This window comes from Bacillus haynesii (assembly GCF_001969855.1).
In the GTDB taxonomy this organism is placed as follows: domain Bacteria; phylum Bacillota; class Bacilli; order Bacillales; family Bacillaceae; genus Bacillus; species Bacillus haynesii.
In genome coordinates this window covers 1-114,378 of the sequence record NZ_MRBL01000017.1, presented here as the reverse complement: position 1 = coordinate 114,378, position 114,378 = coordinate 1, and the positions used below count along the sequence as shown (strand labels likewise).

Here is a 114,378-nt window from a genome sequence, read left to right as displayed (position 1 = left end):
AGAGAATACGAGAAAGCAAAAGGAAGACTGATTGACGTATACATGTTTTCACTGCTGAAAAGAGAATACGCTGGATAACCGGCATGCAGAAGAGCTTCCTCTAAGGTGAGGAAGCTCTTTTTTAACCCATTTTCCCGGCGCTTTCACTCAACCGCTTGGCTTCCAAAAAGAAAACCTGAATGAATTTTTTCGTGTTGACGCGGGCGGACGGCAAGGCGGCGGCAGAGTCTTTCTGCAACTCTTTCATTTTTTTGCTGATGACGGTAAAGTCAAAAAACCGGGACGCATAGCTTTCAAACCGCGGATTTGAAAAGTCTGTTAATCCGAGTGATGCGAAATGGTTTAGCGAATGGCTGACCGCCCGCCGTATCCGCTGCTCCGACGCTTTAACCTCCCTGTTGATCTCTGCGGGTGAAGCAGCCGGCCCGAGCTTTTGCTCGGCAATCTTATGAAAAATCTGTTTGAGCGGTGGAAAGTCCTTTTCATATAATGAGGTCTGTTCATCATCAAACAAATACTGAAGGATGGCGATTAAATCCTGGGACCCGCTCTCCCCGACGATTCCGAGTTCAGAAAGGAGAAATTCGCCCGTTTCCTGAATGCTTTTTTCCCTAAAGCCGTTTTTTCGTCCGCTGCCGAGACTCACAAGCCGGTTCAGCGAAGATTGTATGTCATGGATCGACCTTTCCAGCTCGATGCGCTCCTTGACTTTTTGAATGACGTTCAAGATTTCAATGCGGTTAATCGGTTTATGGATATAATATTCAATCCCCAGGGAATAGGCTTCACCGATCATTTCCTTCGATTCCACCTGGGAAATCATGATGATCTTCCCTGAGAAAGCGCCATGCAAATGACGAACCGTCTCAATTCCGTCGCGGAGCGGCATTAATAGATCGACAAATAAAATATCAATTTGCTGCAAATTCAGGACGTGGCCTTCCAAATCGCAGCCGTCTTCCGCTTCTCCGGCTACTTCACCCAAGTCTTCGTCTTCAATGATTTGTTTTAAAATCGATCGCACAGCACGGTCATCATCTGCAATAAAAAAACGCACAGGCCTTCACCCTTTCTGAATCAATTGTTGGACCGGAAGTCTGATCGTAAACACAACACCGCTTGCATCATTCCGAAATCGAATGCTCCCCCCGAGCTCCTCGACAGTTTCCTTTACATAAGACAGACCGATTCCGGTTGAGGGGGTTCCGAATTCATCATATTTTGACGTGTACCCCGGCTCAAACACCACATCCCCAACTTTCTCGGGAATGCCCGGTCCGTCATCTTCCACGCGGCATTCCAGCATGTCATCGCCGCGCCTATAGAGGCTGAGGCGGATGGAACCCTGTTTTTGAATCGCTTCCACCGCATTCGCCATAATATTATTAATCACGGATAATATGGTATACACGTGGTATTTCGGATGTTCTCCGTCTATCGAATAGTAAAAGTCAATGTCTTTTTCGAGCGATTCGGCATACTTTCGATTAATGCCGGTCACAAGCCGGACCAGATCTTCTGCAGCCATATAGTCTCTGAAGCTTTCTTTCGAAATTAATTTTGAAAGTCCGGCGAAAATGCGCTGATTGTCTTTTTTGACCTCGTGGATTTCACCGGCAAGGCGCAGCACTTTCTGGCTGATCTGCCGGACGGAAGAATTGTTATCGGTCTGTCTATTTAAGAGCCTGTACAGCTGATAGGACTCGTTTGTAATCTCTTCAGTATTCTTCAACGTCTTTTTCAAATGAACGGTTTCTTCATATAAGTTTGAAACGATCATCAGCATGTGCTCATTTTGTTCGCGGATTTGCTTTTCCCGCGATTGCGTTTCATACAGCTTCATGACATTAAAAAAGCTCAGCACAATAAAGCTGTGGGAAAAAGCAATCGCCATCATGTCGCGGATCTTTCCCGGGGTGACGGTAGACTCGAACATCATATATTGAACAGCCAGTTCGGCTCCATCGGCCATCAGTTCGATTCCGAAGCCCAGAAACCCGATGTAGAGCGGGCGAAATTGAAATCGTTTCACTTTTGCCAAATAGAATAGAAACGCATATGTGAAATAAAAGAAAAAAGTCGGATAATGGTGGTAAAAGGATGACAGCCAATCGATCTGTCCCGGGCCGAATGCATCAAGCAGCACCCGAAATCCGACGACAGCCGCCCCCGTTAAAAAGCCGGACAGCACAGCCGGCACATTCCGCAGCAGCAGCAAAAGAAAGAAGAAAGTAGGAACGCCGAAGCTGACCCGGAAGGTCTCGTTCAGCGGATAAAACTTCAGCTCTCCTGCCAGCGGCACCGTTAACATCATCACCGTTAAGATATAGCCGTCTTTTTTTACAAGCCGGGCCGCCTTTTTCATCACGCTTCCCCAATTTCCACCCATCATGCTGATCCTCCATTACAAACGTGTTGCTTTATTTTGACGTTAATCGCACGTTATCCGCAACTCCCATTTTACCCACAGTCAATTTGATTTTTAAATCAATTGGCTTATTTTTTAAATATTTTTGTCGCTTTTTGTAGGTTTATGTAGGTTCCATTATAAATTGAATGTATATTTTCTCTATTTGAAAACGCTTATATTTTCCCGCAACTCACTCCCTTGTGCAATCCAAACCCCTTTTTCCCAGGAAGAACAGGCTTTAAAACAACATGTGCGGCACAGGCTTATACCCCTTTGCCTTCTGCCGCCATGCCCAAATCACCGCTTTTTAAAGCCTCGTATTTTTTCAGTAAACCTGCAAGCTTTAACAGGTCAGATTGGAGGAATTTCGATGAATGAAGTATTGGAAGAACGCTATGACGCCCGCTTCTGGCAATCCCGCCTTGAAGATTTGGTCGAACATTACCGTCCTTTTTCCTCAAGCGGACGCAACGCCGAATACATTCCCGCTTTAGGAAAACTTGACTCTAACCAGCTCGGCATCTGTGTGATCGGTTCTGATCAAACGATGATCAAAGCAGGAAATTGGGACGTATCATTCACACTCCAGAGCATCTCAAAGGTGATCAGCTTTATCACAGCGTGTTTGACGAAAGGGATTTCTTACGTATTAGACCGTGTTGATGTAGAACCGACGGGAGACGCGTTCAACTCAATCATCCGCCTTGAAATGCACAAGCCGGGAAAGCCGTTTAACCCGATGATCAACGCCGGAGCGCTGACCGTTGCGTCGATCCTTCCCGGTGAGTCGGCACTGGAAAAAATGGAGTCGCTTCATGACGTCATTGAAAAAATGATTGGAAAACGGCTTGAGATCAATGAGGAAGTATTTCGGTCTGAGTGGCAGACCGCCCATCGAAACAGAGCATTGGCCCATTATTTAAAGGAAACCGGCTTTCTTGAAGCAGACGTTGAAGAAACGCTTGAAGTCTATCTGAAACAATGCTCTATGGAAGGCAGCACTGAAGACATCGCCTTGATCGGCATGATTCTCGCAAATGACGGATACCATCCTCTCCGCCGTGAGCAGGTGATCCCGAAGGATGTCGCCAGGCTGACAAAAGCTTTAATGCTGACGTGCGGAATGTACAATGCTTCAGGAAAATTCGCGGCCTTTGTCGGCATTCCGGCAAAAAGCGGCGTCTCCGGCGGAATCATGTGCGCGGTGCCTGCCAGCATGAAAAGGGAACAGCCTTTTCAGCATGGATGCGGCATCGGCATCTACGGTCCGGCGATTGACGATTACGGCAACAGCATGACGGGCGGGATGCTTTTAAAACATATAGCCCGTGAATGGGATCTCAGTATTTTTTAAATCAAAAAAAGAGGTGAAAGCATGCAGCAATTCCTTCAAGAAGTCATTGGTGTCACAAATGATTTTCTTTGGTCAAAACTATTGATGATTATGCTTCTTGCTTCGGGACTGTTTTTTACTTTTAAATCGAAGTTCTTTCAAGTTCGCTTGCTGAAAGACATGTTCCGTGTTTTAAAGGAAGGAACGCCCGACAAAAACGGAATCTCGCCTTTTCAGGCTTTTTGCATCAGCATGGCCGCCAGAGTAGGCACAGGAAATATTACGGGGATTGCGATCGCCATTGCCTTAGGCGGACCCGGCGCTATCTTTTGGATGTGGATCATCGCCATCATCGGTTCGGCGTCAAGCTTTGTCGAAAGCACGCTGGCGCAAATTTATAAAATAAAGGATAAAGGCGGATTCCGCGGCGGCCCTGCTTACTATATGGAAAAGGGCTTGAAAAAACGCTGGATGGGCGCGGTTTTTGCCGTCTTGATCACATTGTCCTTCGGAATCGTGTTTAACGCGGTCCAGTCCAATACGATAACAGTCGCTTTTGAAAACTCATTCGGCACAGACCGTCTCACACTGGGAATTATCATTACGATTGCTTTCGGTATCATTACCTTCGGCGGAATCAAACGGATCGCCAAGCTGTCCGAATATATTGTCGTATTTCTCGCCGTCTTATATATCGGCGTCGCCGTTTTCGTCATGCTGATGAACATTACGAAACTGCCGGATGTCATCTCTTTAATTATCGGTCATGCGTTTGGCCTTGAACAAGCGGCAGGCGGAGCCATCGGCGCGGCCCTGATGAACGGAATCAAACGCGGCCTCTTCTCGAATGAAGCCGGGATGGGCAGCGCGCCGAATGCCGCAGCCGCAGCGACAACGAGCCATCCTGTCAAACAGGGCCTTGTCCAGGCTTTAGGGGTTTTTACGAGCACTTTGGTAATTTGTTCAAGCACGGCTTTTATCATTTTGTTTTCCGATGCGTATAAAGAGCCGGGACTGAGCGGAATCGAGTTGACGCAAGCGTCGCTCAGCACGCACATCGGAGCATGGGCCTCAGGCTTTCTCGCCATTATGGTGTTTCTGTTTTCTTTCAGCACCTTGATCGGAAACTACTACTACGGAGAGACGAATATCGAATTCCTGCACACGAACAAAGCATGGCTCTTCATTTACAGAATCTGTGTGCTTGCGATGGTCATCTTCGGATCGGTATCAAAAGTCCAGCTTGTATGGGACCTCGCCGATTTGTTCATGGGATTGATGGTCATCGTCAACCTGATTGCGATTTTCCTGCTGTCAAAAGTGGCATTTGCCGCCTTGAAAGACTATGTGAAACAGCGCAAAGCAGGCAAAGACCCGGTCTTTTATAAAGATGTCATTGAAAACCAGGAAGGTATCGAATGCTGGGAGCACTCCGGCACCGAACAAAAAGCCGACAGCAAAAATGCGATATAACACGAAAAGCCGCCGGGTATGGCGGCTTTTTTTCGTTTCACGCCCAACATAATAAAACGTTTTTCCTCTTGTATCCGTCATATCTCCGAAGATTTACTTAACCTGCTTTGGCAGAAACGGGGTTCAGCCATGAATATGAAAAGAAGCCGTATCAGCCGGCTTGCGCTGGCTTTCGCAGCGATGGCGGCGGGGCTTGCTTCAAGGAAGACGGCCGAAATGCTGCCGGACATCGTGAATGCCTATTTAGGGGATGCGCTGTGGGCGCTGATGATTTTCTTCGGCGCAGGCTTTCTGTTCAAAAATGCGAAGACCGCTTCCGTGGCGCTGATTGCGCTGGTGTTTTGTTTTTTGATCGAATGCAGCCAGCTGTATCACGCTCCATGGATTGACGATATCAGAGCCGCTCCGCTCGGAGGCCTCATTCTCGGTTATGGATTTTTGTGGAGCGATCTATTGGCTTATGTGCTCGGCGTTTCCGCAGGCGCCGCGGGCGAAATGCTGTTTCGCAAACGAAAAAGACAGCTGTAACGCTGTCTTTTTGGGGAATATTTACACACTTGGATTTTGAGTCTTTTTACAGTTTAAAACAAACATAGCAAGTCCGATAATAAGAAAGATGGGTCCAATGAGTAAAGCACGATACAGGCCGGCATTTCCTGTATTCGGCAGCGGGTTGCCTCCTGTTTTTTCGACATGTCCAGTGTCTCTATCCTTTTTGGCAGGAGGAGCTGCGGTATTTGTCTCTTCCTTATGATTCTCTACCGCATGCTTTACGATTTGCCCATCTTTTTTAATTTCAATTTCGAATGTCTCCTCATTTAAAACATATCCCTTCGGGGCAATCGTTTCCGTCTGTTTGTCAAAACGGACGACTCCGTTTTCATCAGTTTTTCCCCTTGCAATTTCTTCGCCTTTTTCGTTATGACTGTGGCCATAGAGCCGGCTGCATGAAGAGGAAGCATTTCAGATGCGTATAATATTATTCGTTAAACTGTATGATAACGGTTATTAATGCAGCCAACATAAGAAGAATGATAATGGCGAAATAAGTCCACAGGATGGCCGTGAAGGGGTTGAGCGGCCTTTTTGTACTCTCTTCCCACTTTTCGTTTTTACGGCTATTGGATTTGAGCTGTGCCAGCTGAATGATATTTAAAAACACTGATATAACTAATGCAACTGCCAAAGATAGATTCAAAGTTTCAACCTCCCTTAAAATAGAGCTCTGGCAGGGAGTCAGCCCGGGCAAGCCTGACATGAATGATTTCCACTGTATCTTCAGAGCTTAAAAAGGTAATCGTCTTGAATACTTCCTAAAACAGATTCCATTGCTTTATTAGCTGTTGTCTCCCCTATATCCTCTTTTTTAGATTCAGACCGCCGCTCATAAATATTATCCCGTTTTTTAGACAGACTACCTGAATAAAGGAGGCAGGTCATATGAAATTAAGCAATAAACTCATCCTTGGATTAACGGTTTCGTCACTCGCCGGGAAGTTTCTTGAAAAGTTACTGATTCAAGACAATGTCAGCCCCAATATTACCGCGTCATTTAATCAAGAAGCAGATATTCCGGATATTGATGCGTCCTCATTCATCCATCATTTCGCCTCGGTCATCGGCAGTGTGGTCATCGGGCGCAACGTGTTCATCGGGCCTTTCTCTTCGATCAGAGGAGACGTGGGATTAAAAATCCACATCAGCCATGATTGCAATATCCAGGACGGAGTTGTCTTGCACGGATTGAAAAACTATGAATACAACAGCCCTGTTACGGAACATTCCGTATTTAAGGATCGTGAATCTTATTCCATTTACATAGGCGAGAAAGTGTCACTCGCCCCGCAATGTCAAATTCACGGCCCCGTTCGAATTGACAAAAATGTTTTTGTCGGGATGCAAAGCCTTATATTTGATGCCTATATCCAAGAGGATACGGTGATCGAACCGGGAGCAAAAGTAATCGGTGTTACAATCCCCCCAAAACGATTTGTCTCGGCGGGTCGTGTGATTTCAAACCAGGAAGATGCCAACCGGCTTCCCGAAATAACCGATTCTTATCCATATCATGATCTCAACTCCAAAATGACGGCCGTCAACCTTGAATTGGCAAAAGGCTACAAAAAGGAAGAAAGACAATGGAAACTGTGAAAGAAATTTTGGTTGTCTACGGGCGAATCATTACCATCCTTCCGCTTTTATTAATTGTCACATTGTTTATGGGAAAACGCTCAATCGGGGAAATGCCTGTGTTTGATTTTTTAATCATTATTACATTGGGGGCCGTCGTCGGAGCGGATATAGCCGATCCGAGAATTGAACATTTGCATACCGCCGCTGCGGTGACTGCGATTGCCCTATTGCAAAGACTCGCTTCAAAAATCATGATCAAAAACAGAACGCTGGGACGTCTGATTACATTCGAACCGACCATCGTCATCAAAAACGGAACGTTTATCGTCGGTAATTTGAAACGAATCAGATATTCGGTGGATAATATTCTGCAAATGCTTCGGGAAAAAGATGTTTTCAATGTCAGCGACGTAGAAATGGCGTTTGTAGAAGCGAACGGAAATTTAACGGTATACAAAAAGCCAAATAAAATGGAAGTCACGGCTGAAGATATGGGGATTCAAAAAAGCGGCGGCGAATTTTCATATCCGGTCATCGTTGACGGGAAAGTGTACACGTCTGTCCTTCACCAATTAAATGTAACGGAAAACTGGCTCAAAAACCAGCTGAAGAAGAAAGGGCTTGAACGAATGGATGAAATCTTTTTCGCTTCTGTTAATCAAAACCATGAACTGCATGTTTCGCTCGATAATGAAACGACGAAAATTGAGCCGGAGCTTTTGCATTAAAAAGCTCCGGCATGTTTTATAATTTGCCTTTTCATCTGCCGTTTTCGGGACAGAAATCGTTGTGAATCATGTAATATTCGAACACCTGCTGCAGCCACGCTTCCTCTTCTTTTGTAAATGGTGAAGAAAACTTCTCTGCCAGCTGCTGCGATTCTATTGTCTCCATCTGTCCTAAAGCCGACAGCACGCCCTCCCCTACAAATTCCAAACTCGTCTTCATATACCGGTCTGCCATGTCCTGCACTTCAGGGTCATCAACCGGTTTTCCCATGAGTCGCTTGGCTTCCTTAGATAAACGAACATACTCTTGATCCAATTTGGCCATCTCTTCTTCTGATTTGCCGAATACATCATCGGCAAAACTTTTGGACACCTGTTGTTCAAGCCATGTGCGCTGCTCCTTCTCCGTCTGGATGCTGTTCAGCAGGCTCATGAAAACAGAACTGTCGATTTCCCCTTCGTCCTCCAGAAGACCGATCGTCCTGTCGATCGCTTTCAGCCCTGTTTCAATATGCTCCTTTTTCTCCTCAAGCACCCTTTTCTGCTCCTGCAGCGCCTCAATCAGACCTGCATCGAAGCATGCACTTTTCATGAAAGCGCGAATTTGTTCAAGACTGTACCCCAGAAACTTAAAACATGTGATTTTCTGCAAATCTTTCGCATCTCTGTCTGTGTAGAAACGGCGGCCGGTTCCCGGCTGTTTTTCAGGTTTCAACAGGCCGATTTCATCATAATAATGGAGCGTCCGAATCGATGTCTCTGTCATTTCTGAGAAAACACCGATTGAATAATACTCATCTTTTTTCATAAGGTCACCTCCAATTGACAATTCATACCCATCATAAAGCCTCACGCTGCTGGAGGTGCAAGCTTATTTGTTCGAAAATCGCATGATGCTGCGCAAATTTTCTTCAAAAGCAGCTTCAGTTTTTAATCCGGCGCAGATTCGTCGATCAAGTTCTGCAAGTCTTTTTTTACAGTCCCCGCATCCGTTCCGATCACAATCTGAATATGATGCCGGTCAATTTTGACCACACCGTGCGCTCCTAATTGCTTTAATTGTGCTTCATCCGCCAATGACGTGTCTTTTAATTTCAGCCGCAAACGGGTTATACAGTTTTCACAAGTCACGACATTCTCACGGCCGCCGATATGCTTAAGAATACCTGCAGCCATAGACTGATGCAGCCGGTTTCCTTCAGGCGTTTCCTGTTCCCTTCCGATCACCGGAACGTTTCGCTTTGTAATCACAAAGTAAAACGTAACATAATAGAGGGCGAAAAAGGCAAGGCCGACCGGTATAATCAATAATCCGCCGTCTGATAAATTAAGATTCAGCAAATAATCGATGGCGCCCGCACCCCATGAGAAGCCGTGACGAATCCCCAGCAAACAGAGCACCGCTCCCGCAAGTCCCGTATAGACCGAGTGAAGAAAGTACAATAAAGGCGAAGTAAATAAAAACGTGAATTCAACCGGTTCCGTAATCCCGGTGATCAGCGATGTGGCTGCTCCGGAAGACATGAGCGCTTTCGTTTCCTTTTTTCTCGTTCTGGCTGCATGCGCTATTGCCAAAGCGATCGCCGGAATGCCGAACATCATCGTGATAAAAAATCCGCCGAGAAAGTAGCCGGCTGTCGGGTCTCCATTCAAAAACCGTGTAATTTCCCCTGTCACCGCTTCTCCGGATGCCGTGTCATAGCGCCCAAGCCCAAAATATATATACGTATTCATGACATGGTGAAGTCCGAACGGCAGCAAAAACCGATTCAGAAATCCGAACACAAAAACACCGAAAGCGCCAAGACCCACAAGCGACTGGCTAAAAGCGTCGATCGCCGCCTCTGCATAAGGCCAGACGACCGAAAAAAAACCTGCCACCGGAATCGTCACCAATACGATCATTGTAATTGGAAACTTCTCTCCGCCAAAAAATGAAAACATGCTTGGCAGTTTTGTATGTTGGAATTGATTATAAATGAAAGCCGCCATCAAGCCGGCGAGCACCCCGCCGAAGACGCTCATATCAAGGTCCGGATTCAAGATGCCGAGTCCCTCTTTTAATACGGTTATCGCCAAATATCCTGTCAGCGCAGGAATCCCTTTATCTTTTGAACGGGCAAAACCCATGGCGATGCCGATCGCGATCAGGACATCCATATTGTTCAAAATCACGCCAGACGCTTGAAAAAGCGGTATATCCAGCATATCTTCCGCAGAAAGCCGCAGCAGCAGGCCGGCGATCGGAAGAACGGTAATCGGAATCAGCAAAGACTTTCCCAGCAGCTGAAGAGTATGTTTCATTCCGGCATTCTCCTTATGTCAAATTCCTAAATGATACGAGCTGGACATCCGTAAGTTTGTTCAAGCGGATGACAACGTCCGGATCGGTTAAACATTCAAGTTCATCGACTCTCGGATAGGTATATGAAGAGTTCGTCAAAAGCTCCTTATCGAGGTATGCCGGGTGGGTCATGACCTCCACGGTATCATGTTCTTCAAACAGTTCAGAGACGGCTTCTTCATCCTTTAAAGCCGCTTCGAGGACAGGTGAAAAAGAGTCTGTCGTTTTCACTCCTTTTTCCGTTATTATGGCGCTCTCCATATTACGTCTGACAGGCAGGCGATACTCTTTGGCGAGCGTCAAAAATACGTTAGAGATTCCCGGATAAGCGTTGATGTGATGGTGGCTGTCCAAATGATCGGGTTCCAAACCCATGTTGACGCTTGTTTCAATCTGCGCTTTCCACTCGCGGTATACTTCATCAGCATCTATCGTAAAAGCACCTTGATAAAAAGCGAGATTGCGAAAATTCCCCTTTGCATCGACGATCGTCCGGTGATCAGACAAAAGCGGCCTTCCGCAGGTCAGCACCAAATGTACGCCGATCCCGAGTCCGGGCGATTCGCGAGCCAGCCGGGCCGCATGACCTGCGCCCGGCATGTTCGCCATGAACGTCGCTGATGTTAAAATCCCGAGCTTATAGGCATCAATAATTCCGTAGTTCACGCCTCTTGAATATCCAAAATCATCAGCATTGATAATCAGTTTTTTCATCGATCCGCTACCCCTTATCTGTTTTTTTAAAAAAATATGCGGCGGCGGACGGTTTTACCCTAAATAGAAAACGACAAAAATGATTTTTGATAGATTGACAAAAGCTGCCCGATTCTTTTAAACTATTTTTCATATATTTTTAAAAACTCTAAAAAAAGGAGCCGGGGCCTCGAACGACAGAGCCTCAACAATTAGATGACAAATCCAATTCGATCTTCTTTACAACAATTTCCTATGGTAATACTTGACGGCGCGATGGCCACCGAGCTTGAACGGTACGGCTGTGATCTGAACGACAGCCTGTGGTCTGCGAAAGTGCTCATCGAAAACCCCGAGCTTATCAAACAAGTTCATCTGGATTATTTCCGTGCGGGCGCCGATTGCGCGATTACAGCCAGCTATCAGTCGACGGTTGAGGGTTTCACAAAACGCGGCCTCAGTGAACAAGAAGCGCTCCACCTCATCCGGGAGTCTGTCCGTCTTGCTGCAGAAGCACGCGATGAGTTTTGGGCGGCTCCGGAAAACCGCGAAAGCCGGCCTAAACCGTTTGTAGCCGCTTCAATAGGCCCTTACGGCGCTTTTTTAGCGGATGGTTCCGAATATCGGGGAGACTATGGCGTCACAGAAGATGAATTGGCCGATTTTCACAGGCAGCGAATGGGCGCTTTAATCAATGCAGGCGCCGATATTTTGGCCTGTGAGACAATACCGTGCCTTTCAGAAGCAAAAGCAATCATTCATTTATTAAAAGAATTCCCGGACACACATGCGTGGATCAGTTTCAGCGCTAAAGACGGACGCCATATCAGCGACGGTACGAAAGCCGGTGAATGCGCGAAATGGCTCGACCAGCATGACCAGGTTGCGGCAGTAGGCGTAAACTGTACGCGGCTGGAGCATGTCTCTTCGCTCATCAGTGACATTAAAAAGCATACAGCTAAACCGATTATCGTCTATCCAAATTCCGGTGAACAGTATGATCCGGAGACGAAAACATGGCATGGCGCGGCATGCCAAGCTTCTTTCGGAGAAAGTGCCCGCAACTGGTATAACCAGGGAGCACAGCTGATCGGCGGCTGCTGCAGAACAACGCCTGAAGACATAAAAGCCGTCGCCGACTGGGCGAGAAAGCTGGAGGTATGATGGAACAGTCAAACAACAATCGTCAGAACTTTCAAAGAAAAATGCAAACAAGACACCTTATCATGCTCTCCTTAGGAGGCGTTATCGGCACGGGCCTTTTCTTAAGTTCAGGTTATACGATCTCACAGGCGGGTCCTGCCGGAACGATTTTAGCCTACTTAGTCGGGGCTCTGATCGTCTACCTTGTCATGCTCTGCCTCGGCGAATTATCGGTCGCCATGCCTGTCACCGGATCGTTTCATATGTACGCCGCCAAATTCATCGGGCCGGGAACCGGGTTCACCGTCGCCTGGCTTTACTGGCTGACCTGGGCTGTCGCGCTCGGTTCGGAATTTACCGCTGCCGGGTTATTAATGCAGCGCTGGTTCCCCGATACTTCGGTCTGGCTGTGGAGCGCGGTTTTCGCTGCACTAATTTTCGTGTTCAATGCTGTCTCAGTGAGATTTTTCGCCGAATCCGAATTTTGGTTTTCGAGCATTAAAGTGCTTGCCATTATATTGTTTATTATTTTAGGAGGAGCGGCGATATTCGGCATCATCCCGATACAAAATGCAGACTCTGCACCGCTTCTTTCAAATTTTGCAGGAGAAGGCGGACTCTTTCCGAACGGCTTCCTTCCAATTTTTATGGCGATGCTCTCCGTGAATTTTGCGTTTTCGGGTACGGAGCTGATCGGGATTGCCGCCGGAGAAAGTGCCGAACCGGAAAAGAACATTCCAAAAGCGATCAAGACAACACTCTGGAGACTGGTGCTTTTCTTCATTGGAACAATTTTCGTGCTTTCATGCCTCATTCCGGTCAAAGAAGCCGGTGTGATCAAAAGTCCGTTCGTCGTCGTCTTTGACCGCATCGGTGTTCCATATGCGGCCGACATCATGAATTTTGTGATTCTGACGGCTCTGCTTTCCGCGGCCAACTCAGGCTTGTATGCATGCTCCCGAATGCTCTGGTCACTGTCAAAAGAAAAAACTTTGCACCCCGTTTTTCAAAAGTTGACTTCACGGGGAATCCCGTTAAACGCGTTGATTTTCAGTATGATCGGCGGCATTCTGTCGCTGCTCTCCGGCGTTTTTGCGCCTGATTTCGTCTATATCGTTCTTGTGTCGATTTCAGGCTTTGCCGTTGTTGCCGTCTGGATGAGCATTGCAGCCTCACAGTTTATGTTCCGCAGACGCTTTTTGGCTGAAGGAAACACCGCAGACGACTTAAAATACCGGACACCGTTTTATCCGGCTGTACCGATTGCCGCTTTTCTATTATGTCTGGCATCCTGCATCGGCATTGCCTTTGATCCGAACCAAAGGATCGCCCTTTTTTGCGGCGTGCCATTTATGGCGATATGCTATATCATCTACTATGCAAGAAACCGAAAAAATAGCAAGAATCCGTCTGAGCCGATTAAAAATGCAAGTTTGCATGTTTCGTTTTCTGAATACGAGGAAAAGAAAAACTAAAATCTCGTATAAAGGAGCGATTGGTTATGGAACATGTGAAAGCCCTTGCCATCAAAGGCATCATGACGATTGTGATTCTGTACCTTGTTCTCGGGCTCGGGTTTAGTTTCAGTTTTGAAAACACCCTTTTCATCACGATTGTTCTTGGTGCAGTATCCTATTTGCTGGGTGATTTGTTTATTCTGCCGAAGACCAATAACATCACGGCCACTTTAGCCGATTTAGGCGTCGCTTTTCTTCTCGTTTGGCTGATGGCTCTTGCGATGGGAACGGCTGCAAACACCGCTGCATTGGCCGCGTTTTTTGCAGCAGTCGCTATGGCGATCGGTGAATACATTTTCCATTTTTACTTGATGAATAAAGGCCTTGGCTCGCCCAACCGCAGAATGGAAACAAGAACGGAATAACATATAAAGAAAACGTCCAGGCTGCTGGACGTTTTTTAATTTCAGATAGAGATTTTTCCAATACGGCCGCACTCTTCTGCAAACCAGATCGAATGGGCTGGTCCGGCCGCTATCCCGTGCGGTTCAGAATCTGCTGTCGGGATTGGATATTCCGTAATATCCCCGTCGACTGTAATGCGGCCGATTTGACCCGCACCCCATTCCGTAAACCACAGGGCTCCGTCATCGCCGGCGGCAATCGCGTGCGGACGTGCATTGGCTGTCGGAAGCGGGTATTCGCTGATCTCTCCTGAGACCGTAATTCTCCCAATTTGATTTCCGTTTATTTCTGTAAACCACAAAGCTCCGTCCGGGCCGGCAGTGATCCCGACCGGGCCTGATTGTACTCGAGGGAGCGGATACTCGCTGATGTCTCCATCTGCCGTTATTCGCCCGATGGAGTCGCTTTGATTTTGTGTAAACCAGAGGGCACCGTCTGCTCCCCTTGTAATAAATGACGGGAAGGCTCCGGGTTTGGGCAGTTTATATTCTGTTATTTCGCCTGAAGATGACAGCCTGCCGATTTGATGTCCGGCCATATCCGTATACCACATGGCATTGTCACAGCCTTCAGCGATCCCAAACGGGGCAGTACCCGTGGGAAGAGCATACTCGGTTATTTTCCCTTGAGACGTAATTTTGCCGATTTTCCCCGCTTTATACTCTGTAAACCATAGCTCACCGCCAATCCCGGAAGTAATAATCGAGGGACCTGCGCTCTCCGTCGGAATCGTATATTCGGTGATATCCCCGGACTCTGTGAGCATACCGATCCGGTTCCCCTTTTGTTCAGTAAACCAAATGCGCCCGTTTGCACATACGGCGATCCCGTACGGACCCGATTCTGGGTCGGGAACCTGATATTCAGTCATGCGAATCTGCATGGGTGATCCTCCCTTTATTCCATTTTCTTGAGCATCTGATCTTTCAGAATACTCCCAAGCGTTTCTCAATTTCATGTTACCTCAGGCGAGCATGCAGTGAAACAGAAAATTCCATCAATATGATCTGTACAGGCCTGCTCTAGTATCATAAGATGGTTTTAAAGGATAACTTATTTTTCTATATATGGTTTAATGAGGATTCATCTGCCAGTCTTATCATTTTAAAATATTTTCATATTATCGCCCTATCAAATCATTACAGGCGACATACTTTGTGTATAAAGGCAACCGCTGTCTGAGGCGGGCCCAAAAACAAGAAAGAAGTGGATGTGTTCTGTATGTTTGAAGATGAGAGACTGAATCACTTGATCTACCTTTATACCCCTCTTTTTGCCAAAGATTTTCCGATCATTCTGTTCTGGATTCCGAAAAGCGGCTGCACGACGCTGAATCGCTGGTTCTTTTTCCAAAACGGGCTGCTTGAGGATGTTGGCCGAAGATGCGCCGGGGAAGTTCATCACTACAGAAATACGATCTATACGCAACAGCCGAATTATGTGAAGGATCTTCTGGCAGATTTAAGAGAGGGGAAAAAGGACACTTACAAGCTTGTACGCAACCCTTTCCGGAGAGCAGTCAGTTCCTTTCTGGCGGCGATTTGCTCCCCGAATTTCATCTGTCTGTTCAACAGTGATATGAACACAGGGCTGTCTTTCACGCAATTCTTGCATCATTTAAAAGATCTCGGGCCGGATATCAATGCCATTGACCGTCACCTTGGTCCGCAGTATATCGAGGGGGAAGAAGAGTTTGTCACCAATTATATTTACCTCGAGCAATTCAACGCGCAAATCAGAGAGATGGAAAACAAATACAAATTATTAAAATCTCCGGTATCACAACTGTCAAAATCACCGCACCATCTCTCCGATACTATGCTTAAAAAAGGAAAGTTCGCGGACACCGTTTTGACCATGTCATCCTTCGACTGGGTGTTACCGACTTTTGAGAGCTTTTACAATGACGAAACAAAGGAATTGGTGCAGGACATTTTTGCAAAGGACTTCGCAGTCTACGGCTTTGATCCGAAGCATATCAAGTAAACCGGAAATCGGCGATCACATTACGATCTCCTTTCAATTCGATTACATTTTGGAAAATTGATTCCAAATGGTTTCTTTTTCAGAGACGATCGTTTAGAATGCCCACTAAAGGTCATTTTAAGATTCACTTCTGTTTGAAGAAAGGAGATATATTATGAAAAAAGGCATATCATCTCTCATGATCGGATTATTGGCTGTCGTGTTGGGCGCCTGCTCTTCAAATCATGATGATCAGCAATCCCAGACAAACGATCAAGCGAAAACAGCCCAAAGCGGGCAGCAGGATCAAGAAAAGCAAATGAAAGCCATGCAGAAAAAGCTTGATCAGCAAAAAGTGGATGAAACAAAAACCGTGGCTGTCGTAAACGATGAAAAGATCACAGGCAAGGACTATAACAGCGTATTATCGACCGCCCAAATGCAGTACCAGCAGACAGGACAGGATCCGACTTCAAAAGATGCGGCACAGCAAATCAAAAAGCAGGCGATCGACAGCCTGATCGGACAGGCTTTAATTACCCAGGAAGCGGACAAAAAAGGCTACAAAGCATCTGAGAAAGAAATTGAAAAACAGCTGGACGAAAGCAAAAAGCAGTATAAAAACGATCAAGATTTTGAGGAAGCGGTCAAAAAAGCAGGTTTAAACATGAACACGCTGAAAAGCGACATTGCCGACAGCATCAAAACGGAAAAATATATTGACAAAGAACTGCCGACAGATCAGGTCACAGACAAAGAAATCAAAGACTACTATGATCAATTTGCCACGCAGCAAAAAGACAGCGGACAGAAAAACACACCTGCGTTTGACGATGTTAAGAAGCAAATCCAAGACATGCTCAAACAGCAAAAAAGACAGGAAAAACTCGGACAGCAGGTCGAAAAACTGAAGAAAAGCGCCGATGTGAAAGTGGAAATTTAAACAAAGCCAGCCATCCTCTAGCGGATGGCTGACTTCGTTTTATTTATCAATATCTTTTTTGGACAGATGGCCGTCTTTGATCACAGTCTCATTGATATTGCCTTTTGTAACAGCATACGGCTCAAGTAAAATTGCCGGTACTTTGGCTTTGCCGTTTTCTACGGTTGTATCGGTTTGAATCGCTTCGCCTTTTGCCGCTTGAACAGCCATTTCAGCGCCTTTTTTGGCGAGCGTGTGAATCGGTTTATAAACGGTCATCGTCTGCGTACCGTTCACAATTCGTTGGACGCCTTGAAGTTCCGCGTCCTGTCCGGACACCGGAATTTTTCCAGCCAGGCCCGCCTCTTGCAGCGCCTCGATCACCCCGCCCGCCGTACCGTCATTAGCGGCGATGACGGCGTCGATATCTTTCGTCTTGTTCAATGCTTTTTTCATGTTCTTTTTCGCTTCTTCAGGAAGCCAGTCTTTCGTATATTCGTCAAGCACGACCTTGACTTTCCCCTGCTGTTTCAACGGTTCGAGCACTTTCATTGCGCCGTTCCGGAATAAGACCGCATTGTTGTCAAGAGACGACCCGCCGATATATACGAAGTTCCCTTGCTTCGCTTTTTTTACGATCGCTTCCGCCTGCAATTCCCCGACCTTTTCGTTATCAAATGAAACGTAATAATCAACATCCGCGTTTCGGATCAGCCGGTCATACGAAATCACTTTTACACCGGCGCTGTGCGCCTTTTTCACGATTTCCGCCGCGGCATCCGCATCTGCCGGTACAACGACAAGCACGTCGACGCCTTCACTGATCAAGAGCTCGGCCTGCTGAATCTGAACTTCTTTATTTCCGTTAGCGGCAAGCGTCTTGACTTCCCCGCCGAGGTTTTTGACTTCTTTCTCGAACGCCTCTTTATCTTTGTACCAGCGCTCTTCCTTCAGCGTATCGATAGCAAAACCGACGTACAATTTGTCGGAGTCGGCAATCAGCTTTACCTTTTTCTCCCGATCGGCGCTTTTTTCGGCAGAATTGAATGAGCACCCGGCAACAGCTGCGAGGAGACTGAACAGCGCAAGTGCCAACAGCCCTCTTTTCACATATATCGACAACATTAAAACCCCCCCATTCTGTTTAGACATCAGAGTTTAAACCGCTTGATCATCACATTCATCCGTTCAACCATCTCTCCCAGAAGTCTTGCGCTTTCATCCATCTTTTCAATTGAACCGCTTTGCTCATGCACGGACGCTGAAATTTCTTCAGAACCGGCCGCGCTTTCTTCGGAAATCGCCGCGATATGCTCGACCGAGCCGTTAATCTCCTCACTGGAACGTCTGAAATGCGATAATGCCTCCGAAATGTCCGACACACGATCTGCCATATCCGTCACTTTATTTTTAATCTCTGAAAAATACCGGCCTGAAGTCTCAATCTGGGTTTTGCCTTTATGAACTTCAGAAAAACCGGTTTTTAAATCGCCGGCCATGGAAGATGTTTCGGTTTGAATCGCCGTGACGATTTCGGTGATGCTGCCGACAGAGCTTTTCACTTCTTCGGCCAGTCTTTTCACCTCGCCGGCTACAACGGCAAACCCTTTTCCGGCATCGCCGGCCCTTGCCGCTTCTATGGACGCGTTTAAGGCGAGCAAATTCGTTTGTTCGGCCATACCCGTTATCATTTCGACAAGCTTGTGGATTGACTGTGTCTGTTCCTCAAGCACACTGACTTTTTCTACGGATGCCTCCATTACATGATTGATGACATTCATTTGCTGCAATGACTGAGCCATCTGTTTGTCACCGTCGACAGACACGTGAAGCACTTCTTTTGAAAACCGGGCCAGCGTTTCGCCGCTTTCATGGGCATGCTGAATTTGCCCGGTGAGCTCCTGTGTCTGCTCAGAAATATTGGCAGCTTCATTTGCCTGATTCGTGGCTCCGTTTGCCAATTCTTCAACAGTGACAGCGACCTGTTCGCTTCCTTCTTTGACATCAGCCGAGACGCTTGTAAATGTGAGGCATTGCTTGTCGACTTCGGCTGCGATCCCGGATACTTCGACAATCATCTCACGCAGGCTTCCGCCCATATGATTCACAGCTTGCGAAAGCTGTCCGATTTCATCTTTTCCTTTGTAATCAAGAGGTTCAAAATTTAAATGGCCCTTTGCAATTTCTTCGCTTGCTGCCACAACTCGCTTCAAATTTTTCTTGATCTGCCGGCTGACAATGATCAGAAGTCCTGCTGACACAACCGCCGAAATCAAGATTGAGACGCCTAAAATATAAATGGTTTTCGTCATATTGGATTGGGCTTGTCCGATCGACTCAACATTGGATTTGATAGCGTTTTCTTTCAAGTTTTCACCTAACGTCATCGTCTCCTCTTTGAGCTTGTTCGCTTTTTTCTGAAGGGTTAAAAATTTCTCAGTGTTGATTTGCTGCACATTTGGGACAATTTCGCTGAAAAAGTACTCATCAAGTGAATGATTGTTTTCAATGATTTGATCGAACATGTCAAGCTGCTCATCCGAACGCAGCTCTTTTTTCAGCTTTTTGGCCGTATCGGCAAATTCTTGGCTGTACTTCATATAATCGGTCAATTTTTCATCCTGGGCGTTTATGATGTACTCCGGAATGTGCAAATATTTATTTTGATATAGGGACATCAGCTTTGCCGACTGAACGGCCGTTTCATTTTTCGATTTCGTATCCTGAACCGTCTGGCTCGTATCATTTAACAGACTATATGTAATCAAAACGGATGTTAAAAACGCTGTTAACATCACAAAGAAAATCATGCCGTATTTGCCGCCGATTGTGATATTGTTCCATCTCGGGCTTTTCACATTGCTCCCCCTTCTTTCAAACAAAGTAGTTTTTATTTATATCGGCGAGAGATGAAATTTTTTTACAAAAATATAGTGATAAAGACCCTGTTTAAAAAGCCACAAAAAACAAAATACGCCTTTGAATAGTTCAAAGGCGTATAAACCCAGGTTTATTCGAGCGACTCAATCGCCGCAATCACATCGGCTTCATGAAAAGATCCCATCAAACATAAAGATTCATCCGGACGCGCGGCATGAGCGGCGATGGTCCGTTTTGCCTCTTCAACGTTTTCTAAAATGCCTAAATCGCTAAGTCTTCTCGGAAAACCGAGCCCTTCATAAAAGGGAATCAGTTCGGCGATTTCATCTGTCCGCCCTTCTAAAGCAAGCTGCACAAGTATCCCATAGGCTACCTTTTGGCCGTGCAGCACACGATGGGTTTCGGGGATGAACGTTAAGCCGTTGTGGATTGCATGGGCCCCGGCCATTCTGCCGTAGCGGCCCGCATATCCGCCTACTGTGCCGGCCAGCGCAATGACCGCTTCGAGGACATTTGTAAAAGACGAGGAAGATTCGCCTTTTTCAAGGCTTTCTATGGCTTTCAGGCTTTCTGTCAACAAAATATCCCGAATATAGACAGACTGCCTCAGCCCTGTCTGAACCATGATGGAAAGCGAATCGGCCGTATTTCTGATGATCGCTTCGGCCTCATACCATTTCGCAAGCGTATCGCCGATTCCGCTTTTCACATAAGCGACCGGTGAAGAGAGAAGCAGCAGCGGATCGACCAGGGTCAAATAGCTGGAGCGCTTATGATATTGGACGCCCGAAAAGTTGCCTTCATCATCATAGATGACACTTAACGGCGTGCTTGCCGCGCATGTTCCCGGGATCGTCGGAATCGTCATGACTTCAATGTTCAACAAATCGGCGGCTGCCTTCGCCGTATCTAAGACGGTTCCCCCGCCTATCCCGATGATAATGTCTGCCGATTCTGCTTCCTCTGCTGCTTTTTTAATCTTACTTAGGGAACTGCAACCCGTATGCTGAACAACTTTCCAACCGGCTGGAGGTGTCGTATAACGTGTAAAAGCTTTAAACGATTTGTTCCCCGTAATGATGACGGGACGTTCGAATGCATTCGTAAATGACGGCAGTTCTTTCGCGATCCCCTCTCTGCAAACGTATTGGTTCGGCCCGCTTCTGACAATATCTTCAGGCTGCATATTTCCCCACTCCTTCTATTATTTTCTAATATTTATCATCTCACTTTCTAACAAGATGTCAAATGATATCACAAACCGCTCACCGGTTTCTTTCTGCTTTAAGCAAGACTCTCTTCCTTCCCATTCAAGCTCAAACAGCTGTTCCAAATGAAATATTCCGTGCGGAAAGCTTCCGGTATACAAAGCGGAAGCGGCTGCAGCGGCTGTCTGTGCGGTAATGAATGATTCATTTTCGCCGAACAGCGCGATGCCCGTCCCGGCGCTCCGGCCGTTTTTCAATCCTTCAGCATCCACCTTTACCGCGTATTGCGGCGACCCGATGTTGAACGTCCCGAGCATACGGACCGCCAGATCTCGAATTCCCTTATTGTTTAAGAGCTTGACTGCGCCGATTTTTTGCATGGCAGCAATCAGTGCTGTGGCAGGCCTTGAATCAAAGCAAAGCCGGGTAGATACAGAAGGGACGGCTAATGTGCCTGGCAATGTAACCTGGTCAGAAAAAGGAAACCGGTAGGCTGTCCGGCTCCCCAATCGTCCGCCGAAGTTTGTCCGCCGGCCGTCTGTAAAACTGCCGACTTCCATCAAGCGTCCATTTTCTTTCACATCATACACCGTATTCAGATGGTCAACTGTCCACTCGATCGCCGCTTTTCCGTGGCTGTCTCCTAAACCGAGCATGATCGCAATATCAATCCGGCTCGTTTCATCGAGTGCCTGAGCGGCTTTTTGTGCAAGTAAATTGGTAAGCCCCGGAGCCAGACCGACGCTTAATAATCCCGTGCCGCGACACGCTTCGTCATTCAGCTGTTCAAGCTGAGCCAAAAATGAACCGTTCGCCGTAATGTCGATATAATCCGTGCCGTTCGCCAGGCAAGCCTCTGCCAATTCAGTGTTTTCCTGATCGATGCACACGATCACGAGCTTTGTCGTTTTGAGCCAATCCCAGTCAGCCGGTACATCTCTGTTGAAACGCATCGGCTTCACTTGGCCGCCCGTTTTCTGACTAAAACGTTCGGCGCGATCCAGATTTCTTCCGGCAGCATACACACGGCCCGGATATTTTTCCCCGAGCCTCCGGCAGATTTGGGCGCCGACATGACCGTACCCGCCGATCACGACAATATGTTTCTTCATTGTTTGCCGCCTCCTTTCACAGCAAACCAGCCGTCGATTACATAAGCGCTGAAAAATCTCGTTACGTTTGTAAAGCCTGCTTTGCCGAGCAGATCCTCCACCTCTGAAGCCGGCACCGGATGAGAGCGGCTGCCGATTGAAGCGGAAAAGCTCTCCCATTCCTGTTCAGAAATCCCGCCTGCCAGCATATGCTCCTTCCAGGCACACATCTGCCACTTGAATGTCTCTGAGGTCATATCGCCTTGAATGGCCGCGACGAAAAACGGAGCGCCATCCGCCAATCTTGAGGCGGTCTGCTGCAAAAATTCAAGCTTATGACGGACAAAGTGAAGCACAAGCATGCATGTCGCAGCATCATATTGAAATCCGCTCTCAAGCTGCTGTACTTCTCCTTCAACCAGATCGGCTTGAAGCTGAATTCCGGCGAGCTCCAGCCTTTTTCTCGCCAAACGAAGCATGTTGGCAGACGGGTCGACTCCTGTAAATGACCAATTCGGGTGCCCTTTTGCAAGCGTCACGAGCTCCTGCCCGCCTCCGGCCCCGACGACCATCACATTGGCTGTTTCTTTATCAAGCCCGACCGTCAGCAAGCGATCCATCATCTCGTACATCATGTTATAGCATGGGATTTTTAAAGGGATCTTTTTTTCGTATTGATAGACATCAGGATGATTCCAGTCCATGTTCATGACAAGCCGTTCTCCTTTTAGTAAAATTAATTAAGAATTGTTCTCAATTATAAAGGAGTTTCATCAAAGCACCATCCCTTAAACCTGGGATTTTTAAAGAGGAGGATCGACATGAACCGGCCGTTAAAAGACATATTACACGAACTGCAGCGCACATCCCGTTCTTCACCCCAATATATCGAAGCCATGCTGTCTGCATTAAAACAGGCGATTCCGTTTGATGCATCATGCTGTACAGCGGTAGACCCCAAGACCCTACTGTCCATCGGAGCCGTCACAGACGATCAAATTGAAGCGATCCATCCGCAATTATTCGAACTTGAGTACATGGATGAGGATGTGAATCGATTCGAAGCCTTAATTCAGACACGGCAGACAGCGGCTATATTAAGCGAAACGGTCAAAGGAGACCTCCGGCAAAGCAAACGCTACCGCGATATTCTGGAGCCGGCAGGCTTTGGAGATGAATTGCGCGTCGTTCTGCTCAGCAAGGGGGAATGCTGGGGATACCTCACACTGTTGAGGAAAAGTGGACAGCCGTTTTTTACAGAAAAGGATCAGAGCTTGCTCGCTTCTCTCGCACCGCTTATCGGCCGGCACCTTCAGCATTTCAGACACCATCTGCCAAAAAAAGACGTGTTTCACATGAAACATGTCGGAGGCATTCTGATTTTGTCGGAAGACCTGCAGCCCTTGTCAAGCAACCGAGCGGCCCTCCATTGGCTGAACATCTTGCGCGGCTGGGAAAGAATCGGCAGCGAAGCCGTGCCGAGACCCGTCCGGGCCGTCTGCACGCGCGCAGCGTCTGAAACTGCTGCTTCAGCAAAAACGGTCATCTCGATTCCAGGCCATTCCTGTCTATCCATTAGAGCGAGCCGTTTAGACGGCTTTGGCCCGTCAGGCCAGATCGCCGTTTCATTCGAGCCTGCTTCACCCGCAGAAACCATTCCGCTGGTAGCGGAAGCCTACAGCCTGTCCGACCGGGAAAAAGACATCGCTTACCGGGTCATCCGCGGACTATCAACAAAAGCCATCGGAGACGAATTGCATATTTCGGCTTACACCGTTCAAGACCACTTGAAATCGGTTTTTTTAAAGACCGCGTCGGGAAATCGGCGGGAGTTGATGTGGAAACTGCTTGATGATGTACTGGAGTGAGAAGAGGCAGAAAAACTGTTCTTACGTTCGATTCCGCAGACGAGACACGCAGTGTTTTTCCCTGTGTCTTGTCTTGCAGGAATCCAGACCAGCCAATTCAGATGATTTTGATGACGCCGTTATCTTTTTCATCATTCCACCCCGTCCTGTTCACTTAACAGCTCGTCCAAACGCGCAACAGCATCCTGTTTTTCAAACGTGCTGAACCAAAGGTCGTCATACGAATCCAAAATGCGGTAATGGTGAGAAATCAAGTTTTGCTGAAGGCGAAACTCTCCTTTTTTCTCAATGTCCCGCCACCACACCTTTCCGCCAAGCGTCTTCCCTTTTGGTCTGTCGATGCTTCGGTGAGCGACAGTCTCTACCACCTCGAGGGGCTCATCCCCGAGCACGGCCTGCAGCACTTCACTGTTCCGAAAAAGCGCGCATACCGCGACAACATTCGCCCAGCCCGCAACCGACCTGCCCTTTTCAATTTGGACGAGCGTTTTCTTCGACATCCCGAGCACGTTCGCCATTTTCTCCTGTGTATAGCCGCTTTCCGCACGGATTAATTTTAATTTAGATGAGATGAGTTCGGTTATGTATTCTTTATCCATGGAGGACCTCCGATGTTGTTTTTTAGTGTAATATTACACCGAAAGTTACAATGGTTCAATTTTTACGACCCTTTCGTTGCTGTCAGTTTAATCCTCTCCTTATGATGTTCACCATTCTGATTCCATTCCACGACAGCTTCAAATTGCTCATTTTTTTCTGGGGCATCACCCAACCAGACAATATTGACTGTATCAGAATGGGCAGCGCTTTCCTCTTGTTCATCCTGTTCGTAATGAACCATCTCTTTTCTATTCACAAAAAATACGACTCTCTTTAACTCCGCATCTTCACTCGTTTTCTTCGAAACATAGCCATTCCAGTATTGATCTTTCCTTTCTTTAGAATACGAGACCTCCCATTCCCCATTTGAAGTCACTCCGCTCAGCCTGTTATGTTCAAAAAACAGACAGTAAATCGTGATGCCGATGCCCAGCACCATCGTGAAGGAAATGAATGCAATCCATTTCTTTTTCACTTTGAGTACCTCTTTTTTTCTTCCATTGTATCCTTTTTTTCATTAAGCAACATCATACAAGAATTCTCCCATAAACATGATAAACTTAAACATCATCACACCAAGGAGGCCCGCCATGCGAAATGAAACCCGCACGCTTTTCCTCGACCCTGATCTAAATGTTGAAGCCTACCGCTTTAAAGGCATTATGCAGAAGTTTCCAAATCACTTTCACGAGTATTTTGTGATTGGCTTTATTGAGAAGGGGCAGCGATATTTGCTTTGCAAGGGAGAAGAATACATTATTAATCAAGGCGATCTCGTACTTTTCAATCCTTATGACACGCACAGTTGTGAGCAGATTGACGGAAAGGCGCTCGATTATCGCTGCATTAACGTGATGCCTGACGTTATGAGAAGATTTGTGAAGGAGATCACCGGGACCGACAGCCTCCCATATTTCACGGAAAATGTCTTGTTCCGTCATGAGCTGAACGCCAGCTTGAAGGAGCTACACATTCAAATATTGCAAAAAGAAAAAGCCTTGAAAAAAGAGGAGCTTTTTCTCAACCTTCTCGAAGAGTTGATTCGGACGTATTCTGATATCACATTTCTCGAAAATGCGCCTGAACCGTCCGACGAAGTCAAAGCGGTGTGCGGTTTTTTGGAATCCCATTACCAGGAAAACATTACGCTTGAACATTTAAGCAAGCTGACAGGCTGGAGCAAGTATCACCTCCTGCGGTCGTTTACGAAGCAGAAAGGGATTTCCCCCTATAGTTACTTGGAAACCGTTCGTATCAACCATGCGAAAAAGCTGTTGGAAAAAGGCGTAAAACCAATCGATGCTGCTTTCCAAACAGGCTTCAGTGATCAGAGCCATATGACAAAATTTTTCAAGCGGCAGGTCGGGCTGACGCCAAAACAATATATGAAAATCTTTGAATATGACAGGCAGGAGATCGAAGGATGAAGACAAGACGCGAAACCGCCGGACACCTCGCAGCTGTTATCACGATCATCATCTGGGGTACCACTTTTGTCTCGACAAAGGTGCTGCTCGAGGATTTCCCGCCCGTAGATATATTATTTTACCGGTTTCTCATCGGGTTGATTGTGCTGATCATGGTGCATCCGCATATGCTGACATTCCGGAGCTGGAGACAGGAAGCCCTGTTTGCGGGAGCAGGTTTATGCGGGGTGACGCTTTATTTTCTGTTGGAAAACATCGCGCTTACCCTTACCTACGCCTCAAACGCCGGCATGATCGTCGCGGTTATTCCGATGATCACCGCGGTATTGGCGCATTTTCTCCTTTCGGGCGAAAAGCTGGAGCCTCGCTTCTTCATTGGATTCGCCGCCGCTTTCACAGGTCTGGCGCTCATTTTCTTTAACGGACAAATGATGCTCAAGTTGAATCCGCTCGGCGACATTCTTGCTGCTGCCTCCGCATTCGTCTGGGCGGCATATGCCATTTTAATGAAAAAAATCAGCACATTCGGGTACCATACAATCCAATACACACAGCGGATTTTTCTGTACGGCTTGCTTTTCATGGTTCCGGCTCTGTTCCTGTTCGATTTTCGCTTCGACGCAAGCCCTTTTGCCTCCCCCGTCAATTGGTTGAACATCCTGTTCTTAGGCGCGGGTGCATCTGCGCTTTGCTTTGTGACATGGAACTGGTCGGTCGGTGTGCTTGGGGCGGTAAAAACGAGCGCTTATATCTATATGGTGCCCGTCATCACCATTGCGGCATCCGTCGTCATTCTGCAAGAAAAACTGACATGGGTTGCTTTTTGCGGAGGAGCGCTCACATTGGCCGGGCTTTATATTTCTGAAACAAAACCAAAACCCCAGCTGAAGGAGGAACAAATTTGATGGAAGAGACAAAATGCGCACTGATCATCGATGAAAGCCTGCCGCTCGGGCTAATCGCCAATACCGCTGCCATTCTGGGAGCCGCACTCGGCAAAAACAAACCCGATCTGATCGGAGAAAATGTAACAGACGGCTCGGGCATCGACCATTTAGGTATCGTCAAACTCCCAATCCCCATTTTAAAAGGCAACGCCGAGCTGCTTTATGAATTAAGTCAAAAGCTGTTGACCGACGAATTCAGCGATATTCTGACGGTTGATTTCACCGATGTTGCGCAAAGCATTCATACATATGAAGCATATATTGAGGCATTTCAAAGCACCGCAGCTTCCGATTACCGCTATTTTGGAATTGGCGTTTGCGGTGATAAGAAGAAAATTACGCGGCTGACAGGAAGCTTGGGGCTGTTGAGATAAACAAGATACGGAAATTGACTTCACTTCATTTAGTGAAGGAGTCAATTTCCGTATTTTTATGTCATACGTTTGCCACCTAATAGTGAAAGCATAATGAAAGAAAAGAGGTACAATTGGGGTTACAGTTGGAGGAATTATCATAACAGCTACTGTGGGTGTAGCAGCTGTTGTAATAGCGGGAACTGTAGCATCTGAAATCGCTATCGGCACGGCAGTGTCTGCTATGTTATTTGCGATATTTGGTGAACTAATATCTCATTCATTTCCTTATTTAATGAAAACTGCATAAATACATAATATAATGTATTTATGCAGTTTTTCCAAATCTTTAATATATAAAGTATCATGGAGGTATTAACATTGAACACAGACAAACAAGTATTCATTGAAACGCAAAATACAGCCAAAACCCTTAAAACTTACCGTGATAAGAGCGACGAAGAGTTATTAGACTTTCTCGCTAAACAAGATTCATTAACCTTAAATCAACTGAAAATCTATTACTCAGATCCTTCATTTGCGCTTCATTATTTCATCAGTGCAGCATTTTTCAGTATAATATTGGCTTCCTTCATAACTGCAATTCTTTCTGGTCAAGCAGATTCGATATTCCCTTTCGTTTCCGGCATCTCCATTATAATATTAGCTATCATATTTACGGGGTGTTTATTCTGGGTGCTTAAACAGCTTGTCATCCTGAAAAAAAAGCCGATTCAATTCATTACATACTTTTCCAAGAAAGCCGAGTTTGCACGTATCGTAAAAATGATTGATTATGTTTTACAACAAAAATACAAAAAGGCATTAAAAAATATACCGAACCAATAAAATCTCATGTTTTTTATGAATAGGAGTGACCATCCAATGAGAAACGAAAAACAATTATTTCAAAAAGCTGAACATACAGCCAAACTCCTTGAGTCTCACAAAAGTGACGAAGAGCTGCTTACATACCTTGCAAATCAAAGTTCTGTTACATTAAATCAGCTAAAAATCTATTTTTCAAACCCCAGTTTTACATTAACATATTTTATTAAAGGCATTTTTTTTAGCAGTATGACTGCTGTCATTATGGCGGCCTTTTTATCTGGTCAAGTCTCCTCCCTCAACCATGGTCTTTCAAGGCTATTTTCATACTTCTTCATGTTCTATCTGATCTTCTCTTTTCTTTGGATCGCCAAGATGCTGATTTCCTCGCGAAAAGGACCAATGCAAACAATCCTGCACTTCCAAAAAAGAGCGGAATATTCCAGAATCACGGGTATGATTGATTTTATTTTAGATGAACGTTTTAAAAAAGAATTCAATTAGAAAGCAGAGGAACACTCACCTCTGCTTTGATTCTCTATCAATTAAACAAAAAAGAAGGGCAAAAGACATGCAAACAGACAAACAATTATTCGAAGAAACAAAACAAACCGCTGAAACTCTATTGATATCAAAAGCTGAAAACGATAAAGAGCTGATGGCATATCTCGAAAAACAAGATTTATCCACGCTAAACAGGTTGAAAGTTTATTTTTCGGGTCCAACACTAAAAATCAGCCACGTGATAAAAGCTTCGCTTTACAGCTCCTTCACCGCCAGCATTATAACTGCTATATTTTCTGGTCAAATCGTTTCCATATATGACATCGAGCATACTATTTTTCCTTTGGTATTAACAATATTACTTTTAGCCAGCTCCATCTGGGTGTTCGGCACGATCACTAAATCGCAAAGAAACAAAGATCAAAACTTTTTACACTTTAGAAAAAAATCGAACCATACAAAAATTATTGGAATGATTGATGTCTTACTAGAAAGTAAATACAAAAATATTTTAAACACCAAAAAATAAAGAAGGCATCCTCTGATGCCTTCCTCCACAATCACTCACCACTAGACAAATTCTGTCTTCTCTCCTGCTCCGCAATGATTTCATTGTCCTCGGCGTTATCTCTCGTCACTTTCTGGGTTAAAATCGCGCCGACCGCCACTAAAATCATCACGGCTATGTAATAGCCTTTTTCATTGAGCTGCAAATTGTCCGCATTGTATAGGCCGATACCGAACAAAAAGACCCCCGCGAAAAATGTGAAATATGACATAACCGTAAAGGCCGTAGTGTTTCTTCTTCTGTATTTCTGCATCTTAATACCTCCTAAAGAATAAAACTATTATACTTGATTTAGGTCTCCAGAAGAAGAATGTTCTTCCTTTTCGCGCACAATTTAGTAAAAATGTCACACTGTGATAACAAAGGCCTACAAAACAAAAAACCGGAATGACTCCCGGTTTTTAATGCTTTTCTTCTCCTAAAACAGCTTCTGCAATATTGACGGCATGGTCGCCGATCCTTTCCAGGTTGCTGGTGATATCGACGAAGATCACGCCGGCTTGTCCGCTGCATAATCCGTCGTTTAAGCGAAGAATGTGCTTTTTGCGAAGCTTGCGTTCCATTTTATCAATTTGATTTTCTTTTTCGACTACACGTCTTGCGGCATCTTCGTTATTTTCCCCAAGAGCAGTGATGGACTCCTTAACAGTGGAAATGGTCAGGTCAAGCATTTCCGTTAAATCAGCCATTGCCGCTTCGGAAATTTTCACCCTGTTGGATTGCTGGTACTCACCAAGCTCAACCAAGTTTTCAAAGTGATCGCCGATTCTTTCAATGTCTCTGACTGTGTCCATTAACATATGATGTTCTTCAGATTCTTGTTCTGAAAGCGTAGTGGCTGACAGCTCGATCAAGTAATCGGTTATCTTCCTGTCCAAATTGTTAATCGCATCTTCTATTTGAAAAGCGCTTTGCGCATGTTTTGCCTGTTTTGTATTAAAAAACTCTTTTGTTTCCTCAAGTCCCTTTACCGCAAATTCACCCATGCGCAATACTTCTTCTTTCGCCTGTCCCAGCGCAATTGAAGGAGACTGCTGAATGAACAGCGGGTCCAGATGTGTTGCTTTATAGTCCACAACCGAATCTTTGCCCGGAATAAGCTTCGTAACGATCAAAGCCAATATGCCGACAAACGGAAGCTGAATCAGCGTATTCGACGTATTAAAAATCCCGTGGGCAAACGCAATCACCATCTTAGGGTCCAGTCCTATAGAGGATTGAAGCATTAAAATCAAAGCTGTGAACGGCTTCAGCAAAATCAGGAAGATTGCCGTTCCAATCAGGTTAAACAATACGTGAACGGCCGCAGCCCGTCTCGCTGCGACGGAGGCGCCAAGAGATGCCAGTACGGCGGTAATTGTCGTACCGATATTGTCTCCGAATAATACAGGCAGAGCGCCGTTTAGATCTATTAATGAATCGGCAAACAGCCCTTGCAGGATCCCGATGGTTGCACTTGAACTTTGGACGAGAACGGTGAAAAGCGTACCGACAAGCACACCGAGAACAGGGTTCGTACTCATGCTGACTGTTAAATCATGAAAAGCTTCAACCGTCCGAAGCGGCTTCATTCCGCTGCTCATTAATTCCAAACCATAGAAAAGCGCACCAAATCCAAACAGAACCTGTCCGAGGTTCTGAAATTTTTTGCTCTTTAAGAAAAACAGCAAAAACGAACCAATGGCGAGGATCGGAAGCGCATATGCACCAACGTCAAAACCGATAATAAATGCCGTGACCGTTGTTCCGATGTTCGCACCCATAATGACGCCGATCGCCTGGCGGAGGGTCATAAAGCCGGCGCTGACGAGACCGACAGTGATAACGGTCGTGCCGGAACTGCTTTGAATTAAAACCGTAACAATTATACCTGCCAAAACACCCATCAGAGGGTTGCTTGTAAAACGATCTAAAATGTCTCTCAGCTTATCTCCGGCTGATTTTTGGAGTCCTTCTCCCATAAACTTAATACCAAGAAGAAAAATCCCGAGACCTCCAATGAATTCAAAAAGCAATTTCTGCACATCTATTTCCAAAGTCGTTGCCCCCCTAATTCGACATAAATCTACAAACCAAACACTATGATTATGATGGAGATTAAAGCCTATGTAAACGATTCAAATCGAAAATTTACAATAACTTAACATTGCCGGCTGACGATTTACATTCCCTTAACATTGCCTTGACTCATTGCAAATATACCCACTTCCAGCAGGCAAAAACCCCGAACTTTCTCATGGGTCAAACCGTACTTAAAACTAAAGGAGGGATCACATATGCCAAACAGAGCCGACGGTTTTCACATCAAAATTGAAAAGACAAAAGGAGAACGGGTTTGGAACACATTTGGCTATTTCTTTTATCTGGGATCGATCATCTTTTTGGCCGTTGTCTGGGGATCGCTCCCCGAAAAAGTGCCCGCACATTACAACGCACTCGGTGAAGTGGATCGCTGGGGGTCAAAATGGGAGCTTTTCATTTTGCCGGGAATCGGATTACTTATCCTTCTGTTCATACAGTTCCTAGAAAAGCACCCTGAGATTCACAATCATCCAAAGCGCCTCAATGAAACAAACGCCGAACACTTCTATCTGCTCAGTCGAAAGTTGATCAACCGCTTAAAAAATGCATGCTTAATCATTTTTTCTCTCATATTAATTGAATCCGTGTTAATCGCTTTAGACTGGGGAAGCGGATTTGGCGGGTGGTTTCTTCCGGTTGCCTTACTCGGCACTGTCATGCTTGTGGCCGTAAGTTTAATACAGCAAAGGAAAATCAAATAACGGTCAGGTGCATATTTGTGAGTTTTAATAGAAAAGAGGATACTATCGAATGCTCTTTACCAGTTAATACACACTGCAAATTCGTGCGCTGCCATCAGCTTTCAGTTTTTCTTCTCAAGCAGCCGCACCCGCCTGTCTTTTTATGCCCGCTAAAAGCGCCTTTAAATATTTTTTACTCTTATGGAGATTGTTTTTTAAATAATCAACAATGGCCGTTCCCTGACCGGTATCGCCCCGACGGATTTTTATTTGATAATGAAACGGAGGTATATGATGTTCGAAGCAATTATTCTATTTATTTTAGGGATCTCGGTTCTCGTGGCAGGCTTTTAAAAAGGGAGCTGTCGACTGAATCTGTTTCTATATCTTCCGCTGATGAAGCTAAATCCGAATTAAAAAAAATGTTAGATGATCATGGCTGGTTTTACCTGACCGGTGTCGCCCTTTTCATGCAATTTATATTTCGCGGTTTTCACTTTACATTTGAACACTTTTTTTATGCCTTCATCATTAGCTCCGGAATCCAGTCGATATTTTACTTATTTAATAAAGGTAACTTGGGCTATAAAGTATGCGCGGTGATTGTGGTAAGTTTTTTAGTTATCTATCTTTAAAAAAAGAGTGATGAACACTGTACACTTGTTCATCACTCTTTCGAATATTATTGATTATGACTTCGCTTCTGAGATTCCTCCAACGATTTGAGCCAATCCTTCTTTAATTGGAGTGACCGGACGGCCGAGCACTTTTTCAAAGTCATCGCTTGAGACTTCAAGTGTGCCTTCACGAATTCCTTTTTGGATGTCAACAACCATCGGAATCAGAAAATCGGGTACACCGGCATTTTTCATGATATCGCGATAGGCAGCATCGTCAACATGCTGAACGGGTACTTCTTTACCCAATACTTCTCCAAGGGCTGAAGCGATTTCTTCCTGGGTTAATAATTCGCCTGAAAGTTCGTAGACGGTGTTTTCGTGGCCTTCGCCGGACAGAACCGCTGCCGCTGCATCCGCGTAATCCTGCTGCAGCGCCCAGCCCACCTTGCCATTCTCTGCTGATGTCACCCAAGGGGCTCCCGCCAAAACGCCTTGAATACTCGACATTTCATTTTCCAAGTACCAGTTATTGCGCAAGAAGGAGTAAGGAATCCCCGTTTTCAAAATCGCTTCTTCAGTTGCTTTGTGAGTCGGCGCAAGGAAGTTTTTGCTTTCACGGGCATTCGCAATGCTCGTATAAGCGATAAACCGAACTCCGGAGCGCTCTGCGGCAGCTACCGCATTGCCGTGCTGCCGGATTCTCGTTTCATTATCTCCATCCGCAGAGATGATCAGCAGACGGTCAATGCCTTGAAATGCGGATTCCAATGTTTCCGGGCGGTCAAAATCCCCGTGGCGCACATCGACCCCGCGCGCCCGGAGCGCTTCCGCTTTTTCCGGATTGCGCACGCTGACCGCCAGCTGATCCGCCGGTACAGTTTCCAGCAGTTTTTCCACAATTTTCGATCCTAATTTTCCGGTTGCCCCCGTTACTAACATTTTCATATTCGAATTCCTCCTGAATGTTTCAATCTCGATCTGTAACAAATTTCGTTACACTTGATGTAACTATCATAATTACAAATTGGCTGATTTGTCAACAGGAATGTCCTTTAACTTGGCTAAAAAAATAAAAGTAGACGACATATGCCCTCTCGGCCGTCTTGTCAATATAGAAATAATAGAGTAAGATGTTGTTATTGATTTCGGTCGACCAGATACCGTCGACCTTAAGATTGTATAAAATCAGTTATTCATAAAGGAGAAGAAGCAACATGTTGATTGTGTTGGTTATGTTTTTATTAGGTCTTGTGCTTGGCTTTGTCGGGGCCGGTGGAGCCGGATTCGTCATCGCGCTGTTAACGATGCTGTTTCACATTCCGATTCATACAGCATTGGGAACGTCTCTGGCCGGCATGGCTTTTACGAGTTTATCAGGCACGTACAGCCACTTTCGCGAAGGAAATATCAAGCTGAAAATCGGCTTAACCGTCGGCTGTTTTGCTGCAGCCGGATCCTTTGTAGGGGCTAAGCTGACTTCTCTGATACCTTCAAGTTCATTGCATTATATGACCGCAGGAATGTTATTTTTATCAGCCATCCTGATTTTAATCAGATTATTCTTTTTGAAAGAAAAAGAAGCTGCCCAGGAAACGAACCTTGCCTTTTGGATCAAGGCCATTTTATTGGGAATCGTGGCCGGCGTCCTTTCCGGAACGTTCGGAATCGGCTCTGCGCCTTTTATTCAAATCGGGTTGATGATGATGCTGAACCTGTCGATTCGCCATTCCGTAGGAACGACGATGCTCGTCATTATTCCGCTCTCGTTAGGCGGAGGGGCCGGCTATATTTCAGAGGGATTTGTCGATTATATTCTATTGGTCAAAATCTTGGCGGGTACGATGTGCGGCGCATATGTCGGGGCTAAATTCACCAATGTCCTGCCGAAAGCCGTCTTGAAATCGGGTTTATTTTTAACTCCCGCTGTTTCAGGGTTCATTCTCTTATTTTAATTCAGTGCCCGGCTTGCGGCCGGGCATTTTGTTTATCCTGCACTTGGAGTGGTTATAGTGGGAGATAACGAGGGAACCTGTGGTAAAATACGAAATGAGAACGAATACGAGGATGAGAAGCGTGATTGAAAAACCAAAACCGTTTTATGAACAATCCTACCACGCGATTAAGCGAATGATATTTGAAGGGAAATTAAAACCTGGTGAACGAATCGCCGAAGCGAAGTTAGCCAAGGAGCTCGGCGTCAGCAAAAGCCCTTTGAGAGAAGCGATCAGGGTTCTGGAAAAAGAGGGGCTCATCGTCATCGACTCAAGAGTGAAGGTCTATCAGCCGACAATAAAGGACGTTGAAGAAATCTATTTTTGCAGGACGGCGCTTGAATCATTCGCTGCGGGATTGACGGCAAGAATTGCAACGGCAGAGGAACTTAAAACGATTGAAGACGTTTTGCAAAAAACGGAGGAAGCCATCCTTCAATCCAAGGATCAAAACACAATTATCGAATTAAATGATACATTTCACGACTTAATTATCCAATATACACAAAACAGTCTATTGCGGAAACAGCTCAACGATTTGGAAGGATTAATTTATTATTTCCGCATTTTGAATTTTGAAGGAGAAAAACGGGCTGAAGCTATTTTGGAGCAACATCGGGAAATTTTTCGCCATATGAAACAAAGAGATGATGAGCAGGCATCAAAAGCGATGATTCGCCACCTTCAGCTTGATCTTGACCACTTAGTTGAAGTACTGTCTCATCGCGGGGAAGAATGAAAAAGAGGGCTGCCTGTCTTAAGGCGCCCTCTCCTTTTTTAATAGAAAGAAACAAATTCATTAACCGGCTTGCGATATCCTCTCAAGCGTCGGCTGCTTTCTTTTTCTTTACCGATCGTAATCATGAGCACGATTTCATGTGTATCCGGGATCTCTAGCAACTCGCGGACCTGATCGCTGTCAAATCCGATCATCGGGCATGTGTCCCACCCCCGGTTCTTGGCGGCGAGCATAAACATCATCGCAGAAAGAGAAGCATTGCGAATCGCCTCTTCCTTCATGAATTGCTCCCCGCGCGACTCGTAAAAATCGGTATTGTTTTCAATCATTTCCTGCAGCTCAAAGTCCTTAATCATTCCTAAATCCCTCATGCCTTCGTTGATTTTTTCCGTTTGCCGGTAGGCGTAGCGGTCTCCCGTCACTAAAATCACAGCAGAGGCTGAATGCACTTTATATTGGCCGTTCGCAGCTTCCCTGACTTTTTCTTTTAAATCCTTATCCAATATCACTTTATACTCTGCATGCTGTAAATTGAACGCCGAAGGCGCTAGCTTGATATCCTCAAAGATAGGCTCCAGATCTTTCACCGTGATTTGAACATCTTCCAGAAAATTATTTGCAGAGTGACGCATTTCGATAAGCTCGTTAAATTCCATCCTCAAAAAACTCCATTCATCTATCCTTTTACATAAATATCCTTACTTATATGATCGGCGATAAGCTCCCTATTGTTTAGAGACGCTCGCAAAATAGAGGAATGAATCAAAGAGAACGCGTTACCGCCGGGTGGTGTCGGGCTTCTGTTGATAGACATGTACAAATGCCTTCCGGCGTCATTGCAGCTTCTGTCATCACGCTTCGATTCAGCATGAAGGCAAAAAAAGAGCCTGAATGATGTTTACCGAATTTATCTTAAACTATCATGTTATGGTTATAATCATTTTACTGATCAAACAAACTCAATAATAACTTTTTATGATAACTTGTTCTTTTTATTTTTTCTTCGAACCTCATATTACTCATCAAACAACCATAATACGCCAAAATCAAATTGAGAAAAAATGTGAAAGAAAGCAGCGTGTGAACTACGCAACTATCCTTTTTGCCCAGTAACACTATTATTGATCCGAATGGCCAGAATATTAAGGAAATCTTATTTCTTGTTAATCAAATTATCAAAATCGTCATTGAGCACGCAAGCAGCGCCGGGAATCACCGTACTTTGCCTTCTCCGGAATCATCGCATTACGGCGATATACCCGAGACCGGAATCAATTTAGAAGAGCTCTTTAAAAAAGTGAAGGCGGTTGTTAAAAACTCCATGAACCCTTTAACCCCAAATATATGGGTCATATGGATTCCATCCCCGAACTTGGAGACATCCACAAAGAAGTATTTTTAAATCCTGCTATTTTTTCTCTCATTGATATGGTAAAGAATCAACGTGTGCTCGATGCCGGGTGCGGTGAAGGGTATTTCAGCAGGCTGCTGGCCAAGGCCGGAGCCAGTGTAACGGCTGTCGATTACTCGCCGAGAATGATCGACATTGCCAAGGAAAGGACGGATGATTTGCCGATTGAGTATCGGCACGGGAACTGTGAAGAATATGTTAGAAGACAGAAGCTTTGATTTGATTATATCGAATATGATCATGCAAGACCTTGAGGATTATGAAAAAGCGTTTCAGGAAATGCATCGGCTGCTGACAGGCCGCGGATTTTTTATTTTTTCGATTTTGCATCCCTGCTTCATTACGCCGGAAAGCGGCTGGGAGAAAACAAAAGACGGAAGAGCTACTGAAAAAATATCCGTCATTTGAAGAAGGTTTTAGATGTCCTGATTTTATCGTTTTCAAATTAAAAAAACGCTAATAGCAAGAATTTGAAACAAGAACGATTATAAGTAAAAAGTATTCATTTTTCTTTTGCAAGCTTCAAAAACAAGAAAAATATAACGATTATGATACAATAATTCAATGGATTTTTAAAAACATTCATATTTATTGATATTTGCAATAAAATCCACAATATAAAAATTACGATTATAGAAGGTAATATTAACTTATTCATATGGAATCACCTTTTTATATATTAGATTAAAATAACGAGGGATTTCTCTTTCCCTCGTTATTTTTTCTTTCAACAGTTAATCAAAACAAGATGCAGCAGCACCAGTCAATCCTCCACCGACGCCACCAACAATAGTTCCTACAAGGCCAGCACTAACCGTTCCAACAATGGGTATCGTAACAGTACCAACAGCTGCTCCTGCTAATCCCCCTGTACCTGCGCCTGTAACAGTTCCCCCAGATGTTCCAAGTACACATTTTGCAACTGATTGTGTTCTGAACATATTGCTGCCTTCCTTTTTATCACCTTTACTAATAGTCCATTATCGTTTTTTTCATATTCTAAATCTACCGGATTATCATTTTTGTCTACAGTACGACTTGGCAATGTCTCTTTTTTGCCAGTGATACTATCAATCACTGTTACATCACCATTTGAATTCATAACAACTTCAGAATGATAAAATGTCAATTCAAGTTCACTGTTATTCATTTTTTTAATTGTTCCTAAACTTTTAGATTCTTCAGCATTAGCCACAGAAACTGAATTCATAGATAAAGTAAATAATAGAGTGAAAGCTGCTAAAAATGTTACAAATTTTCTCATAAAGAAGCTCCTTCCCAATGTCCAAAGCATAAATTATCATAAAAATTAAATAGCTTCCATTGGATTTCAAAAGAAAACAACAAAAATGAACCTTTTTTATTATTATTTGGTTTTAAATACCTCTAACGGAGTCTTTATTTCTATTTTTATAGAGGAGCCTATCCTCCCTTTACCTTACCAAAGTTTCCCTCTATTAGAGGAACCGAGACCGTCAAAAGAGATGCTGAAAAAGTATCCTTCATTTGAAGAAGATCTCAGGTGCCCCGATTTCATTTTAAATTAAGAAAGGCCGGCGGTTCTGTCCGATAGGCCCCGTATCGATGAGGCCTTTTCCTACCCTTTTTGAGTGTCTGTTTTTCTTCGCGACCAAATGACGGCTGGAATCAGAGCCAAGGATAACAGCCCTCCCGCCAAAGATAATGCGGCATAGCTTGAATGAGCGACAACCATTCCAGAAAGAGCCCCGCCGGAAGCTCCCGCCAATGCGATCAAAACATCAAGCGTTCCTTGCACTTTCGCACGTGTTGAAGGCTCAGTCGAATCGATAATTTGAGCAGTTCCGCTGATTAATCCAAAGTTCCATCCCAATCCCAGCAGCGAAAGGGCAATGATCAATAAAACGAGCGAATCACTGGGAGCCAGCGCCGCCACTGCACCAGCGAGCAGCAAGGTCACTCCTGAGGCGATGCTCATGGCTGTCCGGCCAATTTTATCAACAAGAACCCCTGTGACAAGTGATGGAAGATACATTGAACCGATATGAAAACCTATCACGATCCCGACATCTCCTAAGCTGTGTCCGTGGTGCTGCATATGAACGGGCGTCATGGTCATAATCGCAACCATCACAATTTGAGTAAGGACCATAACAACGGCACCAATTGTAATCCCCTTTTGATCGTCCGAAGCACCGACAGACTTCGATTCGTCTGCTAATTTATTTTCTTGTCTATACGTTTCGATTTTTTTAGCAATCTCCAACGGATCCGGCCGAAGCAAAATATAAAGCACAAGCCCTGCCAGAATAAAAGCTGCCGCCGATAAAATAAACGGTCCCGCAAGTGATGGAACGCCGATGATCGAAGCAAATTCCCCCATGACATCCACCAAATTGGGACCCGCAACCGCTCCAAAAGTTGTCATCACCATTGTGACGCTAATCGCTTTTGCCCGCTGCTTCTTATCAGCCAAGTCAGTGCCGGCATACCGCGCCTGCAAGTTAGTCGCTGTGCCCGCTCCGTAAATAAGCAGGGAAACGAACAACAATATGATACTGTTGATCACAGCCGCAACAATGACCCCGATTGCGCCGATCCCGCCGACCATAAAGCCGGCAGTTAAACCCGTACGGCGCCCGTAACGCTGAGAAAGCCTCCCGACGACGAAAGCGGCTCCTGCCGATCCTAAAGTAAATAAGGCAGAAGGGACTCCTGAAAACGCATCCGTCCCAAGCATTTGCTTTGCTAACAGGGCACCTACCGTAATCCCGGCAGCCAGCCCCGCACCGCCGAAAATCTGCGACAGACTCACAATGATTAATACTCTTTTGTACAATCTCTTTAATTGATCCGGAGAATCTATGTAACTCTCAACCGTACGATCAGAATACCCCGCCACCTCAACACCTTCTTATTTAAAATTTGGCCCCGCATTCAAACCCGGCGGTTCCTTTCGTTTATGAATAGTTGAATTTTACTACAAAAGAACCTTTTGTCAATTTGTTAAGGGCATGTCCCCTTCAACATTTTATGAACTGAATCTATCGATATTCCGATTTTAGATTGTGGCTGCATTTCGGTTTCAGGCATTAAAAAAACTAGTCACCGAATCAGTAACTAGCCAGATGATGTTCTTTTATTTCCTGACTTGCGACACGGTCATCCCATCACCGATCGGAATCAGCAGGGATTCTAATTTGGGGTGGGCGGCGACCGCTTGATTGAATGTCTTCATGGATTCGGTATGACGCTTCAGTGCAGCATCATCGTCTGCTACACTTCCCCCTGCAAGTACGTTATCGGCAACGATTAAAGCGCCCGGTTCCGCCAATTTGATGCAATACGCCAGGTAATGTTCATAATTTCCTTTGTCTGCATCGATAAAGAAAAAATCGAATCGTTTTTGATTGCCGGCTAATGTTTCAAGGCTTTCCAATGCCGGTCCTGTCATATACGATACCTGGCCGCCAAATCCCGCTTTAGAAAGATTGCTGTGCGCCAGCTCGGCGTAGCTTTCATTTAATTCAAGAGATGTCAGCGTTCCTTCTTTGCCAAAGCCTCTGCAAGACAAATCCCGCTGTAGCCCCCCGAGAGCGCCGATTTCCAAAACGCGTCTTGCTCCGGGAATCGATACAAGCATCGTCTGGAGCTTTCCGGTCGAGGGAGACACCGAGAGCGAAGGCATCCCGTTCTCTTGAATAGACGATAGGACTTCCTCCAAAAAAGCGTCAATCGCGAGTAAACACGGCATCAATATAACGGTTCACCTGTTTCATTCCGGTTCATCCCCCTTCTCATTATGACTTTCAAGCGTTTCCTCATTGTTTTCCGTCATTTCACTTTCGTGTATTTCAAATAATTGACTAAATTCATTGATGACCATATCAATGGCTTTTAATTCACCGACTAAAATCGGCTGGATCGATTGAAACTCCGGCTGTTCCAGCTGCTGCTTAATGGTTGAGCGCTTCAGATTCATCATATCCAAAAAAGCGATCGCTCGCCCGCGACGGAACGTTTTCGGCCCGCGGTGCTCCAGCTCGCCTTTCCCTTTATGACGCCCGCCCCGATGATACCCTTCTCTCTTATAATCCTTATGTTTCATGATTCATCACCTGACTTTGTATATTTGATGCTCATTGTATACAAATGTATACAATATGTCAATTTGGAATAATCACAAAGCAATGGATTATTATAAATAAACTGTCAAATCATCCGGCATATTTTCCGCATCGAATCAACGGGAAATGCTTATATCTATATTATTCAAAATAAACAAGGTAAAGGAATACAGGTCCCAATCTGTTATACAAAGATCTAAAAACTGTTATAATAATAAAAAACCATATTTAATAGGTTTTTCGACTGACTATTAAATCTGTATTATATTATTATTATAATCTGTTATATCTACAAAACTTCTTTAAAACGACAAATTAAGCAGGATTGGGAGGAAAAGTTTTATGACTAACCATTCACCTATTATTCCAAAATTAAGCGCCAGCGGCATTCGCTATTTTCAAGCTTATGATGAAAGCCTTGGTCTTTGGCCCGTTCACTTCAATGCTTTTTACGTATCTACCCGTTTCGGCCAAACGCATATTATTGCAAGCGGACCCGAGGATGCCCCGCCGCTTGTATTACTTCATGGCGCATTATTCAGCTCCACTATGTGGTATCTCAATATTGCGGATTGGAGCAGCAAATACCGAACATATGCAATCGATATCATAGGTGATAAGAACAAAAGCATCCCTGCAGACTTATGCAGTACGAGAGCGGATTACGCCGATTGGCTTCTTGATGTGTTTGACGCTCTGGGGATCGAGAAGTCGCATATGGTTGGACTTTCGCTTGGCGGCCTTCATAACATGAATTTCATTTTACGTGCGCCGGAGAGGGTAGAAAGCGCAGCTATCCTTAGTCCAGCGGAAACATTTTTGCCGTTTCATCATAATTTCTATCAATACGCTATTAGTCTCACAGAGCCTGATGGAGTAGAGAGTTTCTTAAAGTGGATGATGGCGGACCGTAATGTGTTACACCCGGTTTTTGCAGAGCAGTTTCATGCAGGCGTAATGTGGCAGGATGGATTAAGACAGCCAAAGCCTAACGCCGACGGATTTCCGTATGTTTTCACCGATGACGAATTAAAATCAGTAAAAGTCCCTATTCTATTATTGCTGGGTGAACATGAAGTCATCTATGACCCGCAATCAGCCTTACATCGGGCCTCAACATTCGTTCCTGGTATTGAAGCGGAAATCATAAAACAGGCAGGCCACGTTTTATCAATGGAACAGCCTCAATATGTAAATGAACGTGTATTACGTTTTTTCAGTAAATAAACCACAGTCTTGTAGTTGTGTAAAAGAACCTCAATCGTTATTCGTATTCTGGATATTTCTATTAATATAGAAATAGAGTCTCTTAGAGGCTCTATTTCTTTTGCGGGATTAATAATTAGATTCAGCCTGCTCTGCATAGAAAGTCCCCCACTCAGACAAAGTGCTTAAAATCGGCAAAAGGCTTTTGCCCATTTCAGAAAGAGAGTATTCTACCTTAGGCGGTACTTGATGATGAACAAATCGATTGACTATACCGTCCTCTTCCAATTCCCTCAGCTGCTTTGTTAACATTTTTTGCGTAATTTGCGGTAAAGCTCTTTTTAATTCGCCAAAGCGCATATTTTTTTCGCCTAAATACCACAAGATGAGTACTTTCCATTTACCCCCTATTAACTTCAATGTCAATTCTATTGAACATCTATACTCGTTATCCTTGTATTTCACCAGCATTCGCTTCCCTCCCCAGATTAGTATCAAAATGGATACTGCGTGTCACAAAAGTGCCTACTTGTTATTTTATACCATAGTTCCTATGATAGTATCAAAACAACGGAGGTGCAGGCTATGTACGTGATTACAGGGGCAACCGGACGAACAGGCAGTGCAGTTGCAAACTATTTATTAGACAAAGGACAGCCGATCAGAGTAATTGGCAGAAACCCGGAACGCTTACAGCCGTTTGTGCGTAAAGGAGCTGAACCGTTTGTCTCTGAACCAGGAGATGCAACAAGACTGATGAAGGCTTTTACCGGCGCGAAAGCTGTCTACGTGATGCTTCAGCCTAATTACATTGTGACGAGCACTGATTTTCGCGCTTACCAGACTCGCATTATCAATGCATTAATCCCTGCTCTGGCACAAACAAAAGTTAAGAATGTTGTTTCTCTCAGCAGTTGGGGAGCAGATAAAGAAGAAGGCACCGGACCGGTAGCAGGATTACACTTGCTCGAACAACGCCTGAATCAAATAGAAGGGTTAAACGTTTTGCACTTACGGGCTGGATACTTCATGGAAAATTTACTTTCACAAATACAAAACATTTTAATTCATGATGCTGCAAAAGGTCCTTTTCTCCCCGATGTCCAGTTTCCTATGGTTTCTACACGGGACATTGGACAAATTGCAGGAGAAGCGATGCTAAAAGTTAACCATCAAGATCAACAAATAAGAGAGTTGCACGGCAGCTGTGACTTGAGTATGTCTGAAGCGGTGAGGCTCATAGGAAAAGCGATCGGCAAACCGAACCTCGGCTATATACAAACAACCGAAGAAGCAGCCCGAAATGAAATGAGAAGTCAAGGGTTTTCAGAACATATTATAGACCTTGTTTTAGAAACAGCACATGCTCTGAATACAAAGCACATTCGAATGTTGGAACAGCGATCATCCGAAAATACTACCCCGACGTCTTTTGACACGTTTATAAATGAAGTATTTATACCTCAATACGAGAACGAAACACGGGTAAAATAAAAACTCCATTACTCTTTTATCCAGTTGAACAAGAATCTTATATTATTGATAACAATCTCTGTAAACTTTCAAGATGAAACCCTCTCAATACAATATTTTTTGAGAGGGTCCTTCACTAACTCGCCTCCGAATGAGGCGTTTTACATTGTTTATTTATTTTTTGGCCTTCTCCCCATAACCCAAAAGCATTGGCGATCTTAAAGACAGGAAAAGGGGTAGGAGACTGACTAATACCACCCCTCTTTGTAAGTTGCTCTCGAGTCCATCCTTTCTCGTAAATAACTAATTTGTTTTGTACCAATAGCAACAACAAGTATAAAACACACAGCATTAGTTAAACTCGAAAAGCAATACATTTAATAAATGAAAGCAGGCGATCCCATGCCAACGAACAGATTAATCAATGAGTCACCTACTTACTCCAACACGCCCACAACCCCGTCGATTGGTTACCTTGGGGCGAAGAAGCCTTCGAAAAAGCAAAGCGCGAAAAACAAGTCGGCACTTGGCAGCATCGGCTATTCGACCTGTATTTGGTCAACGGTTGTATTCTCTTAAGACATAATAAAAAGAACCTGAAAAGTTTCAGGCTCTTTTTTTAAAAAAATCATTATTGATTTATTTTTTTCCACTTTTGACTTCTAGAAAATGAATCTGCCGGCCATCAATTTTTTGCACTTTAAAAATATAACCCTCGGCTTCTAATTCAGAACCAACTTTTGCATCAATGTTTTGTGTCATGAACCAGCCGCCTATTGTATCTACTTCCTCATTGGATAAATCGATTTCCAAAAGATCGTTGACATCTTCAATCAACACCTTTGAGTTTATCATAAAGTGACCTTCATTTAACTTTCGAATATCAGGGATTTCATCATCATCAAATTCATCTCTGATTTCTCCTACAATTTCTTCAAGGATATCTTCAACTGTTACTAAACCTGACGTTCCTCCGTACTCATCCAATAAGATAGCAATGTGAATTCGCTCTTTTTGCATTTTCGTCAGCAGATCATGAATAGGGACAGATTCAATGACATGTATAACAGGATTGATGTGTTTTTCAATTTTAAATTCATCTTTTGCTTTAGTGTCTGCATCAATATACGCAGACAATAACTCTCTAGCGTTAATAAAGCCGCGAACGGTATCCTTATCTCCATTTACAACAGGGTATCGAGTATAACCCTCGGTTTTAATGGTTTTGATAATATCTTCATAAGGATCGTCAAGGGAAATCGTCACTATTTCTGTACGGGGAACCATAATCTCTTTTGCAATTCTCTCGTCGAATTCGAATATGTTATTGACATATTTCAACTCATTCTTATTGATTTCTCCGCTCTTATAGCTTTCAGACAATAAAATCCGCAGCTCTTCTTCTGAATGAGCCATTTCATGTTCTGCGGCAGGTTTTAAACCAAAAAGCCCCACTAATACACGAGCAGAACCATTTAAAAACCAAATGAACGGGTACAGTATTCGGTAAAACAGCCTAATCGGCTTAGCAGTTAAAAGTGTGATTGCCTCTGCTTTTTGGATGGCAAGGGTTTTAGGCGCCAGTTCTCCAACGACAACGTGTAAAAATGTTGCGAGAATAAACGCAATGACTAAGATTAAGATATGTGTGACTTGCTCGCTCACATTGAAATAAGCAAAGATCGGATGGAGGATCACTTCGAAGGTCGACTCTCCAACCCATCCAATACCCAGCGCTGTAACGGTTATCCCCAGTTGGCAAGCCGATAAATATTCATCTAAATGGGTGACTACTTTTTTGGCGGATACCGCTCCTTTTTTCCCTTCAAGTATAAGCTGGTCAATTTTAGTTGCCCGCACTTTTACAATCGCAAATTCCGTTGCAACAAAAAACGCTGTTAAAGCAATCAATACCGCAAAAATAATTAAATTAATGGCTGTCAATAAGTCGTCTTACTTTAAAGTAAGACTTACACCTCCCATAAAAGAGTTACTTTTATCGTTCCTTAAAAAGGGGTTAAGTAAACAACAAAAGAAGTTTTTGAATCAAAGATAAACTTTCCTGTGATATTTTCTTTTTGATTTCTCCGCACTTCTTTACCTCTGCATTCTCAAGACTTGCAAGAAATACAGATACGTCTCGGTTCAATTCATTCATTTTCAGTCTAAGTTCTAATAAATCTATTTCCTCGGAGTATTTTTCCGCCAGTTCATTTTTAATTTCGTTTAATGTTAATCCTGCTTTTTGGCGGTTTTCAATAAATTTAATACGCTTTATTGAAGAATGGTCATAAAAGCGATAATTAGAATTGGAGCGTTCTGCATTTAACAAACCCAGCTTTGTATAATAGTCAATTTTTCGCTTTGTTACCTTAGCCCTTTCAGCCAACTCGCCGATTTTTAGCTTTCCAGCCCCATCCAATCCCTCCAAACCATAACGTTATGGTTATAAATTATACGTTCGAAAGAACTTAAAATCAACTACTTTTTGAAAGTTCTTTCTATTTTATATAAGCATTAGAAAAGCGAAAACAAGCCGGTTCTCGTGAGCATCGGCTATTCGACTTACCATTGGTGGCAGCCAGCTAGAGTAATCAAAAAAAAGAAGCCAAATACATATACCCGAGTTTCAATCCTCCCCCAAGATTTCAAGATCCTATACCTTCTGATAAAATGACATAAAAGGTGTTTATATTAAAAATCATAGAAAAGAAGGTAAAATATGCAAAGTGAAAAAGACATAACCAAGAAAACAAAAAAAGACTTCAATCCAAAAGACGCTGTTTTAGTATTTTCATCTTTTACGTTCATTTGCATAGCTATCATGTTCATTCTCAATGTGTATGATATACTCACACTGCAAAATATCCTATCCTTCGATAAACCAATCAAAATGATACTGAATATAATTGTCGCTTCATTTGCTCTACTTTTGTTTGGTATCGCTTTGTCACTTTACATTCCCTCCAAATACATTGAAGATACAAACAACAGTTATCAACAATTTTCACTGTTAAGTATTTTTTCCTTTATGTTTTTAGGGGCATTATTTGAAGAACTTTTGTTTAGAGGTATTATTCAAACTTTGCTTTTCGTATTTATAGAGAATCAATGGATCGCAATTATAATAACGACTTTATGTTTCTTAGGGTTTCACACACATTACTTCAAAAAGCCTGTAATGCTAATAAATATAAGCGTTCCAAGTTTGACTTTTGGTTGGATATACTTTGAAACGAACAATATTTTAGTGCCATTTATTGTACATTTTTTAATGAACATAGGAATCACTCTATTATTCAAATACAATGTTCTAAGCATCAAAAAATAACTTAGTTATCAGTGAAAACAAGAAGAGGATGACTTAAAAAAACTCTTCTTTTAATATTTGGTATATTAAATCATGTAAAGACAATAATGAATAAAAATTCGTTTATAAAGCAGGCGATCCCATGCCAACGAACAGATTAATCAATGAGTCACCATACTTACTCCAACACGCCCACAACCCCGTCGACTGGTTCCCTTGGGGCAAAGAAGCCTTCGAAAAAACAAAACAAGAAAATAAACCATTTTTGGTAAATGTGAGTGCAACTATTGTCACTGTGCCATGTCTATTAAAGTAACCAAAATAGACAACCAAGGATCGTTGAGGACAAATCCCTGCGATTTTTTCAAAGATAGAATTAGAGAGAAGAAATTAACCGTAAGTAGTTGAAGGGATAGGGCGTTTTGGTGCCAAGGGTTTTACTAAAGGGACTATAAATTTCGCAAAGGAAAATCCAAGTGTGGAATTAATAGGAGGTCAAGAATTACTTCTTTTCCTTGATGGAAATTTAGGTAAAAATCGGTTTCTTGTTATACCTAAATATATAAAAGAGTTAAAAAGAGATGGTAATAACCATTAAAAAATATGAATTCCAAATAAAAAGAGCGAAGTAAGAAGTATAATGGTCAATGTATAAGAATTGCCTATACTTCTAATAGCAGAAAATAAATATAGTTATTTTTTCCATAAGATATTCCGAATTCCAAAAAACAAAGAGGGAAGGGATATTCATAAATATGGTCTATCCCTGCCTTCGGGCTAATGAAATAGAGATGTTATATATTAACCTACCACAGATACAGTTCTTATATCTACGTGAAATATCATAAAACTTGAGGTAGCTTTATTTTTAAAAATAAAAAAGCATCCAAAATGGAAATTCACACTCAATCTTATTTGTTTTCTATTCTATCTTTCCATTTTTTTATTGATCGCTTTGACATTCCATCTTTCCCTTTAGGAATTAAAGGAACAGAAGAATCAAAAGAATCAGCATTAAAACCAATATAAATAAAAGGTTTACCTTCTGTTATTTCAAAGTAAGGTTCCAGTTCTTCATAATTTGAAACTCTGTCAGTAAGGAAATAGGATAATTCATATACTGGCATCAAAATAACGGCTAGATCAATTTCATTCCTTTTCAAACCTAATAATAGCTTATTCATTGACCGATGGGCTGAACTTATGTTTCCTGTTTCAAATTCTAGTCCAACCCGTTTAATATCAAAGTTTTCTGTAAATTCTTTGTAAACATCAATTGGTCCGCCCTTCTTTTTTTCTAATTTTAAAACATTAAGCGGTTTTTCTCTATACCAGTTATATGTATCTTCAAGCATGGCATAACAAAGCTCCTTAACTGGTACAACACCATTCCCATTCTTTTGAGAGTTATTGATTTTAAAAGTTTTAGATTTCATTGGCCAAACAGCCGAACAGATTGAAGCAACTACTTCATCATAAGATTGTTTAAAGAGATTATCTTTATTAACTAATTCTTTTGCTTCCTTAGTCATATAAACTTTTTCAACCTTCATTACTGTCTCCTTACTGATTTTCTTTTTAAATACTCTATTCTTTATTCATTAAAATCAAATAGGTCCTTAGGTGGTATGGAAAGCGCATTTGCTATTTTTTCAATACTGTCTATAGAGACATTTCTTGTTCCTCGCTCGACATCTGAAATGTAAGTTCTATGGAGACCAGAAGAAAAAGCCAATTCTTCTTGGGAAATACCCAAGTTCATTCTTTTGTGGCGAACCATTCTTCCGAATAAAATTCTTAAATTGTTATTCATAAGACCTCCCTATATTGACGCTTCTTTATATTTGATGATAGAATTATGTAGTCTATAGGTCTACAGACTATAAGTGACGCGAGGTGTATTAAAATGCGTTTTTTTACTATTTTCGATATAGTTAAGGATAAGGCTACACAACTAGGACATACAGATAGTGAAATGTATGCTTCATTAAGAAAACTAAAACTAAATAAGAAGGATTTACTTCCCTTTAAAGAAAGTGGAATAATTCCAACAGATAAAAAAGTTTTGAATGGAATACTTAGTTATCTTGAAATGACTAAAGTAGAATTGGAGCTTAAATTAGGAAGAATTCCTTCGGGATTTGAGGACGTTTTCTTAAATAACACTAAAGAAATTGCAAAAATGCTGGAAGAGAAAAAAAGTGTGAAGCACGAAGAACAGAACCACAACACCGCTATTAAGCCATACTTTTCTACCAATCTTGGAAAACTGTATCATGGTGATTGTTTAAAATTGTTTAAACTAATCCCTAACGAAAGCGTAGATACTGTCTTTGCAGACCCACCGTTTAACCTTGATAAAGAGTATGACGAGGGCGTGACTGATAAAAATTCATTCAGTGGATATTTGAATTGGTATTATAATTGGATAGAAGAATGCATTAGAGTTTTAAAACCTGGCGGATCTTTGTTCATATATAATATTCCTAAATGGAATACATACCTTTCTGAATATCTAAATCGAAAAATGAACTTTAGAAACTTGATAACAGTTGATATGAAATTTGGACTTCCTATTCAAAATCGGTTATATCCTGCAAATTATAGCCTTTTATATTACATTAAAGGTAACAAACCAAAAACATTTAATATACAAAGAATACCGTTACAAACTTGCCCTCATTGTACAAGAGAAATTAAAGACTATGGTGGTTACAAAAATAAAATGAATCCTAATGGGGTAACTCTTTCTGATGTTTGGACAGATATTTATCCTGTTAGACACAGCAGGGTTAAACATAGAAAATTTAATGAGCTATCTGTTAAATTACTTGACCGAGTGATTAGCATGAGTACAAATGAAGGTGATATAGTTTTAGATCCTTTTGGAGGCAGTGGTACAACATTTGCTGTTAGTGAATTGTTGGGTCGTAAGTGGGTAGGCTTTGAATTGGGGAATTGTGAAATTATTAAAGAGAGGCTTGAAAATAAAGAAACAGATAGAGAGACACTTGAAAAAGTTTATGAAGAAAAGAATAAACTTTTTCCCGATAAAATTAAGAAATTACGCAAGAAAAATGGTTTATGGACGGATGAGGATTTTAGCTCGAATAATAAATGTGAAAATGAAAGTGGGGATAAAAAAGGGGGTAAACAAATTGAATTAAGTCTTGAATAGTAACTTTTCTGTATAAAACAATTTATCCCTATAAAAAACAACAAAATATATAAATACTCTTTTGAATTGGGCTTCTTATGAAGTCTCTTTTTTATTGTCCCATATTTTATATTAAGCGCTCCTGAACAACAAGTGCCTATGAATTTTTTTTAAAAAAATGTGGTAAAGTATAGTAAAAGAATAACTAAAGAAAGAAGGTGATCCAATGCCAAATAGATTAATCACTGAGAAATCCCCATACTTACTCCAGCATACCCATAACCCAGTTGACTGGTACTCGTGGGGAAAAGAAGCATTTGACAAGCAAAAAAAGAAAATAAACCTGTATTGGTAAGTATCGGATACAGTTACTGTCATTGGATTCATGTCTTTCTTCTTACAAAAAAGGATCAATCTTGAATTTCTTTATCAAAATTGATCCTTTAATCCTTTTAGGCATTTCTCTGCGATCGTTTATGGACATCTTGCTTCATTTCGACTTCTTCTAAAGGCGATTCAATTTCTAATTTCTTCAATCATATTTTTCTTTATGGTTGTGTTGTATACCATGAATTCAGCTTAGATATTAAATCTTCATATGGAATCCTTTCTTTTTTTATAGATGTATGATCCAAGCAAATCTCACCCCAGTATTCACAAAATTATTTGAACATTTACATTAATTGTATTATGTCAGATCAAAAAAACATTTACAATTTCTAATGTAAAAAGGTACATTTTAGCTACTCCTTAGCTATATGATTGCGGTAATAGCAATACTTTTGTGACTTGACAGTGGATGATTATAAAAAGTTAAAAACAAAAAAGGATAACTATTTTTGTTATCCTTCTCTCTCATTGTTTTTAAGCTCTCTTTCAGCATCTCTTCTAGCAAATTTTGCGGCTCTTGTTGCTTCAAAAATGAAGTTATTCTTACTTATTTTTTTATATCCACAATCAATACATAGCCATTTATATGAACCCAAAAGTTTCTTATTTTCTTCCAACTCCATTTCACACTTTGGACACCTCGGTGGTGTATCCGCATAAAGTGACCCAACTTTAACATTCCCCATATAATCTCTATTTCCTCTAATGAGCCACAATACGTCATTGTATATGTATAAAGCAATTTCTTCCCCTCCGTACTCAAACACTATAGGAGTTGACATATTATTTTTCCTTAGAGTTATAATCTTGTAAATAATGCAGGTAACAAGCCAAACAAAAAGTAAACCTAAAAGACAATCTATAACAGGATGGAAAAATAGACTGAACCAATCTCCAGTTCTAATTTTTGAACTAATCAGTACAATCAAAGGACTCGCTAAGTTTAATATTATTGATATAGCAAACTTATTTAGTAATCCAACTAAGAAATTAAACAAAAACTTCTTCACGTTCTCCCTCCATTAACATAATTAAACATTATACTCTATTTCCTTCTCCCTCTTTTAAGTAAATCGGCTAAGTTTTGTATTTATTTATAATTATTGTGGTAACCTAAATGTAAATAAAAAAACTGAAAGAAGGTGATCCCATGCCCACTAACAATAAACCCAATAGATTAATCGCTGAGAAGTCTCCATATTTACTTCAACATGCTCATAACCCCGTGAATTGGTTCCCTTGGGGCGAAGAAGCCTTCAAAAAAGCGAAACGCGAAAACAAACCGGTACTTGTCAGCATCGGCTATTCGACTTGTCATTGATGGCATGTTCATATAGCTACCCGTATAAAAATATGCTACTCTATCAATATACTCTATTACTCAAAAGGTGATGCCATTGGATTTAAAAGAGAGAATCAAACGTGTAGCAATTTACCTCAGAAAATCTCGAAATAATGAAGGGGAAGAATCAGAAGAAACACTCGCAAAACACAGAAAGCGCCTTTTAGACATTGCCAAGAAAAACAATTGGAATTATGAAATTTTTCAAGAAGTCGGAAGCTCAATGGATAACAACCGAGACGAATATAAGAAAATGATTCATAAACTTAACGATGGAATTTTTGATGCCGTTTTATCTGTTAACCTTGCTAGGGTTACAAGGGATGACGCAGAAACACCTAAATTTATGAGTTTACTTCGACAAGAAGACATTCTTTTTGTTACTGATAGTGAAAGGATTTACGATTTAGAAGTTCAAGAGGACTGGCAAGCATTAAAATTTACGGGATTCGTTAACAACTGGGAATATGAAAACATCAAAGCGCAGCTAAGAAAAGGAAAGAAAGACAGCGCCAAAATGGGAAGATGGTCGAACGGTACACCTAATTACGGATACATATATAACCGGCTAGAAAGAAAGTTAGAAATAGATGAAGAAAAAGCCGAAGCAGTGAAATTGGTATTCCAAATGGCCATAGGTGGAATTGGAGCCGATAATATTGCTGTCGCTCTAAATCAACTTGGTTATCGCACCAATAGAGGAAAATTTTTTCACGGCCAAAGTATCACGAGAATGATTCGTTCACCTATATACAAAGGTCGGATTGTTTCTAATCGTCTAAAAGGAAGAAATGAATACTACGGCAAAATAAGACCCGAAGACCAATGGATTATTGCTGAAAACGCTTCTCCCATCATAATTGATGAAGATACTTGGGACAAAGCAAATAAAGCTTTAGACAGCAGAAAACTTTTGAGTCCAAGAGCAAGAATGCAAAAGCACGGATTATCCACTTTAATAAAATGCGGTATATGTGGCAAAGCTCATACTATTTCACGAAGAAGCGACAGAGGCGGAATAAGAGTTATTCAATCATGTCGAAAAGTCGACCCGCTCGGAAAAAAGTGTAACAACAGCGGGATAATGTATGACGTAATGATGGAACTTATAATTGACAACATTAGAGAAAAAAGAAAACAAATAGCAGATGAGATTATGAATCTCAAAAATGATAAGCCCGACATAGAAATGCAAGAATTTAAAATAAAACGGACCAAGGAACAAATAAGGAAAATAGAAAAAGCACTGGAAATTATCCAGATACAGCTCGAGGAAGGGCTTATTGATCTAAAACAATTTAGAAACAGAAGAGAAGAACGAAATAACCAACTTCTCAATCTTAAATTAGAACTTAACCGTTTAACAGAATCCAGCCCGAAGGACGAGGTAAAGTCCAAACAGTCCTTTCTCAAAAAAATTGATTCATTCCTTCAAAATTGGAGGGAATTAGATGACACCGACTTGAATAAAGAATTAATGTCTTTTATAGATCAAATCATTTGGCACAGCCCAAGAGATAGCGAATCCCCTCCAACCATGAAAATTTACTGGTTAGAATAAGTACAAAGTGAGCCTTTTCATTTGGCTTACTTTTTTTGTTCAGGTAGCCACCCTATCGGCTAGTTGTAAACTGTCATTTGAATATTTACCAGAAACGAAACCATCATACACTAAAATACCCCACCCTATTAGGATGACTGACAAGAAGATTATCAATTTGTGCTTCACTGATCAACTCTCCTTTTTGAATTTCTTTTCTAGCTGCGACAACTCTTTTATAATATTTCGAAGATCGAGCAATGTCTCCTCTCTTCAACAACACCTCACCGACTTCAAAAGCAAATTCATCAATATCTCCAAACATTTCATGTGATTCAAAAAAATCAAAAGCCTCATCTATTAAATCATAACACTCTTCACTCAAATATAGACCTCTCAATAAATTAAATTTAGCTATATATTCCGAATTATCAGTCTTCAGAGCGAGGTTAAACCCTTTTTCATAATACGAGTCCCCAGCATTAAAATCGCCTGCTTTACACATCACATGTGAAAGATTAAATATCGTTTTGAGAAGATAAGGGTGATACTCCTTCTCAAAAAACTTTAGAGCAATTAATAAATTTTCTTCTGCTCTCTCGTACAAGCCCTCAGCATTACAACAAATACCTATGTTTAAATGCGAAACAGCTATAAGATCACTTCTGTTAATATTTCGCGCAATATTCAGTGATTCCTCAAACTTCAACATGGCCTTTTCATGATCCAACAAATCAATTAAATTACCAGCAATAACAAAGTTGCAATAAATTGTCTTATCTAAATGTGTTTCATATTTATTGTAAATCAAAATGGCTCGCTCAATATAATCAATAGAATAATAAGTTTGTTTCATATAGTAATAGACTTCTGCCATTTTGTAATAAAATTCAGCATGTTCAATTTCATCATCTACAAATTCAAGGGATTTTTCAGCTCTCCTATACGAGCTTATAGCCGCGACTAACTCTTTTTTCCTAAAATCATACATACCCATGAAGAAAAAATAATAGTAGTCCAACATACCATTTAAATGTCCCTCATGCTCTTTTAATGATTCATAGGCATTTCTTAAATCATCTTCATTTTTTGCTTGAGTATGACTCACCATCAATTCATGCCTAAAATCTAAAAGCTGGTGGTAATAAATAAACTCCAAATTGCCATTAATGCTCCCTATTAAATATTCAACCTCTTTTTTTAATCTCTCAGCTTTTTCATCAAAGTTATTTTTTATTGCTATATACCATTCATTAAGTTTCTTAGTAATCACGCTATATGAAGTTTGATTCTCATAGGACACACTTCCTCTCAAGAAAAAATTCACCTCATTCCGGAAAAGTTGCACGCCTTTAGATAAAATGTATTATGACAGATGACTCAAACCCACGAAAGGGCATAAAGTAATAGGGATTTCATTACATAAGGTATAAAAGTATTAACATTAGTTTTTTGTTGGAATTTCAAAAGAGGAAACAGTCCCCTTTTTCTTTTCTCTACTCTTTATTTATTTGCGGGATACCGAAAAAGTTTGGTTTAAAACTTTCAGATTTAAGGAAATATGCTATCATATACAATAAATGGATACAGAGAGTGAGGACATGGAAGGGGCAAAATTATGAAACAGAAAATTCCGTCAGAGAATGTTGCCGTTAAGCTTAATGAATGGTATTCCACAATACGCAAAAATCAAGTGACAGATGCGGAGTTTATTAAATCCGAAATAACACATGAACTTGAACAAATGGAAGAAGACCAAAACGTTTTGTTATATTATTCTTTGCTTGAATTCCGCCATAATCTGATGTTGAAAGACTTGAAACCAAACAAAGCAGCAGACATATCGGAATCATTATCTAAAATCGAAGCAAAGAAGGAAGACCTACAAAACTCTCAAATCGATGAATTGATTAATTATTATTATTGGTTCTTTAAAGGGATGTATGAATTTAAACAACAGAACTTCAACACAGCAATAACCTGCTATAAAATCGCCGAAAAGAAATTAGCCTTTGTTAACTGCGAGGAAGAAAAGGCTGAATTTTATTATAAATTATCTGAAATTTACTATCATTTAAAACAAAACTACATCTCCATGAATTATGCAACGATGGCTCTTGACACTTTTAAAGCCCATGAAACTCTAACAGAAAAAGAAATTTATTGTTACTTTGTAATAGCAGGAAATCAAGTTGACACAATGAAATATAAAGAAGCCTTGGAAACTCTAAAGGCAGCTTTAAATAAAACAAAAACAACTAACAACATTCACTTATTGGCATCTGCTCACTTCAATTTAGGGAACTGTTATTTTTATTTGAACAAATTTTCAGAATCATATGAACATATACAAAAGTCTCTAGCTATTTTTAAAGAAGAAAAGTCAGCATATGAAGCAAAAGCTTTATTCCAATTAATGTACGTTTGTTTAAAACAAGAAGATTTCGTCGAAGCATTAAACCTCTATGAACAAGGTATAAAGTCTTCTCGTGTTATAAATGACAAACCCCATGAAATACAGCTTAACATCTTGAAAAAAATTTACATTGATCATGGTTCTACAGAGGAAGAATTTAAATATCTTGAAAGTAAGGGATTGTATCCTGATATTGAAGAAATGGCCATAGATGCGGCTGAACATTATAATAAGATTGGAAAATTAGAAGAGTCGGTCGAACTTTATCGAAAAGCAATTAAGGCAATGAATATCAATAAAAAGGGAGGAATCGGCCATTTTTTACCGAAAAGCAATTAAAGTAATGAAAATTGATGAAAAAGGGAGTTGTTTAATGATGAAGAAGTTTTCATTAGGAATGATTACTGTATTATGTCTAGCTGCTTTTGTAACAATCTCAAGCAATTTTGCTCATACGTCCGAATCACATCAGATTGCAGGCAGAATGATTACATCATCAGTGAACATAGATGAAAGCACATTAACTTAAAAAAGCAGGCATATGCCTGCTTTCAAATTTAATTCCTTAAACTTTTCTTCACACCCCCCTATTTCTAGACACATGAACAAGTTTTAATATGAATCACCGACTTTTTTCATTAACTACTGATAATCTATGAATTTCGTTTTCTGTGAATGCTCTCCTCATTATTAGCCTTAACAAAAAAAAGACATTGAGATAGAACTCAATGCCTTCAAAATATTAATCATCTATATCATCAATTTGCTTTCCTTCTTCATCAACTTGGAAACTTCCTCCTCCAAATTGCCAACCTTTACTCTCTATAAATTCCAAAAAATCATCCAAAAATTTATTGTGTCCTAAATCCCCTTCAAGCGAGTATATAACACCTTCTATCTTTACACCGGATTGCTTCAAAATATCCACTTCCTTTATTATTTTATACCAGCTTGTTTAAGAATACTATTCAATGTCCCTTTAGCCAAGCTTTTATTCCCGTGAGATGGAACTATTGTTGTCTTTCCTTTGGAATTTTTTAATTTAACATGACTACCTTTTTGACTTACAACTTTAAACCCTTTTGATTTCAAAAATTTAATTACTTGTTTAGCACTTGCAGCTCCAGCACCCCAAGGCATTTCAGCCTTAATTACTTTATGAGGTTTTATTTTAAGACCCATTTGATCTACAGTGGGAAGTTTCACATAATGTTTCTTACCACCAAGGGTAAAAGTCGCAGTTGCAGCTGAAGCTGATTCAGTTGCTACAAATAGACCTGCAAAAAGTAAAGTAAATGTTAATAAAGATACTGATAATTTTTTCAAATTTTTTTCCTCCTAATGTAATAGATCCAGAGGAAATTATATCATATAATTCTGTTTTTTGTAATGTTTTTATTAAATTTTTCCTTAATTTTAGTGAGATATGACAATATATTTAATAACTTCAAATGTCCTCAGAAAAAAACAAGTATATACCTGCTTTAATGGTTTATTCTAGTTTTCTAATTTTGTTTCTTCACCTTTATTTTCTTCATAATCTGGCGTTTTCTTATCTAACCCTAAACGGTCGCCCTTCCCATCACCTGGCATATGATCTAGTTTTTGATAAGATTCACCGCTTTTTTCATAATATTTAAATGTTGATAATTCACGACTATGGTTTTTCATATAGAAAGCAAACTGTATATACTTTCCTCCATCATAAACCCGAATTACAGCATTATCCCTAGTAAAGTCCTCATTACCAGCATTCATTTCTTTTAAAGATTTCTTTTCTTGACTTATCACTTTATCAATTGCTTCATCATATTTATTTCCACCACAAGCAGTTAATGCAAACATCATGATTAGACTAAGGAAAATAAAAACGTGTCTCAAAATAGCTTTCCCCTCCTTTTTCAATTATATATAATTTTTTCTCGTTTTTCCACATTTCATCCATTCCCTTTAATTTGAACATCATCAACCAACCATTCATTATTTACTTTTTTCATTGTCGTCTGAACAATCAACGTTTGATTTGTCGTAACAGAATTTGCTGTAGTAGCCAACTCTACAACATTTAAAAACAATTCACTCGATTCATCAATATTCTTTGAATAACTTTCTAAAGAAAGCAATTCACTTTGTATACTGACTGTATGATTTTCATTTGTACGAGAAGGAAAAGCATAATCTAATCCCTTTTTAGTTGTCAGCTTCTTCACATCATCAAAGCGCTTATCTGCATCAGAATAATTAAAAAACGCTTCAAAAAATGTCTTATTTTTAGAAGCGCTGCCTTCTATCTCTTTCTGATTCATTTTTTTAATATTCTCTTCTAAAATTTGATTTTTCTCAGTCAAATTTTCAACCTTCAAATCCTGTTGTCTCTGAACAAAAAAAGAAGTTATTATAAGCACCAAAACACAAACCGAAGCCCACAACACATGTGTTTTCATTTTTTCACTCCTTAAAATTTAATTCTCCCAAAAGAAACTAGGTGCTTTCGCCAATAACCAGCTTTCAAGTCTGAATATTCAACCCCGCTGTCATTTGAATTAAACATTTTCCCATCCCCCACATAGATTCCTACATGTGTAATGGCTTTGCCTGCATAAGTACCACCAAAGAAGACTAGATCGCCGGGTTTTGCCTGTTTTTCACTAATTCTTTTAGTTGCTGAATATTGCTCTTGGGCTGTTCGCGGCAGAGATATTCCAGCTTTAGAATATGACCACTGAACCAAGCCAGAACAATCAAAACCGGTTTTAGGATTCGAGCCGCCCCAAACATAAGGCCGCCCTTCATATTTCAACGCTTCCTTCATAATCGCCTCATAACCATCTATAGAACCGTCTACAGGTTTAACATCTCCCGATCCTTTCAGATAGCGCATAACATGATCTACATAGTCAGGATCACCATAACTTCTCCATCCCATTTTAAGTGCCTGTATACGGCTAAATTCTATGGCTAGTTTTTTTGTATATTTGCCACCATTTTTTTTAACATAATCAATGAACCCCGAACCAAAATTATAAGCTTGTAAAGTAAGTTTAATGTCTTTTCCAGCTTTTATATAAACCTTTTTAAAATGTTTAATACCGACCCTTATCGATTCTTCAGGGTCGGTTATTGTGTTTGGCGGTAGCCCAATACTCTCAGAACTTTGCATAATATCTAAATAGCGCCCACCACTTTCTTGCATGGTGAGCGCCATAATAACATCTACCTGATCAAAAATCCCTTCTTTACGGGCGTATTTTTCAAACACTGCCCTAAAGCGTTCAACTTCTGGACTAATCCCATTAGAAACATATTCACTATCATTCCCACCTATACTATCATTATTAGTATTATTTTTATTGCCTGCTATAATTGCGGCAATGACAATAAACATGATTAGGAATAATAGAATAGGTGAGGAAAACAAGAACCCTATAAAAATCTTTTTCAAGACAACCTCCCCTTTTTAATCATGATCTTTTATCGCTTCTTAACCTATTCTCTGCTTTAGAAGAAGTTCGGCTAGCAATATCGTTTAAGGCAACTGTTTGATCACTTCTTTTAAAACCTGAATCCTTTGGAGCAACTTTTTTTACAGCTGCTTCCCTATTTACATGCGTCTCGCTGGAAGGATTATTTTGTTTTTCCCCACTAAAAAAATTGCCTGTTTGAACACTAGAAGAAGGTGAGTTCGAACGGACAATTTTCACGTCATTACTATTAACATTTTCTTTATTCAACGTACGAATGTTTTCAACATTTGTTGGTTGATTAATACCCTTTTCCTCTTGTATTTCAGCAAATTGACTCTGTTTTGTTCTTTCAGTTTCTCTTATGTTTTCCTGCACTATCGGTGCTTTTCTAGGGTTGTCACCTTTTTGTTCCTGCTGAATATCAACAGTAGAGTTATATTGATTTTGAGAATCATTAAACCGATTTCTTTTCACAAAGTCTTTTTGATCTGTTCGCTCAGCTTCAATTTCAGTATTCCTTATTGCTGGAGCACGCTTAAATTGTTCCTCTTCTTTTCGAAGTCCATCATTATCAGAACCATTATTTTGCCCAGGCACTATTCCTCTTTCATTGTCCTGTTTCTTTAAGAGATTATTATGCTGTTCACTCTTCATTGAATGTTGAGGTTTTCTATCCAAAGCCTTCTTATTATCAAGAAGGTTAATATTTTGATCTTTTTGTGGAGTTCTTTCAACTGAAAAACTCTCTGTTCCTAAAGCTGTAGCATTATTAGATACACTAGGGTCTGATGATTGTTTTAAATCTTCAGGGGTTTTGTTATGGCCATTACGGCCAAAGGTTTTATTCCAAACATCTTTAGCTGATTCCCATGAAGGTTGAACAACATTTCTTCTCATGTTCTCCATCATATTATTATCTACGGAAACCACCTTTCCGGCAGTTACAAACTTCACAATTTTATTTCTGTGCTTAAATCCCAGAAAAAGTGTCAAGAAAAGCACTATGACATTCAGAAGATACATTCCAAAATTGTTAGGAGGCAATAAAGTGTCTATGATAAAACAAATTACATACACAAACAAAAACACTATTCCTAACATTGCCTTTAATATATAAACGCTGCCCAAACGCCCCAATGAAACAAATCCAGAATATGCGAATTGGGGAATATAAGCAACAACAAAGGCAAATGGAACAAAAAACACAATCACAAGCGCAATGATTTGAAGCAAAAAGTTTAGAAAAGACAATCCTAGAAAAGGAATTCCTAATGCAATTGAAGCAAATAGCCCAATTATTGATTCACCAAACTGATTATACGCATTGCCAGATGTAAGAGCTTCATTATTATATTTATCTATTTCTGTACTTTTTATATATTCAAGCCTTGCCTTTTCTCCATCAGAAGACAATTTATAAGATAGTAGTTTATCTACACGATTCATCCCCCCTTTATCATCGCTGCCTTTTTCATTGATCTTCTTTTCGTTCGCCTCACCAAAATTGACAATCATATAGGGCTTTTTTAAAGCAAGATCAAAATACAAATTACGCATAACCGCAATTGTACCTTCCATTTCCTTTCCCTTTTCAATGTTTGAAGCTTCTACAAATCTTCCTTCATCTTTTGCAATTCCTAGTAGTCCATTACCAGCATTCAATAACTTTCCTTGGGCTTCGACAGACAAAGCGTTCAACGCCTTCATGACATAGCCAGCATTAGACATATACCACCCGCCAATGATCAAAACCACAAGAAAAAGGATACTTCTTCTCATGGCTTCTTTTGCACTTCCCCTTACTGCAAACAGATATAATATATAACCTACGGCGAATATAAAAAGCGCTTCTCCAAAGTTATCTTTCAAGGTTGTATAAACCCTTTTTGAAACATTTGTAATTGAGTCTGCAAATGCATCAATAGGCTGTAAATTATTCAAAACCTCCATTCCCATATCAACCACACGCACAACATTTCCAGCAGTAGAGAATAACACGTTTGTAAATCCTATGAACGGACCTTTTAACCAGTCATCAGAATCTTCATTATTCGCTTGATAACGGGAAATCGGAAACCGTTTTATTTCCAACTCAACCCCGCCAGCTTTTTCAACTTTGGGCTGTGTCGTCACATCACCATCAGCAGAGAAAACAGACAATGCCATGGCAAAGGTTAAAAACAGCAAGAAAACAGCTGACACTATTAAAATCCTTTTTCTTTTCATGTCGCCCTCCTTAATCTAACCTTGTGATTAAATAAAATTCATATTCTGCATTTTTCAAGTCAGCTTTTTTCAATACTTTATTTTCTGGATATCGCTCTTTCAAACTGAAACAGATAGCCTTTTGATATCTCCTTTGCCTAAAACACTTTCGATTTTGTTCAATCTTGATTCCTAGCAGCTCTTGTAAAAATAGCGCTGTAGACTTATGACCAATAAAGCTTTTATAAGAACCATTACATGATGCCAAACATTCATGAACGTCTTCCAAGGAAATTTTCTCTGCTTTGTAAATGCCCGGCCATGTCATTATCATAGAATTCAAAAAAGCAACTTCCATATTTTCATCCCCTCTATTATTTTTTCTTTTCTTCATATCCTCTCAAACCATAAAAGGCGGCAAATAGAAATCCCCCGTACGCAAGTAAATAAGCTCCGATTGCCCCAAGGATATAATTAGGGAAAAAAACTGCTACAATCCAACAGATGAAAAAAAAGAGTATACCAAATCCGAGACATGAAAAGTATAAGCACTCGATCACATCAGACATTGACATCTTTCGACAATCAATAAATTCTTGCAATCTTTTTTTAATAATAAGAAAAAGGACAATCCCTACAATTGCCCATAACATGAACATAATTAAATCCCTCCATCCAGTTACAAATATTTTTCTTCCGCATATGCCACAGCTTTCTTCTCAACTGTTTTTAAAGCACCTTGCCACTCCTCAAATAAACACTCAATTGAAATTTTGGAGGTGCGCCCATAGTAATCTTTAAATAAACATTGACCTTGAAACATAGAGCCTAGCATTTTTTCATTTTCTTTTGTGACCTCCATGTTCATCCACTTTAAAACCTCTTCACGTTCGTTTGGTTCATCAAAAGCAAAGGCAACACCGAAGTTTCCGGAATCTTCTTCTTTTAATGCATCTTTTGTCGATTGAGAAATAAAAAATTCCGCATTGTTATATGATCGACCAATACGGCGCATCTGCCTTTCTACTTTTTTTCCTTGCTGGGACGTAGTAAATATCCACGCTTCATCAATAAACTCAACCGTCTGCTCATCAGGATTCATGCCAAACAGTTCGCAGAACTTGCCAAGGGCAAACATAACAGCACTTGATTTTAACTGAGAAATCGTATAATTCTCGATACGTTCCGAATGCTCCGGCAAATCCAAATTTTCAACTTCTAAGATGGTGATACGCTCATCTAATGAAAGTGCAGGATTGGAGCCATCATGAATACACAGTTTTAAAATTGAATCCGAAACAACTTCATTTAAATAATCTCCAGCTTTCCGGACTGCCGGCTCTTGATTCTCTCCCTGCATTTCTTTAATGATGTGGAGAGAGCCAACTTGTTCGCCCCGTTGTTTTCGCTCAATCACATTTGATGTCGCTCTTAGGAAAGCCGTATTAACATCGTCTTTCCCCTTGAAGTCGTATACTTGTTCAAAGATAACTTGAACTAGTTCTTTCGCTTTCATCGGTGGCAAAAAACAAATTGGGTCAAGAGCACCCCAGTTATTTTCGTTTTCATGATCTAATGTGATATAGTGAAACTTTTCTAAATGAGCAACATACAAAGGAAAATTTTCTATGATGTATTGATCATTTAAGACACGCTGAATCCATTTTCGCATTTCTTTTTTCGGATCAATATAAAGCGATTTTATTTTTAGAAAAGTAACGTAAATAAAAATCAACTTTGCCAGATAAGATTTCCCATTTCCTGTATCACCTGTGATCAAGCAATGAGGTGAACGAGTTTTCGAGCCTTTCAAATACTGATTCGCCAAGAAAGGATGGTATAGAACGAAATCTCGACTTGAATAAATAGCATTCTCTAAATCGGTGTGCTCCATAAATCGATCAATCCAACCAAGAAAAAATCCAATCTTGGAACCAATATCCGAGTTAATTGCAAATAAACATTCGGCTAATCCGTCTTGAGTGGTTTTCTGTATCCAGTTCTTATCTGTAATATCTAACTTTTCACCAGGCAGCATTTTATAAAATAAATTTAATTGGTCAGCAACAGGAAGCCTACACGTAATTCCTGCACCTTTTAAATGCCGTCTTACAATCGTAGCCTTTCTAACACACTCTTTTTTCGTGTCTCCATGAACCACAATAACCGCCAACCAATTCATTAAATAAACTTCTTCTTTTTTTATTTCATCTTGTAAATGTCTGACGAGAGTTGCGCTTGTAACTGTAGAAACATCACTTCTGTCTCCCGTACTTTGCTGTTCAAGCTGCTCTTCTTTTAATTGTTGTTTTTTGATATTTAAAGCCGGCTTTGTGATAGACTTCGATTCTGCTTGCACCTTCATTTGCACCTCTACAGGAAAAGGCAATGACTGAGTTTCATAAAACAAATCACTTTCCGCCATGTTATGAAGAAACTCGTCAATGACTACGAAAGATACAAAGCCTTCATCTCGATCACTGTGAAGGTTTAAAACAGATGGGTTTGTAGGATCAATCAGTGTATTTGTAATAGAATCAAATTTTCTCATTTCACTTTCTTCTTTTGTATGATGATTTAAGCCACGGACAAAATGATAACGATTAATATACACCATCTCATTTTCTGAAAGCCTTTCCCCGCGAACAGATGTCATAATATTGGCGAGGTTGTCTTCTACTTCTTCATATTGTTTAAAAAAAGAAGTGGAAACGCTTTGTTCCCACCCCAACATTTTCACAACTGTATCAGTAGCCGTATTAAAAAGCGAAAGAATATTATCCTTAACTTCCATGCTCATATTTACCAAGCTATTTTTCAACTTAACACCAAATATAAAATCATACTTTGTCAGTCTTTCTAAACGTTGTTCCAACAGCCTTACTGTTTCTTCATTGTAATATCGAGCTACGTCAAGAGCATCTTCCGCAATATCTGATTCCAACTCTTTGAAGCGTTTATCTAATTCATATTCACTTGGATACATCATCAAATGGAAGTCCTCATAAGAGGTAATTTCCTCAAGCAAATGTTGCCACTTCTTTTTATAAGCATTTACCTTTTCTTTATTCTGCATAGGAATCGAGTTGCTTTTTATGCGGTAGTACGCCCACACGTCTCCCGTTCTTGTCAATAACAGATTCTTGTTTATTGCCTTCATAGGCGTTTTCAATTTCATTTGAATTACCCACCACCTTTACAAGTTTACGAAATTCAATATTTTTCTCATTACAAAGATCAACCTTTCGATCATTACAATATTTTTTCTTAGGAAGTTTAATCATCAAGTAATACTTAATCAAATCAAGAAAATACAAGTATATGTTTTTTCCTTCTGGCTTAATTTTTGTCACGAGCATTGTTAAGAAGATCGGAATACCAAAAATCACAAAGATTGATGAATTTTCAAAAGCGTGAGGGAAAACCTTCCTCACGCCGTACCAAAAGCCGAAGCAGAGAGCAACAAATAAGAAATAATTGATTGCTGGTATCAGCTCCACTGCAAAAGGCAGTGAATAATTTTCCGTTAGTTGCTGAATCTTCTTAGGCTCTCTCATTGCCTTACGATAGTTAAACACTAAACGCCCCATCATTCAACCTCCTAGAGCTTATCAATAAAACTTCCGACCCAACCTGAAAGAGTAGACCAGTGATTGACAGCCCAACCCACAGCACTTGCAACACAGCAAGCAAATACGATTCCGCCAATTCTTAGCTTCAATAAATGCTTAGAAGCAAGAAACGCACCAACAATGAACGCAAACTGTGAGACAACATCCGCTGTCCACCCTTTTAGTCCTCCAAGAGTAGGAAGGTCTGCACCTAGAATTAAATGATTAAAGAAATCCATATTTAAAAAAATCTCCTTTCTATTGATGTTTAAAATTTTGAACATAATATTGACCGCTGTTTTCAGTCAGTTTTAAAGAAAAATTCTCAACTACTGGTATTTCATTTTCTTTTTCTTTAAATTGGACAACACAAAAAACTTCGAAACCGTTTTTCGTCTCGAAGATTTTCATATCTGTTATTTCACCGAATACAAGGCTACCAGCTAACGCCTCCGGCTCTTTCATCATATAGACCATATCTTCCTTCTTTTCTGAAACGTATTTCTCAAAGAAGGTATTGAGAAATTTTTCGATTGAATCCTTTCTCTCTCCGGTATATTCATCCCTCGTGTCGTCTGTATCCTTTACTGTGATTTCACCTCTCAAATCATAAACCTGTGTGAAATACGGGACAGCAGAGACAGCAAACGAATCACCCTTACTTATGACAGGAATATTCAGTAACATTTGTTTTTCAGCCTTTTCATTTTCAGTGACTTTTTCTTTCACCTTCTTTTTCTTTTTTCCATCTTTCACTGTTTTTTCAACTTCTTTTTCTACAGGAAATAGATTCGTATATGTCACCTTATACTGGAAAAGGCTATATTTATCACCCTCTTTCACGTTATATAAGCTATAATCATTCAACACTCGATCGCCCTTTATTCCGTCTAGCTGAAACCTTTCACTTTCTTCATAATCACTTTCTGTTTGTTTAATCATGTAATTTTCAAGATTCTGTTGTCGTTTTTCAATTGATTCATGATCATTTTTCACATTGACATATTCATTAATAAAACCCGTCAGAAAATTTTCCGCAGCAGGAATAGAGATTTTTTGATCGTTCTCTTTAGAAGGCTTAGTCGAATCAATCCGAATATCATTCACCACAGATCGAGTATTAACAGAAAGTACAGCTGACAGCAGAGAAAACAACAGCAAAACAGATAAACAGGACCAAAGCGTAACAGCAACAATTTTCGATCTATCACGAGGAACTTTTTTCTTGGCTTTTTCCGGTCTTTGAACCCGTTTAATTTTTTGAGCAATCGAACGGAAAAAGGATTCTTCTTTTTTTTCAGGCAAATTTTCTTTTTCAGGCAACCTTTTCACCCTCCTTTTAATCAAGCTGTGCTTTTTTCATTGTTTTCTAACTTCATATTTTTAGTAAGCCGCATTATTGACCTGGCAATCTTTCCATAATTCGGTTCATTCATTTCAGTAACGATAATCTTCATTTTTTTGCCGCCAACATTACACACCTTTACTGTTTCTTTCATTTCAGACCTCACTTTCTATTAGTGGTTTTCTTCTGTGTCTTTTCAATTTGCTTAATACTTTCCATGAATGACAAAAAGGATGCTACACGTGGTAACACCCTTTTTATGCTTTCATTCTCCATATAAACTTTTACGCTTGTCATCCGACCGTCAGGCAGATAGCGTGTTTTATAAAATGTGTACCTGTATTCAGAAAACCCTTTCCGGTTTTCACCTTCCACAACTAGCATGCAATCTCTGCTTAAGCTCCTAACAAAGACTAAAGACGGAATACCTACATTAAATCCCAATCTCCTAAATCGATTGTCAACAGCAGACATCCAACCACCTCATTTTGAGAAAGTATCATACGACCTCAAAATTTCAAACTCAATATTAACTTCCTCTGTTTCTTCATCTTCATTTTCAAGAATGAAAAAGACAGCAGATACAAAACGCTTAAGATCTTCTTTAATGAAGGTATCAAATTCAAGCAAAATCCTTTGACCCTTCTCATAATAAGGGACTGTTTCTTTCAGTCTTTCAATGAATCCCTCAGCCAATTCCAATAAACCAACTTTCTCTAGTTCGCTTTCTAAATATGCCTTGTTAAGTAGATTTACGATCAACATTTAACCACTCCTTAAAATCTTTTGACGCTTTAGGCAATGCCCAACGTATACCTACAGTTAATAGCGCAAATAAGATAACACTCACAACAGGCCAAACATAATTATGATTAATTAATGTCGCATAAAAGATAACTGAAACATACAAACACAGAAAGACATAAGCCAACAGACAAAACAAACCAAACAATATTTCCAATATCGTAATATCATCATCATTATTTTTTAATTGTTTCACAATCACTTCTCCTTATATCACTCTAATATTCCAGTAGATAGAATATCATCCATCAAATACTCTGCTTCTGCCATCGTAGCAACTCTATCAGGAAACCCACCAGCATCTGAACATTGTCCCTCTTCGCTCCGAAGTCTCCAACGTAACTCGCTTAAAGCTTCCTGAATCTTATCAGGATTAGCAGACGGAAAATTTTTTTCAATAATAGAACGATGGTAAGAAACGACTTCTTCAACCATTTCATCAAACATCAAAACATTTCAACTCCTTATATATTTCTTGGGCTTTGCCCAAACCCACCAACGTAAGCACGTTGGATTGCAAATAATCATTCCCCCCATCCCCCCGATTCTTCGGGGGGCTCCCTCGCCGGTAGGCAGGAACAAACGAAATGTTTGTTCAATGCCAAGAGGGTTTGGGTGGCGCTGAACATGTCAACTCCTTATCCTCACTTCGTTCCGGTACCGTTGACATATACGTTTAATCGCATCACCTGTTTTTAAGAGTGGTAACACCCTATTTTAAAAGGCTTCAAACCACCATATCAGAGATATCCGCCGTAAATACTTCCAGCATCTTTTGTTGTTTATCGGATAATTCAGCTTCTAAAATCATGTCTGATAAGTCACTTCTACCAAGGTGTTTATCAGCTTCTAGAACCATTTTCATGGTGGGTGAACAGGAATTTTTCAGCCAGTTTCTTGATTTTTGATACAGGTCTTTTTGCGGCTTCATGAAAAGATGAAGCTTCCCGACATCGCCTATAAATTCAGACCAAAAAAGGCTCGTTTTCCAATGCTCTCTTGTGACGTTCTCGTCAGCATCAACGAACCTTACATAATTATTTATGATCTGCATAGCAATAAGCGTTAAATCCTTCGTTTTCATTAAGGCTTTTACAGCAGATTGTGACCGATCGTTTTTTAAACGCAATTCATAGCGATTCCAGTCACCTAAATCCTCTAATGGAATATCATATTTTTCAGCCTGTTCATAATTCTTTTCATAAAAGCAGAGGTAAGCGTCCGACTGTTTCGACCCAAAATAAATTGTTGTCCCTCCGGTTTCTCCATCTGCCAAGCTGAATGATCCATTGAAATCAGACTTTCGGAAACGAGAAATACATTCGCCCTTCTGGGCTTTTTTCAGCAATTCAGGAATTGAAAAATACGTCTTCTTATCGTCAATCGCTAAATCGAGACGAGTAAACGAGCCACCATTATGCAAACAGTCTTGAAAGAAGTCGAACCATGTTTTCTTGCGGCATTTTAAAAATGATTCGAACTGACGGCATCCCTGTCCAGACAATTCAATCAAAACACCTCTGTTATCACCTGGCGCTGAATACATGACCTTGATGTAATCTAATTCGTATGTTCCAACATAGCCGTAAAAGCCGGACGATTTTTCTGCCATGAAATCCTTACTGATGTGAAGGACATTCTCGATAATGTGGTCAACATCATGTGTTTTAAAAGATACTCGGATGTAGTCAACCATTGATATTAAAGGCTTTTCAACGGTTTCATTTTTTTCTTTTACGATTACTACCCCCCTGTTAGCGTGAGGGGGGTTTTTTAGTTCAGTCATTCGCTTCGCTCACTCCTTCACCGCTGGCCGTCTGGTCGCTTTCGCTGCCGCTGGCGACTGCCGTCGCCTGCGCTCCCTCGACTCCAACCAGCGCATTTTTAATAGATGACATAAAATCATATCCTTTCGGCACAATTGGACTGTAAAACTCTAATATTGAACCTGTTCCAACATAGGCATATCCTCGACCTTTCACGTCTTTTTCCATAAATGTTTTATCAACATCACCGAACATCATCCCGTAACCAGTATCAGACATATTGCCGAGCGCAACACGAAAACTAAATTGATCTCGTATCCCATCGGCTAGATATTTTGCATCCGGTCGCTGTGCCCCTAAAACAAGAAAATAACCAGCCTGACGACCCAGCATAACCAATTGTTTCATGTAAGATAACGCTTCATTTCTCTCCTTCATATCCAACAAATCCATAAACGCAACGTATTCATCAAAGAATATAAAAACAGGTTTCAAGCCTAAATAGGCATAGTTTTCACCTGTCTTGTAATTAGGCATTTTCTTCATTTCATCCATTCGTTGCATCATGCCATCAACGGACTTCCTCAAACACATAAGGATACCGTTTTTCTGTGAATATACTCTTTTGGGAAGTACCTCTTCCAAGTCGGCTAAATCAGCATTTTTCGGGTCTAAGATTTTTACATCTGCCCCAAGTCCTACACACGCTTTTATGATGGTCAACATGAAATAGGTTTTTCCTCCGCCTGTGCTACCGGATATGAGCATGTGCGGCAACTTATCAAATCGCCATGAAATATGCTTCATTAACGGAAGGACTCCATTCTCAGCTATTGCATCATCAATGGAAATACGATTCTTTTTGATATCGTAAAGAAGCTTAAAGCACACAAAACCTTCTTCCATTTGCTTATCAACCAAGTCACAAAATAAGCCGTTTTCCAAATCCTTTCCTAAGTCCAGGAAGCGATTCTGAAAACGGCTCATATCCATAGCAATGCGTATATAAATGTGATTGTTTTTAACTCGGTAATACACCTTAGGAAAGTACGTGATTTTTTCCTTTGCCCCTGTATCATTTGAGAATAGCTTTTTTACCTTCACATGATCTTTTTCATAAAACTTGTTAGAGAAAATCATTCTTGCAAGCATCTGCCTGTGCTTTAACCTTTTAAAAAGTCCATTAAAAGTTAAATAGGCAACATACACACTTCCAATACCAATAGACAACGAACAAACCAAACTTTTAACGATCAAAGGTACATTCCATTCAAAGTGATTAATCACTTGAGATACATTAAAGTGAAGAAGATGATCTTTCCAAAAGAAAAACATGGATATTAAAAAAGCAGGCACAAATATTAATGCGCCTGCCAATTTAACGTTATTCCTCATAAATGGCCGAATACGTTTTCCACGATACTTCCACAATCTTTTTTCAAGAAATTTTTTCATACGGATCACCCGTTATCCTTTGCGGTTTACTTTTTATCACTTGTGGCAGTAGTAGCCGTAGGTTTAGAAACGCTAGAACCTTTCACAATGATATCTTCTGCTTCGACAGTCCACCTAACATTCGCGAAGTTCCCACTTGATTGAGCCATAGCCTTTATTTGTGGGTTTTTCAATTCAACGTCAGCAGAAAAATTTATGTCTTTTAATCCAACATATTCTGGAATAGTCACTTCGATCTGCCCGCCTTGAACACTTGACATCAAGTTATATACCCTAGATTCCAATTTATCACTTCTTTGTCCATTTACATATGCATAACGTTCACGATTTAGTCCAGCAAATTTCAATTCACCAAAAGTCATTTTCGCATCAGGTACAATAAATTTTAAATTCATTTTCATTTCCCCATTTCATTTAGTTTTATTTTTTTGATTTGATTTATAAGATCAATTTTAAAATTCGCTCCGGTTCTGATTCCATCGTGGCGCTTCTCAGTCGCTATTGGCTCATAAGCCCGTCATGGCAACCTAGTAGGCTATTTATAGCCATCAAGCTGTTTACAGCTATCTCGCACGCTTGTTCTAGCCTGCTACAGTATTTAAAGTGATTACTGTACATCACCAAATACTCACACATGACTTTTCATCAAAAATGCCGTATAATGAAGGTGTCTAGGTCTTCATGGCGTTCTTGATGATTTAATCGTCAAGGCGCTTTCTTTGTCTATATGTAATTTTCAAAGAGCAACACTCCATTAATGAATTACCGGAACACTTGAAATATGCGAATCTCTAAAAATGATCACTCGTGGTTTTCCACCATGTAAGATTGGCCCCTCATCAATTACCGGAAACCTAAAAACTTCCTTCGGTTTTCCTTCATCGTAGAAACACCGCATAAACCAGTCATAAAATTCTTGATATTCTTCGACTAACTTTTCATCCATAGCCCTTTGAATCACTTGCGCTAAAGCTAAAGTAACAGGTTCTCTATGGTCTTCAAATTTTTTTAAATGATAATTAAACTCTTCGATTAACGTCAAATCACCACCACCTTTATTTTTTGTCGAGCCGTTATAGTGGTATAAATTCACACTATGACTAGCCCTTTAATGAAGCAATGTCTTTTCTGCCAACACCGTAATGTTTACAAATCCTTCGATAAGATACCCCCTTTCTAAGAAGAGCATTTACATTTTCAAGAGATAAAGGCTTGTTAAAATAATGTTTTACAATTACAGTGTTTAAAGCCATTTTCATTCTCACTGTCCAATTACCTTCCATTTCCCTTGCTAAAGAAACTGCACTTTTCATAAACAAATGAGTATCCTTTCTATTCACCTTTCAGACCACCCCATTTCTTTGTTTACCTTTATACATGTACCGATCATCAAATTTGGATTTATTAACACGCCCTTTTAAAGTCTTATAACCTTCCTCCTCCATTTCTTCATTCAAGCCGCGGATAATCTTATAAGCTTTCGCTCGTGAAACACCCAGAATAATTTGTACATCACCCACGGTATAGAACTCCTTCATATAATCCTCCTTTCTTTGAAAAATGCTCAACCCTTTGTGGTTATCTTTATTATAACTCCACGATTCGGAGATGTAAACAAAAAAATGAACATTTCGGAGACTTTTTTATAAAAAATGCAAAATTAAACTGCCCATAGAAAATTTCAGAACAATACTAACCCACCCAATACGGAGAGTCAATGAGTATTTATACACTTTTCGTTCTTTTCTTTTCATATATGAGAAAAAGCCAGCAATTGCTGATATTATATAAGTAACTCAACTTTTTGTGGAATGGATGATTAAAATGACACTAGGAGAAAGATTGAAAAAAGCTCGAATTAGAACCGGATTGAATCAAAAAGAAGCAGCAGAAAAAGTTAACTCCACTGAAAAAACAATTTCTAATTATGAAAGAAATTACAGAACGCCTGATCCAGAAACATTAAGAAAGTTAAGCGAAGTTTATGATGTGTCAACTGATTATTTATTAGGCCGTAAACCACATACACCTTCAAAATTAGATGAGACTGTAAATGAGGCACTAGAGGAATTAAGAAACGAAGAAACTTTATTATTTATGAAAAATGATGAGGATATTGATGAAGAAACCGCTCGATTAATCAAACAAGCATTAATTAATGGCATAAAATATGTGGATGCAATGAAAAAGAAAGAGTAGTTCATATCCATATATCAAATAACACCATATAGAAAGAGTGATCCTTATCTATACCTCAAAAAACATTAAGCACAAGGCCGAAAAGGTTATCCAAGATAATGGAACAAATGACGTTTTCGAAATCTGCGAAAACCTAAAAATAATCATATTAAAAGAGAATTTGGGATGTGTTCACGGATTTCTCCAATATTACAAGGAAGAGAATGAATACATTATCCATGTGAACAAAAAGTCAAAACTCCCTCATATCATTATTGCACATGAATTAGGACACTATTTTCTCCATAAAAATTTAAACACATTCCAAATGGAAAAATGCTCCCTCGTCTTAGGAGCTAAACTTGAACACCAAGCAAACATTTTCGCCTCCGAAATTCTAATCACCGACAAAATGTTAATAGATGAAATGCCAAGAATAAAAAATTGGACATATAAACAAATAGCGTCATTTTTCAAAGTCCCATTATTCGTTATTGAACAGAAAATCTCTCAAATAACCCTTTTTCATCAAAATTCGACATCACTAACAGAACAAAGAAAAATAGCTAGGTTCGCCTAAAACTTCCAAGGAATTATTCGGCTATTTTTTTGGTATGCTATATAGAGTGCCAAAAAATCCATTCTAAGAAAGAAGGTGATTCCATGCCCACTAACAATAAACCCAATAGATTAATCGCTGAGAAGTCTCCTTACTTACTTCAACATGCTTACAATCCTGTGAATTGGCTCCCTTGGGGAGAAGAAGCATTCGAAAAAGCGAAACGCGAGAACAAACCTGTTCTTGTATCTATTGGGTATAGCTAGCTTGGGTAGCTATACGCACATGTCATTGGTGCCACGTCATGGCCCACGAAAGCTTCGAAGACGAAGAAGTTGCGAAGCTTCTGAATGAGAAATTCGTCTCTATTAAAGTGGACCGCGAGGAGCGGCCTGATGTGGATTCAATTTATATGACGATCTGCCAGATGATGACGGGGCAGGGCGGCTGGCCGCTGAATGTGTTTTTAACGCCTGATCAGAAGCCGTTTTATGCGGGTACATATTTTCCGAAGACGAGCCGTTTTAACCGTCCGGGGTTTGTTGAGGTGGTGAAGCAGCTTTCCGATACCTTTGCGAAAAACCGGGAACATGTTGAAGATATTGCCGAAAAAGCGGCCAACAACCTGAGAATTAAAGCGAAAAGCGATGCCGGCGATTCGCTCGGTGAAGACATGTTGAGGCGGACGTATCAGCAGCTGATCAACAGCTTTGATGCGGCGTACGGCGGTTTCGGCAGCGCGCCGAAATTTCCGATCCCCCATATGCTGACATTTCTGCTTCGGTATCATCAATACAGCGGCGAGGAGAACGCGCTGTACAGCGTGACGAAAACGTTGGACAGCATGGCGAATGGCGGGATTTACGACCATATCGGCTACGGGTTCGCCCGCTATTCGACAGATGACGAATGGCTTGTTCCCCACTTTGAAAAAATGCTTTACGATAATGCTTTATTGCTGATCGCATACACTGAAGCCTATCAAATCACGAAAAATGAACGGTATAAACAGATTTCCGAGCAGATCATCACATTTGTCCGCCGCGAAATGACCGATGACAAGGGCGCTTTTTATTCAGCGCTTGATGCTGACACGGAAGGGGTAGAAGGCAAATATTATGTGTGGTCAAAAGACGAGGTCCTTGAAACGCTTGGAGATGAACTCGGCGAATTGTATTGCGCCGTTTACAACATCACGCAAGAAGGGAATTTTGAAGGCCACAATATACCAAACTTGATCTACACCAGGCTGGAAGACATCAAGGATGAATTCGCGCTGACAGATGAACAGCTTCAGAACAAGCTTGAAGAAGCGAGAATAAAACTTTTTGAAAAACGGCAGGAAAGAACGTATCCCCATGTCGACGATAAAGTGCTGACATCTTGGAACGCTCTGATGATCGCGGGCCTTGCCAAAGCGGCGAAAGTCTACAATGCGCCCGAATATCTGGAGATGGCGCGGGCTGCAGTCGAGTTCATCGAGAATAAATTGATTCAAGGCGGACGCGTCATGGTTCGCTACCGTGACGGCGAGGTAAAAAATAAAGGGTTTATCGATGACTACGCCTTCCTGCTATGGGCCTATATCGAATTGTATGAAGCCTCACTTGATTTAACCGATTTGCGAAAAGCCAAAAAACTAGCAGCGGACATGACCGGGCTGTTCTGGGATGAAGAGCACGGCGGATTTTATTTTACGGGAAGCGATGCCGAGACTTTGATTGTTCGGGATAAAGAAGTATACGACGGCGCCCTCCCATCCGGAAACGGCGTCCTGGCCGTGCAGCTGTCCCGGTTGGGCAGGCTGACTGGCGATTTATCGCTCCATGATCAAGCAGCAAAAATGTTTTCTGCATTCCATGGAGACGTTTCCGCTTATCCGAGCGGCCATGCAAACTTTCTCCAAGGTCTGCTGAGCCATGTCATGCCGCAAAAAGAAATCGTTGTGCTCGGAAAACGGAATGACCCGGACAGACAGAAGATCGTAAGCGCTTTGCAGCAGGCCTTCCAGCCGAACTATGCCGTCCTCGCCGCGGAATCGCCTGACGATTTCAAAGAGATTGCCGACTTCGCAGCCGAATACAAAACAGTCGATGACAAAACAACCGTCTATATTTGTGAAAACTTCGCCTGCAGGCAGCCGACGACAAATATAGACGAAGCGCTCGATCAGCTGGTTTAAACGGCGGCCATCATGGGAATAACATTTGCAAACACCTAATCGAAAGGGGTTATGACCATGAAGCAAAAGAATATGATCTCAGGTCTCGTCGTTGTCGCCGGAGTCACTGCATATATGCTAAAAGACGAAACAAACAGACAAAAACTGAAATCGTACTTACAAAGCGTGAAAGAAAAGATCCCTTACTTTTCGGAAAAACACAATGTAGATTCATTCCCGGTTGAAAAAGCAGGCCATCCGTCTCCGCATGATATCGAAGATAACAAAATGGTATCGGAAGGATCCATGTACCCTGTTCAATACTATGATGAAAAGAAAAAATAACGATGCATGAGCTGTCATATTTATGGCAGCTTTTTTGCTGCCGCTCTAAACTGCAAGCGGATTATAGATATAAAAATCCAAAATAAAAGCCGCCCGGTCGGCAGCCTCTTCAAGTCTTATATTTTATTTTCATAACAATAATGATTGACAAGCTCTTCAATTAAATCATGCTCTGGAAACTCCCCGTGAAACTCAAATTGAATCTCCTCGACAAACCGGCCGCGCCGGTATACATGGATGGCACCGTTTTGTCTGGTCACACTGTATTCCGGTTCAAACGTGTATCCGTTCCGCTCTATTGCACCCATTGATCATGCCGCCTTTCAAAACAACAGTTCATACACTTCGTTTAATTCTCTTGTTCGTTTATGGTCCTGTTCATTCAGTGCATATTTCATCTCATGTTCAAGCACTTGATTCAGAAATTCCATTTCCCGCTCCTCCAAGTGCTCGACAAACTCTTTCTCATTCGCATATCGCCCGGAAACAATTTTTCTGTAAATGTTTTGTCCTATGCCGTGTTCAAGGTGATTCGACAGTGATTCGCGGAGGTAGCCCAATGTTGTGTCCATGATTCAATCTCCTTTTTTACCTTATAGGTTGGGTGAATTCTTGATGATTCATACATGAGCGGCCCAAATATTCAATAAGAAAAAGGCGATACATCATGATGCTGTGCAGATAAAAACTTTCTCCTCCCCACATGGTAAGCACCTAAAGCCAAAAAGACTGAACACGCAGCAATGAGAAAGACGGCTTTTCCCCCGTACAAGGCAAGCATCATTCCCCCCAGCCAAGGCCCTAAAAACTCACCGATATTGTACAAGTTTTGCATGCCGTAATACGCGCCCTTCATATGATCCGGAGCCAGCTCGTCCAAAAGGACATTCATTGAAGGAAAACATAAAATTTCGCCGATTGTCAGAACAAACATTGAAAGCATAAAAACAATCCAGCCATTTGCCAGAGAAAAACCGGTATTCCCCAAAATACAAAAAACGGTTCCAATTGATATTGTTGTTAACGATTTATACTTCTCAAATAAACGGGTGAGCGGCACTTGTAAAAGGATGACTGTCACCGCGTTTAATGTGATTAAAGTCGAAAATATTTTAACTCCGTTTGCAAAGTCGTTATTTAAATACTGCAGCAAAGTGCTTTCCATTTGCGAATAGCTGAACAAAAAAAGGATGCCGCCGCCTATGTAAAATCGAAGAGCCTTGTCTTGCTTTATCGTTTTCAAAACGGAACCTGCCTGAACTTTTTCAGGAGCGATGTTTGTCTCTTTCACCGTGATCAGTCGAATCATCATCAAGCTTAAAAGTGCAGCATAGCCAAAATAGACAAGCCCTGTGATGATAAACGGCGTTCCGGTTTTGGCAAGACCGAAATAAGTGCCCAATAAAGGGCCGACAGCAGCTCCAACATTGATGGCCAAATACCGTAAAGAGAAAATGCGGAATCTCATCTCCCGTTCCGATAACTCAGCCATCAAAGCCTTTGACACAGGTTCAAAACACGAATGGCAAAGCCCGCTTAAAATGTTTAATAATAAAAACCACATGAAATCATGAACAAGTCCGAAAAGAATGAATACAAAGCTCCAGATGAAAATGGACGAAAGCATCACCTTTTTTCTGCCGATTTTATCTGAAAGCGCTCCTCCGACTACCCCTCCTACAGTGCTTGAAAAATAGCCTAAACCGATCACAAGCCCGACGGTTCCAAAATCGGCTCCCGTTTTCATATGGAGATAGAGTGCCAAAAACGGCGTTGTCATCGACTTAGCCGCCTTCGTAACAAGCGTGCCTATCAGCAAAAATCGGATCAACGGATGAAGGCGGCTGAATGCTTTAAATTGCGCAAACATCTGAAGTCTTTTCCCATTCGGTATGATCATGAAACCACGTTGCAAGGCGGCTGATGCGGCCGCTCAATTCGGCTTCTGTACGCCCTGTAATTAAACAGCCTGCAATTGCATCTACACTGGAAGACGAGCCGTGGAACCTGTCTCCGGCTTGAGCGGAAATATTTTGTTTCGCTATCCAGTCTGCGGCTGGTGCCGGCATGATTTCTTTCAGCACGCCGTCTTTTGGTGGAATCAACAGCCAGCCGCTTAGGCGGTGCGGATTGTTGTTCACCTCCGGAATATGAAAGTCCAGGCCGCATTGCGCTTTAACCCACGCTTCATTGATATCAAAGCCGAAAGTCTGCGCAGTTGCTTCGCGAACCATAGCGCCGCCGGTTCTGCTGGCCACTTCACAAAACACCAATTCATCATCCGGTGTATGAAACACTTCAGCATGGAATGTTGTGATATCCGGAACAGGAAGGGCAGCAAGCGCTTTTTGAACAAAATCAGTCAACCGCCGGGTGAGCGGATTTTTCCGTTCAAGCTGGAGGCTGCCTAAAAACTGCTGATCTTGAAACGCCAGACACCCGTTGATATAACGCGACGGCCAGCTGAGGATGGTCTCTCCATCAAGGATGAGGCCGTCTACATGATACATATCCCCTTCGATGAACGACTCAACCTCCAGATGATCGGGGAGACCTTTCGAAAGAAAATTCCATACGTCCTGCCGATCCCTTAAAACGGTTGTATCAACAGACCCGGATCCGTAAATAGGCTTAACGACAACAGGAAAACCGAAAGTTTGAACAAACGTACATAAGTCGGCTGCCGAGTCGATTTTCTTAAAACCTGGAACCTTTACACCGGCTTTTCTGACATGCTCTTTCATTAATATTTTGTTGCGGAACAGCAGAGCGCTTTCGTAGGACTGCCCTTTTATCCCCAAAAGCGATCTCAGCTTCCCAGCCCTCAGCATGTCAAATTCTGATGATGCAATAATCGTTTTAAAGTGATACGTTTCATTCAGCTCCAAAGCGCGCATTTCGATGCATCCATTAACCGGATAATCGTCAAACGCTTCGATTACATCATAATTTCTGCATTCATCGGCACGATCGGTTGAAGTCAGCATTGCCACCGGTTCGTCCAGTCCCTCCAGCCATACATCATACGGAGACTTGCAATAAGCTGTTTTATTTAGGATAAGCGTACTCATAACCGTTTCTCCTTTCTTGTAAAACATGTTTTTCAACTTTATAATAGTAAAAGCATTTAGATAACTCTAATATATCTTTATTTGGTATTGATAACTTTTGTTTATAAATAGAGGTGTGAAATATGAATCTTCATGCACTGCGATTGTTCTACTCGGTCGCTGAAACAGGCAGCGTCACCCAAGCCGCCAAACAGTTAAACATCAGCCAGCCCGCCGTCACCTCGCAAATTAAGAAATTAGAACGCGAGATCGACTGCACCTTATTCGTTCCTAAAGGCAGAGGGATCCTGCTGACACAGTCCGGCGCAGAGCTTGCAAAACAGGCAAAGCGGCTGTTTTCACTTGAAAAAGAAATTGAATCGTACGTGGAACAGTTAAGGGAAGGGTCAATTGGAAAACTGCGAATTGCCGCCACCTTTCTCCCTGCCAATTATTTGCTGCCAAGATGGCTCAGCCGCTTTAAACAGCAATTTCCCAAAACGGAAGTTGAAATCACGACCACGAATTTTCAAAAAGCTTGTGAACAGCTGATTAACTACGAAGCGGACATTGGCCTGATCGGCGGGACAACGGAATTCGGCCCTTTCATAAAAGGGACACTGCTTTTGGAAGATGACATGCTGTTTGTCGTTAATAAAAACCATAGGCTTGCATCACAGTACACGACATTGGAGGAAGTGGTGAAGGAACCGTTTATCTTTCGTGAAGAAGGGAGTTTATCCCGGGAGAAATTAATTTCTTTATGTACATTGCATCATGTGGACAAACCCAGAATAGGTATACAAATAAACGGATTGAATGAAACGATCAGAACCGTTATGGAAGGGTATGGAGTCGCTTTCACATCCTCTCTTGAAGTAAACGAATATATTGCCCGGGGAGATATGGCGCGGGTTCACGTCGAACAAGTCGACTTAAAAAATCCTATCTCATTATGTATCAGAAGAGAAGATCACCTTGCTCCTTCAGCCCGCAACTTTATTCAAATGATCAAAACGGCTCCGTATAGGCCTTAGCCGGCAGGTGTGACTGGGCAGGGGTTAATGCGTTTTCAAGGTCAAAAGATCATAAATACTTCAAAAAAGCTCTCGCAAAAAGCGAGAGCTTTCTTTATGATTTGATCCAGTCAAGCATCGCGTTCACGATCTCATCCTGCTGTTTAACAGCTGGGATCTTCGCGGGACGATCCCCCCTTTGTTCGCCGTACATACCAAATTGCGCGTGGTTTCCCCCTTTGATTTCCTCAAACACTGTTGTACCAGGCAGGTTCTTTCTGGAGGTTGCTGTTTTTTCTTGTGTTGAAAGGCCATCGCGTTCACCTGATATAGAAAGAACACGGTACGGCGCACTTTTTATCGATTGCGAATCAGAAGGGTAGGAGGCGAGAAAATAAAGTCCGTCAATCTTATTTGGATGCTTTTTAGCGTACATGGCTGCTGCCGCTCCTCCTAAAGAATGACCCCCGAGATACCAATGATCAATATTACTGTTATCTTTTATCATTCTTTCTGCTTGATTCGGATTGAATATGGCCAAAGAAAAAGGCATGCGTGGGATAAAGACACTGTAACCATTTTGTTTCAGCTTTTCGCCAATGTAAGCATAAGCAAGCGGTTCAACTTTTGCCCCGGGATATAAAATAATCCCGGTATTTGCCCCATCCGCTTGAAATGTGTAAACACCGTTTTTACTTTCGATTCGATCAAGGTTGATCATCTTTCTGAGTTTGCTTGATGGTTCATATGTGAAACGGCTCCACACAAAAAACACGCTGAATAACAAAACAAAAACCGCTATTAATGAAAAAGCCGCATTTTTCAAAACCTTTCTTCGCTGCATGTTTCACATTCTTCCTCTGCTTGGTTTTAATTTAGCTTTCGGAAAATCCTCAGCAACTCGGCCGTCGGAAGTTCAGCTTCCGCATCCTCCCTGTTACAGCTTGCATACAAAGGTAATGGAAAACCGATTTACACGTATCAACAGCGATCAGGCCGAAGGTATTCTTCCATGATTTAAAATGTGCTGCAGTTCATTAAGCTTTTGAATTTGATAAGTCGGCACAATATCCGTATCATTTGCTATCATGCCGGGATTCATCCAGCATGTATCCAATCCGGCCAGCCGTCCCCCTTTTATATCTGCTGTCAATGAATCCCCGATGATCAGCCCTTGATCGACAGAAAAATGAGGAATCCGTTCAAAAACGTAATCAAAGTATTCTTTCATCGGCTTTTGAAAACCGGTATCCTCTGAAACAAAAATCCCTTTAAACATCGGGTATAAACCTGAAGCATGCAGGCGCTTATACTGCGTTTTTGAAATACCGTTTGTCACGATATATAAATCATATTGATCCCGCAAACTTTCGATTAATTCAAAAGCACCGTCTATCAGCTGATGCCCTTCTTCAAGAAAGCTGCGATACTTCTTCTCAAGCAAAACGCCGTCAGCCTCAAGACCATATTCCTTGAATAAAAGGGAGAAGCGTGTGTTCACCACTTGGTCGCGGTCCATCTCCCCTTTTTCAAACGCCCTCCATAAACCTTGATTGATACGTTTATAATTCGCTTCTATTTCAGCTGTTAAAGGAATTTGCTGCTCCTCAAAAAGCTTACGCAGTGCTGACTTTTCTGCCGCACCGAAGTCTAATAGTGTATCATCCACATCAAAAAATAAAGTACGATAATTTTTCACAGGAGTTCCTCCGTTTAGCTTTTTAGTAGTCGATCTTGCTGTCCTCTATGGCCTCAAGCTCGTTTTTCAGCAAGCTCATCGTCTCTGCCTTTTCTTTCTCTGTCTGAATGTCAAACGCCAGCTGCTCTGTAAACTCCCATATGTCCTCCAGTCTTCGCCTGATCTGATAAAACCGCAAAGCGTTCTGATCGATCTCAAACCCTTTATGAGTCTCGCAGTAAACGCGTAAAAACTCTTGAACATACGGCTGGTTAGCCAAGAACATCAGATCCGCTTCAACAGGAGCCAGTTTCAAGCCCTCCCAATCGATCAGAATCAATTCCCCGCCCGTTTTCATCAAATTCCATCCATGAATATCTGTATGGCACAAAGCCAATCTTCTGCCGCTGCATTTCAAATCATCCGCCAGGGATAAAGCTGCCTCCATCATCTCGCGGATTGATCCGCTATAGGGTTGAATGAGTGCCGCCAACTCACAAGGGAGGTGATCAAGCCATTGTTTCATCTCACCTAAAAACGAAATATCATAGTCTTCTTTTATTCCTTCTGTCTTCACCGGGATCGTCTCATCATACCGGTGCAGCTCCGCTATGATGCTGGCGAGCTTCTCCATGCTGCCTTTGCCCAGCGGCTGACCTCCAATGGTTTCACCGCCGATGTATTCATAAAGCACATAAACGGCATCTTCATCTTCACACTTGTATTCTCCAGCTGTTGTTAAAAACGGCACAGGCAGCTTCCCGTTGAGAGCAGTGTGATCCCTCAGCCACCTGAGAACAGGCATGTAATCATCAATCAGAGCCGTCCATTTCGCTGTCGATGCCCTATTTTTATCATACACCTTTAGAAAGAAAGCTGCTTCTCCATCGGTTACTTGATAAGCAAGTGCTGTCCACCCGCCTTGCTCGGGAGAAATGTTCACACTGTCGATTCCATAATGGTCCTTCAACATGTTTTTAAGACTGAACATTCCGTTCACCTCCGCAAAAAACGCACTCCCGGCTCACCTGCCGGGAGTGCGGCTATCATCTGATTAGTCAATTTCCTTTGCATCAGGTTTCAGCTGCTGAACGCGCCTCAGGTACTGTCTGACTTTCTCGGCTTCTGCGAAATGGTACTGTTCATTCAGATGTTCAGCAACTGCTGCGGCTGTCTCTTCAAACAGATCCCCCATCTTAAACAAACTGTCCCATACCCGCTCATAATCAGCTGGCGGATACGTCTCCAAAAGCCTTTCCCACGTATTTCGATCAACATAGCGATCAAGAAACTTCGCATTCTTGCCTATGCTCAGCGAAAAGCCCGTTTCAAAACCGACCTTCCATTCGAGCATTTTCAGCAGCATGGCCCTGACGAGATTTAAGTGATCGAGTGCATAAAGAATTTCCTGCCGCCACAAGCCTTTGGCCACATACGTCGATGTCCACCAAAATTCATTGCAGCAGTCGGCGAAGCATTGCGGGGACGGTTTTTGCACCCAATATTCCCGATCCGTCGGCGCCGGAATAACGGGCAGATCCTGATCCTTATCGAGCAAGATCACGGTCAAGCCGTCTTCCCGGCAGTATTCCAGCTTTTCTTCAAGCGGCACAAGAATCAAATCAATGCGGCTGCTATCTTTAAATAACATCAAATACGAAAAGCGGTTGCCAAGCTCATTCGGAAACAGCTCCATCGCTTCCGGCGTCTGCATGATGATCCGCTCTCCAAAAACGTCCACCCAGCCCGGCTCATCAAGAAAAGACTGCATATCTGTTACAACATAGACCATATCATAATCGCGAAAAGGGTCTTTCGGAACGTTCGGATTCGTCCGCGAACCGTTCATGCCGACCGCTCTGACGCGGCTGTCCTCCCGTGCGATCTCCAGCACCAAATCAATGATTTCCTGCTCTGTACGCATATTTTTAAACCTCCTCTTTTTGATTGTTGTAGTAAATTTTGATGAGGAGGTCCGCGAATACATGGTTATATAAAGTGCTCTAAAAACGTCATCGACATGTCCTCCCTCTTTTAGCGAATAGCTTTCAGATAGTCTTCAAGGCGATCAAGCTGTGAAGAAAAGCCTTCGACCATTCCTTTATCCAGCAACTGTTGAAGCTCTTCCGGAGAAGAGAAATGAGAGCGTGTGATCAGATTTGTCTGTTCCCCGTGCTCTTTGAAATAAACCTCAATTAAAATCTCCGGCATGCCGGGAACAACATTCCCTTCCTCGTCTGTAAACATATCCGTGTACACGATTCTTTCCGGTGCCGCAATCTCTTGAAAAACAGCCTTGCCGCAAGATTTCCGGCCATAGAATTCGCCTTGGTTTTCATCTCTGCATTCCATACAGTAAAGCCATACGCCATCCGGCTGAAACTCGAACCTGCTGTTGGCAGTCTGCCATCCTTTCGGCCCCCACCAGCTTTCCAAATGCACTGACTCAGAAAAAGCCTTAAACACCAGCTCCCGCGGCGCCTCGAAACTCCGCTCCATGACCAGGGTTTTTCCCTCTGCTTTCGCTTGAACGCTGTGTGCCGCTTTGTGATCGGACATCTTGATTCCTCCTTGCTTGGATATCTAAATGAAACGGCGAAAGAGCCGTGAAAACCCTGTGCCAACACGTGTTTATTTACGAATCTTGACCAGCTGCCGCTCCTCAAAATAAAACATGCCGGCAATTTCATCCATGTATTTCTTTTTATCCAGCTTGACATGCTTGCCCAGCTGAAGGGCGTTTATATCAATGAAAAAGTCTAAGCGGTCGTCTTTTTCTCTGTCTTCCTCACCGTCCCAGCAAGAGTAAACTTCTATATCTTCACCTTTAGGCATATTTGAATTGATATAGCTGAATAGCGCCCTTATGTCATTTCCCGGTCTATGTAAACAGCCGGTCGCCTCATATACAAACGGCTTGCTGAATTTTGTTTTGACCATTTCGTACCCTTGATCAAGCCCAGCGATGTTAATCAAACCTTCTTTTGTTTGGTCCTGGAAGCTCCCCAACGGAAGCTCCTGATCGGCTGCAATGAAATGATGGAGTGTCAACTGTCTTCCCTCTTCTTTCCTGTATAAAAAAAACCCTATTAAAGGGTTCTTCAAATCGCTCAGTTTTCCTGCTTAACAATTGTTTCCGTCAAGGTCGCACTGCAAGCCGTCAACAGGCTTTTGTTTGCTTTCTTTTTCGATCACCTGTTCAAACACTTCCCTCGCCGCCGCCCCGGCGATCCGCTCATTGCCAATGATAAAAGTCGGAACGGCCGTGATACCGGCTTCTTCGTAAGCGTGTTGGAGCGCCTTCCGCTGCACGTCCTGATATGTTCTGGAGTTTAAAGTTTCCTTAAAAGCCCGTTCATCCAGTCCGGCTTCTTTGGCCAGCGCTGTTAACACATCGATGTCGCCGATATTTTGCTCTTCCTGGAAAAACGCTTTGTAAACCCGATCATTGTACGCTTTCGCTTTACCGTGTTCTTTCGCAAAGTGATAGCCTTCATGAGCCAGATCTGTATAAGGATGCGGAGAGACGTTCGGCAGCTTCATATTGACGCCCCAAGCCTCGATTCGCGGCTTAATGGCGCCGTCCCACATCGCCAATTTGGACGGGTCGTTTAACGGATCAAGTTGCTCCGATGGGCGCGGCCTCAGTTCGAATGGCAGCCACTCGACTTCCACATCTTTGCCTTCGATCGCTTTTTCGAACTGGTCTTTTCCGAGAAAACAGAATGGACAGACATAATCGGAATATACTTTAATATTTATTGTCATGTTTTTCTTCCTTTCTTATCGTCAATCAACTATATGTAACAATAATAGTTACAATCATGTCATCTGTCAATCTTTTAAATCCGCAATAATCGGGAACTTTCTGCTGTTTATATCGTATTATGATGCGTTACAGCTTGCGCCATCAACTTCTTTGACATTATATCGATAAGGAGTTTATCAAATGAAAACAGAAAACAACAGTAGCATGAAACCGTTTTTATCAATGATTCTCACATCCGGCGTACCCAGGCTGGCTTTAACCGTCGGTTTGACCGCAAGCCTCGTCACTACATTGGTTGGCTTGTCCATTCCGCTGTTGACAAGGGAAATGGTTGACGGCTTTTCCGCCAATTCGATCAATCTGGCCTTAGCGGGAATCCTTGCGCTCGTTTTTATCGTTCAAGCGGTCTGCGACGGGTTTTCGACCTATTTTCTTTCCTACGCCGGGCAAAAAGTGGTCGCTTCCCTGCGCGAGCGCATGTGGTTCAAGCTGCTGCGCCTTCCTGTCCGCTACTTTGACGAAAAGACGAGCGGTGAAACCGTCAGCCGCGTTGTCAATGACACCGGCATTGTTGAAAGCTTGATTTCCGACCATTTTCCGCAGTTTGTTTCCGGAATCATCACCATTGTCGGAGCAGTGATCATTTTGCTGATTATGGATTGGAAAATGACACTCCTCATGCTGATCTCCGTTCCGATCACGACCTTCATCATGATCCCGCTCGGCATGAAAATGCAGCGCATCTCCAAAACGTTGCAGGATGAAACAGCTTCCTTCACCGGACATGTCCAGCAGACATTAAGCGAAATCAGATTGATGAAAGCATCAAACGCCGAACATACAGAAAAAATGAAAGGGTTATCAGGCATTTCGAAGCTCTTTCAATACGGCCTCAAGGAAGCCCGTATATTTGCGCTCGTCTCCCCGTTTATGCACCTTGTCATCATGATTGTAATCGTCGCCATCATCGGCTACGGCGGCATCCGCGTCTCTGACGGGACGATGTCGGCAGGCTCGCTGATCGCCTTTTTGCTTTATCTGTTTCAAATCATTTTCCCGATCACATCGTTCACAATGTTTTTCACTCAGCTGCAAAAAGCAAAAGGGGCAACAGAGCGGATCATCGAGATTTTGCATACTGAAGAGGAAGAGGGCCAGAAAGGGCTTGAGATAGATATCTCCAATCTGCCGATACGTGTCGAGAATGTATCTTTCTCTTATGGCGATGACGAGCCTGTCTTGCGGGAGGTATCTTTCGACGTCGATCCCGGGCAGATGATTGCATTTGTCGGTCCGAGCGGCGGCGGAAAAACAACGATGTTCGGCCTCTTGGAACGATTTTACGAACCGGACTCAGGGGTCATTAATATCGGGGAAACACCGATCAACAAGCTGTCGATGAAATCGTGGCGCAGCCAGATCGGCTACGTATCTCAAGACAGCCCGATGATGTCCGGCACCATCCGTGAGAACTTATGCTATGGCTTGGACTACGCCGACAGCATTGACGATCAAGAACTTTGGAAAGTCGCAGAAATGGCGTATGCCGATACATTTATTAAACAATTTCCAGAGCAGCTTGATACGGAAGTCGGCGAACGCGGCGTCAAGCTGTCCGGCGGACAAAGACAGCGGATCGCCATCGCCCGCGCCTTTCTGCGTGACCCGAAAATTTTAATGATGGACGAAGCGACAGCCAGCCTCGACAGCCAATCAGAAGCCATCGTCCAGCAGGCGCTTGCCCGCCTCATGGAAGGCCGCACCACCTTCGTCATCGCCCACCGGCTATCGACAATCGTGAACGCGGACCAAATTATATTTATCGAAAAAGGCGAGATCACAGGGCGGGGGCGGCACCACGAGCTGATTGCTTCGCATGCGCTGTATCGTGAGTTTGCTGAGCGGCAGTTGACGTGATTTTTTATGAAAGGAGGTATTCACATGAACTTTAAACCCGAGGAAGCCATAGAAATTCTGGAGCGCACACCACAAACATTGAGTCAGCTGCTGACCGGATTATCGATTGAGTGGTTCAATTGCAATGAAGGCGAGAACACCTGGAATGCCTTTGATGTAGTCGGCCATCTGATTGAAGGAGAAAAAAACAATTGGTTGCCGCGGATCAAAATGATCCTGACAAAAGGAGCAACGGAACCTTTTCCGCCGTTCGACCGCTTCAGCCAGTTGAATCAAAACGACGGAAAAACGATGGAACAGCTGCTTAACGAATTTGCGGACAGCAGACGGGCGAATCTGGAAACATTGCGGCAGATCATTAATTCTGAAACCGACTTCGAACAAACGGGGATGCACCCTGAGTTTGGAATCGTCAAACTGAGAGAACAAATCTCGACATGGGTTGCCCACGACCTCACTCACATCTCGCAAATCGCAAGGGTGCTGGCGAAGCGGTATCAGGATGATGTCGGACCTTGGAAGGCTTATTTGCGGATTTTAGCGGACTAAATTAAAACATCCGCTCGTTTTACAGCGGGCGGATGTTGGATTTTTCGGCTCAACACTACCTGTCAGACTTCGAAAAAAGCAAGTAAGATATGAGGAATGAAACCATTGAATTTTCAACACCAATCAAGGCAACGTATTATGAGCTGATTTCTCTTACAGATCCTGCTTTCCGTTTGTAATGCGAACTGAAAGTCAGCAAAACAACAACAATCGCAATCATAACCTCCAATGCCCCAAACCATGTAATGGAAGCCAGCGACACTTTTTCCACAAAAATCCCTCCGATTCCTGCACCTGCGGCCATGGCGAATTGCATCATCGATTGATTGATGCCGAGCAATACACCTGACAATTCCGGTTCAAGCGTCGCTAAGTGATATTGCTGCGTCGGGCCGGTAGACCATGCGGCAAACGACCATAATATGAGAATCAACAGTACTCCGACATAGGAATGGGTGACAAGCGACAGTAAAATCAGTGCGATGATATGCAGCGCCATCCCGCCAACGAGTGTAAAAGGAACGCCCCATTTATCGGTGCTATATCCGCCAAACTTCGATCCAACCAAGCTGGCGATTCCAAATATAAGCAAAAAGCCGCTAAGCAAATTGCCGCTTATCCCTGAAACGGTCAGAAGGTAAGGAGACAGATAAGTATATGCAACGGAATACCCTCCGAGCCAGAAAAAAGTGATTGATAACCCCATTGCTACTTTCCGGTTCTTTAAAAGAGAAAGCTGTTGAAGCAAAGGAACAGGCTTATCGCCTTCGGTATGCGGCAAGATTAAGAATATAACAATCATTGCGATGAATCCCAGTAAAGCAATTCCTCCAAATACAGACTTCCAGCCTAATGCTTCTGCCGTCATTCTTCCGAGTGGAACACCTATGATCAGAGAAGCGGTAAACCCCATGACCACTGTAGCAATTGCACTGCCCTGCTTACCCGCCGGAGCGATTTTGGCGGCAATCGTTAATGCCGTGACCACAACCATGCCTGCCCCCAATGCCATAATGACCCGCGCTGCAACAAACCAGCCATAGCCAGGCAGGGTAAAGGCCAGAATATTTCCGATCACAAACAAAGCGAGAGCATACATCATTAACTTGCGCCTATCCATACTTGCCGTCAACGCCATGAGAACCGGTGTGAAAACTGCATACACAAGGGAAAAGATCGTAATCAGCTGGCCCGCGGCAGCTAAAGTTATTCCGAGTGTTTGGGCGATCTGATCCAAAATCCCGGAAATAATGTACTCTGAGGTCCCTACCAAAAAACTGATGATCGCTAAAATATAAATTTTCCAAGCACTAAACATAATCGTTCGCTCCTTCTTCGTTTTATACATTTACATATCACGAAATAACGATATGTAAATCAAAAAATAAACACATCGGAATATGTCGATATGTATGGTGTAAAAATAAACATCATCAAAAGATGTTTATTTTTTGAATGCTCATATCTCTGTTTTAAGAAAGTCAGCAAGCTTTCTAATGGCCTCTTCATCTCTTTTGTAGTACGTATACTTTCCGATTCGCTCCGCCTTAATCAAGCCGGCTCTTAAAAGGATCGCGAGATATTGTGAAGCCGTCGATTGCGTCATTTTCAATTTGTCTGTGATCTGGCTGACACACACCCCGATTGTGTTCATATCAATCCCTTCATGGGGTTCAAAATGACGATCAGGCTCCTTCAGCCATTGCAAAATTTGCAGCCTTGATTCATTTGATAAAGCTTTGAAAATTTCAATAGGTTCCATACCAATCATTATATCTTCATATCGCAAATTGTCAATGTGTATAGTGCCCTTTTATCCTATCTGACAATCTATTCCTGTTATTCAAAGAGGACATAAAAAATCGTTGCCATTCAGTTCATCTTTGTGTATATTGTACATATTGTATATATTATGTATAATTAAAGGGGTTTTGAAATGAAAATTATAATTTCGAATCGTTCAAAGCAACCCATTTATGAACAAATTTACACCCAAATTAAGGATCATATTCTTGCCGATGAATTGAAGCCGGGACAGCCGCTACCTTCTATGCGCCAATTGGCGAAGGACATGAATGTCAGTCTTATTACGTCAAAACGCGCCTATGAAGAACTGGAGAAGAATGGCTTCATTTATTCCGTAGTCGGGAAAGGCTCTTTTGTATCAGATCAGAATGACGAAATGATGAAAGAAGGAAAAATGAAAGCAATTGAAGAGCAATTATCGGCAGCGATAAAAAATAGCAAAGACATAGGCGTTCCCCTTACAGAGTTAAAAGATTTGCTTACCATTTTATATCAGGAGGAAGAATGATGGACAATGTAATTGAACTCCGGCATGTTCATAAATCGTTCGATGGTTTTCAACTCAAGGACTTTTCAATGAATGTAAAAAAAGGGTTTGTCACCGGATTTATCGGCGGAAATGGCGTGGGGAAATCAACAACGATTAAACTGATCATGAACTTATTGCAGCCTGACAGCGGAACAATTACGGTATTTGGCATGAATTACAAGGAGCATGAGAAAGAAATCAAACAACGAATTGGCTTTGTATTTGATTCCAACATATTCTATGAACATTTAACATTGGCTGAAATGAAGAATATTGTGAAAAGGTCTTATATCAATTGGGATGAGCAAGTATTTAATGATTATGTGAACACATTTAACTTGCCGCTCACGAAAAAAATTAAGACGTTCTCAAAAGGAATGATGATGAAAGCATCATTAGCCGTCGCTTTGTCCCATCATGCTGAATTAATTATTATGGATGAACCGACGTCCGGACTCGACCCGATTTTCCGCCGGGAGCTGTTGGAAATCTTGCATCAGCTCATGCAAGATGGGGATAAGACGGTCTTTTTTTCGACTCATATTACAACTGATTTAGATAAAATTGCAGATTACATCACGTTCATTCATAAAGGAGAGCATATCTTTACAAAGGACTTGTACGAGATTGAGGAACAATATGCAATTGTAAAAGGCGGCATGGAATTATTAGATCGGGAGACCGAACAGGAATTTATAGCGGTTCAAAAATCAACTCATGGATTTGAAGCATTAACTGCGAATAAATCACGAACAGAAGACATTTTTGGGGATATGGTGTTAATTGAAAAACCGACCCTTGAAGATATTATGTTTTATACGAAGAAAGGAGCTAAAGAGCATGTTCAACTTAATACGTAAGGACATTGTCTTGCAGAAAAAAACATTGGCGGTTTTGTTTTTAGGGTTATGTGTTTATTTAACATTGGATGTTTCCCCCATCTGGGTTGGAATTGCATTTAGTATTGCTATTTTTATGAATGCCATTTCAATAGATGAAAAGTCCTCTATACATATGCTTCTCAATTCTTTGCCTTATACACGGAAGGAGATTGTCAGTTCAAAGTATATTGTCGTCGTTCTCTTTACATGTATGGTGGCTGCGGCCATATTTATCGCAAACTTTATCATTCACCGGGAACTTACGATCTGGAAAGACATTTTGCTAATGGTCGCCATTGTGATGACAGCTGCTTCATTCATGCTGCCATTTTGTTATAAATTCAAAAGCAACTATCTGTTGAATGCATCTATTGTTGCATTTGGCTTGTATATGCTAACGGTTAATTTTATTGTCCAAAACTTGAACGATCAAATTAGAGAGTTCATTCACATGCTTCTAACCTTACAAAATACTTCTCTGTATCTGATCGTTGCCATATCAATTATTACGCTATACGGGTGTTCATGGCTTCTGTCGATTCGGATTTATAGAAATAAAGTGTTTTAAAAAAGGATCGGGCTTATAATCATGGCCAGCATGTTTTTATTCGGAGTATATCGGATAAAAAAGCTGCACCGTCACACTCTTCATCAGGTTGTTACGGTGCAGCTTATGATGGCGATGATGCAGACCAAGGCCACCTTTAACCGCCTATTCCAGCTCAATAAACGAGTATTTCTCCGGATCTGCCAATACATAAAAAAGGACGAAGAACACCTTCCATCCACGAACCGGACTTCCGCATCTAAACTTTAACACTTCTCCTTCATCTAAAGTAAACCTCAAAGCTTGGCTTACACACCAATCAATTTTCACTTGGATCTCATGTTCGCCAGGCTCCAAATCAATTCGCAGCCTCCCGCCATCTTTGATTTTCCCGGCCTCAACACCATCAATCAGCACTGAAAATTTTCTCATTTTATTCATAAACTGCGATGTTCTTCTAATTTCTATGTATGTCTCCTTGTTCATGGTTACACATCCTCATAGTCGTAAAATTATTATGTACGAGCATCCGCGAGCTCGCTGGCGAACGGGCTTCGCTTAAACACCGCGCCTTTTTTGTTTTCTTCTTGATCAGGCTTAGTAAACATAAAAATACCCCTCCAGATCATCCAATCCAAGAGGGGTACAAACTTTTATTTCAAACGACTCCTTACTCCACCGTCACACTCTTCGCCAGGTTTCTTGGCTTATCAACGTCACAACCGCGGTGCAGCGCAGCGTAGTATGCGATCAGCTGCAGCGGGATGACAGAGACGAGCGGTGCGAGCTCCGGATGCACTTCAGGCAAGACGAAGCGGTCGTCTGCTTCTTCCAGGCCTTTCAGGGAGATCACGCAAGGGTTGGCGCCGCGGGCTGTCACTTCTTTGACGTTTCCGCGGATGCTTAAGTTGACGTGCTCCTGTGTCGCAAGGGCAATGACCGGTGTGCCGTCTTCGATCAACGCGATCGTACCGTGCTTCAATTCGCCGCCGGCGAAACCTTCAGCTTGAATGTAAGAAATCTCTTTCAGCTTCAGGGATCCTTCGAGGCAGACGAAATAGTCGAGGCCGCGGCCGATGAAGAAGGCATTGCGTGTTACGGTCAAGTATTCACGTGCGATCATTTCCATTTCGTCTTTTTGGTCGCAAAGGGCTTCCATTGCGTTTCCGATGATGCCGAGCTCTTTGACAAGATCAAAGCCGAGTTCTTTGCCGCGGCTTTCCGCAGTCACGGCTGCCAAAATAGCGAGAACTGCAATTTGCGCCGTATATGCTTTTGTTGATGCTACCGCGATTTCAGGGCCGGCATTCAGTAAAAGCGTGTAGTCCGCTTCACGGGAAAGCGTGGATCCCGGTACGTTGGTCAATGTCAGCGCTTTGTGTCCGAGCTTTTTCACCTGTACGAGAACAGCGCGGCTGTCAGCCGTTTCTCCGCTTTGAGAAATAAAGATAAACAGCGGCTTCTCAGAAAGCAGTGGCATATTGTAAGAGAATTCGCTTGCGACATGGACTTCAGCCGGAACTTTCGCCCATGTTTCGATAAATTGCTTGCCGACAAGACCGGCATGATAGCTCGTTCCGCAGGCGATGATATAGACGCGGTCGGCTTCAGCAACAGCATTTGCAATGTCTCCAGGAATGGAGAGCTTGCCGTTTTCATCTTGGTACGTCTGAATGATTTTCCGCATGACAAGCGGCTGTTCATCGATTTCTTTTAACATGTAGTGAGGGTATGTGCCTTTTTCGATATCGCTCGCATCAAGCTCTGCAATATATGAGGCACGTGACATCAATTCTCCGTCAAGGTTTTTGATCACGACTTTTTTGTCTGTGACAATCACCATTTCTTTATCCATAAGCTCCACGTATTCGTTAGTCACTTGAAGCATCGCCATCGCGTCAGACGCGATAACATTGAAATTGTCTCCAAGGCCGACAAGAAGCGGGCTTTTATTTTTCGCAACATAGATTGTTTCTTTGTTTTTATGATCGAATAATGCAATCGCATAAGAGCCTTTGAGCAGCATGAGCGTTTGGCGGAACGCTTCTTCCGTGTCAAGACCGTTATTGACGAATTGCTCGATCACTTGAACGACAACCTCTGTATCCGTATCGCTTTTAAGGGTTACATCTTGTAAATATTCGCGCGTCAGCTGAACATAGTTTTCGATGACGCCGTTATGAACAAGTGTAAAACGACCTGATGCGCTTTGATGCGGGTGAGCGTTTAGACGGCTCGGTTCCCCGTGAGTCGCCCAGCGTGTGTGTCCGATTCCCGCTTGTGACTTCACGTTTGCATCAACGGCTTCGCGAAGATCGGCAATCCGTCCTTTTTCTTTAAACACGTGTACGCCGTCTTCGTTCGCTACAGCGATTCCAGCTGAATCGTAGCCGCGATACTCCAGCTTTTCCAAACCTTTAAGTAAAATTTCCTTTGCATCAAGCTGGCCAATATAACCTACAATACCACACATAATTTTCTTCCTCCTAAAGTCGCAGGCAGGAGACGAAGAAAGTCTGCTTGTCAGGCGGGGACTTTCATCGTCCCCTCCTACATGTTTTTATGGAAGATCATGCGATTTCCCTTTGTTCAAAGAGTCGCCTCTTTGGTTTGAGGAAATCCTTGCGGCTGTGATCTTTGTGGTCAGCCGGGAGGCATCCGCCGAAAATTCGATAAACCTCCATCCTCGTCAACTAAGCTGTTTCATCCGTACGCTTAGTCCGGGCGCTATAACTATAAAAAATGTTTCTGCCCTGCCTTTCCTTTTAAATTAAAACAAGACAAGCTGATTTTACTATACGCTAAAGGAACCGTCAAACATTTTTCAAAATGGTTCACATTTTTTCCAAGATTGAACGGTTCCCTTTATCTTATGTCAAATCAGCAAGTCTCGTTCGTCAGTCTTCTGCGGAAAATTACTCCGCTCCCATTTCAGCTTTCACGACATCAACAATGCGGCCTACGTACTTCTCGCAAAGCTCCTTCGTTTTCGCTTCAGCCATAACACGGACAAGCGGCTCTGTGCCGGATGGGCGCACAAGGATGCGGCCGTCACCGTTCATTTCCTTCTCAACTTCTTCGATGACCGCTTTTACCTTTTCGTTTTCCGTCACTCTATGTTTATCGGTTACTTTCACGTTCATGAGGAGCTGCGGAAACTTCTGCATCTCTGCCGCCAGCTCTGACAGCGGCTTGCCTGTCATTTTGATCGTGTTCATCAGCATAATCGCAGAAAGCAGTCCGTCGCCTGTCGTATTGTAATCAAGGAAAATCAGGTGTCCCGACTGTTCTCCGCCGAAGGTAAACCCGTCCTTTTTCATCGCTTCCACTACATAGCGGTCGCCGACCGCTGTCTGAACGCTTTTAATACCTTCTGCTTCAAGCGCTTTGTAAAAGCCAAGGTTGCTCATTACCGTGGAGACAACGGTATTGTCCGCCAGACGCCCCTCGCTCTTCAAGTACTTCGCGCATATGTACATGATTTGATCGCCGTCTACGATATTCCCCTTTTCGTCAACAGCGATTAAGCGGTCGCCATCCCCGTCAAACGCCATACCGACGTCAGCTCCCTTTTCTTTCACGAATTTGGCCAGGGCTTCAGGGTGGGTTGAGCCGACTCCGTCATTGATGTTTAATCCGTTCGGAGAAGTCCCCATCGTCGATACATCTGCGTCAAGATCGGCAAACAGGTGGGTCGCCAGCGAAGATGTCGCCCCGTGCGCACAGTCAAGCGCGACATGAATGCCTGTGAAGTCCTCATCAGCAGACTGCTTGAGAAACTGCAAATATTTCTGTCCGCCTTCAAAGTAGTCGTTCACCATACCCAGATCAGCACCTACAGGCCTTGGCAGGTGATCTTCCGGCTGATCCATCAGACGCTCGATTTCAAGCTCCTGTTCATCGGAAAGCTTAAAGCCGTCGCCGCCGAAAAACTTAATTCCGTTGTCCTGAACAGGGTTGTGGGAAGCGGAAATCATCACACCCGCTTCCGCATCCATAGCCTTCGTCAAATATGCGACGCCGGGCGTCGAAATCACGCCGAGGCGCATGACTTCTGCTCCTATCGAAAGAAGGCCTGCAACAAGGGCCCCTTCAAGCATATGCCCGGAAATGCGCGTGTCACGGCCGATCAGCACCTTGGGACGCTCTTTATCTTTTGTTAGGACATATCCGCCAAAGCGTCCGACTTTAAAGGCCAGCTCGGGTGTAAGTTCACTGTTTGCCACGCCTCTTACACCGTCTGTACCAAAATACTTGCCCATTAATATCGCTCCTTTTTGATTCATGAAGGTTGTGAATCCTTTTCAGAATGATTCTCTTCTTCTTCATCCTGACCATTATTTTTTTCGTTTTGGGTTGTTTGAGATGAGATTTTCACTCGAATGCTTTGCCGCGGCAGCGACCATGTCATGTTCTGCGGTCCGTTTACTTCCAGCTTCACATTGTGCTCGCCGTCATCGAGATCCGCCACATTGACATAGAGCTCGATGTCGGAAGGCTGAAGTTTTTCAATCGCGGCTGTCGAGCCCTTTGCCGTGATATCCAACTTGCCTGACTTCGGATCGAGAAATTCAAGATCCCGGCTGTCATTCAGCCCCGCGGTTTTAATTGAAACGTTTTTCAGTTTTTTCTCTTCTTCCTTGTCAACTTTCACCTTGATTTTCACTTTTTCGGGTGACACTTTTTTAGCGCCGTCCGGCACTTTAATATTTGCTTCCAACTCAGTGTCATCTTTCATTTTACTTAAGTCAACCTCATCAGCCTCGACAAATTCTAACGAATCCAGAACATTTTGCGGCCCGTAGACGGTCACCTCTCCCGGACTTATATCGAGACTGGAAATGCTGATACCGTCCGGAAGGCTTCCTTTCCGGTCAACTTTGACCGGAATCTTTTTGCTCGGGCTCGTCACCGGAACGGTAATTTTAACGACGGAAGGACTGACTTCAACCGGCAGGACATTTCCGTCCTTGTCGTATACTGTTAGCTTGGCTTCTTTTTCAACCGTCTGATCGACGCCCTCTAAATTAATCGTCGCCTTGATGTTCTGGATTCTGTCGATCACGGCTTTTGAGCCGGTGACGCTGACGTTTTTCGGGTTGATGATCGGCAGCTCCGGCGTGTAGCCGTCTTTCATTTTGTTTTTATTATAAAAATCAACCTCGACCGGGAATTCCTTCGTCGTTTTTTCTTCGATGGTCACGGTTGTCACCGATGGGTTGATGGTCAGGCTGAGACCGTCGGCAACATTTCTGGCCTTCAGCTCAACTTTATGCCTGCCTGTTTTCAGGTGTTGCATATCGGCATAAATCTCAAAATCCTTCACTTGTCTGACCTTCTTGACGGTTCCTGTCGGGCCTTTGATCGTGACATTTACCGTCTGCGGCACGCCTGTTACGACGTAGTTTTCATCATCATAAAACGATTTGACGGGTATATCGGTGAGCGTCGCTTCGTCTGTTGTCGATGTCGGGAAAAACGATTCACCTGGTTTCTTCGGAGTCGGCGCTTGAGCGCTGTGGACCGCAAAGTAAAGAAGAAACGCGAACAATAACGCGACTACTTTGACAGCCCAGGGATTGTTTAAGAACTTATCCATTTTTCTTCGCCCTCCAATACCAGCGATTTGAGGAAGTTTCTCGCGAATTTTTCTTGAATTCCGCTTCAAGCATGTTTTTCAATGCCTCTTCCGATAAATCACGGTGAAGGTCTCCGTTTTTGGCGACGCTGATGCCGCCCGTTTCTTCGGATACGACAACCGTCAGACTGTCGGTCACTTCACTGATCCCCACTGCTGCTCTGTGTCTCGTCCCAAGCTCTTTTGAAATAAAAGGGCTTTCAGAAAGCGGAAGGTAGCAGGCGGCTGCAGCAACCTCATCATTTTTCATAATCACGGCGCCGTCATGAAGCGGTGTATTCGGAATAAAGATATTGATCAATAGCTCAGAGCTGACCTTTGCATTTAAAGGGATCCCCGTTTCTATGTAATCGCCCATTCCCGTCTCCCGTTCAATCGTCAGAAGCGCGCCAATCCGGCGTTTCGCCATATATTTAATCGCTTTTGTAATCGCATCAATCGTTTTCTGCTGCTGCTCTTCCTCAGGTGTTCCGCTCCTCGAAAAAAAGCGCCCCCGCCCCAGCTGTTCCAGCGCTCTCCTCAATTCGGGCTGGAAGATGATAATGATCGCCAGGAACCCCCATGTGATCGCCTGGTCAACCAGCCACTGCAGGGTGCTTAATCCTAAATATTGACTGGCCAGCCTGACGAGAACAATGACCACGATTCCCTTTAAAAGCTGAACCGCCTTTGTCCCGCGGATGACCATCATTAATTTATATATTACGTACCAAACAAGGAGAATATCAACGGCATCGCCGAGGTACTGCAAGAAAGGGATATCCTCAAAAGCCATTTCCTCGTCCTCCAAGAATTCAGTCATTAGTAAGGTTAATATGTTTCAAAATGGTATGATCTATTATTTTTACATATACAGAGGCTATTATAGCACAAATTGATTTTCCAAGTGAAATGGCGGCCCCTCATAAAAAAAGAGCAAAGCCCATTCGCCCGCTTTGCTCTACTCTTTAGACTCCTTCACGTCAAAAACCGATTTTCCGGTCGATTTGATCTTATACCAGATCCAGTCAAACACCTCGTTGATCTCATGGATCTGACCGGTGACTTGTCCTGCTGAAGCCGTATATTTTTCACCATTGACAATCGTGACATCGCCGTCGACTTTACCTTCTATAATCAGCTTTCCGTTTTTCACGGTCACATCGCCTTTGACAATTTTGCCTTCAGGTACGATGACCGTGTTGTTTTTCACCACGAGATTGGGCTGGCTGGATACGCTGAAATCCTGATCGTTTTTCCAGCTGGAGAAGAAGCTGCCGCCCATCAAAATTGCAAATAAAGCTGCCGCCACTAAAAACGGATGGGCTTTAAGCCATCTGTTGATCGATACCGTCTTCTTTTCCTTCGGCAGATTCGCCAGCACATTGGCTGTAAAGTTCGCCGGAGCTGTAAGATGCGATGTGCTCTGAACAAGAGCGATGGATTTTTCCATTTCATGAAGGTGCTTTCTGCAGCCTTCGCATGATTGGAGGTGCTCTTTTAATCGCGTTTCATCTTCCGGAAGTATGTCTCCGTCAAGGTATTTATGCATAAGCTGAACAATATGCTCCGGACAGCTCATTTCATCACCCCACTTAAAGATCCCTTAATTGTTTTCTGAGAGCCTCTCTGCCCCTGTGTATTCTTGTTTTTACCGTACCTACGGGAATATTCAAGATTTCACTGATCTCAATGAGTGAGAGCTCATCAATGTACTTTAATACGATGACCGTCCTGTATTTATCGGGAAGCCTTAAGATTTTTTCCTGGATGGTGCTGTGCAGCTCCAAAGAAACCACTTCATCCTCTGGAAGCGCAACATCCGCCGCAACCTGGGAATACATCGTCAGTCCTTCAGTCCCTGCCACCTCTGCATCCAAGTAATAGTCCGGCTTTTTTTTACGGATACGATCGATGGTCAAATTGGTTGCGATTCGATAAAGCCATGTGGAAAATTTCCGGTTGATATCAAAACTGTCGATATTCACGTATGCTCTGATAAACGCTTCCTGCGCAATATCTTCCGCCTCATGCGCATTGCCGAGCATACGGTAGCAAAGCTGATAAATTTTGTCTTTGTAAATATCCACGATGTCTGCAAATGCGTTACGATCGCCTTTTTTCACCTGTTTGATTCTTTTTTTAATCATTGTTTCCATATTTATCTAACCTCTGCCTTCACCGGTCTTTATGTATACGAATTGATTTTTATAAGGTTTCATTAAATTCATAAAAATAGTTTATCAAATTTTTGGCAGGGTGTAGATGCTTTGACAGGGATCATGCGCTTAATATTAGCTTAAAATTATTATACATCATAAACATTATGAAATTGAGACTTCTATCATAAAAAAGAGCAGCCAGAGGCCGCTCTTCAACCGTACCTAAAGCAGCTTTTCGCCAAACAGCGATCCCATTAAGGCTACAGCCGCTTCCGCCGTCCTGTTTTTCTCATCCAATATCGGGTTGACTTCGACAAACTCAGCGGACGTAATCAACTTCGATTCCTCCAGCATTTCCATAGCCAGATGACTTTCCCTGTAGCTGATGCCTCCCGCCACCGGAGTTCCGACACCAGGCGCATCGTTCGGATCAAGCGCATCTAAATCGAGTGACAGATGGACACCGTCCGTCCTGTCGTGCAAATAGTCTATCGTTTCTTCCATCACCCTCGTCATGCCGAGGCGGTCGATTTCATGCATCGTATATACTTTGATCCCTTTGTCGCGAATCAATTCTTTTTCCCCGTCATCAAGTGACCTCGCACCGATGATGACGATGTTCTCAGCTTTAATTTTCGTTTCTTTTCCATAGATGCCTGTCAGCCCTTCATGGCCGATCCCCAGGCTGATGGCGAGCGGCATGCCGTGAATATTGCCTGAGGGAGACGTTTCTTTCGTATTTAAATCGGCATGGGCATCATACCAGATCACACCCAGGTTTTGATAATGCTTCACAAGGCCGGCAAGCGTTCCGATCGCAATGCTGTGGTCACCGCCTAGCACGAGCGGAAAAGCACCCGAAGCCACGATCTTATCGACAGTCTCAGCCAGTTTTGCACTCGCTTTTGTAATCGCTTTCAAATTTCTCAGCTCTTCAGATGCCGGCTCCCCGCCTTCTTTCTCATCCTCTCTTTGCCCGATCGTCATATCGCCGAGGTCTTCAATATCCTGACAAAGGCTTTCCAACCGTTCATTCACACCGGCACAGCGAATCGCGCTCGGTCCCATATCGACTCCCCGCCTCAGCTGACCGAGATCCATCGGTACGCCGATCATTGAAATCTGCTGTTTTAACATATGATATCCCCCTTTCAGATCTTCATTGTACCTTCCAATTCAGAATTGACTCAACAAGACATTTTTTTGAATAGTTATACAAAAAAGACAAAATAAAAAGGACATCCGAACAGGATGTCCAAAAACTGGGCTAGCTGGATTCGAACCAGCGCATGACGGAGTCAAAGTCCGTTGCCTTACCGCTTGGCTATAGCCCAATAATGGTGGAGGGGGACGGATTCGAACCGCCGAACCCTGAGGGAGCGGATTTACAGTCCGCCGCGTTTAGCCACTTCGCTACCCCTCCAAAAACAGTGCCGGCCAGAGGACTTGAACCCCCAACCTACTGATTACAAGTCAGTTGCTCTACCAATTGAGCTAGACCGGCATGATATGGTATCTTATGCAATTACCGGCGCGGTTGTGTCTAAAACCGCTTCGAAAAATGGTGGAGGATGACGGGATCGAACCGCCGACCCTCTGCTTGTAAGGCAGATGCTCTCCCAGCTGAGCTAATCCTCCGAAGTACAGGACGTACAAGTGCGCGTTGCAACAGGATGTTGCGCCTTTAGCATGCCTTCCTTTAAAAAACTCAGGCAATCGCTTTATGCTTTTTAACGTGCTGTCCAAAAAAGAATGGTGACCCGTACGGGATTCGAACCCGTGTTACCGCCGTGAAAGGGCGGTGTCTTAACCACTTGACCAACGGGCCATCAGCGCATTTCAAGCAGCTCTCGTAAAGCTGACAAAAGTTATTATATACAGGTTCCTACCCATTTGTAAAGGGGTAAATTAAATTTTTTATTTTCAAATTTTTTATTCATAGAGATTGAGAAAAGCGCGGAAATTTTGTTTAAAATAGGGCTATCTGATATGCAAGAGAGGGGATACGAAAAATGATACTGGTGAGCTCATGTCTGGCCGGGGTAGAATGCCGCTATAACGGATCACACAGCTATGTTGGGAAAATCAATAAGCTTGTTGAAGATAAAAAAGCGGTGATTGCTTGTCCCGAACTGCTCGGCGGATTTCAAACGCCAAGGGAACCGGCCGAAATTATAGGCGGGACGGGAGAAGACGTTTTAGACGGCAAGGCGGTGATCAAGACACAATCGGGGAATGACGTAACCGACCTGTATGTAAAAGGGGCCTATCAAACATTGGAGATGGCAAGGCAAATCAAGGCTGATACGATCGTGCTGAAGGAAAACAGCCCGTCTTGCGGCAGCGGTCATATATACGATGGAAGTTTCTCAAGCCAAAAAATAGCCGGCAACGGCGTTACGGCGGCACTTCTGAAAAAAGAAGGCTTCCGCGTAATTTCCGAACATCAAATAGACGAGCTGTAATACCTGGACATAAGCGCAGTTCATCTGCGCTTTATTTTATTTCGGCGATCCGATGTTTAGAACCTCATTGAAAAAAAATTTTATTATTCATCTTTTATTATTGAAATAATATTACACCCTTAATATACTGAAAATTAAGAAATATATACTTCGTGATCAGGAGGATTTGTCGATGGAAAACAGCCATTTAAGTTCCTTAACGACCGAACGCCGGAATGAAAGATCCAAGCGCATTCACCAGGTAGAAACGATCGATATGTTGAAAATCATGAATGATGAAGACAAAACGGTGGCCGAAGCTGTCCAAGAAGTCTTGCCCGATGTTAAGACCGCCGTTGACTACGCCGTTGGGTCGTTAAAGAAAGGGGGACGGATCATTTACATCGGTGCCGGTACAAGCGGGAGGCTCGGCGTACTTGATGCAGCGGAATGCCCGCCGACATTCAGCATATCTCCCGAGTCGGTCATAGGCATCATGGCAGGGGGAGAACAAGCTTTGTTCAAAGCCGTCGAAGGCGCTGAAGATCATGAGGCATTCGGCAGACGGGATTTAGAAGCCGTTAACCTCTCAAACAATGATACCGTCATCGGAATCGCTGCCAGCGGCCGGACTCCGTACGTCCTCGGCGCCCTGAAGTATGCCAAGGAAACAGGCGCCAAGACCGTCGCACTGACATGCAACGAAAACTCAGCGATCAGCCAGGCGGCAGATCACAGCATAGAAGTGGTCGTCGGCCCTGAAGTCATTGCCGGGTCGACAAGAATGAAAGCCGCAACCGCTCATAAAATGATTTTAAACATGATCTCAACGGCGGCCATGATCAATATGGGAAAAGTCTATGAAAACCTCATGGTAGACGTAAAAGTAAGCAACAACAAATTAAAGGAGCGGGCGATTCACATCATCCAAACGGTCACAGGTGTCCCAAAAGAAATGGCGGCGCAAGCACTGGAAAAGTCCAATAACCAAGTCAAAACCGCCATCATCATGCTGAAAATAAACGAAGATGCGGCCGCTGCTGAAAAACTGCTGGAGAAATCAGAAGGCGATATCGAAAAGGCCCTATCCATTTATGAAAAATCTTAAATAAGAAAGGAAGAAACAATGGCTGCAGGAGGATTGGAAATCATTCAGAATATGCTTCACAAATTGCCGCAATCTGAACGAAAGCTTGCCGAATACATTTTGAAAAACCCTCACGAGGTCGTAAACGGCACCATTCAAGAGGTGAGCTCTTCGGCAAAGACAAGCGGGGCGGCGGCGATACGGCTCTGCAAATCTCTGGGTCTGAAAGGCTTTCAAGATTTAAAAATGAGGGTCGCCGGTGATTTAATGAAGCCGTCTGATCAGGGATACCGGGATATCGAACCGCAGGAGCCGCTCCATTCAATCGTTCAAAAAACAACCAGCAATTCGATTCAGGCGATTCGCGATACCTTTGAAAACATTGACCACGAAGATCTTCAAAAAGCGATTCAAATATTGATCAACGCAGAAACGGTTCATTTTTGCGGGATCGGGGCTTCAGGAATCGTCGCACAAGATGCCCAGCAGAAATTTTTGCGCATCAATAAAAAGGCCACCGCTTTTAGTGATATGCATCTTGTCGCGACATTAATCGCCAATGCCGGCGAGCATGATGTTCTGTTTGCCATATCCTATTCAGGAGAAACGCACGAAATCGCCAATGCAGTCAGACTCGCCAAAAAACATGGGATTAAAACCATTGGACTGACGCGGTTTGGACAGTCTGCTGTCTCTTCATTAAGCGATGTCGCCCTGTATACGTCATGCTCAAATGAAGCGCCGTTTCGCAGCGCTGCCACCTCCTCTCGTTTAACTCAGCTTTACATGATTGACGTTCTGTTTTTAGGCATGGCCGCGGAGCGCTACGAGGATATCATTCAGTATATTGATCAAACAAAAGCGGCCATCCGCATGATGGGAATGAGCGAATTGTAAAAAAGGGGGATATAAAATGAGCGATGAGAAAAAATATGCCGGCCTGGCAAAACTGATTTTACAACACATCGGCGGCCCGTCTAATGTCGCGGATTATACCCATTGTATGACGCGCCTGCGCATCACGCCTGTCAACAGTCAAAAAACCGACATCGACTCAATCAAAGCGCTTGAAGGCGTGATTGGCGTAGTTGAGGAGGAAACGCTGCAGATTATCCTCGGCACAGGCGTCGTACAGCACGTATCAGACGAGTTCGGGAAGCTGCTTAAATCCGCAGAACACATTGACTTAAAAGAATCCGCAGCCAAACATAAAGCGGAGCTTTCCAAGAAAAACGCGACGCCTTTTAAGCTGTTTCTCCGGCGGATCGCAAGCATTTTTATACCGTTGATCCCCGCTTTGGTCGCCTCAGGCTTGATTACCGGAATCACCAAAGCCGTTATCCAAGCAGGCTGGCTTGCGGAAACATCACAAACGGCCATTATTTTAACGGTAATAGGTTCAGGTTTATTTACGTATTTGGGCATCCTGGTCGGGGTCAATACGGCGAAAGAATTCGGCGGCTCCCCCGCACTCGGCGGATTAGCCGGTATTTTAATCCTTAACCCGGCCGTTGGTGATATTTCGCTTTTCGGTGAAGCGCTTTTGCCGGGACGCGGCGGTTTAATCGGCATTTTATTCGCAGCTGCATTTATCGCTTTTCTCGAAAAACGGGTCAGGCGCCTTGTACCTCATTCACTCGACATCATCATCACACCTACAGTTTCCCTTCTCATCACAGGAATCGTCACTTACGTTGTCTTCATGCCTGTCGGCGGCTTGATTTCCGATGCCATTACCTCAGGACTTCTCGCCATTTTAGATCTTGGCGGCATTATCGCCGGCTTTGTACTGGGCGCCACCTTCCTTCCGCTCGTCGTAACCGGACTTCACCAAGGACTGACACCCGTTCATATGGAATTAATCAATTCAATCGGCGATGATCCGCTGCTGCCGATTTTGGCCATGGGGGGCGCAGGGCAAGTAGGCGCTGCTTTTGCAATCTATTTCAAAACGAAAAAAGCAAAGCTGAAAAGAGCCATTGCCGGCGGACTGCCGTCAGGCCTGCTCGGCATCGGTGAACCGCTCATATTCGGTGTGACCCTTCCGCTCGGACGTCCGTTTTTAACCGCGTGCCTCGGCGCCGGAGTAGGCGGAGCCTTTCAAGCGTATTTCAAAATCGCGACCGTATCGATAGGCGTATCAGGTCTTCCTTTGTCATTTTTGGTCCATACCCACCAAGTTCTTTTGTATATTCTCGGGTTGTTTATTTCCTACGCTGCCGGCTTTGTCTTAACATACTCCTTTGGTTTCAAGGACGATATGGCGGTTGAATTTGATTAAACGTTTGTTTAAAATTCCCACTATACATTTTTTAACAGAAAGGAGTGAAGCAAGCTGAAAAAGTTTATGATCAGCACAGCCGCGTCTTCCCTATTGTTGCTGACATGCTTTTTTCCGCTTCCGTCATTAGCACAGACTGCCATTGGGAACGAAACAAAACAGCGGCTGACATATCCTGTTTTAACGAAGGCGAAAACGCCTGAAGAAGCCGGTTTTTCTTCGGAAAAGCTTAAAGCTGTGGATCGTCTGATCGAACAGGATGTCAAAGCGGGCTTTCCCGGCGCTGCCCTTATTTTGATAAAAGACGGAAAAATCGTCAAAAAAGAAGCATACGGCTACAAGCAGAAATACAATGGCCTCACGGCGCTTAAACATCCGAAAAAAATGAAAGCAAACACGATGTTCGACCTCGCCTCCAATACAAAAATGTATGCCGTCAATTTTGCCTTGCAGCATTTAGTGAGCAACGGAAAGCTTGACTTGAACAAAAACATTTCTCATTATCTCCCTGATTTCAAAGATCACCCGGAAGACGATGTAAAGGGAAAAAACCGGCTCCGCGTCATTGATTTGCTCCATCATAACGCAGGCTTCCCTGCAAGCTGGAATTATTACGACCCGAAATCAGCCGGACACCTCTACTCTCAATCACGGAGCAAAACGCTTGAATATCTTGTGAAAACCCCCTTGGCATATGAACCCGGCACAAAGCAAATTTACAGTGACATCGACTATATGCTCCTCGGGCTGATCATTGAAAAAATCACAAACGAGCGTTTAGATACCTTTGTTGAAAACCAATTTTACCGGCCTCTCGGGTTGCGGCATACTTTGTTTAATCCGCTCCAAAAGGGCTTTAAACCGTCGCGTTTTGCAGCTACGGAACGAATGGGAAACACCAGAGACGGTGCCATTTCGTTTCCAAACATTAGAACTTACACGCTTCAGGGGGAAGTCCACGATGAAAAAGCGTTCTATTCAATGGAAGGCATCTCTGGGCATGCCGGACTGTTTTCCACCGTTGACGACACAGCAGTGCTCCTTCAAGTCATGCTGAACGGCGGCGGTTACGGAAGAAAGCATCTATTCAGCAGTTCGGTCATTTCACAATTTACAGAGCCGTCAAAAACAAATCCCACATACGGACTAGGATGGCGGCTCAACGGCAATACCGATATGGAGTGGATGTTCGGCAAGCACGCCAGCAGCAAGGCATACGGCCACACCGGATGGACGGGAACCGTCACCATCATTGATCCCGTGTATCAAATCGGCATTGTGTTGTTAACCAATAAAAAGCACTCTCCCGTCCTCACCCCTAAAGAAAACCCGAATCAATTCGAAGGTGATGAATTTGCAACCGGAAAGTACGGCAGCGTCATTACAGTTGTTTACGAGGCGTTACATCACCAATAGGAGGCGACCCTTTACATGAAAAGATTTCTCCAATGCGCGTTGATTGCATTGCTGTTATCGTCTCTCGCTTTGCAGCCGGCCGCTCGCGAAGCAGAAGCAAAACAGCACCCGGAACAAAACATGAAACAAATGGTCAGCGGCATGTCGCTTGAAGAGAAAATCGGACAAATGCTGATGCCTGATTTTAGAAACTGGAAGAAAAAAGGGGAATCGAGCGCCAAAGGATTAACAGAAATGAATGACGAAGTCGCGGGAATCATTCAAAAATACCGGCTCGGCGGCGTCATTCTTTTTGCTGAAAACGTCACAGGCACAGAGCAGACTGTACGCTTAACGCACGGCCTGCAAAAAGCGAGTCATGACATTCCGCTCTTTATCACAATCGATCAGGAAGGCGGAATTGTCACCAGACTCGAATCAGGCACAAATCTGCCCGGCAATATGGCAGTCGGCGCATCGAGAAGCAGCAAAAATGCCTTCAGATCAGGAAAAATCATCGGAAAAGAATTAGCATCACTGGGCATCAATGTGAATTTCAGTCCTGTCCTTGATGTCAACAACAATCCCGACAACCCTGTAATCGGCGTCCGTTCTTTCAGCTCCAAGCCTAAGCTGACTTCAAAGCTCGGCATCCAGATGATGAAGGGCCTTCAGGACGAGCAAATGATCGCCACAGCAAAACATTTTCCCGGACACGGCGATACAGCGGTTGACAGCCATTACGGGTTGCCACTTGTTCCACATGATGAAAAAAGGCTGAGAAGCGTTGAACTTGCGCCATTTCAAAAAGCGATCGCTGCAGGGATTGACATGATCATGACAGCGCATGTCCAGTTCCCCGCCTTTGACGATACAACCTATAAAAGCAAAAAAGACGGCGAGGACATCATGGTGCCTGCAACGCTTTCCAAAAAAGTCATGACAGACCTTCTCCGCAAAGACCTCGGCTTTAAGGGCGTTGTTGTAACAGACGCTTTAAATATGAAAGCCATTTCTGATAATTTCGGACAGGAGGAAGCCGTCGTCATGGCTGTCAAAGCAGGAGTCGACATCGCCCTCATGCCCGCGCAAGTCACATCGCTTGAGACCGAAAAAAATCTGGCGCGTGTATTCGAAGCTCTTCTGACAGCCGTTAAAAAAGGGGATATCCCCATGGAACAAATCGATCAGTCGGTGGAGCGAATCCTTCAATTAAAAATAGACCGGGGCATCATCAATCACACCGGCTCCGAACCGCTTCAGAAAAAAATCAAATACGCCTTGAAAACGGTCGGCAGCAACAAACACTTGAAATTCGAAAAGAAAATGGCAAGGGAAAGCGTCACCATCCTTAAAAACGACAAAAGCGCCCTGCCGTTTAAACCGAAAAAAGGGGACACCGTCCTCATTCTCGCCCCATATGAGGAGCAAACAGCAGCAATCGCAAAGACCATCAGCAAAATAAAGAAAAACATCAAGGTGGTCGAATCCCGATTTGCAGAAAAAACGTTTGATGAAGAGATTCAAAAGAAAATTGACGAAGCTGATTATGTCATCGCAGGATCATACGTAGTCAAAAACGATCCTGTTGTGAACGACGGTGTCATTGATGACAGCATTCAAGACTCAAGCAAGTGGGCAACCGCTTTTCCGCGTGCCGCCATGAAATACGCACAGGCCAACGGGAAAAAATTTGTCTTAATGAGCCTGCGAAACCCTTATGATACGGCAAATTTTGAAGAAGCCAAAGCCGTGATCGCAGTATACGGCTTTAAAGGCTATGCAAACGGGCGCTTCAGGCAGCCGAATATCCCGGCCGGAGTGGAAGTTATCTTCGGAAAGGCAAAACCTAAAGGAACATTGCCCGTAGACATTCCTTCAGTCACAAGCCCCGGAGAAATCCTTTACCCGTATGGCTACGGATTGAATATTAAAAACGGCAAGCCGCTTCACAAAGGAGGGTCATGATGAGAAAAAAAGCGATCTGGCTGCTTGCGGGAATGTTTGTCTTCAGTACACTAACCGCAGCAGCTGCCTTTCCGGACAAAGAAAAGAAAGCAAAAGTCTCACCGGGTATTGAAGTGCTCATGAACAAGAAAAGCATGTTAAAAGGAAAAAGGGTCGGTCTCATCACAAATCCAACCGGTGTCAATTCGACATTAACAAGCAGTATCGATTTGCTTCACCAAGCCCCCGGTATTGAGCTGACCGCCCTCTATGGTCCAGAGCACGGTGTAAGGGGAGACGCTCAAGCCGGAGATAAGGTTGACTCTTATATTGATGAAAAAACCGGCCTCCCCGTCTACAGCCTCTACGGAGATACAAGAAAACCGACACCAGAGATGTTGAAAAACGTTGACGTCCTGCTATTTGACATCCAGGATGTCGGAACACGGTTTTACACTTACATTTACACAATGGCATATGCGATGGAAGCGGCAAAAGAAAACGGTATTCCATTCATCGTTCTTGACCGCCCAAACCCGCAAAGCGGCTTAAAAGTTGAAGGACCTGTCCTTGATTCGGATTATTCTTCATTTGTCGGAATGTATCCCATCCCTTTAAGGCACGGAATGACGGCAGGAGAACTGGCAAAGCTGTTTAATGATGAATTTAACATCGGCGCCGATTTAACCGTCATCAAAATGAAAGGCTGGAAGCGGCAGATGTTCTTTGAAGATACTGGTCTTCCTTTCGTCCTGCCTTCCCCGAACATGCCGACTCCGGATACGAGTATCGTCTACCCGGGCACAGGTTTAATTGAAGGAACCAACATGTCAGAAGGAAGGGGCACGACAAAACCATTTGAATTAATTGGTGCGCCCTATATGAAAAGTACGGAGCTCGCCGAAAAGTTAAACGGTCTGAAGCTCCCTGGGGTTCGATTCAGAGCCGCCTCGTTTACTCCGACATTTTCAAAGCATCAAAATAAACTGTGCCACGGGGTCGAGCTTTACGTGACAAACCGGTCCGCTTTTAAGCCTGTAAATACCGGTATCGCGATCATCAAAACCGTCCATGACCTCTACCCGGACGACTTTGAGTTCCTCCCTTCAGGCAATTTCAACCGTCTGATCGGGAACGGATGGGTGAAAACAATGATTGAGCAAGGTGCTTCAATTGATGAAATCGTCAAAAAATACGAAGCAGAGCAAAAACGGTTTATGAATATCAGAAAGAAATATTTGCTTTATTAGGAAGAGCGGGAGCCGCTCTTCTTTATTTTTGGACTGTTCAATGATTCTCATCTCATGTAAGATATGTAAAACTGCCTTTAGGGCGAGAAGTGTCATTTAAAAGGGGAGAAACATCAAATGGAATTTTACCTTGTGGATGTGTTTGCAGAAACAAAGTATACAGGAAACCAGCTCGCTGTTTTTAAAGCAGAAAAAAACCTATCAAGTGATGAAATGCAAAAAATAGCCAGGGAAATCAATTTTTCCGAGACAACATTTATATTAGGGAAACAGGGAAATGGCGGGTACGATGTCCGAATTTTCACCCCGGAAAAAGAAATTCCGTTTGCAGGACATCCGACGCTGGGCACAGCGTTTATCATTAAAAATGAAATCGAACCTGAACCTCCTTCAAATGTCATTTTAAATGTAACGGCAGGCACAATACCAGTGACGTTTGACAAAGGTGATGATCAGGTCATTTGGATGAAGCAAAATCCGCCCGTGTTTAACCAAACTTTTGATAAAGAAATGATGGCAGAGGTACTAGGAATCGACACATGTGATATAGATTCGAACTTCCCGATACAAGAGGTTTCTACAGGCCTTCCGGCAGTTATCGTACCGTTAAATTCGCTAAATGCAGTTAAAAAATGCAAAATCAACAAGGATCGGTTTGAAGCTTTTATAAAAGAAACAGAAGCCAGTCTGCTCGTTTTTTCTACGGAAACCTATCATGAACAAAACCACATCAATGCACGAGTATTTTGCGACTGTCTCAGCGTTCCCGAAGATCCGGCAACAGGAAGTGCAATCGGGGATCTCGCAGGATATTTACTGCATCACGGTTATTTTAATCAAAATGATCTCAGCATAAGGGCTGAACAAGGTTTTGAAATAAACCGCCCTTCCCTGCTTTATATTGAAGCGCAAACAACGGAAAACAGCACAGAGATTCACATCGGGGGAAACGTCCACCTGATCGCAAAAGGAACCTGGCGAACTTGAACAGAACGCGGGAAAGCGGTTTTTGAATATCAGAAAGAGGCACTTGCTGACGGCCGGCGAAAGGCGACGATAAACCAAATCACATTTACGATTGCTAACAAAATGCAAAGGCCTGCGACGCCCAATAATGCAGAAGCATATCCGCCAATAGCGCCAATCAACAAAACGATTGGAATCATGGTCAGCGCGATGATTAATCCAATTCCGCAAAGAACAGCCATCACAAACTTCATTGCATCAAACCCGGCCATAAAAACAGCGAGGGGCAGCATATAAAAGAGCAAAACGATTCCGATTGCCGCCCACATCCCCAAAGTGCCAAACTCATTAGCATGAGGGCCTGAATGAGCGAGCGGAGAAAGTGAAGCTGTCACTATCATAGAACAAAACAAAAATGCGGAGATCAAAGACCAGATCATCACAATTACTTTAGTTTTCATTGTTTTTCACTCCTGTAAGGTTTGAGTCTGCCAACTATGAGGGCAGACTCGTCTTTTTGTCCAAATGATACGCTTTTTTAAGCTCGCTTCTTGCAAGCAAATGCCCAAATAGCGCGGCCAGGACCTGTTGGAACAGCATGCCGATGACAACGGGCACCGCCACTTGCGGCGGAAAAAACCCGGTGGCCAACACAGCTCCCGCGCTAATATTCCGCATTCCTCCAGTAAAAATCAAAGCCACGATTTCCTCCTGGGGCCGCTTCATCAGCCGGCCTATCAGCCAAGCTGTCAGGTAGCCTGTAAATGCCACCAAAAAAACCGTAACGGCTATCGTCAAAAACTTTAAATCGACGTTTTTCAGGTAAGGAGCGACCACTGAGCTGTTAATCGCCACCACGGCGGCTAACCCGACTTTCGAAAATGGAGCACAATTCGCGCTTAAACGCGCTGTCCGCTCCGGTATTGAAAATTGATTGACGAGCATTCCTAATAAAGAAGGAATCACAATCATTCCGACTAAACCTTTCATCATACCGATAACATCCATTTCAACATGCGCACCGGCCAAAATGGAAAGACTGAACGGAACAATAAAAGGAGAAAGAATGGTGTCCACTAAAATAATCGATAAGGTTAAGCCGATGTTTCCTTTATACATGGCAGCCCAAATCATACTCGTAATCCCCGTCGGAATGACAACACCAAGGGTAAGCCCTGTAATCGTCAATGAATCCCCGCTAAACACAAGATGCCCCGTGCTCCATGCCAAAACAGGCATAAATATGTGCAAAACAAATAAAGCGAGAAGCATCGGCAAGGGATGAACCATCGCTGTTTTCAGCGACTGAAAATTTGCCCCAAGGCTGCCGGCAAACGTCATGAACGCAAAAATCCATGGCACAAGACCCGCCAGCCCATTTAAGTAATCCGCAAGCAATACCCCGCTGACAACACTTAGAGGCGTCAGTAAAGGCATAATCTTACCAAGTGTTTTATTGATCGTCTGAAGCATAGATGAAAAACGCCCGCTCTCTTTAAATCGAATTTACATTCATTATAACAAAAGATGGAATATCAAAACAGGAAGGGAATACAGAAAGAAGACAGCAAGATGGAGGAACAGCTTTTAAGCATAATGGGCTGAATTTCTTTTTTTATATGGGAACACGGATAAAATGGACTCCATCTTAAACATTCTGATCTGTTGTTTTTGGAAGCAAAATGCTTTCACATAACCGTTTTTTATTTCTTTCACAAGAATCGCCCGCTTAGAAAAACCGCTTTTTTTCATGTAAATGATTTCTACCGGAAAACGGTCTTCAATGGAACGATACAACAGCTTTCTCATCTTCTCACCTCACATCTTTATTTTATACGAACTCTTGTTCTTGATCAAGTGTAAACAAAATGTAAATTTTGGCATTATTCAAGTTCATGTATGAAAATATTAGCATTTTGAAGAAACTTTTTAAGGGGTTATTGCGTCAGTAAATACGTCACATATAAAAGAAGGAGTACCCGTCATGGCAAGAACATACAGAACGCGAATAAAGAAAAGAAAAAAGCAGAAAACAAAAAGAAGGCTTATCATATTTTCCTTTCTGCTTGTTTGTGGATTAATTTATCTTGCACTTCCAAGCGGTATGCGAGATCACCAGGAAAACCAATTGCAGGCAACTGAAAAAAAGGCACAGCCTGAAGCAAAGAAGAAGACAAGTCAAAATGAAACAAAAAAGAGCCCGATCGTTACAAAAAATGATAACGCTCAATTGGATCAATATTTAAAAAGCATTGGATTCAGCGGCACAGCATTGATCGTAGAAGATGGAAAAGTGGTGACAAGCAAAGGGTATTTATATGCAAACCGCGAAGAAATGGTCCCCAATACACCGGATACCGTCTTTTATATAGGGTCATCACAAAAAGCGATTATTGCAACGGCAATTCTACAGCTTGAGGAAAAAGGATTACTATCTGTAAATGACCCTGTTTCTAAGTATCTTCCTGATTTTCCAAACGGCTCAAAGATCACCCTTTATCATTTCCTGACGCACACATCAGGGATTAGAGGTCACAAAGAAGGCCGCGGATATATTTCACCGGAAGATTTAATTAAAGATATCGAAAAACGGGGCGTAAAATACCCAACTGGAAAATGGGATTATAGAGACTCCAATTACTCGGTTCTCGCATACATTGTTTCAATGGTAAGCGGTGAACCAGTCGACCAATACATCAAAAAGCATATTTTTAAACCTGCCGGTATGGAACATGCAGGCTTTTATAAAACATTTACTAAAGAGTCAAATCCATCGACAGGGTATAAATTAAACCTGCAAAAAAAACTTTATACACCTGACATGCCGGATCTATCCCAGCTTTACGGAGCCGGTGATATTTATATGACCGCTTATGATATGTATTTGTTTGATAAAGCACTTTATGAAAGAAAAATCATTTCCAATGACAGCTTTACGAAAATGTTTACACCGAACAAAGCAACATACGGCATGGGCTTTTATGTGTCTCCTGGAAGCTATTCAAGTCACGGCGTCATGCCCGGCTACAACATATTAAACAGCTTCAGTCTGACAGGGAGCAGATACGTCATCCTATTTTCCAACATCCAAAACAACATCAAGTCTTTTGGCAGTGTGAATAATCGGATCTTCTCTATTTTAAATGGATTTTAAACATGCTTAAACAAGCTCTCTGGCTCAGATGACAGGGAGCTTGTTTGAATAGCAGAGACAGTTTTTACAGCTAAAAGGGATTTTAATGATAAATGTAGAAGTTAGATGATAAATGAATTTTTAATATAAAGGAAGGTCGTCATGTCATTATTAACGATTAGCAAAATCGTGACTGTTATTGGCGTGCAGCACTATTTATATGGACTTTTAAAGACTCGAAACAGCATGAACCTGATACGATAAAGTATGCAAGTTATATGTTGTTCCTTCTTGTCTTAGAAGTCACAATAAATGTTTTATATGAGTGGGTATAAAGTTAAAAGCAGGCATTAGCCTGCTTTTATACATTCAATAAAGTCGAAAGCAAAATATCATAAAACAAAAAAGCTTTCCCCACCATAGGAGAAACCTTGTCATATCAACGTATTCATCTAAGCTTCCAAGCGGGCTCGAACCGCTGACCTCTTCCTTACCATGGAAGTGCTCTACCTGCTGAGCTATGGAAGCATTGGCTCCGCAGGCAGGATTCGAACCTGCGACCGATCGGTTAACAGCCGATAGCTCTACCACTGAGCTACTGCGGAATAAGATAAGCTTCATTTCATGCAGGGTAAAGATATATAAACAGCTTGGCGGC

General features: G+C 42.6%; 125 protein-coding genes, 7 tRNA genes and 5 pseudogenes (1 of these 137 only partly in view). 53 read left to right on the top strand and 84 right to left on the bottom strand.

Annotation, left to right across the window (positions count from 1 at the left end; translation table 11 throughout):
* Positions 1-78, top strand: the 3' end of a protein-coding gene (locus tag BTA31_RS15615) for a GNAT family N-acetyltransferase (RefSeq protein ID WP_076793090.1). It extends 459 nt beyond the left edge of the window; 78 of the gene's 537 nt are visible here — the last part of the coding sequence; its start codon lies off the left edge, out of view; it ends in the stop codon at positions 76-78.
* Positions 79-121: 43 nt separating this feature from the next.
* On the opposite strand, the gene BTA31_RS15610 is transcribed toward BTA31_RS15615, so the two are convergent.
* Together BTA31_RS15610 and BTA31_RS15605 are read right to left on the bottom strand one after the other, a co-directional pair.
* A complete protein-coding gene (locus tag BTA31_RS15610; RefSeq protein ID WP_076793089.1) occupies positions 122-1,057 on the bottom strand; it encodes a response regulator in 936 nt (311 codons plus the stop codon).
* Between the two features lie 6 nt (positions 1,058-1,063).
* Complete coding sequence (locus BTA31_RS15605) at positions 1,064-2,392, bottom strand: sensor histidine kinase (RefSeq protein ID WP_043926091.1); 1,329 nt, start codon at positions 2,390-2,392, stop codon at positions 1,064-1,066.
* Between the two features lie 388 nt (positions 2,393-2,780).
* Here BTA31_RS15605 and BTA31_RS15600 point away from each other — a divergent pair, with 388 nt between their 5' ends.
* The 3 genes from BTA31_RS15600 to BTA31_RS15590 all read left to right on the top strand — a co-directional run bounded on the left by BTA31_RS15600 (position 2,781) and on the right by BTA31_RS15590 (position 5,744).
* On the top strand, positions 2,781-3,764 hold the full coding sequence (locus BTA31_RS15600) for a glutaminase (RefSeq protein ID WP_076793088.1): 984 nt from the start codon (positions 2,781-2,783) through the stop codon (positions 3,762-3,764).
* A gap of 21 nt (positions 3,765-3,785) precedes the next feature.
* On the top strand, positions 3,786-5,216 hold the full coding sequence (locus BTA31_RS15595; protein ID WP_076793087.1) for an alanine/glycine:cation symporter family protein: 1,431 nt from the start codon (positions 3,786-3,788) through the stop codon (positions 5,214-5,216).
* A gap of 129 nt (positions 5,217-5,345) precedes the next feature.
* Positions 5,346-5,744: a ribosomal maturation YjgA family protein gene (locus tag BTA31_RS15590; protein WP_076793086.1), complete on the top strand. Its 399-nt coding sequence runs from the start codon at positions 5,346-5,348 to the stop codon at positions 5,742-5,744.
* Between the two features lie 21 nt (positions 5,745-5,765).
* Here the strand turns inward: BTA31_RS15590 and BTA31_RS22875 are convergent, their stop codons facing one another.
* Both BTA31_RS22875 and BTA31_RS15585 read right to left on the bottom strand, forming a co-directional pair.
* Complete coding sequence (locus BTA31_RS22875; RefSeq protein WP_158039124.1) at positions 5,766-6,119, bottom strand: prealbumin-like fold domain-containing protein; 354 nt, start codon at positions 6,117-6,119, stop codon at positions 5,766-5,768.
* Positions 6,120-6,195: 76 nt separating this feature from the next.
* On the bottom strand, positions 6,196-6,414 hold the full coding sequence (locus tag BTA31_RS15585; protein WP_076793085.1) for a hypothetical protein: 219 nt from the start codon (positions 6,412-6,414) through the stop codon (positions 6,196-6,198).
* Between the two features lie 242 nt (positions 6,415-6,656).
* Here BTA31_RS15585 and BTA31_RS15580 point away from each other — a divergent pair, with 242 nt between their 5' ends.
* Both BTA31_RS15580 and BTA31_RS15575 read left to right on the top strand, forming a co-directional pair.
* A complete protein-coding gene (locus tag BTA31_RS15580) occupies positions 6,657-7,367 on the top strand; it encodes a gamma carbonic anhydrase family protein (protein WP_076793084.1) in 711 nt (236 codons plus the stop codon).
* The gene (locus BTA31_RS15575) at positions 7,355-8,077 is read left to right on the top strand and encodes a DUF421 domain-containing protein (protein ID WP_076793083.1); all 723 of its coding nucleotides are present in this window, start codon (positions 7,355-7,357) and stop codon (positions 8,075-8,077) included. Before BTA31_RS15580 ends, BTA31_RS15575 begins: the two co-directional genes overlap by 13 nt.
* Positions 8,078-8,108: 31 nt before the next feature.
* Here the strand turns inward: BTA31_RS15575 and BTA31_RS15570 are convergent, their stop codons facing one another.
* The 3 genes from BTA31_RS15570 to chbG all read right to left on the bottom strand — a co-directional run bounded on the left by BTA31_RS15570 (position 8,109) and on the right by chbG (position 11,135).
* Positions 8,109-8,885, bottom strand: coding sequence for a MerR family transcriptional regulator (locus BTA31_RS15570; RefSeq protein ID WP_076793082.1), 777 nt, complete (start codon positions 8,883-8,885; stop codon positions 8,109-8,111).
* Between the two features lie 122 nt (positions 8,886-9,007).
* Entirely contained in the window at positions 9,008-10,381 is a 1,374-nt protein-coding gene (locus BTA31_RS15565; protein ID WP_076793081.1) for a PTS transporter subunit EIIC, read from the bottom strand.
* A 13-nt stretch (positions 10,382-10,394) separates the two neighbouring features.
* Positions 10,395-11,135: a chitin disaccharide deacetylase gene (chbG, locus tag BTA31_RS15560; RefSeq protein WP_076793080.1), complete on the bottom strand. Its 741-nt coding sequence runs from the start codon at positions 11,133-11,135 to the stop codon at positions 10,395-10,397.
* 195 nt (positions 11,136-11,330) lie between these two features.
* On the opposite strand from chbG, the gene mmuM reads away from it, so the two are divergent.
* The 3 genes from mmuM to BTA31_RS15545 are packed head-to-tail and all read left to right on the top strand — an operon-like array spanning position 11,331 to position 14,139.
* Positions 11,331-12,278: a homocysteine S-methyltransferase gene (gene mmuM, locus BTA31_RS15555; protein WP_076793079.1), complete on the top strand. Its 948-nt coding sequence runs from the start codon at positions 11,331-11,333 to the stop codon at positions 12,276-12,278.
* The gene (mmuP, locus tag BTA31_RS15550) at positions 12,278-13,732 is read left to right on the top strand and encodes an S-methylmethionine permease (protein ID WP_076793078.1); all 1,455 of its coding nucleotides are present in this window, start codon (positions 12,278-12,280) and stop codon (positions 13,730-13,732) included. Before mmuM ends, mmuP begins: the two co-directional genes overlap by 1 nt.
* 26 nt (positions 13,733-13,758) lie before the next feature.
* Positions 13,759-14,139 (top strand): DUF2512 family protein, encoded by a 381-nt coding sequence (locus BTA31_RS15545; RefSeq protein WP_043926079.1) that lies wholly within the window; start codon positions 13,759-13,761, stop codon positions 14,137-14,139.
* Positions 14,140-14,180: 41 nt separating this feature from the next.
* Here the strand turns inward: BTA31_RS15545 and BTA31_RS15540 are convergent, their stop codons facing one another.
* Positions 14,181-15,062, bottom strand: coding sequence for a Vgb family protein (locus BTA31_RS15540; RefSeq protein ID WP_076793077.1), 882 nt, complete (start codon positions 15,060-15,062; stop codon positions 14,181-14,183).
* 338 nt (positions 15,063-15,400) lie between these two features.
* Between BTA31_RS15540 and BTA31_RS15535 the strand changes: the two genes are divergently transcribed.
* Together BTA31_RS15535 and BTA31_RS15530 are read left to right on the top strand one after the other, a co-directional pair.
* On the top strand, positions 15,401-16,165 hold the full coding sequence (locus BTA31_RS15535) for a sulfotransferase family 2 domain-containing protein (RefSeq protein WP_076793076.1): 765 nt from the start codon (positions 15,401-15,403) through the stop codon (positions 16,163-16,165).
* Positions 16,166-16,319: 154 nt separating this feature from the next.
* Complete coding sequence (locus BTA31_RS15530; RefSeq protein ID WP_076793075.1) at positions 16,320-17,087, top strand: SurA N-terminal domain-containing protein; 768 nt, start codon at positions 16,320-16,322, stop codon at positions 17,085-17,087.
* A 39-nt stretch (positions 17,088-17,126) separates the two neighbouring features.
* On the opposite strand, the gene BTA31_RS15525 is transcribed toward BTA31_RS15530, so the two are convergent.
* The 5 genes from BTA31_RS15525 to BTA31_RS15505 all read right to left on the bottom strand — a co-directional run bounded on the left by BTA31_RS15525 (position 17,127) and on the right by BTA31_RS15505 (position 22,955).
* Positions 17,127-18,191, bottom strand: coding sequence for a sugar ABC transporter substrate-binding protein (locus tag BTA31_RS15525; RefSeq protein ID WP_076793074.1), 1,065 nt, complete (start codon positions 18,189-18,191; stop codon positions 17,127-17,129).
* A 26-nt stretch (positions 18,192-18,217) separates the two neighbouring features.
* Positions 18,218-19,924, bottom strand: coding sequence for a methyl-accepting chemotaxis protein (locus tag BTA31_RS15520; protein ID WP_076793073.1), 1,707 nt, complete (start codon positions 19,922-19,924; stop codon positions 18,218-18,220).
* A gap of 152 nt (positions 19,925-20,076) precedes the next feature.
* Positions 20,077-21,132 (bottom strand): iron-containing alcohol dehydrogenase family protein, encoded by a 1,056-nt coding sequence (locus tag BTA31_RS15515; protein WP_043926074.1) that lies wholly within the window; start codon positions 21,130-21,132, stop codon positions 20,077-20,079.
* 18 nt (positions 21,133-21,150) lie between these two features.
* Positions 21,151-22,266 (bottom strand): saccharopine dehydrogenase family protein, encoded by a 1,116-nt coding sequence (locus BTA31_RS15510; RefSeq protein WP_076793072.1) that lies wholly within the window; start codon positions 22,264-22,266, stop codon positions 21,151-21,153.
* Entirely contained in the window at positions 22,263-22,955 is a 693-nt protein-coding gene (locus BTA31_RS15505) for a class I SAM-dependent methyltransferase (protein ID WP_083698326.1), read from the bottom strand. The genes BTA31_RS15510 and BTA31_RS15505 overlap by 4 nt, the downstream gene beginning before the upstream one ends.
* Positions 22,956-23,066: 111 nt before the next feature.
* Here BTA31_RS15505 and BTA31_RS23380 point away from each other — a divergent pair, with 111 nt between their 5' ends.
* A complete protein-coding gene (locus BTA31_RS23380; RefSeq protein WP_239693219.1) occupies positions 23,067-24,113 on the top strand; it encodes a LuxR C-terminal-related transcriptional regulator in 1,047 nt (348 codons plus the stop codon).
* 131 nt (positions 24,114-24,244) lie between these two features.
* Here the strand turns inward: BTA31_RS23380 and BTA31_RS15495 are convergent, their stop codons facing one another.
* Both BTA31_RS15495 and BTA31_RS15490 read right to left on the bottom strand, forming a co-directional pair.
* Positions 24,245-24,712, bottom strand: a complete 468-nt coding sequence (locus BTA31_RS15495) for a helix-turn-helix transcriptional regulator (protein ID WP_076793071.1) — start codon at positions 24,710-24,712, stop codon at positions 24,245-24,247.
* A gap of 62 nt (positions 24,713-24,774) precedes the next feature.
* Positions 24,775-25,188: a hypothetical protein gene (locus BTA31_RS15490; protein WP_076793070.1), complete on the bottom strand. Its 414-nt coding sequence runs from the start codon at positions 25,186-25,188 to the stop codon at positions 24,775-24,777.
* A 115-nt stretch (positions 25,189-25,303) separates the two neighbouring features.
* Between BTA31_RS15490 and BTA31_RS15485 the strand changes: the two genes are divergently transcribed.
* The 6 genes from BTA31_RS15485 (at position 25,304) to BTA31_RS15455 (ending at position 29,301) form a co-directional block, all read left to right on the top strand.
* On the top strand, positions 25,304-26,140 hold the full coding sequence (locus tag BTA31_RS15485) for an AraC family ligand binding domain-containing protein (RefSeq protein ID WP_076793069.1): 837 nt from the start codon (positions 25,304-25,306) through the stop codon (positions 26,138-26,140).
* On the top strand, positions 26,137-27,045 hold the full coding sequence (locus BTA31_RS15480; RefSeq protein ID WP_076793068.1) for a DMT family transporter: 909 nt from the start codon (positions 26,137-26,139) through the stop codon (positions 27,043-27,045). The genes BTA31_RS15485 and BTA31_RS15480 overlap by 4 nt, the downstream gene beginning before the upstream one ends.
* The gene (locus BTA31_RS15475) at positions 27,045-27,461 is read left to right on the top strand and encodes a DUF2000 domain-containing protein (RefSeq protein ID WP_076793067.1); all 417 of its coding nucleotides are present in this window, start codon (positions 27,045-27,047) and stop codon (positions 27,459-27,461) included. Before BTA31_RS15480 ends, BTA31_RS15475 begins: the two co-directional genes overlap by 1 nt.
* Positions 27,462-27,821: 360 nt before the next feature.
* A complete protein-coding gene (locus BTA31_RS15465; RefSeq protein ID WP_076793066.1) occupies positions 27,822-28,289 on the top strand; it encodes a hypothetical protein in 468 nt (155 codons plus the stop codon).
* 36 nt (positions 28,290-28,325) lie between these two features.
* The gene (locus BTA31_RS15460; RefSeq protein WP_076793065.1) at positions 28,326-28,772 is read left to right on the top strand and encodes a hypothetical protein; all 447 of its coding nucleotides are present in this window, start codon (positions 28,326-28,328) and stop codon (positions 28,770-28,772) included.
* A 67-nt stretch (positions 28,773-28,839) separates the two neighbouring features.
* Complete coding sequence (locus BTA31_RS15455) at positions 28,840-29,301, top strand: hypothetical protein (protein ID WP_076793064.1); 462 nt, start codon at positions 28,840-28,842, stop codon at positions 29,299-29,301.
* A gap of 31 nt (positions 29,302-29,332) precedes the next feature.
* Here the strand turns inward: BTA31_RS15455 and BTA31_RS15450 are convergent, their stop codons facing one another.
* Positions 29,333-29,593: a YiaA/YiaB family inner membrane protein gene (locus tag BTA31_RS15450; RefSeq protein WP_043926066.1), complete on the bottom strand. Its 261-nt coding sequence runs from the start codon at positions 29,591-29,593 to the stop codon at positions 29,333-29,335.
* A gap of 148 nt (positions 29,594-29,741) precedes the next feature.
* On the bottom strand, positions 29,742-31,376 hold the full coding sequence (locus BTA31_RS15445; protein WP_043926065.1) for a Na/Pi cotransporter family protein: 1,635 nt from the start codon (positions 31,374-31,376) through the stop codon (positions 29,742-29,744).
* A 240-nt stretch (positions 31,377-31,616) separates the two neighbouring features.
* On the opposite strand from BTA31_RS15445, the gene BTA31_RS15440 reads away from it, so the two are divergent.
* Both BTA31_RS15440 and BTA31_RS23375 read left to right on the top strand, forming a co-directional pair.
* Positions 31,617-32,123: a DUF1648 domain-containing protein gene (locus BTA31_RS15440; RefSeq protein WP_076793063.1), complete on the top strand. Its 507-nt coding sequence runs from the start codon at positions 31,617-31,619 to the stop codon at positions 32,121-32,123.
* A gap of 17 nt (positions 32,124-32,140) precedes the next feature.
* Entirely contained in the window at positions 32,141-32,737 is a 597-nt protein-coding gene (locus tag BTA31_RS23375) for a hypothetical protein (RefSeq protein ID WP_239693218.1), read from the top strand.
* 54 nt (positions 32,738-32,791) lie between these two features.
* Here the strand turns inward: BTA31_RS23375 and BTA31_RS15430 are convergent, their stop codons facing one another.
* Entirely contained in the window at positions 32,792-33,667 is an 876-nt protein-coding gene (locus BTA31_RS15430) for an SDR family oxidoreductase (protein WP_076793062.1), read from the bottom strand.
* Positions 33,668-33,936: 269 nt separating this feature from the next.
* Here BTA31_RS15430 and BTA31_RS15425 point away from each other — a divergent pair, with 269 nt between their 5' ends.
* Both BTA31_RS15425 and BTA31_RS15420 read left to right on the top strand, forming a co-directional pair.
* Complete coding sequence (locus BTA31_RS15425; protein ID WP_076793061.1) at positions 33,937-34,674, top strand: sulfite exporter TauE/SafE family protein; 738 nt, start codon at positions 33,937-33,939, stop codon at positions 34,672-34,674.
* A gap of 112 nt (positions 34,675-34,786) precedes the next feature.
* Positions 34,787-35,452 carry a GntR family transcriptional regulator gene (locus BTA31_RS15420; RefSeq protein WP_076793159.1) on the top strand — a complete coding sequence of 222 codons (666 nt, stop codon included), beginning with the start codon at positions 34,787-34,789 and terminating at the stop codon, positions 35,450-35,452.
* A 38-nt stretch (positions 35,453-35,490) separates the two neighbouring features.
* Here BTA31_RS15420 and BTA31_RS15415 read toward each other — a convergent pair whose 3' ends face one another.
* The gene (locus tag BTA31_RS15415; protein WP_076793058.1) at positions 35,491-36,108 is read right to left on the bottom strand and encodes a nitroreductase family protein; all 618 of its coding nucleotides are present in this window, start codon (positions 36,106-36,108) and stop codon (positions 35,491-35,493) included.
* A 712-nt stretch (positions 36,109-36,820) separates the two neighbouring features.
* On the opposite strand from BTA31_RS15415, the pseudogene BTA31_RS22425 reads away from it, so the two are divergent.
* Positions 36,821-37,323: pseudogene (locus BTA31_RS22425) on the top strand (class I SAM-dependent methyltransferase); the annotation flags it as partial.
* 399 nt (positions 37,324-37,722) lie between these two features.
* Here the strand turns inward: BTA31_RS22425 and BTA31_RS15400 are convergent.
* The 4 genes and pseudogenes from BTA31_RS15400 to BTA31_RS15385 all read right to left on the bottom strand — a co-directional run bounded on the left by BTA31_RS15400 (position 37,723) and on the right by BTA31_RS15385 (position 40,950).
* On the bottom strand, positions 37,723-38,127 hold the full coding sequence (locus BTA31_RS15400) for a hypothetical protein (protein ID WP_239693217.1): 405 nt from the start codon (positions 38,125-38,127) through the stop codon (positions 37,723-37,725).
* A 333-nt stretch (positions 38,128-38,460) separates the two neighbouring features.
* Complete coding sequence (locus BTA31_RS15395; RefSeq protein WP_076793050.1) at positions 38,461-39,744, bottom strand: MFS transporter; 1,284 nt, start codon at positions 39,742-39,744, stop codon at positions 38,461-38,463.
* Between the two features lie 237 nt (positions 39,745-39,981).
* Positions 39,982-40,621: pseudogene (locus BTA31_RS15390) on the bottom strand (O-methyltransferase).
* The gene (locus BTA31_RS15385; RefSeq protein ID WP_043928732.1) at positions 40,618-40,950 is read right to left on the bottom strand and encodes a hypothetical protein; all 333 of its coding nucleotides are present in this window, start codon (positions 40,948-40,950) and stop codon (positions 40,618-40,620) included. Before BTA31_RS15385 ends, BTA31_RS15390 begins: the two are co-directional and overlap by 4 nt.
* A 361-nt stretch (positions 40,951-41,311) precedes the next feature.
* On the opposite strand from BTA31_RS15385, the gene BTA31_RS15380 reads away from it, so the two are divergent.
* Positions 41,312-42,196, top strand: a complete 885-nt coding sequence (locus tag BTA31_RS15380) for a carboxylesterase (RefSeq protein ID WP_076793047.1) — start codon at positions 41,312-41,314, stop codon at positions 42,194-42,196.
* Between the two features lie 108 nt (positions 42,197-42,304).
* Here BTA31_RS15380 and BTA31_RS15375 read toward each other — a convergent pair whose 3' ends face one another.
* Positions 42,305-42,646, bottom strand: coding sequence for a winged helix-turn-helix transcriptional regulator (locus BTA31_RS15375; RefSeq protein ID WP_158027587.1), 342 nt, complete (start codon positions 42,644-42,646; stop codon positions 42,305-42,307).
* A 114-nt stretch (positions 42,647-42,760) separates the two neighbouring features.
* On the opposite strand from BTA31_RS15375, the gene BTA31_RS15370 reads away from it, so the two are divergent.
* Together BTA31_RS15370 and BTA31_RS23720 are read left to right on the top strand one after the other, a co-directional pair.
* On the top strand, positions 42,761-43,669 hold the full coding sequence (locus tag BTA31_RS15370; protein ID WP_076757881.1) for an NmrA family NAD(P)-binding protein: 909 nt from the start codon (positions 42,761-42,763) through the stop codon (positions 43,667-43,669).
* 381 nt (positions 43,670-44,050) lie between these two features.
* Positions 44,051-44,218, top strand: a pseudogene (locus tag BTA31_RS23720) (DUF255 domain-containing protein); the annotation flags it as partial.
* A gap of 69 nt (positions 44,219-44,287) precedes the next feature.
* Here the strand turns inward: BTA31_RS23720 and BTA31_RS15360 are convergent.
* Positions 44,288-45,592, bottom strand: coding sequence for a hemolysin family protein (locus tag BTA31_RS15360; RefSeq protein WP_076793044.1), 1,305 nt, complete (start codon positions 45,590-45,592; stop codon positions 44,288-44,290).
* Positions 45,593-45,665: 73 nt separating this feature from the next.
* The gene (locus BTA31_RS15355) at positions 45,666-46,070 is read right to left on the bottom strand and encodes a MerR family transcriptional regulator (protein WP_239693216.1); all 405 of its coding nucleotides are present in this window, start codon (positions 46,068-46,070) and stop codon (positions 45,666-45,668) included.
* A 300-nt stretch (positions 46,071-46,370) separates the two neighbouring features.
* Between BTA31_RS15355 and BTA31_RS15350 the strand changes: the two genes are divergently transcribed.
* A complete protein-coding gene (locus tag BTA31_RS15350) occupies positions 46,371-46,979 on the top strand; it encodes a CPBP family intramembrane glutamic endopeptidase (RefSeq protein WP_076793042.1) in 609 nt (202 codons plus the stop codon).
* A 121-nt stretch (positions 46,980-47,100) separates the two neighbouring features.
* Positions 47,101-47,274, top strand: a complete 174-nt coding sequence (locus BTA31_RS15345; protein ID WP_076793038.1) for a DUF255 domain-containing protein — start codon at positions 47,101-47,103, stop codon at positions 47,272-47,274.
* A gap of 595 nt (positions 47,275-47,869) precedes the next feature.
* On the opposite strand, the gene BTA31_RS15340 is transcribed toward BTA31_RS15345, so the two are convergent.
* Together BTA31_RS15340 and BTA31_RS15335 are read right to left on the bottom strand one after the other, a co-directional pair.
* Positions 47,870-48,511 (bottom strand): PDDEXK family nuclease, encoded by a 642-nt coding sequence (locus BTA31_RS15340; protein ID WP_076793035.1) that lies wholly within the window; start codon positions 48,509-48,511, stop codon positions 47,870-47,872.
* A gap of 41 nt (positions 48,512-48,552) precedes the next feature.
* Positions 48,553-48,771: a helix-turn-helix domain-containing protein gene (locus tag BTA31_RS15335; RefSeq protein ID WP_076793032.1), complete on the bottom strand. Its 219-nt coding sequence runs from the start codon at positions 48,769-48,771 to the stop codon at positions 48,553-48,555.
* Positions 48,772-48,864: 93 nt separating this feature from the next.
* On the opposite strand from BTA31_RS15335, the gene BTA31_RS15330 reads away from it, so the two are divergent.
* Together BTA31_RS15330 and BTA31_RS15325 are read left to right on the top strand one after the other, a co-directional pair.
* Positions 48,865-50,136 (top strand): DNA-methyltransferase, encoded by a 1,272-nt coding sequence (locus BTA31_RS15330; RefSeq protein WP_076793029.1) that lies wholly within the window; start codon positions 48,865-48,867, stop codon positions 50,134-50,136.
* Positions 50,137-50,341: 205 nt separating this feature from the next.
* Positions 50,342-50,505: pseudogene (locus tag BTA31_RS15325) on the top strand (DUF255 domain-containing protein); the annotation flags it as partial.
* A 452-nt stretch (positions 50,506-50,957) separates the two neighbouring features.
* Here the strand turns inward: BTA31_RS15325 and BTA31_RS15320 are convergent.
* Entirely contained in the window at positions 50,958-51,515 is a 558-nt protein-coding gene (locus BTA31_RS15320; protein WP_076793026.1) for a hypothetical protein, read from the bottom strand.
* A gap of 140 nt (positions 51,516-51,655) precedes the next feature.
* Between BTA31_RS15320 and BTA31_RS15315 the strand changes: the two are divergent.
* Positions 51,656-51,823, top strand: a pseudogene (locus BTA31_RS15315) (DUF255 domain-containing protein); the annotation flags it as partial.
* 79 nt (positions 51,824-51,902) lie between these two features.
* Positions 51,903-53,408, top strand: a complete 1,506-nt coding sequence (locus BTA31_RS15310; protein ID WP_076793021.1) for a recombinase family protein — start codon at positions 51,903-51,905, stop codon at positions 53,406-53,408.
* Between the two features lie 103 nt (positions 53,409-53,511).
* On the opposite strand, the gene BTA31_RS15305 is transcribed toward BTA31_RS15310, so the two are convergent.
* Positions 53,512-54,702, bottom strand: a complete 1,191-nt coding sequence (locus BTA31_RS15305; protein ID WP_076793018.1) for a response regulator aspartate phosphatase — start codon at positions 54,700-54,702, stop codon at positions 53,512-53,514.
* Between the two features lie 303 nt (positions 54,703-55,005).
* Here BTA31_RS15305 and BTA31_RS15300 point away from each other — a divergent pair, with 303 nt between their 5' ends.
* Positions 55,006-56,142, top strand: a complete 1,137-nt coding sequence (locus tag BTA31_RS15300) for a response regulator aspartate phosphatase (RefSeq protein WP_076793016.1) — start codon at positions 55,006-55,008, stop codon at positions 56,140-56,142.
* A 403-nt stretch (positions 56,143-56,545) separates the two neighbouring features.
* Here the strand turns inward: BTA31_RS15300 and BTA31_RS23065 are convergent, their stop codons facing one another.
* The 23 genes from BTA31_RS23065 to BTA31_RS15195 form a co-directional block, all read right to left on the bottom strand.
* Positions 56,546-56,731 (bottom strand): hypothetical protein, encoded by a 186-nt coding sequence (locus BTA31_RS23065; protein ID WP_239693215.1) that lies wholly within the window; start codon positions 56,729-56,731, stop codon positions 56,546-56,548.
* A gap of 8 nt (positions 56,732-56,739) precedes the next feature.
* Positions 56,740-57,129, bottom strand: coding sequence for a type II toxin-antitoxin system HicA family toxin (locus tag BTA31_RS23190; protein WP_083698324.1), 390 nt, complete (start codon positions 57,127-57,129; stop codon positions 56,740-56,742).
* Between the two features lie 171 nt (positions 57,130-57,300).
* Complete coding sequence (locus BTA31_RS15290) at positions 57,301-57,684, bottom strand: cystatin-like fold lipoprotein (protein ID WP_076793014.1); 384 nt, start codon at positions 57,682-57,684, stop codon at positions 57,301-57,303.
* 56 nt (positions 57,685-57,740) lie between these two features.
* Positions 57,741-58,247, bottom strand: a complete 507-nt coding sequence (locus BTA31_RS15285) for a hypothetical protein (protein ID WP_076793012.1) — start codon at positions 58,245-58,247, stop codon at positions 57,741-57,743.
* Between the two features lie 11 nt (positions 58,248-58,258).
* The gene (locus tag BTA31_RS15280; RefSeq protein WP_422109661.1) at positions 58,259-59,188 is read right to left on the bottom strand and encodes a bifunctional lytic transglycosylase/C40 family peptidase; all 930 of its coding nucleotides are present in this window, start codon (positions 59,186-59,188) and stop codon (positions 58,259-58,261) included.
* Positions 59,189-59,264: 76 nt separating this feature from the next.
* Positions 59,265-61,493 carry a CD3337/EF1877 family mobilome membrane protein gene (locus BTA31_RS15275; RefSeq protein WP_076793008.1) on the bottom strand — a complete coding sequence of 743 codons (2,229 nt, stop codon included), beginning with the start codon at positions 61,491-61,493 and terminating at the stop codon, positions 59,265-59,267.
* 10 nt (positions 61,494-61,503) lie between these two features.
* The gene (locus BTA31_RS15270; RefSeq protein ID WP_076793005.1) at positions 61,504-61,830 is read right to left on the bottom strand and encodes an STIV orfB116 family protein; all 327 of its coding nucleotides are present in this window, start codon (positions 61,828-61,830) and stop codon (positions 61,504-61,506) included.
* A 16-nt stretch (positions 61,831-61,846) separates the two neighbouring features.
* A complete protein-coding gene (locus tag BTA31_RS15265) occupies positions 61,847-62,131 on the bottom strand; it encodes a hypothetical protein (RefSeq protein WP_076793002.1) in 285 nt (94 codons plus the stop codon).
* Positions 62,132-62,151: 20 nt separating this feature from the next.
* The gene (locus tag BTA31_RS15260; protein ID WP_142243754.1) at positions 62,152-64,650 is read right to left on the bottom strand and encodes an ATP-binding protein; all 2,499 of its coding nucleotides are present in this window, start codon (positions 64,648-64,650) and stop codon (positions 62,152-62,154) included.
* Positions 64,538-65,062 carry a conjugal transfer protein gene (locus BTA31_RS15255; RefSeq protein ID WP_076792997.1) on the bottom strand — a complete coding sequence of 175 codons (525 nt, stop codon included), beginning with the start codon at positions 65,060-65,062 and terminating at the stop codon, positions 64,538-64,540. Before BTA31_RS15255 ends, BTA31_RS15260 begins: the two co-directional genes overlap by 113 nt.
* An 11-nt stretch (positions 65,063-65,073) precedes the next feature.
* Complete coding sequence (locus BTA31_RS15250; RefSeq protein WP_275667497.1) at positions 65,074-65,367, bottom strand: hypothetical protein; 294 nt, start codon at positions 65,365-65,367, stop codon at positions 65,074-65,076.
* Entirely contained in the window at positions 65,342-66,406 is a 1,065-nt protein-coding gene (locus BTA31_RS15245) for a conjugal transfer protein (protein ID WP_076792991.1), read from the bottom strand. The genes BTA31_RS15250 and BTA31_RS15245 overlap by 26 nt, the downstream gene beginning before the upstream one ends.
* 20 nt (positions 66,407-66,426) lie before the next feature.
* A complete protein-coding gene (locus BTA31_RS23055) occupies positions 66,427-66,582 on the bottom strand; it encodes a hypothetical protein (RefSeq protein ID WP_167370611.1) in 156 nt (51 codons plus the stop codon).
* An 8-nt stretch (positions 66,583-66,590) separates the two neighbouring features.
* A complete protein-coding gene (locus BTA31_RS15240; protein WP_073411677.1) occupies positions 66,591-66,902 on the bottom strand; it encodes a hypothetical protein in 312 nt (103 codons plus the stop codon).
* 9 nt (positions 66,903-66,911) lie between these two features.
* Positions 66,912-67,193, bottom strand: a complete 282-nt coding sequence (locus tag BTA31_RS15235; protein WP_073411675.1) for a hypothetical protein — start codon at positions 67,191-67,193, stop codon at positions 66,912-66,914.
* Positions 67,171-67,428 (bottom strand): hypothetical protein, encoded by a 258-nt coding sequence (locus BTA31_RS15230; protein ID WP_076792989.1) that lies wholly within the window; start codon positions 67,426-67,428, stop codon positions 67,171-67,173. The genes BTA31_RS15235 and BTA31_RS15230 overlap by 23 nt, the downstream gene beginning before the upstream one ends.
* A gap of 17 nt (positions 67,429-67,445) precedes the next feature.
* Positions 67,446-67,682, bottom strand: a complete 237-nt coding sequence (locus tag BTA31_RS15225) for a hypothetical protein (protein ID WP_076792984.1) — start codon at positions 67,680-67,682, stop codon at positions 67,446-67,448.
* A 277-nt stretch (positions 67,683-67,959) separates the two neighbouring features.
* Positions 67,960-69,018, bottom strand: coding sequence for a replication initiation factor domain-containing protein (locus BTA31_RS15220; protein ID WP_076792980.1), 1,059 nt, complete (start codon positions 69,016-69,018; stop codon positions 67,960-67,962).
* Positions 69,011-70,453, bottom strand: coding sequence for a helicase HerA domain-containing protein (locus BTA31_RS15215; RefSeq protein ID WP_076792978.1), 1,443 nt, complete (start codon positions 70,451-70,453; stop codon positions 69,011-69,013). Before BTA31_RS15215 ends, BTA31_RS15220 begins: the two co-directional genes overlap by 8 nt.
* A 26-nt stretch (positions 70,454-70,479) precedes the next feature.
* On the bottom strand, positions 70,480-70,848 hold the full coding sequence (locus BTA31_RS15210) for a YdcP family protein (RefSeq protein ID WP_076792976.1): 369 nt from the start codon (positions 70,846-70,848) through the stop codon (positions 70,480-70,482).
* Positions 70,849-71,207: 359 nt separating this feature from the next.
* Positions 71,208-71,495: a hypothetical protein gene (locus tag BTA31_RS15205; RefSeq protein WP_076792973.1), complete on the bottom strand. Its 288-nt coding sequence runs from the start codon at positions 71,493-71,495 to the stop codon at positions 71,208-71,210.
* A 58-nt stretch (positions 71,496-71,553) separates the two neighbouring features.
* The gene (locus BTA31_RS15200; protein WP_234026570.1) at positions 71,554-71,766 is read right to left on the bottom strand and encodes a hypothetical protein; all 213 of its coding nucleotides are present in this window, start codon (positions 71,764-71,766) and stop codon (positions 71,554-71,556) included.
* 30 nt (positions 71,767-71,796) lie between these two features.
* Positions 71,797-71,991, bottom strand: coding sequence for an ICEBs1 excisionase (locus tag BTA31_RS15195; RefSeq protein ID WP_076792967.1), 195 nt, complete (start codon positions 71,989-71,991; stop codon positions 71,797-71,799).
* A 304-nt stretch (positions 71,992-72,295) separates the two neighbouring features.
* On the opposite strand from BTA31_RS15195, the gene BTA31_RS15190 reads away from it, so the two are divergent.
* The 5 genes from BTA31_RS15190 (at position 72,296) to BTA31_RS15170 (ending at position 75,696) form a co-directional block, all read left to right on the top strand.
* A complete protein-coding gene (locus tag BTA31_RS15190; protein ID WP_338152968.1) occupies positions 72,296-72,652 on the top strand; it encodes a helix-turn-helix domain-containing protein in 357 nt (118 codons plus the stop codon).
* Between the two features lie 37 nt (positions 72,653-72,689).
* Positions 72,690-73,211 carry an ImmA/IrrE family metallo-endopeptidase gene (locus BTA31_RS15185; protein ID WP_083698323.1) on the top strand — a complete coding sequence of 174 codons (522 nt, stop codon included), beginning with the start codon at positions 72,690-72,692 and terminating at the stop codon, positions 73,209-73,211.
* Between the two features lie 83 nt (positions 73,212-73,294).
* Positions 73,295-73,456 (top strand): DUF255 domain-containing protein, encoded by a 162-nt coding sequence (locus BTA31_RS23715; protein ID WP_076792961.1) that lies wholly within the window; start codon positions 73,295-73,297, stop codon positions 73,454-73,456.
* A gap of 38 nt (positions 73,457-73,494) precedes the next feature.
* On the top strand, positions 73,495-75,372 hold the full coding sequence (locus BTA31_RS15175) for a thioredoxin domain-containing protein (RefSeq protein WP_076792959.1): 1,878 nt from the start codon (positions 73,495-73,497) through the stop codon (positions 75,370-75,372).
* Positions 75,373-75,429: 57 nt separating this feature from the next.
* Complete coding sequence (locus BTA31_RS15170) at positions 75,430-75,696, top strand: hypothetical protein (protein ID WP_076792956.1); 267 nt, start codon at positions 75,430-75,432, stop codon at positions 75,694-75,696.
* A gap of 116 nt (positions 75,697-75,812) precedes the next feature.
* Here BTA31_RS15170 and BTA31_RS15165 read toward each other — a convergent pair whose 3' ends face one another.
* The 4 genes from BTA31_RS15165 to BTA31_RS15150 form a co-directional block, all read right to left on the bottom strand.
* Positions 75,813-76,004 (bottom strand): YbxH family protein, encoded by a 192-nt coding sequence (locus BTA31_RS15165; protein ID WP_076792954.1) that lies wholly within the window; start codon positions 76,002-76,004, stop codon positions 75,813-75,815.
* Positions 76,005-76,019: 15 nt separating this feature from the next.
* Positions 76,020-76,268 (bottom strand): sigma-G-dependent sporulation-specific acid-soluble spore protein CsgA, encoded by a 249-nt coding sequence (locus BTA31_RS15160; protein ID WP_076792951.1) that lies wholly within the window; start codon positions 76,266-76,268, stop codon positions 76,020-76,022.
* Positions 76,269-76,339: 71 nt separating this feature from the next.
* Positions 76,340-77,566, bottom strand: coding sequence for an MDR family MFS transporter (locus BTA31_RS15155; RefSeq protein WP_076792948.1), 1,227 nt, complete (start codon positions 77,564-77,566; stop codon positions 76,340-76,342).
* A complete protein-coding gene (locus BTA31_RS15150) occupies positions 77,550-78,767 on the bottom strand; it encodes an ATP-grasp domain-containing protein (RefSeq protein WP_076792946.1) in 1,218 nt (405 codons plus the stop codon). Before BTA31_RS15150 ends, BTA31_RS15155 begins: the two co-directional genes overlap by 17 nt.
* Positions 78,768-78,889: 122 nt before the next feature.
* Here BTA31_RS15150 and BTA31_RS15145 point away from each other — a divergent pair, with 122 nt between their 5' ends.
* Positions 78,890-79,783 carry a LysR family transcriptional regulator gene (locus BTA31_RS15145; RefSeq protein WP_076792944.1) on the top strand — a complete coding sequence of 298 codons (894 nt, stop codon included), beginning with the start codon at positions 78,890-78,892 and terminating at the stop codon, positions 79,781-79,783.
* Positions 79,784-79,877: 94 nt separating this feature from the next.
* On the opposite strand, the gene BTA31_RS15140 is transcribed toward BTA31_RS15145, so the two are convergent.
* The 7 genes from BTA31_RS15140 to BTA31_RS15110 all read right to left on the bottom strand — a co-directional run bounded on the left by BTA31_RS15140 (position 79,878) and on the right by BTA31_RS15110 (position 85,208).
* Positions 79,878-80,483, bottom strand: coding sequence for an alpha/beta fold hydrolase (locus BTA31_RS15140; RefSeq protein WP_239693214.1), 606 nt, complete (start codon positions 80,481-80,483; stop codon positions 79,878-79,880).
* Positions 80,484-80,753: 270 nt separating this feature from the next.
* The gene (locus BTA31_RS15135; RefSeq protein ID WP_076792938.1) at positions 80,754-81,461 is read right to left on the bottom strand and encodes a YjjG family noncanonical pyrimidine nucleotidase; all 708 of its coding nucleotides are present in this window, start codon (positions 81,459-81,461) and stop codon (positions 80,754-80,756) included.
* A 22-nt stretch (positions 81,462-81,483) separates the two neighbouring features.
* Complete coding sequence (locus tag BTA31_RS15130) at positions 81,484-82,431, bottom strand: aminoglycoside phosphotransferase family protein (protein ID WP_076792935.1); 948 nt, start codon at positions 82,429-82,431, stop codon at positions 81,484-81,486.
* 63 nt (positions 82,432-82,494) lie between these two features.
* Positions 82,495-83,364 (bottom strand): aminoglycoside 6-adenylyltransferase, encoded by an 870-nt coding sequence (locus BTA31_RS15125; RefSeq protein WP_076792933.1) that lies wholly within the window; start codon positions 83,362-83,364, stop codon positions 82,495-82,497.
* 110 nt (positions 83,365-83,474) lie between these two features.
* On the bottom strand, positions 83,475-83,999 hold the full coding sequence (locus BTA31_RS15120) for an SRPBCC family protein (RefSeq protein ID WP_076792930.1): 525 nt from the start codon (positions 83,997-83,999) through the stop codon (positions 83,475-83,477).
* A 72-nt stretch (positions 84,000-84,071) separates the two neighbouring features.
* Positions 84,072-84,491, bottom strand: coding sequence for a hypothetical protein (locus BTA31_RS15115; protein ID WP_076792929.1), 420 nt, complete (start codon positions 84,489-84,491; stop codon positions 84,072-84,074).
* Between the two features lie 72 nt (positions 84,492-84,563).
* On the bottom strand, positions 84,564-85,208 hold the full coding sequence (locus BTA31_RS15110) for a DsbA family oxidoreductase (RefSeq protein WP_076792926.1): 645 nt from the start codon (positions 85,206-85,208) through the stop codon (positions 84,564-84,566).
* Between the two features lie 181 nt (positions 85,209-85,389).
* Here BTA31_RS15110 and BTA31_RS15105 point away from each other — a divergent pair, with 181 nt between their 5' ends.
* Positions 85,390-87,126, top strand: a complete 1,737-nt coding sequence (locus BTA31_RS15105; protein ID WP_076792923.1) for an ABC transporter ATP-binding protein — start codon at positions 85,390-85,392, stop codon at positions 87,124-87,126.
* Positions 87,127-87,150: 24 nt separating this feature from the next.
* Positions 87,151-87,675, top strand: a complete 525-nt coding sequence (locus BTA31_RS15100) for a DinB family protein (protein ID WP_076792921.1) — start codon at positions 87,151-87,153, stop codon at positions 87,673-87,675.
* A gap of 136 nt (positions 87,676-87,811) precedes the next feature.
* Here the strand turns inward: BTA31_RS15100 and BTA31_RS15095 are convergent, their stop codons facing one another.
* Positions 87,812-88,993 (bottom strand): MFS transporter, encoded by a 1,182-nt coding sequence (locus BTA31_RS15095; protein WP_076792919.1) that lies wholly within the window; start codon positions 88,991-88,993, stop codon positions 87,812-87,814.
* A gap of 141 nt (positions 88,994-89,134) precedes the next feature.
* Complete coding sequence (locus tag BTA31_RS15090; RefSeq protein ID WP_041817139.1) at positions 89,135-89,437, bottom strand: ArsR/SmtB family transcription factor; 303 nt, start codon at positions 89,435-89,437, stop codon at positions 89,135-89,137.
* Positions 89,438-89,611: 174 nt separating this feature from the next.
* Between BTA31_RS15090 and BTA31_RS15085 the strand changes: the two genes are divergently transcribed.
* From BTA31_RS15085 to BTA31_RS15075, 3 genes are read left to right on the top strand one after another with little or no spacing between them, the layout of a single operon-like run.
* On the top strand, positions 89,612-89,989 hold the full coding sequence (locus tag BTA31_RS15085; RefSeq protein WP_076792916.1) for a GntR family transcriptional regulator: 378 nt from the start codon (positions 89,612-89,614) through the stop codon (positions 89,987-89,989).
* Positions 89,989-90,870, top strand: a complete 882-nt coding sequence (locus BTA31_RS15080) for an ABC transporter ATP-binding protein (RefSeq protein ID WP_076792913.1) — start codon at positions 89,989-89,991, stop codon at positions 90,868-90,870. The genes BTA31_RS15085 and BTA31_RS15080 overlap by 1 nt, the downstream gene beginning before the upstream one ends.
* Entirely contained in the window at positions 90,851-91,459 is a 609-nt protein-coding gene (locus tag BTA31_RS15075) for an ABC-2 transporter permease (RefSeq protein ID WP_076792911.1), read from the top strand. Before BTA31_RS15080 ends, BTA31_RS15075 begins: the two co-directional genes overlap by 20 nt.
* Positions 91,460-91,603: 144 nt before the next feature.
* Here BTA31_RS15075 and BTA31_RS15070 read toward each other — a convergent pair whose 3' ends face one another.
* From BTA31_RS15070 to BTA31_RS15010, 13 genes are all read right to left on the bottom strand, one after another.
* Complete coding sequence (locus BTA31_RS15070; protein WP_076792908.1) at positions 91,604-91,924, bottom strand: hypothetical protein; 321 nt, start codon at positions 91,922-91,924, stop codon at positions 91,604-91,606.
* A gap of 184 nt (positions 91,925-92,108) precedes the next feature.
* Positions 92,109-93,911: a glutamine--fructose-6-phosphate transaminase (isomerizing) gene (glmS, locus tag BTA31_RS15065; RefSeq protein WP_076792906.1), complete on the bottom strand. Its 1,803-nt coding sequence runs from the start codon at positions 93,909-93,911 to the stop codon at positions 92,109-92,111.
* Positions 93,912-94,353: 442 nt separating this feature from the next.
* Positions 94,354-95,700 (bottom strand): phosphoglucosamine mutase, encoded by a 1,347-nt coding sequence (gene glmM, locus BTA31_RS15060; RefSeq protein ID WP_076792903.1) that lies wholly within the window; start codon positions 95,698-95,700, stop codon positions 94,354-94,356.
* Between the two features lie 20 nt (positions 95,701-95,720).
* Positions 95,721-97,037 carry a CdaR family protein gene (locus tag BTA31_RS15055; protein WP_043925798.1) on the bottom strand — a complete coding sequence of 439 codons (1,317 nt, stop codon included), beginning with the start codon at positions 97,035-97,037 and terminating at the stop codon, positions 95,721-95,723.
* Positions 97,030-97,851, bottom strand: a complete 822-nt coding sequence (gene cdaA / locus BTA31_RS15050; protein ID WP_003178443.1) for a diadenylate cyclase CdaA — start codon at positions 97,849-97,851, stop codon at positions 97,030-97,032. Before cdaA ends, BTA31_RS15055 begins: the two co-directional genes overlap by 8 nt.
* Positions 97,852-98,016: 165 nt before the next feature.
* On the bottom strand, positions 98,017-98,637 hold the full coding sequence (gene rsiW, locus BTA31_RS15045; RefSeq protein ID WP_076792900.1) for an anti-sigma-W factor RsiW: 621 nt from the start codon (positions 98,635-98,637) through the stop codon (positions 98,017-98,019).
* Between the two features lie 13 nt (positions 98,638-98,650).
* Positions 98,651-99,214 carry an RNA polymerase sigma factor SigW gene (gene sigW, locus BTA31_RS15040; RefSeq protein WP_003178438.1) on the bottom strand — a complete coding sequence of 188 codons (564 nt, stop codon included), beginning with the start codon at positions 99,212-99,214 and terminating at the stop codon, positions 98,651-98,653.
* Between the two features lie 225 nt (positions 99,215-99,439).
* The gene (rocF, locus tag BTA31_RS15035; RefSeq protein ID WP_076792898.1) at positions 99,440-100,354 is read right to left on the bottom strand and encodes an arginase; all 915 of its coding nucleotides are present in this window, start codon (positions 100,352-100,354) and stop codon (positions 99,440-99,442) included.
* Between the two features lie 125 nt (positions 100,355-100,479).
* A tRNA-Gln gene (locus tag BTA31_RS15030) sits at positions 100,480-100,551 on the bottom strand.
* 4 nt (positions 100,552-100,555) lie between these two features.
* Positions 100,556-100,640: transfer RNA gene (locus BTA31_RS15025), tRNA-Tyr, on the bottom strand.
* Between the two features lie 8 nt (positions 100,641-100,648).
* Positions 100,649-100,721, bottom strand: a tRNA-Thr gene (locus BTA31_RS15020).
* A 58-nt stretch (positions 100,722-100,779) separates the two neighbouring features.
* Positions 100,780-100,855 (bottom strand) — tRNA-Val (locus tag BTA31_RS15015).
* A 115-nt stretch (positions 100,856-100,970) separates the two neighbouring features.
* Positions 100,971-101,045: transfer RNA gene (locus tag BTA31_RS15010), tRNA-Glu, on the bottom strand.
* 184 nt (positions 101,046-101,229) lie between these two features.
* Between BTA31_RS15010 and BTA31_RS15005 the strand changes: the two genes are divergently transcribed.
* From BTA31_RS15005 to BTA31_RS14970, 8 genes are all read left to right on the top strand, one after another.
* Positions 101,230-101,682 carry a 2-thiouracil desulfurase family protein gene (locus BTA31_RS15005; protein WP_043925802.1) on the top strand — a complete coding sequence of 151 codons (453 nt, stop codon included), beginning with the start codon at positions 101,230-101,232 and terminating at the stop codon, positions 101,680-101,682.
* Between the two features lie 172 nt (positions 101,683-101,854).
* Positions 101,855-102,769: an N-acetylmuramic acid 6-phosphate etherase gene (gene murQ / locus BTA31_RS15000; protein WP_076792896.1), complete on the top strand. Its 915-nt coding sequence runs from the start codon at positions 101,855-101,857 to the stop codon at positions 102,767-102,769.
* 18 nt (positions 102,770-102,787) lie between these two features.
* Complete coding sequence (locus BTA31_RS14995; RefSeq protein WP_076792894.1) at positions 102,788-103,645, top strand: MurR/RpiR family transcriptional regulator; 858 nt, start codon at positions 102,788-102,790, stop codon at positions 103,643-103,645.
* A 16-nt stretch (positions 103,646-103,661) separates the two neighbouring features.
* Positions 103,662-105,029, top strand: a complete 1,368-nt coding sequence (locus BTA31_RS14990) for a PTS transporter subunit EIIC (RefSeq protein ID WP_076792892.1) — start codon at positions 103,662-103,664, stop codon at positions 105,027-105,029.
* A gap of 66 nt (positions 105,030-105,095) precedes the next feature.
* Complete coding sequence (gene pbp4b / locus BTA31_RS14985) at positions 105,096-106,445, top strand: penicillin binding protein PBP4B (protein ID WP_076792889.1); 1,350 nt, start codon at positions 105,096-105,098, stop codon at positions 106,443-106,445.
* 15 nt (positions 106,446-106,460) lie between these two features.
* A complete protein-coding gene (locus BTA31_RS14980; RefSeq protein WP_076792886.1) occupies positions 106,461-108,392 on the top strand; it encodes a glycoside hydrolase family 3 protein in 1,932 nt (643 codons plus the stop codon).
* Complete coding sequence (locus BTA31_RS14975; protein ID WP_076792883.1) at positions 108,392-109,621, top strand: exo-beta-N-acetylmuramidase NamZ family protein; 1,230 nt, start codon at positions 108,392-108,394, stop codon at positions 109,619-109,621. The genes BTA31_RS14980 and BTA31_RS14975 overlap by 1 nt, the downstream gene beginning before the upstream one ends.
* 117 nt (positions 109,622-109,738) lie before the next feature.
* Positions 109,739-110,608, top strand: coding sequence for a PhzF family phenazine biosynthesis protein (locus BTA31_RS14970; RefSeq protein ID WP_076792880.1), 870 nt, complete (start codon positions 109,739-109,741; stop codon positions 110,606-110,608).
* Positions 110,609-110,637: 29 nt separating this feature from the next.
* On the opposite strand, the gene BTA31_RS14965 is transcribed toward BTA31_RS14970, so the two are convergent.
* From BTA31_RS14965 to BTA31_RS14955, 3 genes are all read right to left on the bottom strand, one after another.
* Entirely contained in the window at positions 110,638-111,048 is a 411-nt protein-coding gene (locus BTA31_RS14965) for a DUF5391 family protein (RefSeq protein ID WP_076792877.1), read from the bottom strand.
* 34 nt (positions 111,049-111,082) lie between these two features.
* Positions 111,083-112,024: a bile acid:sodium symporter family protein gene (locus BTA31_RS14960; RefSeq protein WP_094777442.1), complete on the bottom strand. Its 942-nt coding sequence runs from the start codon at positions 112,022-112,024 to the stop codon at positions 111,083-111,085.
* Between the two features lie 150 nt (positions 112,025-112,174).
* A complete protein-coding gene (locus BTA31_RS14955) occupies positions 112,175-112,396 on the bottom strand; it encodes a WYL domain-containing protein (protein ID WP_076792872.1) in 222 nt (73 codons plus the stop codon).
* A 175-nt stretch (positions 112,397-112,571) separates the two neighbouring features.
* On the opposite strand from BTA31_RS14955, the gene BTA31_RS14950 reads away from it, so the two are divergent.
* Entirely contained in the window at positions 112,572-113,741 is a 1,170-nt protein-coding gene (locus BTA31_RS14950; RefSeq protein ID WP_076792870.1) for a serine hydrolase domain-containing protein, read from the top strand.
* A 434-nt stretch (positions 113,742-114,175) separates the two neighbouring features.
* Here the strand turns inward: BTA31_RS14950 and BTA31_RS14945 are convergent.
* Both BTA31_RS14945 and BTA31_RS14940 read right to left on the bottom strand, forming a co-directional pair.
* Positions 114,176-114,248 (bottom strand) — tRNA-Thr (locus tag BTA31_RS14945).
* Between the two features lie 2 nt (positions 114,249-114,250).
* A tRNA-Asn gene (locus tag BTA31_RS14940) sits at positions 114,251-114,325 on the bottom strand.
* Positions 114,326-114,378: the final 53 nt, after the last annotated feature.

Coding starts and splice junctions, on each gene's coding strand:
- BTA31_RS15605 (WP_043926091.1), bottom strand. CDS start 2,392: ATGATGGGTGGAAATTGGGGAAGCGTGATGAAAAAGGCGGCCCGGCTT.
- BTA31_RS15600 (WP_076793088.1), top strand. CDS start 2,781: ATGAATGAAGTATTGGAAGAACGCTATGACGCCCGCTTCTGGCAATCC.
- BTA31_RS15595 (WP_076793087.1), top strand. CDS start 3,786: ATGCAGCAATTCCTTCAAGAAGTCATTGGTGTCACAAATGATTTTCTT.
- BTA31_RS15590 (WP_076793086.1), top strand. CDS start 5,346: ATGAATATGAAAAGAAGCCGTATCAGCCGGCTTGCGCTGGCTTTCGCA.
- BTA31_RS15580 (WP_076793084.1), top strand. CDS start 6,657: ATGAAATTAAGCAATAAACTCATCCTTGGATTAACGGTTTCGTCACTC.
- BTA31_RS15575 (WP_076793083.1), top strand. CDS start 7,355: ATGGAAACTGTGAAAGAAATTTTGGTTGTCTACGGGCGAATCATTACC.
- BTA31_RS15570 (WP_076793082.1), bottom strand. CDS start 8,885: ATGAAAAAAGATGAGTATTATTCAATCGGTGTTTTCTCAGAAATGACA.
- BTA31_RS15565 (WP_076793081.1), bottom strand. CDS start 10,381: ATGAAACATACTCTTCAGCTGCTGGGAAAGTCTTTGCTGATTCCGATT.
- chbG (WP_076793080.1), bottom strand. CDS start 11,135: ATGAAAAAACTGATTATCAATGCTGATGATTTTGGATATTCAAGAGGC.
- mmuM (WP_076793079.1), top strand. CDS start 11,331: ATGACAAATCCAATTCGATCTTCTTTACAACAATTTCCTATGGTAATA.
- mmuP (WP_076793078.1), top strand. CDS start 12,278: ATGGAACAGTCAAACAACAATCGTCAGAACTTTCAAAGAAAAATGCAA.
- BTA31_RS15545 (WP_043926079.1), top strand. CDS start 13,759: ATGGAACATGTGAAAGCCCTTGCCATCAAAGGCATCATGACGATTGTG.
- BTA31_RS15540 (WP_076793077.1), bottom strand. CDS start 15,062: ATGCAGATTCGCATGACTGAATATCAGGTTCCCGACCCAGAATCGGGT.
- BTA31_RS15535 (WP_076793076.1), top strand. CDS start 15,401: ATGTTTGAAGATGAGAGACTGAATCACTTGATCTACCTTTATACCCCT.
- BTA31_RS15530 (WP_076793075.1), top strand. CDS start 16,320: ATGAAAAAAGGCATATCATCTCTCATGATCGGATTATTGGCTGTCGTG.
- BTA31_RS15525 (WP_076793074.1), bottom strand. CDS start 18,191: ATGTTGTCGATATATGTGAAAAGAGGGCTGTTGGCACTTGCGCTGTTC.
- BTA31_RS15515 (WP_043926074.1), bottom strand. CDS start 21,132: ATGCAGCCTGAAGATATTGTCAGAAGCGGGCCGAACCAATACGTTTGC.
- BTA31_RS15510 (WP_076793072.1), bottom strand. CDS start 22,266: ATGAAGAAACATATTGTCGTGATCGGCGGGTACGGTCATGTCGGCGCC.
- BTA31_RS15505 (WP_083698326.1), bottom strand. CDS start 22,955: ATGAACATGGACTGGAATCATCCTGATGTCTATCAATACGAAAAAAAG.
- BTA31_RS23380 (WP_239693219.1), top strand. CDS start 23,067: ATGAACCGGCCGTTAAAAGACATATTACACGAACTGCAGCGCACATCC.
- BTA31_RS15495 (WP_076793071.1), bottom strand. CDS start 24,712: ATGGATAAAGAATACATAACCGAACTCATCTCATCTAAATTAAAATTA.
- BTA31_RS15485 (WP_076793069.1), top strand. CDS start 25,304: ATGCGAAATGAAACCCGCACGCTTTTCCTCGACCCTGATCTAAATGTT.
- BTA31_RS15480 (WP_076793068.1), top strand. CDS start 26,137: ATGAAGACAAGACGCGAAACCGCCGGACACCTCGCAGCTGTTATCACG.
- BTA31_RS15475 (WP_076793067.1), top strand. CDS start 27,045: ATGGAAGAGACAAAATGCGCACTGATCATCGATGAAAGCCTGCCGCTC.
- BTA31_RS15460 (WP_076793065.1), top strand. CDS start 28,326: ATGAGAAACGAAAAACAATTATTTCAAAAAGCTGAACATACAGCCAAA.
- BTA31_RS15455 (WP_076793064.1), top strand. CDS start 28,840: ATGCAAACAGACAAACAATTATTCGAAGAAACAAAACAAACCGCTGAA.
- BTA31_RS15450 (WP_043926066.1), bottom strand. CDS start 29,593: ATGCAGAAATACAGAAGAAGAAACACTACGGCCTTTACGGTTATGTCA.
- BTA31_RS15440 (WP_076793063.1), top strand. CDS start 31,617: ATGCCAAACAGAGCCGACGGTTTTCACATCAAAATTGAAAAGACAAAA.
- BTA31_RS15430 (WP_076793062.1), bottom strand. CDS start 33,667: ATGAAAATGTTAGTAACGGGGGCAACCGGAAAATTAGGATCGAAAATT.
- BTA31_RS15425 (WP_076793061.1), top strand. CDS start 33,937: ATGTTGATTGTGTTGGTTATGTTTTTATTAGGTCTTGTGCTTGGCTTT.
- BTA31_RS15420 (WP_076793159.1), top strand. CDS start 34,787: ATGAGAAGCGTGATTGAAAAACCAAAACCGTTTTATGAACAATCCTAC.
- BTA31_RS15415 (WP_076793058.1), bottom strand. CDS start 36,108: ATGGAATTTAACGAGCTTATCGAAATGCGTCACTCTGCAAATAATTTT.
- BTA31_RS15400 (WP_239693217.1), bottom strand. CDS start 38,127: ATGAGAAAATTTGTAACATTTTTAGCAGCTTTCACTCTATTATTTACT.
- BTA31_RS15385 (WP_043928732.1), bottom strand. CDS start 40,950: ATGAAACATAAGGATTATAAGAGAGAAGGGTATCATCGGGGCGGGCGT.
- BTA31_RS15380 (WP_076793047.1), top strand. CDS start 41,312: ATGACTAACCATTCACCTATTATTCCAAAATTAAGCGCCAGCGGCATT.
- BTA31_RS15375 (WP_158027587.1), bottom strand. CDS start 42,646: ATGCTGGTGAAATACAAGGATAACGAGTATAGATGTTCAATAGAATTG.
- BTA31_RS15370 (WP_076757881.1), top strand. CDS start 42,761: ATGTACGTGATTACAGGGGCAACCGGACGAACAGGCAGTGCAGTTGCA.
- BTA31_RS15350 (WP_076793042.1), top strand. CDS start 46,371: ATGCAAAGTGAAAAAGACATAACCAAGAAAACAAAAAAAGACTTCAAT.
- BTA31_RS15345 (WP_076793038.1), top strand. CDS start 47,101: ATGCCAACGAACAGATTAATCAATGAGTCACCATACTTACTCCAACAC.
- BTA31_RS15340 (WP_076793035.1), bottom strand. CDS start 48,511: ATGAAGGTTGAAAAAGTTTATATGACTAAGGAAGCAAAAGAATTAGTT.
- BTA31_RS15335 (WP_076793032.1), bottom strand. CDS start 48,771: ATGAATAACAATTTAAGAATTTTATTCGGAAGAATGGTTCGCCACAAA.
- BTA31_RS15330 (WP_076793029.1), top strand. CDS start 48,865: ATGCGTTTTTTTACTATTTTCGATATAGTTAAGGATAAGGCTACACAA.
- BTA31_RS15300 (WP_076793016.1), top strand. CDS start 55,006: ATGAAACAGAAAATTCCGTCAGAGAATGTTGCCGTTAAGCTTAATGAA.
- BTA31_RS15285 (WP_076793012.1), bottom strand. CDS start 58,247: ATGAAAACACATGTGTTGTGGGCTTCGGTTTGTGTTTTGGTGCTTATA.
- BTA31_RS15280 (WP_422109661.1), bottom strand. CDS start 59,188: ATGTTTATTGTCATTGCCGCAATTATAGCAGGCAATAAAAATAATACT.
- BTA31_RS15275 (WP_076793008.1), bottom strand. CDS start 61,493: ATGAAAAGAAAAAGGATTTTAATAGTGTCAGCTGTTTTCTTGCTGTTT.
- BTA31_RS15270 (WP_076793005.1), bottom strand. CDS start 61,830: ATGGAAGTTGCTTTTTTGAATTCTATGATAATGACATGGCCGGGCATT.
- BTA31_RS15265 (WP_076793002.1), bottom strand. CDS start 62,131: ATGTTCATGTTATGGGCAATTGTAGGGATTGTCCTTTTTCTTATTATT.
- BTA31_RS15260 (WP_142243754.1), bottom strand. CDS start 64,650: ATGAAATTGAAAACGCCTATGAAGGCAATAAACAAGAATCTGTTATTG.
- BTA31_RS15255 (WP_076792997.1), bottom strand. CDS start 65,062: ATGGGGCGTTTAGTGTTTAACTATCGTAAGGCAATGAGAGAGCCTAAG.
- BTA31_RS15250 (WP_275667497.1), bottom strand. CDS start 65,367: ATGTTCAAAATTTTAAACATCAATAGAAAGGAGATTTTTTTAAATATG.
- BTA31_RS23055 (WP_167370611.1), bottom strand. CDS start 66,582: ATGAAAGAAACAGTAAAGGTGTGTAATGTTGGCGGCAAAAAAATGAAG.
- BTA31_RS15240 (WP_073411677.1), bottom strand. CDS start 66,902: ATGTCTGCTGTTGACAATCGATTTAGGAGATTGGGATTTAATGTAGGT.
- BTA31_RS15235 (WP_073411675.1), bottom strand. CDS start 67,193: ATGTTGATCGTAAATCTACTTAACAAGGCATATTTAGAAAGCGAACTA.
- BTA31_RS15220 (WP_076792980.1), bottom strand. CDS start 69,018: ATGACTGAACTAAAAAACCCCCCTCACGCTAACAGGGGGGTAGTAATC.
- BTA31_RS15215 (WP_076792978.1), bottom strand. CDS start 70,453: ATGAAAAAATTTCTTGAAAAAAGATTGTGGAAGTATCGTGGAAAACGT.
- BTA31_RS15210 (WP_076792976.1), bottom strand. CDS start 70,848: ATGAATTTAAAATTTATTGTACCTGATGCGAAAATGACTTTTGGTGAA.
- BTA31_RS15200 (WP_234026570.1), bottom strand. CDS start 71,766: ATGAAAAGTGCAGTTTCTTTAGCAAGGGAAATGGAAGGTAATTGGACA.
- BTA31_RS15195 (WP_076792967.1), bottom strand. CDS start 71,991: ATGAAGGAGTTCTATACCGTGGGTGATGTACAAATTATTCTGGGTGTT.
- BTA31_RS23715 (WP_076792961.1), top strand. CDS start 73,295: ATGCCCACTAACAATAAACCCAATAGATTAATCGCTGAGAAGTCTCCT.
- BTA31_RS15175 (WP_076792959.1), top strand. CDS start 73,495: ATGGCCCACGAAAGCTTCGAAGACGAAGAAGTTGCGAAGCTTCTGAAT.
- BTA31_RS15170 (WP_076792956.1), top strand. CDS start 75,430: ATGAAGCAAAAGAATATGATCTCAGGTCTCGTCGTTGTCGCCGGAGTC.
- BTA31_RS15165 (WP_076792954.1), bottom strand. CDS start 76,004: ATGGGTGCAATAGAGCGGAACGGATACACGTTTGAACCGGAATACAGT.
- BTA31_RS15160 (WP_076792951.1), bottom strand. CDS start 76,268: ATGGACACAACATTGGGCTACCTCCGCGAATCACTGTCGAATCACCTT.
- BTA31_RS15155 (WP_076792948.1), bottom strand. CDS start 77,566: ATGTTTGCGCAATTTAAAGCATTCAGCCGCCTTCATCCGTTGATCCGA.
- BTA31_RS15150 (WP_076792946.1), bottom strand. CDS start 78,767: ATGAGTACGCTTATCCTAAATAAAACAGCTTATTGCAAGTCTCCGTAT.
- BTA31_RS15145 (WP_076792944.1), top strand. CDS start 78,890: ATGAATCTTCATGCACTGCGATTGTTCTACTCGGTCGCTGAAACAGGC.
- BTA31_RS15140 (WP_239693214.1), bottom strand. CDS start 80,483: ATGATCAACCTTGATCGAATCGAAAGTAAAAACGGTGTTTACACATTT.
- BTA31_RS15130 (WP_076792935.1), bottom strand. CDS start 82,431: ATGTTCAGTCTTAAAAACATGTTGAAGGACCATTATGGAATCGACAGT.
- BTA31_RS15125 (WP_076792933.1), bottom strand. CDS start 83,364: ATGCGTACAGAGCAGGAAATCATTGATTTGGTGCTGGAGATCGCACGG.
- BTA31_RS15120 (WP_076792930.1), bottom strand. CDS start 83,999: ATGTCCGATCACAAAGCGGCACACAGCGTTCAAGCGAAAGCAGAGGGA.
- BTA31_RS15110 (WP_076792926.1), bottom strand. CDS start 85,208: ATGACAATAAATATTAAAGTATATTCCGATTATGTCTGTCCATTCTGT.
- BTA31_RS15105 (WP_076792923.1), top strand. CDS start 85,390: ATGAAAACAGAAAACAACAGTAGCATGAAACCGTTTTTATCAATGATT.
- BTA31_RS15100 (WP_076792921.1), top strand. CDS start 87,151: ATGAACTTTAAACCCGAGGAAGCCATAGAAATTCTGGAGCGCACACCA.
- BTA31_RS15095 (WP_076792919.1), bottom strand. CDS start 88,993: ATGTTTAGTGCTTGGAAAATTTATATTTTAGCGATCATCAGTTTTTTG.
- BTA31_RS15090 (WP_041817139.1), bottom strand. CDS start 89,437: ATGGAACCTATTGAAATTTTCAAAGCTTTATCAAATGAATCAAGGCTG.
- BTA31_RS15085 (WP_076792916.1), top strand. CDS start 89,612: ATGAAAATTATAATTTCGAATCGTTCAAAGCAACCCATTTATGAACAA.
- BTA31_RS15080 (WP_076792913.1), top strand. CDS start 89,989: ATGGACAATGTAATTGAACTCCGGCATGTTCATAAATCGTTCGATGGT.
- BTA31_RS15075 (WP_076792911.1), top strand. CDS start 90,851: ATGTTCAACTTAATACGTAAGGACATTGTCTTGCAGAAAAAAACATTG.
- BTA31_RS15070 (WP_076792908.1), bottom strand. CDS start 91,924: ATGAACAAGGAGACATACATAGAAATTAGAAGAACATCGCAGTTTATG.
- glmS (WP_076792906.1), bottom strand. CDS start 93,911: ATGTGTGGTATTGTAGGTTATATTGGCCAGCTTGATGCAAAGGAAATT.
- glmM (WP_076792903.1), bottom strand. CDS start 95,700: ATGGGCAAGTATTTTGGTACAGACGGTGTAAGAGGCGTGGCAAACAGT.
- BTA31_RS15055 (WP_043925798.1), bottom strand. CDS start 97,037: ATGGATAAGTTCTTAAACAATCCCTGGGCTGTCAAAGTAGTCGCGTTA.
- cdaA (WP_003178443.1), bottom strand. CDS start 97,851: ATGGCTTTTGAGGATATCCCTTTCTTGCAGTACCTCGGCGATGCCGTT.
- rsiW (WP_076792900.1), bottom strand. CDS start 98,637: ATGAGCTGTCCGGAGCATATTGTTCAGCTTATGCATAAATACCTTGAC.
- sigW (WP_003178438.1), bottom strand. CDS start 99,214: ATGGAAACAATGATTAAAAAAAGAATCAAACAGGTGAAAAAAGGCGAT.
- rocF (WP_076792898.1), bottom strand. CDS start 100,354: ATGTTAAAACAGCAGATTTCAATGATCGGCGTACCGATGGATCTCGGT.
- BTA31_RS15005 (WP_043925802.1), top strand. CDS start 101,230: ATGATACTGGTGAGCTCATGTCTGGCCGGGGTAGAATGCCGCTATAAC.
- murQ (WP_076792896.1), top strand. CDS start 101,855: ATGGAAAACAGCCATTTAAGTTCCTTAACGACCGAACGCCGGAATGAA.
- BTA31_RS14995 (WP_076792894.1), top strand. CDS start 102,788: ATGGCTGCAGGAGGATTGGAAATCATTCAGAATATGCTTCACAAATTG.
- BTA31_RS14990 (WP_076792892.1), top strand. CDS start 103,662: ATGAGCGATGAGAAAAAATATGCCGGCCTGGCAAAACTGATTTTACAA.
- pbp4b (WP_076792889.1), top strand. CDS start 105,096: ATGATCAGCACAGCCGCGTCTTCCCTATTGTTGCTGACATGCTTTTTT.
- BTA31_RS14980 (WP_076792886.1), top strand. CDS start 106,461: ATGAAAAGATTTCTCCAATGCGCGTTGATTGCATTGCTGTTATCGTCT.
- BTA31_RS14975 (WP_076792883.1), top strand. CDS start 108,392: ATGAGAAAAAAAGCGATCTGGCTGCTTGCGGGAATGTTTGTCTTCAGT.
- BTA31_RS14970 (WP_076792880.1), top strand. CDS start 109,739: ATGGAATTTTACCTTGTGGATGTGTTTGCAGAAACAAAGTATACAGGA.
- BTA31_RS14965 (WP_076792877.1), bottom strand. CDS start 111,048: ATGAAAACTAAAGTAATTGTGATGATCTGGTCTTTGATCTCCGCATTT.
- BTA31_RS14960 (WP_094777442.1), bottom strand. CDS start 112,024: ATGCCTTTACTGACGCCTCTAAGTGTTGTCAGCGGGGTATTGCTTGCG.
- BTA31_RS14955 (WP_076792872.1), bottom strand. CDS start 112,396: ATGAGAAAGCTGTTGTATCGTTCCATTGAAGACCGTTTTCCGGTAGAA.
- BTA31_RS14950 (WP_076792870.1), top strand. CDS start 112,572: ATGGCAAGAACATACAGAACGCGAATAAAGAAAAGAAAAAAGCAGAAA.